Annotated in this window: 121 protein-coding genes, 1 tRNA gene and 1 pseudogene (2 of these 123 cut by a window edge); 86 read left to right on the forward strand and 37 right to left on the reverse strand. The window is 59.0% G+C overall.

Annotation, left to right across the window (positions count from 1 at the left end; genetic code table 11):
* From L0U80_RS30585 to L0U80_RS30610, 7 genes and pseudogenes are all read left to right on the forward strand, one after another.
* A protein-coding gene (locus tag L0U80_RS30585) for a hypothetical protein (RefSeq protein WP_233874992.1) crosses the window boundary here: on the forward strand, positions 1-25 show its 3' portion. The gene continues 4,403 nt to the left of window position 1, outside the view; 25 of the gene's 4,428 nt are visible here — the last part of the coding sequence; its start codon lies off the left edge, out of view; the stop codon is at positions 23-25.
* Positions 26-41: 16 nt separating this feature from the next.
* Positions 42-230 (forward strand): hypothetical protein, encoded by a 189-nt coding sequence (locus L0U80_RS30590; protein WP_233874995.1) that lies wholly within the window; start codon positions 42-44, stop codon positions 228-230.
* Positions 231-244: 14 nt separating this feature from the next.
* Entirely contained in the window at positions 245-1,681 is a 1,437-nt protein-coding gene (locus L0U80_RS30595; protein ID WP_233874997.1) for a hypothetical protein, read from the forward strand.
* Positions 1,682-1,747: 66 nt separating this feature from the next.
* Positions 1,748-2,473: a hypothetical protein gene (locus tag L0U80_RS30600; RefSeq protein ID WP_233874999.1), complete on the forward strand. Its 726-nt coding sequence runs from the start codon at positions 1,748-1,750 to the stop codon at positions 2,471-2,473.
* Between the two features lie 71 nt (positions 2,474-2,544).
* A complete protein-coding gene (locus L0U80_RS30605; protein ID WP_233875001.1) occupies positions 2,545-2,997 on the forward strand; it encodes a VOC family protein in 453 nt (150 codons plus the stop codon).
* A 362-nt stretch (positions 2,998-3,359) separates the two neighbouring features.
* A pseudogene (locus L0U80_RS31910) lies at positions 3,360-3,473 on the forward strand (YXWGXW repeat-containing protein); the annotation flags it as partial.
* A gap of 18 nt (positions 3,474-3,491) precedes the next feature.
* Positions 3,492-3,974 (forward strand): OmpA family protein, encoded by a 483-nt coding sequence (locus L0U80_RS30610; protein WP_233875002.1) that lies wholly within the window; start codon positions 3,492-3,494, stop codon positions 3,972-3,974.
* 226 nt (positions 3,975-4,200) lie between these two features.
* On the opposite strand, the gene L0U80_RS30615 is transcribed toward L0U80_RS30610, so the two are convergent.
* Positions 4,201-4,274: transfer RNA gene (locus L0U80_RS30615), tRNA-Gly, on the reverse strand.
* A gap of 226 nt (positions 4,275-4,500) precedes the next feature.
* Here L0U80_RS30615 and L0U80_RS30620 point away from each other — a divergent pair.
* From L0U80_RS30620 to L0U80_RS30645, 6 genes are all read left to right on the forward strand, one after another.
* The gene (locus tag L0U80_RS30620) at positions 4,501-5,271 is read left to right on the forward strand and encodes a S80 family phage morphogenetic serine protease (protein WP_233875006.1); all 771 of its coding nucleotides are present in this window, start codon (positions 4,501-4,503) and stop codon (positions 5,269-5,271) included.
* Between the two features lie 198 nt (positions 5,272-5,469).
* A complete protein-coding gene (locus L0U80_RS30625) occupies positions 5,470-6,003 on the forward strand; it encodes a hypothetical protein (protein ID WP_233875008.1) in 534 nt (177 codons plus the stop codon).
* A gap of 96 nt (positions 6,004-6,099) precedes the next feature.
* The gene (locus tag L0U80_RS30630) at positions 6,100-6,567 is read left to right on the forward strand and encodes a hypothetical protein (protein WP_233875010.1); all 468 of its coding nucleotides are present in this window, start codon (positions 6,100-6,102) and stop codon (positions 6,565-6,567) included.
* A gap of 126 nt (positions 6,568-6,693) precedes the next feature.
* The gene (locus L0U80_RS30635; RefSeq protein ID WP_233875012.1) at positions 6,694-7,149 is read left to right on the forward strand and encodes a hypothetical protein; all 456 of its coding nucleotides are present in this window, start codon (positions 6,694-6,696) and stop codon (positions 7,147-7,149) included.
* 48 nt (positions 7,150-7,197) lie between these two features.
* Complete coding sequence (locus tag L0U80_RS30640) at positions 7,198-7,425, forward strand: hypothetical protein (protein ID WP_233875014.1); 228 nt, start codon at positions 7,198-7,200, stop codon at positions 7,423-7,425.
* Between the two features lie 51 nt (positions 7,426-7,476).
* Complete coding sequence (locus L0U80_RS30645; protein ID WP_233875016.1) at positions 7,477-7,905, forward strand: hypothetical protein; 429 nt, start codon at positions 7,477-7,479, stop codon at positions 7,903-7,905.
* Between the two features lie 103 nt (positions 7,906-8,008).
* Here L0U80_RS30645 and L0U80_RS30650 read toward each other — a convergent pair whose 3' ends face one another.
* Positions 8,009-9,007 carry a hypothetical protein gene (locus L0U80_RS30650; RefSeq protein ID WP_233875018.1) on the reverse strand — a complete coding sequence of 333 codons (999 nt, stop codon included), beginning with the start codon at positions 9,005-9,007 and terminating at the stop codon, positions 8,009-8,011.
* 44 nt (positions 9,008-9,051) lie between these two features.
* Entirely contained in the window at positions 9,052-11,157 is a 2,106-nt protein-coding gene (locus L0U80_RS30655) for a hypothetical protein (RefSeq protein WP_233875020.1), read from the reverse strand.
* 163 nt (positions 11,158-11,320) lie between these two features.
* Here L0U80_RS30655 and L0U80_RS30660 point away from each other — a divergent pair, with 163 nt between their 5' ends.
* The 3 genes from L0U80_RS30660 (at position 11,321) to L0U80_RS30670 (ending at position 15,482) form a co-directional block, all read left to right on the forward strand.
* Positions 11,321-12,259: a hypothetical protein gene (locus L0U80_RS30660; protein WP_233875021.1), complete on the forward strand. Its 939-nt coding sequence runs from the start codon at positions 11,321-11,323 to the stop codon at positions 12,257-12,259.
* Positions 12,260-12,338: 79 nt separating this feature from the next.
* Positions 12,339-14,972 (forward strand): DUF7193 family protein, encoded by a 2,634-nt coding sequence (locus L0U80_RS30665; protein WP_233875022.1) that lies wholly within the window; start codon positions 12,339-12,341, stop codon positions 14,970-14,972.
* 18 nt (positions 14,973-14,990) lie between these two features.
* A complete protein-coding gene (locus L0U80_RS30670; protein ID WP_233875023.1) occupies positions 14,991-15,482 on the forward strand; it encodes a hypothetical protein in 492 nt (163 codons plus the stop codon).
* Here L0U80_RS30670 and L0U80_RS30675 read toward each other — a convergent pair.
* Positions 15,466-16,601 (reverse strand): IS3 family transposase gene (locus L0U80_RS30675; RefSeq protein ID WP_373322092.1). Its coding sequence is split into 2 segments (ribosomal slippage): positions 15,466-16,346 and positions 16,346-16,601, totalling 1,137 coding nucleotides; the frame shifts between segments, so codons are not numbered across the junction. The genes L0U80_RS30670 and L0U80_RS30675 overlap by 17 nt on opposite strands.
* Before the next feature lie 192 nt (positions 16,602-16,793).
* On the opposite strand from L0U80_RS30675, the gene L0U80_RS30680 reads away from it, so the two are divergent.
* Positions 16,794-17,999 (forward strand): hypothetical protein, encoded by a 1,206-nt coding sequence (locus L0U80_RS30680; RefSeq protein WP_233875024.1) that lies wholly within the window; start codon positions 16,794-16,796, stop codon positions 17,997-17,999.
* 70 nt (positions 18,000-18,069) lie between these two features.
* Positions 18,070-20,316 carry a terminase large subunit gene (locus L0U80_RS30685; protein ID WP_233875025.1) on the forward strand — a complete coding sequence of 749 codons (2,247 nt, stop codon included), beginning with the start codon at positions 18,070-18,072 and terminating at the stop codon, positions 20,314-20,316.
* A gap of 71 nt (positions 20,317-20,387) precedes the next feature.
* On the opposite strand, the gene L0U80_RS30690 is transcribed toward L0U80_RS30685, so the two are convergent.
* Positions 20,388-20,735, reverse strand: coding sequence for a hypothetical protein (locus tag L0U80_RS30690; protein ID WP_233875026.1), 348 nt, complete (start codon positions 20,733-20,735; stop codon positions 20,388-20,390).
* A gap of 228 nt (positions 20,736-20,963) precedes the next feature.
* Here L0U80_RS30690 and L0U80_RS30695 point away from each other — a divergent pair, with 228 nt between their 5' ends.
* From L0U80_RS30695 to L0U80_RS30715, 5 genes are all read left to right on the forward strand, one after another.
* Entirely contained in the window at positions 20,964-21,305 is a 342-nt protein-coding gene (locus tag L0U80_RS30695; protein WP_233875027.1) for a hypothetical protein, read from the forward strand.
* A 36-nt stretch (positions 21,306-21,341) separates the two neighbouring features.
* Positions 21,342-21,899, forward strand: coding sequence for a C40 family peptidase (locus tag L0U80_RS30700; RefSeq protein WP_233875028.1), 558 nt, complete (start codon positions 21,342-21,344; stop codon positions 21,897-21,899).
* Positions 21,900-21,996: 97 nt separating this feature from the next.
* Positions 21,997-22,389, forward strand: a complete 393-nt coding sequence (locus tag L0U80_RS30705) for a surface-adhesin E family protein (RefSeq protein WP_233875030.1) — start codon at positions 21,997-21,999, stop codon at positions 22,387-22,389.
* Between the two features lie 187 nt (positions 22,390-22,576).
* On the forward strand, positions 22,577-23,038 hold the full coding sequence (locus L0U80_RS30710) for a hypothetical protein (protein WP_233875031.1): 462 nt from the start codon (positions 22,577-22,579) through the stop codon (positions 23,036-23,038).
* Positions 23,035-23,313, forward strand: a complete 279-nt coding sequence (locus L0U80_RS30715) for a hypothetical protein (RefSeq protein ID WP_233875032.1) — start codon at positions 23,035-23,037, stop codon at positions 23,311-23,313. Before L0U80_RS30710 ends, L0U80_RS30715 begins: the two co-directional genes overlap by 4 nt.
* Positions 23,314-23,467: 154 nt before the next feature.
* On the opposite strand, the gene L0U80_RS30720 is transcribed toward L0U80_RS30715, so the two are convergent.
* From L0U80_RS30720 to L0U80_RS30730, 3 genes are all read right to left on the reverse strand, one after another.
* On the reverse strand, positions 23,468-24,697 hold the full coding sequence (locus tag L0U80_RS30720; RefSeq protein ID WP_233875033.1) for a DUF8549 family protein: 1,230 nt from the start codon (positions 24,695-24,697) through the stop codon (positions 23,468-23,470).
* A 65-nt stretch (positions 24,698-24,762) separates the two neighbouring features.
* Positions 24,763-25,452: a hypothetical protein gene (locus L0U80_RS30725; RefSeq protein ID WP_233875034.1), complete on the reverse strand. Its 690-nt coding sequence runs from the start codon at positions 25,450-25,452 to the stop codon at positions 24,763-24,765.
* 546 nt (positions 25,453-25,998) lie between these two features.
* Positions 25,999-26,802, reverse strand: coding sequence for a DUF7484 family protein (locus L0U80_RS30730; protein ID WP_233875035.1), 804 nt, complete (start codon positions 26,800-26,802; stop codon positions 25,999-26,001).
* A gap of 132 nt (positions 26,803-26,934) precedes the next feature.
* Here L0U80_RS30730 and L0U80_RS30735 point away from each other — a divergent pair, with 132 nt between their 5' ends.
* The 6 genes from L0U80_RS30735 to L0U80_RS30760 all read left to right on the forward strand — a co-directional run bounded on the left by L0U80_RS30735 (position 26,935) and on the right by L0U80_RS30760 (position 30,310).
* A complete protein-coding gene (locus L0U80_RS30735) occupies positions 26,935-27,312 on the forward strand; it encodes a hypothetical protein (RefSeq protein ID WP_233875037.1) in 378 nt (125 codons plus the stop codon).
* Positions 27,313-27,337: 25 nt separating this feature from the next.
* Entirely contained in the window at positions 27,338-27,754 is a 417-nt protein-coding gene (locus tag L0U80_RS30740) for a hypothetical protein (RefSeq protein WP_233875038.1), read from the forward strand.
* Between the two features lie 51 nt (positions 27,755-27,805).
* Positions 27,806-28,222, forward strand: coding sequence for a hypothetical protein (locus L0U80_RS30745; RefSeq protein ID WP_233875040.1), 417 nt, complete (start codon positions 27,806-27,808; stop codon positions 28,220-28,222).
* A gap of 132 nt (positions 28,223-28,354) precedes the next feature.
* A complete protein-coding gene (locus L0U80_RS30750) occupies positions 28,355-29,374 on the forward strand; it encodes a hypothetical protein (protein ID WP_233875041.1) in 1,020 nt (339 codons plus the stop codon).
* 128 nt (positions 29,375-29,502) lie between these two features.
* The gene (locus L0U80_RS30755; RefSeq protein WP_233875043.1) at positions 29,503-29,796 is read left to right on the forward strand and encodes a hypothetical protein; all 294 of its coding nucleotides are present in this window, start codon (positions 29,503-29,505) and stop codon (positions 29,794-29,796) included.
* Between the two features lie 19 nt (positions 29,797-29,815).
* Positions 29,816-30,310, forward strand: a complete 495-nt coding sequence (locus L0U80_RS30760) for a hypothetical protein (RefSeq protein WP_233875044.1) — start codon at positions 29,816-29,818, stop codon at positions 30,308-30,310.
* On the opposite strand, the gene L0U80_RS30765 is transcribed toward L0U80_RS30760, so the two are convergent.
* Positions 30,307-30,822 (reverse strand): hypothetical protein, encoded by a 516-nt coding sequence (locus tag L0U80_RS30765; RefSeq protein WP_233875045.1) that lies wholly within the window; start codon positions 30,820-30,822, stop codon positions 30,307-30,309. The genes L0U80_RS30760 and L0U80_RS30765 overlap by 4 nt on opposite strands.
* On the opposite strand from L0U80_RS30765, the gene L0U80_RS30770 reads away from it, so the two are divergent.
* The 8 genes from L0U80_RS30770 (at position 30,821) to L0U80_RS30805 (ending at position 35,723) form a co-directional block, all read left to right on the forward strand.
* The gene (locus L0U80_RS30770) at positions 30,821-31,486 is read left to right on the forward strand and encodes a hypothetical protein (RefSeq protein WP_233875046.1); all 666 of its coding nucleotides are present in this window, start codon (positions 30,821-30,823) and stop codon (positions 31,484-31,486) included. The two genes, L0U80_RS30765 and L0U80_RS30770, sit on opposite strands and share 2 nt — an antisense overlap.
* The gene (locus L0U80_RS30775) at positions 31,479-31,994 is read left to right on the forward strand and encodes a hypothetical protein (RefSeq protein WP_233875047.1); all 516 of its coding nucleotides are present in this window, start codon (positions 31,479-31,481) and stop codon (positions 31,992-31,994) included. Before L0U80_RS30770 ends, L0U80_RS30775 begins: the two co-directional genes overlap by 8 nt.
* Positions 31,991-32,434, forward strand: coding sequence for a hypothetical protein (locus tag L0U80_RS30780; RefSeq protein WP_233875048.1), 444 nt, complete (start codon positions 31,991-31,993; stop codon positions 32,432-32,434). The genes L0U80_RS30775 and L0U80_RS30780 overlap by 4 nt, the downstream gene beginning before the upstream one ends.
* Positions 32,435-32,448: 14 nt before the next feature.
* Positions 32,449-32,868, forward strand: coding sequence for a hypothetical protein (locus L0U80_RS30785; protein WP_233875049.1), 420 nt, complete (start codon positions 32,449-32,451; stop codon positions 32,866-32,868).
* The gene (locus tag L0U80_RS30790) at positions 32,837-33,418 is read left to right on the forward strand and encodes a hypothetical protein (protein WP_233875050.1); all 582 of its coding nucleotides are present in this window, start codon (positions 32,837-32,839) and stop codon (positions 33,416-33,418) included. The genes L0U80_RS30785 and L0U80_RS30790 overlap by 32 nt, the downstream gene beginning before the upstream one ends.
* The gene (locus L0U80_RS30795) at positions 33,376-33,795 is read left to right on the forward strand and encodes a hypothetical protein (RefSeq protein ID WP_233875051.1); all 420 of its coding nucleotides are present in this window, start codon (positions 33,376-33,378) and stop codon (positions 33,793-33,795) included. Before L0U80_RS30790 ends, L0U80_RS30795 begins: the two co-directional genes overlap by 43 nt.
* A 17-nt stretch (positions 33,796-33,812) precedes the next feature.
* Complete coding sequence (locus L0U80_RS30800; RefSeq protein ID WP_233875053.1) at positions 33,813-34,220, forward strand: phage DNA polymerase-associated SH3 family protein; 408 nt, start codon at positions 33,813-33,815, stop codon at positions 34,218-34,220.
* Between the two features lie 657 nt (positions 34,221-34,877).
* Complete coding sequence (locus L0U80_RS30805; RefSeq protein ID WP_233875055.1) at positions 34,878-35,723, forward strand: hypothetical protein; 846 nt, start codon at positions 34,878-34,880, stop codon at positions 35,721-35,723.
* Positions 35,724-35,912: 189 nt separating this feature from the next.
* Here the strand turns inward: L0U80_RS30805 and L0U80_RS30810 are convergent, their stop codons facing one another.
* Together L0U80_RS30810 and L0U80_RS30815 are read right to left on the reverse strand one after the other, a co-directional pair.
* Positions 35,913-36,659: a hypothetical protein gene (locus L0U80_RS30810; RefSeq protein ID WP_233875057.1), complete on the reverse strand. Its 747-nt coding sequence runs from the start codon at positions 36,657-36,659 to the stop codon at positions 35,913-35,915.
* Positions 36,660-36,784: 125 nt separating this feature from the next.
* A complete protein-coding gene (locus L0U80_RS30815; protein ID WP_233875058.1) occupies positions 36,785-37,225 on the reverse strand; it encodes an SET domain-containing protein in 441 nt (146 codons plus the stop codon).
* Between the two features lie 155 nt (positions 37,226-37,380).
* On the opposite strand from L0U80_RS30815, the gene L0U80_RS30820 reads away from it, so the two are divergent.
* Together L0U80_RS30820 and L0U80_RS30825 are read left to right on the forward strand one after the other, a co-directional pair.
* Positions 37,381-39,555, forward strand: coding sequence for a family B DNA polymerase (locus L0U80_RS30820; RefSeq protein ID WP_233875059.1), 2,175 nt, complete (start codon positions 37,381-37,383; stop codon positions 39,553-39,555).
* 57 nt (positions 39,556-39,612) lie between these two features.
* Positions 39,613-40,032, forward strand: coding sequence for a hypothetical protein (locus L0U80_RS30825; protein WP_233875060.1), 420 nt, complete (start codon positions 39,613-39,615; stop codon positions 40,030-40,032).
* Between the two features lie 43 nt (positions 40,033-40,075).
* Here the strand turns inward: L0U80_RS30825 and L0U80_RS30830 are convergent, their stop codons facing one another.
* On the reverse strand, positions 40,076-41,176 hold the full coding sequence (locus L0U80_RS30830) for a hypothetical protein (protein WP_233875061.1): 1,101 nt from the start codon (positions 41,174-41,176) through the stop codon (positions 40,076-40,078).
* A 396-nt stretch (positions 41,177-41,572) separates the two neighbouring features.
* Here L0U80_RS30830 and L0U80_RS30835 point away from each other — a divergent pair, with 396 nt between their 5' ends.
* The 6 genes from L0U80_RS30835 (at position 41,573) to L0U80_RS30860 (ending at position 47,477) form a co-directional block, all read left to right on the forward strand.
* On the forward strand, positions 41,573-43,582 hold the full coding sequence (locus L0U80_RS30835) for a hypothetical protein (protein WP_233875062.1): 2,010 nt from the start codon (positions 41,573-41,575) through the stop codon (positions 43,580-43,582).
* A 173-nt stretch (positions 43,583-43,755) separates the two neighbouring features.
* Positions 43,756-45,255, forward strand: a complete 1,500-nt coding sequence (locus L0U80_RS31750) for a hypothetical protein (RefSeq protein ID WP_233875066.1) — start codon at positions 43,756-43,758, stop codon at positions 45,253-45,255.
* 61 nt (positions 45,256-45,316) lie between these two features.
* Entirely contained in the window at positions 45,317-45,946 is a 630-nt protein-coding gene (locus L0U80_RS30845; protein ID WP_233875068.1) for a hypothetical protein, read from the forward strand.
* Positions 45,947-45,998: 52 nt separating this feature from the next.
* Positions 45,999-46,322: a hypothetical protein gene (locus tag L0U80_RS30850; protein ID WP_233875069.1), complete on the forward strand. Its 324-nt coding sequence runs from the start codon at positions 45,999-46,001 to the stop codon at positions 46,320-46,322.
* A 31-nt stretch (positions 46,323-46,353) separates the two neighbouring features.
* Positions 46,354-46,800: a hypothetical protein gene (locus L0U80_RS30855; protein WP_233875070.1), complete on the forward strand. Its 447-nt coding sequence runs from the start codon at positions 46,354-46,356 to the stop codon at positions 46,798-46,800.
* Positions 46,797-47,477, forward strand: a complete 681-nt coding sequence (locus tag L0U80_RS30860) for a hypothetical protein (RefSeq protein WP_233875071.1) — start codon at positions 46,797-46,799, stop codon at positions 47,475-47,477. The genes L0U80_RS30855 and L0U80_RS30860 overlap by 4 nt, the downstream gene beginning before the upstream one ends.
* 121 nt (positions 47,478-47,598) lie before the next feature.
* Here L0U80_RS30860 and L0U80_RS30865 read toward each other — a convergent pair whose 3' ends face one another.
* Positions 47,599-47,838: a hypothetical protein gene (locus L0U80_RS30865; RefSeq protein WP_233875072.1), complete on the reverse strand. Its 240-nt coding sequence runs from the start codon at positions 47,836-47,838 to the stop codon at positions 47,599-47,601.
* On the opposite strand from L0U80_RS30865, the gene L0U80_RS30870 reads away from it, so the two are divergent.
* The 8 genes from L0U80_RS30870 to L0U80_RS30905 all read left to right on the forward strand — a co-directional run bounded on the left by L0U80_RS30870 (position 47,837) and on the right by L0U80_RS30905 (position 56,252).
* Positions 47,837-48,451, forward strand: coding sequence for a hypothetical protein (locus L0U80_RS30870; protein WP_233875073.1), 615 nt, complete (start codon positions 47,837-47,839; stop codon positions 48,449-48,451). The genes L0U80_RS30865 and L0U80_RS30870 overlap by 2 nt on opposite strands.
* Positions 48,408-49,556 carry a hypothetical protein gene (locus L0U80_RS30875; RefSeq protein ID WP_233875074.1) on the forward strand — a complete coding sequence of 383 codons (1,149 nt, stop codon included), beginning with the start codon at positions 48,408-48,410 and terminating at the stop codon, positions 49,554-49,556. Before L0U80_RS30870 ends, L0U80_RS30875 begins: the two co-directional genes overlap by 44 nt.
* Positions 49,556-50,461 carry a hypothetical protein gene (locus L0U80_RS30880; protein ID WP_233875076.1) on the forward strand — a complete coding sequence of 302 codons (906 nt, stop codon included), beginning with the start codon at positions 49,556-49,558 and terminating at the stop codon, positions 50,459-50,461. Before L0U80_RS30875 ends, L0U80_RS30880 begins: the two co-directional genes overlap by 1 nt.
* Before the next feature lie 87 nt (positions 50,462-50,548).
* Positions 50,549-51,235, forward strand: a complete 687-nt coding sequence (locus L0U80_RS30885) for a hypothetical protein (RefSeq protein WP_233875077.1) — start codon at positions 50,549-50,551, stop codon at positions 51,233-51,235.
* Positions 51,236-51,440: 205 nt separating this feature from the next.
* Positions 51,441-53,006, forward strand: coding sequence for a hypothetical protein (locus L0U80_RS30890; RefSeq protein WP_233875078.1), 1,566 nt, complete (start codon positions 51,441-51,443; stop codon positions 53,004-53,006).
* 3 nt (positions 53,007-53,009) lie between these two features.
* Positions 53,010-54,500 (forward strand): hypothetical protein, encoded by a 1,491-nt coding sequence (locus tag L0U80_RS30895; RefSeq protein WP_233875080.1) that lies wholly within the window; start codon positions 53,010-53,012, stop codon positions 54,498-54,500.
* Between the two features lie 72 nt (positions 54,501-54,572).
* The gene (locus tag L0U80_RS30900) at positions 54,573-55,919 is read left to right on the forward strand and encodes a hypothetical protein (RefSeq protein ID WP_233875081.1); all 1,347 of its coding nucleotides are present in this window, start codon (positions 54,573-54,575) and stop codon (positions 55,917-55,919) included.
* 78 nt (positions 55,920-55,997) lie between these two features.
* Positions 55,998-56,252 (forward strand): hypothetical protein, encoded by a 255-nt coding sequence (locus L0U80_RS30905; RefSeq protein WP_233875083.1) that lies wholly within the window; start codon positions 55,998-56,000, stop codon positions 56,250-56,252.
* 110 nt (positions 56,253-56,362) lie between these two features.
* Here the strand turns inward: L0U80_RS30905 and L0U80_RS30910 are convergent, their stop codons facing one another.
* On the reverse strand, positions 56,363-56,749 hold the full coding sequence (locus L0U80_RS30910) for a hypothetical protein (protein WP_233875084.1): 387 nt from the start codon (positions 56,747-56,749) through the stop codon (positions 56,363-56,365).
* A gap of 118 nt (positions 56,750-56,867) precedes the next feature.
* On the opposite strand from L0U80_RS30910, the gene L0U80_RS30915 reads away from it, so the two are divergent.
* From L0U80_RS30915 to L0U80_RS30935, 5 genes are all read left to right on the forward strand, one after another.
* A complete protein-coding gene (locus tag L0U80_RS30915; RefSeq protein ID WP_233875085.1) occupies positions 56,868-59,150 on the forward strand; it encodes a hypothetical protein in 2,283 nt (760 codons plus the stop codon).
* Positions 59,147-61,147 (forward strand): hypothetical protein, encoded by a 2,001-nt coding sequence (locus L0U80_RS30920; RefSeq protein WP_233875086.1) that lies wholly within the window; start codon positions 59,147-59,149, stop codon positions 61,145-61,147. The genes L0U80_RS30915 and L0U80_RS30920 overlap by 4 nt, the downstream gene beginning before the upstream one ends.
* Positions 61,148-61,270: 123 nt before the next feature.
* Complete coding sequence (locus L0U80_RS30925) at positions 61,271-62,749, forward strand: DEAD/DEAH box helicase (RefSeq protein ID WP_233875087.1); 1,479 nt, start codon at positions 61,271-61,273, stop codon at positions 62,747-62,749.
* Between the two features lie 147 nt (positions 62,750-62,896).
* Positions 62,897-63,460 (forward strand): DUF4262 domain-containing protein, encoded by a 564-nt coding sequence (locus L0U80_RS30930; RefSeq protein ID WP_233875088.1) that lies wholly within the window; start codon positions 62,897-62,899, stop codon positions 63,458-63,460.
* Positions 63,460-64,071 (forward strand): hypothetical protein, encoded by a 612-nt coding sequence (locus L0U80_RS30935; protein WP_233875089.1) that lies wholly within the window; start codon positions 63,460-63,462, stop codon positions 64,069-64,071. The genes L0U80_RS30930 and L0U80_RS30935 overlap by 1 nt, the downstream gene beginning before the upstream one ends.
* Here the strand turns inward: L0U80_RS30935 and L0U80_RS30940 are convergent.
* From L0U80_RS30940 to L0U80_RS30955, 4 genes are all read right to left on the reverse strand, one after another.
* Positions 64,052-65,317, reverse strand: a complete 1,266-nt coding sequence (locus L0U80_RS30940) for a Replication protein O (protein WP_233875090.1) — start codon at positions 65,315-65,317, stop codon at positions 64,052-64,054. The genes L0U80_RS30935 and L0U80_RS30940 overlap by 20 nt on opposite strands.
* A gap of 251 nt (positions 65,318-65,568) precedes the next feature.
* The gene (locus L0U80_RS30945; RefSeq protein WP_233875091.1) at positions 65,569-66,561 is read right to left on the reverse strand and encodes a ParB/RepB/Spo0J family partition protein; all 993 of its coding nucleotides are present in this window, start codon (positions 66,559-66,561) and stop codon (positions 65,569-65,571) included.
* Positions 66,561-67,763: a ParA family protein gene (locus L0U80_RS30950; protein WP_233875093.1), complete on the reverse strand. Its 1,203-nt coding sequence runs from the start codon at positions 67,761-67,763 to the stop codon at positions 66,561-66,563. Before L0U80_RS30950 ends, L0U80_RS30945 begins: the two co-directional genes overlap by 1 nt.
* Before the next feature lie 739 nt (positions 67,764-68,502).
* Entirely contained in the window at positions 68,503-69,024 is a 522-nt protein-coding gene (locus L0U80_RS30955; protein ID WP_233875094.1) for a hypothetical protein, read from the reverse strand.
* Between the two features lie 230 nt (positions 69,025-69,254).
* Here L0U80_RS30955 and L0U80_RS30960 point away from each other — a divergent pair, with 230 nt between their 5' ends.
* The 5 genes from L0U80_RS30960 (at position 69,255) to L0U80_RS30980 (ending at position 71,345) form a co-directional block, all read left to right on the forward strand.
* Positions 69,255-69,575, forward strand: a complete 321-nt coding sequence (locus L0U80_RS30960; RefSeq protein WP_233875096.1) for a hypothetical protein — start codon at positions 69,255-69,257, stop codon at positions 69,573-69,575.
* A 242-nt stretch (positions 69,576-69,817) separates the two neighbouring features.
* Entirely contained in the window at positions 69,818-70,165 is a 348-nt protein-coding gene (locus tag L0U80_RS31755) for a YlcI/YnfO family protein (RefSeq protein ID WP_308444907.1), read from the forward strand.
* 50 nt (positions 70,166-70,215) lie between these two features.
* Complete coding sequence (locus L0U80_RS30970; protein WP_233875097.1) at positions 70,216-70,530, forward strand: hypothetical protein; 315 nt, start codon at positions 70,216-70,218, stop codon at positions 70,528-70,530.
* On the forward strand, positions 70,527-70,835 hold the full coding sequence (locus tag L0U80_RS30975) for a hypothetical protein (RefSeq protein WP_233875099.1): 309 nt from the start codon (positions 70,527-70,529) through the stop codon (positions 70,833-70,835). The genes L0U80_RS30970 and L0U80_RS30975 overlap by 4 nt, the downstream gene beginning before the upstream one ends.
* Positions 70,836-70,916: 81 nt before the next feature.
* Positions 70,917-71,345, forward strand: coding sequence for a hypothetical protein (locus L0U80_RS30980; RefSeq protein ID WP_233875100.1), 429 nt, complete (start codon positions 70,917-70,919; stop codon positions 71,343-71,345).
* 21 nt (positions 71,346-71,366) lie between these two features.
* Here the strand turns inward: L0U80_RS30980 and L0U80_RS30985 are convergent, their stop codons facing one another.
* Positions 71,367-72,233: a DNA-binding protein gene (locus L0U80_RS30985; protein WP_233875101.1), complete on the reverse strand. Its 867-nt coding sequence runs from the start codon at positions 72,231-72,233 to the stop codon at positions 71,367-71,369.
* A 334-nt stretch (positions 72,234-72,567) separates the two neighbouring features.
* Between L0U80_RS30985 and L0U80_RS30990 the strand changes: the two genes are divergently transcribed.
* Together L0U80_RS30990 and L0U80_RS30995 are read left to right on the forward strand one after the other, a co-directional pair.
* Positions 72,568-73,260, forward strand: coding sequence for an SOS response-associated peptidase (locus tag L0U80_RS30990; RefSeq protein WP_267955052.1), 693 nt, complete (start codon positions 72,568-72,570; stop codon positions 73,258-73,260).
* Between the two features lie 90 nt (positions 73,261-73,350).
* Entirely contained in the window at positions 73,351-73,551 is a 201-nt protein-coding gene (locus L0U80_RS30995; RefSeq protein WP_233875103.1) for a hypothetical protein, read from the forward strand.
* A gap of 147 nt (positions 73,552-73,698) precedes the next feature.
* Here L0U80_RS30995 and L0U80_RS31000 read toward each other — a convergent pair whose 3' ends face one another.
* Entirely contained in the window at positions 73,699-74,094 is a 396-nt protein-coding gene (locus L0U80_RS31000) for a DUF2471 family protein (RefSeq protein ID WP_233875105.1), read from the reverse strand.
* An 8-nt stretch (positions 74,095-74,102) separates the two neighbouring features.
* Positions 74,103-74,369, reverse strand: coding sequence for a CppA family protein (locus tag L0U80_RS31005; protein ID WP_233875106.1), 267 nt, complete (start codon positions 74,367-74,369; stop codon positions 74,103-74,105).
* Positions 74,370-74,563: 194 nt separating this feature from the next.
* Here L0U80_RS31005 and L0U80_RS31010 point away from each other — a divergent pair, with 194 nt between their 5' ends.
* The 5 genes from L0U80_RS31010 to L0U80_RS31030 all read left to right on the forward strand — a co-directional run bounded on the left by L0U80_RS31010 (position 74,564) and on the right by L0U80_RS31030 (position 77,796).
* Complete coding sequence (locus tag L0U80_RS31010) at positions 74,564-74,815, forward strand: type II toxin-antitoxin system Phd/YefM family antitoxin (RefSeq protein WP_233875107.1); 252 nt, start codon at positions 74,564-74,566, stop codon at positions 74,813-74,815.
* Positions 74,812-75,201 carry a type II toxin-antitoxin system VapC family toxin gene (locus L0U80_RS31015; protein ID WP_233875110.1) on the forward strand — a complete coding sequence of 130 codons (390 nt, stop codon included), beginning with the start codon at positions 74,812-74,814 and terminating at the stop codon, positions 75,199-75,201. Before L0U80_RS31010 ends, L0U80_RS31015 begins: the two co-directional genes overlap by 4 nt.
* A gap of 138 nt (positions 75,202-75,339) precedes the next feature.
* On the forward strand, positions 75,340-76,092 hold the full coding sequence (locus L0U80_RS31020; protein ID WP_233875117.1) for a nucleotidyltransferase: 753 nt from the start codon (positions 75,340-75,342) through the stop codon (positions 76,090-76,092).
* A 4-nt stretch (positions 76,093-76,096) separates the two neighbouring features.
* The gene (locus L0U80_RS31025) at positions 76,097-76,816 is read left to right on the forward strand and encodes a DUF6602 domain-containing protein (RefSeq protein ID WP_233875120.1); all 720 of its coding nucleotides are present in this window, start codon (positions 76,097-76,099) and stop codon (positions 76,814-76,816) included.
* A gap of 77 nt (positions 76,817-76,893) precedes the next feature.
* Entirely contained in the window at positions 76,894-77,796 is a 903-nt protein-coding gene (locus L0U80_RS31030) for an abortive infection family protein (RefSeq protein WP_233875122.1), read from the forward strand.
* A gap of 118 nt (positions 77,797-77,914) precedes the next feature.
* Here the strand turns inward: L0U80_RS31030 and L0U80_RS31035 are convergent, their stop codons facing one another.
* The 6 genes from L0U80_RS31035 to L0U80_RS31060 all read right to left on the reverse strand — a co-directional run bounded on the left by L0U80_RS31035 (position 77,915) and on the right by L0U80_RS31060 (position 81,823).
* Complete coding sequence (locus L0U80_RS31035; protein ID WP_233875123.1) at positions 77,915-78,220, reverse strand: H-NS family nucleoid-associated regulatory protein; 306 nt, start codon at positions 78,218-78,220, stop codon at positions 77,915-77,917.
* A gap of 44 nt (positions 78,221-78,264) precedes the next feature.
* A complete protein-coding gene (locus tag L0U80_RS31040; RefSeq protein WP_233874699.1) occupies positions 78,265-78,468 on the reverse strand; it encodes a cold-shock protein in 204 nt (67 codons plus the stop codon).
* 146 nt (positions 78,469-78,614) lie between these two features.
* Entirely contained in the window at positions 78,615-78,956 is a 342-nt protein-coding gene (locus L0U80_RS31045; RefSeq protein ID WP_233875127.1) for a hypothetical protein, read from the reverse strand.
* Between the two features lie 93 nt (positions 78,957-79,049).
* Positions 79,050-79,436, reverse strand: coding sequence for a hypothetical protein (locus tag L0U80_RS31050; RefSeq protein WP_233875130.1), 387 nt, complete (start codon positions 79,434-79,436; stop codon positions 79,050-79,052).
* A gap of 56 nt (positions 79,437-79,492) precedes the next feature.
* On the reverse strand, positions 79,493-81,148 hold the full coding sequence (locus tag L0U80_RS31055) for a hypothetical protein (RefSeq protein WP_233875133.1): 1,656 nt from the start codon (positions 81,146-81,148) through the stop codon (positions 79,493-79,495).
* Positions 81,149-81,184: 36 nt separating this feature from the next.
* Complete coding sequence (locus tag L0U80_RS31060) at positions 81,185-81,823, reverse strand: hypothetical protein (protein ID WP_233875135.1); 639 nt, start codon at positions 81,821-81,823, stop codon at positions 81,185-81,187.
* A gap of 208 nt (positions 81,824-82,031) precedes the next feature.
* On the opposite strand from L0U80_RS31060, the gene L0U80_RS31065 reads away from it, so the two are divergent.
* Together L0U80_RS31065 and L0U80_RS31070 are read left to right on the forward strand one after the other, a co-directional pair.
* Positions 82,032-82,898 (forward strand): hypothetical protein, encoded by an 867-nt coding sequence (locus tag L0U80_RS31065; protein ID WP_233875137.1) that lies wholly within the window; start codon positions 82,032-82,034, stop codon positions 82,896-82,898.
* On the forward strand, positions 82,858-84,222 hold the full coding sequence (locus L0U80_RS31070; protein WP_233875139.1) for a hypothetical protein: 1,365 nt from the start codon (positions 82,858-82,860) through the stop codon (positions 84,220-84,222). Before L0U80_RS31065 ends, L0U80_RS31070 begins: the two co-directional genes overlap by 41 nt.
* Before the next feature lie 62 nt (positions 84,223-84,284).
* Here the strand turns inward: L0U80_RS31070 and L0U80_RS31075 are convergent, their stop codons facing one another.
* Positions 84,285-85,196: an AbiTii domain-containing protein gene (locus tag L0U80_RS31075; RefSeq protein WP_233875141.1), complete on the reverse strand. Its 912-nt coding sequence runs from the start codon at positions 85,194-85,196 to the stop codon at positions 84,285-84,287.
* A 246-nt stretch (positions 85,197-85,442) separates the two neighbouring features.
* On the opposite strand from L0U80_RS31075, the gene L0U80_RS31080 reads away from it, so the two are divergent.
* Together L0U80_RS31080 and L0U80_RS31085 are read left to right on the forward strand one after the other, a co-directional pair.
* Positions 85,443-86,201 carry a hypothetical protein gene (locus L0U80_RS31080; protein ID WP_233875144.1) on the forward strand — a complete coding sequence of 253 codons (759 nt, stop codon included), beginning with the start codon at positions 85,443-85,445 and terminating at the stop codon, positions 86,199-86,201.
* Between the two features lie 126 nt (positions 86,202-86,327).
* Positions 86,328-87,158, forward strand: a complete 831-nt coding sequence (locus L0U80_RS31085) for an N-acetylmuramidase domain-containing protein (protein WP_233875146.1) — start codon at positions 86,328-86,330, stop codon at positions 87,156-87,158.
* Positions 87,159-87,284: 126 nt separating this feature from the next.
* Here L0U80_RS31085 and L0U80_RS31090 read toward each other — a convergent pair whose 3' ends face one another.
* Positions 87,285-89,105, reverse strand: coding sequence for a hypothetical protein (locus L0U80_RS31090; protein ID WP_233875149.1), 1,821 nt, complete (start codon positions 89,103-89,105; stop codon positions 87,285-87,287).
* A 188-nt stretch (positions 89,106-89,293) separates the two neighbouring features.
* Positions 89,294-90,181, reverse strand: a complete 888-nt coding sequence (locus L0U80_RS31095) for an arabinofuranosidase catalytic domain-containing protein (RefSeq protein ID WP_233875154.1) — start codon at positions 90,179-90,181, stop codon at positions 89,294-89,296.
* A gap of 127 nt (positions 90,182-90,308) precedes the next feature.
* Here L0U80_RS31095 and L0U80_RS31100 point away from each other — a divergent pair, with 127 nt between their 5' ends.
* The 3 genes from L0U80_RS31100 (at position 90,309) to L0U80_RS31110 (ending at position 93,439) form a co-directional block, all read left to right on the forward strand.
* On the forward strand, positions 90,309-91,592 hold the full coding sequence (locus tag L0U80_RS31100) for a hypothetical protein (protein WP_233875157.1): 1,284 nt from the start codon (positions 90,309-90,311) through the stop codon (positions 91,590-91,592).
* Positions 91,593-91,605: 13 nt separating this feature from the next.
* Positions 91,606-92,079: a hypothetical protein gene (locus L0U80_RS31105; protein WP_233875159.1), complete on the forward strand. Its 474-nt coding sequence runs from the start codon at positions 91,606-91,608 to the stop codon at positions 92,077-92,079.
* Between the two features lie 64 nt (positions 92,080-92,143).
* On the forward strand, positions 92,144-93,439 hold the full coding sequence (locus L0U80_RS31110; RefSeq protein ID WP_233875162.1) for a hypothetical protein: 1,296 nt from the start codon (positions 92,144-92,146) through the stop codon (positions 93,437-93,439).
* 3 nt (positions 93,440-93,442) lie between these two features.
* Here the strand turns inward: L0U80_RS31110 and L0U80_RS31115 are convergent, their stop codons facing one another.
* The 5 genes from L0U80_RS31115 to L0U80_RS31135 all read right to left on the reverse strand — a co-directional run bounded on the left by L0U80_RS31115 (position 93,443) and on the right by L0U80_RS31135 (position 99,593).
* Positions 93,443-94,117, reverse strand: a complete 675-nt coding sequence (locus L0U80_RS31115) for a hypothetical protein (protein WP_233875165.1) — start codon at positions 94,115-94,117, stop codon at positions 93,443-93,445.
* Positions 94,118-94,159: 42 nt separating this feature from the next.
* A complete protein-coding gene (locus L0U80_RS31120) occupies positions 94,160-94,489 on the reverse strand; it encodes a hypothetical protein (RefSeq protein WP_233875168.1) in 330 nt (109 codons plus the stop codon).
* 80 nt (positions 94,490-94,569) lie between these two features.
* Positions 94,570-95,052, reverse strand: a complete 483-nt coding sequence (locus tag L0U80_RS31125; protein WP_233875171.1) for a DUF3761 domain-containing protein — start codon at positions 95,050-95,052, stop codon at positions 94,570-94,572.
* A gap of 256 nt (positions 95,053-95,308) precedes the next feature.
* Complete coding sequence (locus L0U80_RS31130) at positions 95,309-98,275, reverse strand: hypothetical protein (protein ID WP_233875173.1); 2,967 nt, start codon at positions 98,273-98,275, stop codon at positions 95,309-95,311.
* A 52-nt stretch (positions 98,276-98,327) separates the two neighbouring features.
* On the reverse strand, positions 98,328-99,593 hold the full coding sequence (locus L0U80_RS31135; RefSeq protein ID WP_233875174.1) for a hypothetical protein: 1,266 nt from the start codon (positions 99,591-99,593) through the stop codon (positions 98,328-98,330).
* Between the two features lie 80 nt (positions 99,594-99,673).
* On the opposite strand from L0U80_RS31135, the gene L0U80_RS31140 reads away from it, so the two are divergent.
* From L0U80_RS31140 to L0U80_RS31160, 5 genes are all read left to right on the forward strand, one after another.
* Positions 99,674-100,906 (forward strand): hypothetical protein, encoded by a 1,233-nt coding sequence (locus L0U80_RS31140; RefSeq protein ID WP_233875177.1) that lies wholly within the window; start codon positions 99,674-99,676, stop codon positions 100,904-100,906.
* A gap of 10 nt (positions 100,907-100,916) precedes the next feature.
* Positions 100,917-101,807: a hypothetical protein gene (locus L0U80_RS31145; RefSeq protein ID WP_233875180.1), complete on the forward strand. Its 891-nt coding sequence runs from the start codon at positions 100,917-100,919 to the stop codon at positions 101,805-101,807.
* Entirely contained in the window at positions 101,800-102,468 is a 669-nt protein-coding gene (locus L0U80_RS31150) for a hypothetical protein (protein WP_233875182.1), read from the forward strand. The genes L0U80_RS31145 and L0U80_RS31150 overlap by 8 nt, the downstream gene beginning before the upstream one ends.
* 129 nt (positions 102,469-102,597) lie before the next feature.
* Positions 102,598-103,914, forward strand: coding sequence for a hypothetical protein (locus tag L0U80_RS31155; RefSeq protein ID WP_233875187.1), 1,317 nt, complete (start codon positions 102,598-102,600; stop codon positions 103,912-103,914).
* A 110-nt stretch (positions 103,915-104,024) separates the two neighbouring features.
* On the forward strand, positions 104,025-105,416 hold the full coding sequence (locus tag L0U80_RS31160) for a hypothetical protein (RefSeq protein WP_233875190.1): 1,392 nt from the start codon (positions 104,025-104,027) through the stop codon (positions 105,414-105,416).
* 76 nt (positions 105,417-105,492) lie between these two features.
* Here L0U80_RS31160 and L0U80_RS31165 read toward each other — a convergent pair whose 3' ends face one another.
* Positions 105,493-105,630: an HHHH-motif protein gene (locus tag L0U80_RS31165; protein WP_233875193.1), complete on the reverse strand. Its 138-nt coding sequence runs from the start codon at positions 105,628-105,630 to the stop codon at positions 105,493-105,495.
* A 274-nt stretch (positions 105,631-105,904) separates the two neighbouring features.
* Between L0U80_RS31165 and L0U80_RS31170 the strand changes: the two genes are divergently transcribed.
* The gene (locus L0U80_RS31170) at positions 105,905-107,779 is read left to right on the forward strand and encodes a hypothetical protein (protein WP_233875199.1); all 1,875 of its coding nucleotides are present in this window, start codon (positions 105,905-105,907) and stop codon (positions 107,777-107,779) included.
* A gap of 66 nt (positions 107,780-107,845) precedes the next feature.
* Here L0U80_RS31170 and L0U80_RS31175 read toward each other — a convergent pair whose 3' ends face one another.
* Complete coding sequence (locus L0U80_RS31175; protein ID WP_233875201.1) at positions 107,846-108,301, reverse strand: glycine zipper family protein; 456 nt, start codon at positions 108,299-108,301, stop codon at positions 107,846-107,848.
* A 182-nt stretch (positions 108,302-108,483) separates the two neighbouring features.
* On the opposite strand from L0U80_RS31175, the gene L0U80_RS31180 reads away from it, so the two are divergent.
* The 3 genes from L0U80_RS31180 to L0U80_RS31190 form a co-directional block, all read left to right on the forward strand.
* A complete protein-coding gene (locus L0U80_RS31180; RefSeq protein ID WP_233875205.1) occupies positions 108,484-110,040 on the forward strand; it encodes a hypothetical protein in 1,557 nt (518 codons plus the stop codon).
* Positions 110,041-110,057: 17 nt separating this feature from the next.
* Positions 110,058-111,410 (forward strand): hypothetical protein, encoded by a 1,353-nt coding sequence (locus L0U80_RS31185; protein ID WP_233875208.1) that lies wholly within the window; start codon positions 110,058-110,060, stop codon positions 111,408-111,410.
* A gap of 85 nt (positions 111,411-111,495) precedes the next feature.
* Positions 111,496-111,677, forward strand: partial view of a hypothetical protein gene (locus L0U80_RS31190; RefSeq protein ID WP_233875212.1) — the 5' end (the start) only. It continues 478 nt past the right edge of the window; only the first 182 of its 660 coding nucleotides appear in the window; it begins with the start codon at positions 111,496-111,498; its stop codon lies off the right edge, out of view.

The following is a 111,677-nucleotide window of genomic DNA, read 5'->3' on the forward strand; positions in this document are numbered from 1 at the left end:
AGCTGTCGAAATCTACAAGTCGTGATCGTTCAGGAAATTACATGAAATCGCACGAATCGGAAAAGACGCTCGTCACGCTCGCCAATGCCACCACGCTCGTGCGCAGCATCGTGCAGGGCGTGGTGGGCAACGATCTGGCCGACACCTTTGCCGGCACACCGCTGACGAACGACGTCATCGACCAGCTGGCCCAGGCCCGCTTTCAGGCCGCGGTCCAGCAATATCTGTAAAGGGTCTGGCCATCATGCTCAATGAACGCACCCTGCTCGCGTCGCTCGCGCTCACCGAGCGGCTGGACGCGGCCGGCTTCGCCCTCTATCCGGCGGCAGGCACGCCACTGGACGCAATGTGCGCGGCGACGACTTACGACACCGGACTCGCGCAGGTGCCGGACGGCAACTTCCAGACCTATGCCACCCAGCTTGCGCAGCGGACCAGTCAGGTCGATCCGCTCATGAACTGCTCCGAGCACGACGCTGTGCTCGATTCAATCGCCGAAACCGCCACGAATGCCGTCAGGCGACATGTCGCCTTTGCGCGTTCGGTCGTCGCACCGACGATCCAGAATCTCTACGAGCGTGTCAGGCACTCTGTCGAGGAGCTGAGCGTGTCATCCCTGCTCGGTCTTGAAGTGGAAGTCTGGCGCGAACCGAAACCGGTCCTCAATCCGGCGCTGCAAACCGAACTGCGAAAACTCGAAGACGTCGCACTCGACGACCCCGCTCTTTCCATGCGTATGCCCGATCTCACGATTGCGGAACTGATGGAGCTTCTCAAATCCGGCAGCGGCGGTCTGGACGCCGATATTGCGGAATGGGTCGCCATCGAGGGTGACGAATTCTTCATGCGTGTCTGGCGCGACTTCTTCCAGCAGCATATGCCGGAAGACAGCGAACGAAACCGCACCTTCACCGAGCGGGTCACCGACCGCTTTACCGGCGTGCCCGTTGCCCTGGCCGTCTATCTGCTCGCGCGCAAACTGCTCGACGGGAAGCCACCTGAAGGTGTCGAACAACCGCTTGCGAACTACCGCGCCCAGCTCGCGGAGTTTCGCAACCAGGCGGGCGGCGCACTGACCCGCGCACTCGATCGCATGGAACGGGCACTCAAAGGCGGACTCCTCGTGCGCGAGATCGCAGGCAGCAAGACCGTCGTCTATGAACCGGTGTACCGGGACTATCTGGAGAAAGGCGGCAGCAACGAAATGCTGTTCGCCAACGCGCTCTCAACGCCGTTCATGATGTCCACTGCCGATCTGCTTGAACGCAAGGAAGCACTGACAAGCCGGTGGGCCGCTCACAGCGCACTGGTAAGTACTGCAGAATCCAACCAGCGCTACAACAAGATCATCGAACTGCTGGAACTGCATTTCCGCTCGCAGCTGAACGAAGCAACCGAAGGCGAGGACACCACCGCGCAAAATCGCGACACAGTACTCAAGCTCTTTCGCGACTGTCTGAAGCACGTTACGGAGGGCGATCTGAATGATCTGTATGCGGTGTGTCTGAAGCTTGTATGCCGGGCCAGGTTCTATACCACGGACGCCGAGCGCATCCTCACCGGCATGGAGCTTGCAAGAGCGCGCAATCCCTCCCTCTCTCCACGCGAAGCGGCCACGGCAAGCATCGTGGATTACATCGCCTGGTGGGTAGCAAGCCAGATGCGGCTGGCAAGCTGCTAGCGGACCGCTGAGAGCCACGGATTGCATACAGAGTCCACAGCGCGTGGACCCGCACCGGGAGACCCCATGGACCCGAAACACCTGGTGCGCGACCCCCAGCGGGTCAAAAGCGCGCTTGTAGAAACACCGGACGGCAAACTCGTGGCGAAGGATGCCGTCAAGATCAGCATCCCGACCCGCTTCGCCGAGCGCGGCCTCGCCGAAGTCGGTATTGAGACGTTCATTTACGGCGTCTATGCCATCACGGTCGAAGACAGCTACTACGGCGTCTCGCTCGTGAACGCCATGATCCGCATCGAGCCGACTTCGATGATGAAGATACTCGTCGGCGAGGACGAATATTACGAGTTCGAATTTGAAAAAGGCGCGGTCATCACACCCTCGCTAAACCTGGTAAAAAACGACGCACTCGTCTACCGGATTTTCAACGAGATGCTCGCCGGCGCCCACGTGCCCTGGTACATCGGCTACAACGAGATGGCGTGTCTGCTCGACAGCGCAAAATATCATGCTGGCGCCAATGTCGGCCGGAACCACGATATCACCGAACTGCTTGTCTCCATCATCTCGCGCAACCCGCGCAATCGCCACGAGTTCTATCGTACGGTCGTGAAAGGCCAGCACGACCTGCTCACCAACCCGCCCGTCTTCATTCCCCTGCGCTCAATCGAATATGCTGCGACCAGCGCACTGAACAAGGTCGCCGGCAGCTATTTCAGCCGTGGTGTCGTGAGCGCGCTCGTGAGCCCAAGCACGCGTGTCGAGCGGCTGAACGACATCCTCGCGCGATAAACGCACTCCCCCGTCGCCCATGACGCAAGACGCTAGAATGAGGATCTTTTTAGCGCGCCCAGGAGGCGACAATGCAAGTCCAACCGTACCTCACGTTTTATGGCCAGGCTGAAGCAGCCCTTGAGTTCTACGAAAAAGCGCTCGGTGCGAAAACGATGTTCAAAATGCACTTCCGGGATGCACCGCCGAATCCCGACTATCCGGTCTCGCCCGAACTCGCTGACAAGATCATGCATGCGAGCTTCACGATCGGCGATTCGGTGCTGATGTGTTCGGACGGTGACTGTCGTCCCACAGACGCCACGCACACCGGTTTTTCGCTGTCGCTGAGTCCGGCAACCGTCGAAGAGGGCAAAAAGCTGTTCGATGCACTCGCCAACGGAGGCGAAGTCACAATGCCATTTGAGAAGACCTTCTGGGCCCTAGGTTTCGGGATGGTGAAAGACCGCTTTGGCGTGCACTGGATGATCAACGTCGAGGACCTGTCGCAGCGCGACAAGCTCTCGCAGCACGCACCGGGCTGACCGTACCCGCGGGTGCGCGAAATTCGCGCACCCCTTGTTCAGCCCGCGCCAGGCGGCTAACCGATGTCCTTGCCAGACAGTGCCGCGCTCGCGCTATTGACTGCGCAATCTCAAATTACGTAGTCCACGTTTGCTTACACTTGGCTACGGTTTTTCATGTTCCGAGGCGTTAGGCTTCAATCACGGCCTTGGGTGCCGATCTGCACGATACCTAATCACACCTCGCTCCATAGAACATGAAAAACATTCTTTTGCACGCCACACAAAACGGACATCGCAGGATTGCATCGGGCCTTGTAGCCAGCGCGGCATTGCTTGCCGCCTGCCTGGCCGGTTCCTCACCCGCGTCTGCGCAGGAGGTCATGGTCCTCACCCCGCCGGCCGCACGCTACGAAACTGCGCCCCCGCCACGCGTCGGATATGCATGGCAGCGCGGATACTGGGGATGGCAACATGGTCGCTATGTCTGGGTGCAGGGTCAGTGGATCAGGCCAGTGAACGGCGCGCCCGTTGCGCCGCCGCCCGCTCCTGTATCGAACGTCATGAGGCTCTCCACGGACGCCTTGTTCCCCTTTGACCGCGGCGATGTCTCCGACATTCTGCCAGGTGGGCGTGCACAGATCCGCAAGATCGCCGACAGGTTGCGCGCCATGCCCATCGGGCGCATGGAGGTGCGCGGCTATACCGACCGTCTGGGCTCGTCGACCTACAATCTGGGCCTGTCGCAACGCCGTGCCGATGCAGTCAAGGCGCTACTCGTCCAGCAGGGCGTACCACCCGATCGCATCAATGCCCGAGGTCTTGGCAATCAGGATTCGGTTACCCAATGCAGCGACCGGCAGCCGCATGACAGTCTCGTCGCCTGCTTGCAGCCCGATCGCCGCGTGGAAATTGTGACGTTCGCGCGAACTGATGATCGCCCGATGCCACCCACCGCAGCAAACACGATGTATGGACGGCCGATGTACAGGGAGTAACACCGCACACCGGCACACGGAGACTAGAACCGTGTGCCGACCCCACACCCTGCCGCGAACCCGCCGTTGCTTCCCGCACCAGCGCATCCGAAGATGCCGCAGCTACTGAGCAAAACGCATACAACACAAAGGGCAACAAGGGTTCGCAGAATTCTCATAGCCAGTTAATGCGTTGGGAAGACGGAGGAATGGCGACGTCGCGGGATCATGTGCAACTGCCTTCCGGTGGAGCGGGTGAAGGGAATCGAACCCTCGTCATAAGCTTGGAAGGCTTCTGCTCTACCATTGAGCTACACCCGCCCTGGTAACTCCAAAACCGAAAAGTGAAAGCGCCGGCCGTCCCTGTACAGCCGGCGTTTTCCCATGGCTCCCGCCTGCATCGCTCGCGCACAGCATCAGGCGGCCAGAAGCATATCGAACTGGGGAAACCGACGCAAGAAAGTTGAAATTTTGTTCATGACCGCCCGGAAGAACGTCAGGTTTTGCCTCGCAACATCTTATGGCAAAACGATCGCGAGGTCCGGCCATGAACAATTACGTGCGTTTTGGCCTCACAGCACTCAATGGCATCAATAAATCGGGCACGCTAAAGCCCGACGCCAATGGATACTATCCGGTGGTGCTCGGTGGGTTGAACATGTTCAACTCGGTGAACCAGTACTACCCGTACGAACCGGCCCGTGGATTTTTCGAGAATTCCAGCCAGTTCATGCGCCGCGTGCATTCGGGCAACCTGCGCGGTGAATATGGGCATCCTAAACGCCTGCCAGGCCAGAACATCGAAGACTACGCACGTCGCATTCTCGATATCGACGTCAACAACGTTTCTCATCATATCGCCGAAGTCACGCTCGATTTCGAAAATTACAAGGATCCCGACGGGCGCAACATCATCGCGATACTTGGGCAGGTCAAACCCTCCGGCCCGCAGGGCGCCCATCTGAAGAACTCTCTCGATAATCCGAAAGAGAACGTCTGCTTTTCAATACGCTCGTTCACGCTTGACGTACCGGTCGGGCGCACCGTGCGACGTGAACTCAAGAATGTGGTGACGTGGGATTACGTCAATGAACCGGGCCTGTTCATTGCAAGCAAGTTCAATTCGCCCGCGCTCGAAGAAATCGACGAGATGATGCTTTCGAAGCAGCAGCTCGATCGCGCAGTCGCGGTCCCACGTCACCTCAACGCACGCGCCCCGAATATTGGCCTCGAATCGGCCCGGCTTACCCTCGACGAGCTCTACCAGTCGCTTGGGTGGCTCACTGACACCGCGACGCCAACATGGCTCGCGTGGTGATTCGCCGGGCACCTATACTGAATTGCGAGGGGCCGGCGTTGCCGGCCCCTATGCCGCCCGGCATTCGAGCTGGCGCCAATTCAATCCAGTTTGAAACCTATATCACTGCACTGAGCCGCACCCGGAAAACCGGCGTGGAAAATTCTTACCGCGTCGAAATCTTCTATGCAGTGAATCTTTCCTTCAACTGGGATACGTATGGACACCGTCAACGTAACTGAACATGCTGAACCCGTTTTCATTTTCAGAACTCAGGAATACCGGCTCGACGCCCTCAAGGGGCAACTGCCGCGCGCACCCCTGATTGAAGTCAGCACTGCGGACCTCAATCCGCCCGGGATCGGAGAAGGTCCCTATCAGGTGCGGTTTTCCTCAACTGCAATGAATGGACCGGGTGAGGAGGTCACGTTCTTCAAGCAGGAGGGCAAGTTCACCGTCCTGCTGGGTCACCTGTCCGTCCACAAGCAGCTCGCAGCCGGTGCCACGCATGTGAGCGGGCGCCTCATTTCGAGCCCGGCGCTCAAGCGCGCGAGAATCGACTCTCCCGTCGCCGCCGAAGCAACACACATACCGCATGAGCCCGCAGCTGTCGAAACTTCAGTCGGCACGCGCGCTCGCAACACCGAGCCGTCGCGCACACGGCAGCGCCATTGGCGTCCGAACCCGTCCCAGCGAACAGCCACTCACGACCGCGCGTATTCCGGTGCCTCACGTTTCCAGAAGGGAGGCTAACAAAACCGATATCGCCGCCTCACCTCCAGTTCACCGCGCCGGGCATCCGCATTGGCCACTGCCCGCGCAACCCCATCATCAACAGGAAATCCAACGATGAGCACGACTACACTGAGCCCTGACAAACATGCGACGGCCGCCACGATCAAGAAAGACCTGAAGGTCAACGAAAAGGGCATGACCGAGAAGCCAGAAGATCTCTTCGAGAAGCACCTGCCCGACGACTTGACGATGGAGACCGTCAATCGTGTCTACGCGCACACTCGCGCCTTCAATCTCTCGGCATTCGAAGCCTTCGCGGAAGTCGCCGAAAGCGCGCTAAAGAAGCACAAGGATCTCGATCGCGCATCGCTCCACATACCCACGGGCGACGGTGCTTACTTTCAGGCGCAGTATGCGCGCGAGGTCAAGCGCCCCGTCAAGGGCGACGACGGCAAGGTCGGCAGCGAAACAACCTACGGCGACATGAAGTTCAAATTCGTGGTGAACGGCGGGACGGCCGACGACTACAACGCCGTCAAGGAACGGTTCGCGAAGCAGGCAAAGAAACTCTTCGCGGAATAGCACCGGCCTGCCGGGGCGCCGCTGCAAATGTCAGGCGGGATGGGGGAACCCATCCCGCCTTTCTTTTTTCCTTCTCTTTTCCAGCATCCCATCGTCTGGACACGCCACTCATTATCGGAGTCAACAATGCCCGTAGTCATCACCGGGGAATTTTTCAAACGTGATATGAACACGCCCGTCCAGACGCACTGCCGTCTGGATGGGGGACCTTGCATGAAACGTGCGGTGCGCGTCGTTCTGATACGCAAGGCCAATACCCAACGCTGGGTTGGCCTCGTTGCGGACGCCTCGACGCAGCATGGTGCATCGGTCACGAACGCCGCCCAGGAATACATCGACGCTGCCTGCCGGATTCCCTCCCGCCCCCTATTCCCGAGCGCAGTCGCGTGGTTGCAACGTGATTCCGAAGGCAACTTCGACCGGATGAACTACCTCGGCGACGGTGTCGGCTTCACGGAGCTACACATGCCAGGCGTCCGGGCACGAAGCTACGAAGCCATGACCGCCGCACTCCGGCATGAAGGAATCGATCCAGATAATGCATACGTCCACGAGGCCATCCACTGGGCACTCACCGACTGACCGGCATCACGATGGCGCAACGTCAGAACACACCTGGTCGGAGTGAACATGACTCATGGCATCACCGCCATTCTCGTCACCCTGTTCGTCATTCTCTGGTGCCTGATTGGCACCGTCCTGCTCAACCACCTTCCCCTGCTATCCGATCCTCGATTACGTCTGGGGGTACACCGCGGTGCTATTCCTCTCCGGTCCCTTCTAGTTACTGCTATTCTCATCGCTTTCTGGCCGGTGGGAAAGGCGCTTTGCGCCTGGTTGATGCGAAAGCTGCACTGACGTGTCATCTTCCGGCGACCCGGTAAAGGACGCACCCAGTCAGCTGACGGAATGAACCCTACGAACCGTTTTGCCCTTGAGACACACGCCGGACCGTACGAGTCCTGGCCGTCGCGCACCCGTCTTGTTGTCGATGGCGAACCTTCTGAACTCACCATCGGCGGATACGTCCTGCTCTACCAGTTCGAAACGACAGCAGGCTATCTGCTGGCCACCGATCAAGATTGCCCGTTCGAAGAATCCGTTACCTTTACGTTGCTCTCGAAGGATTTGCGCGAAGTGCTAAGCGAGCGGATGGTTGGAGCAATGTATGCCTCGTACTGGCTTACCGATATCAGATGGAAGGACGAGCGAACGTTCATCGCAACATTCGATGGCGTGAGCGGTGGATGGGAGTTCCGTATCCGTAGCTGGTCATTCCCCGTGATATTTCCGCGTTTAAAGAAGACCTATATCGCGACAGTGCAGGAGCCGGTCTGACAGGGGTCATCGTCAGGAATGATGCTCCCCTGGCGGCATAGTGCCCTCCCGGACGGGAGGGCACTCACGTCCGTCCTTTTTTCTTTGACACGCAACACGATGATCAGGAAGTCACCGCGCTGCTCGGCGGCGTATTGACTGCAGCAAGCGCCGCGGCCGCAAGTGCTGCGGTAACATCCTGCCCGGTGGGCAGCACCGAAGTCGGGCTCACCTGATTCGCGGCGATCTGTGCAATCTCGTTCTGATAGCCGGTCGTCGTCGCAGCCACGTCCGGGTTGATCGCGTTGATGAAGGCATTCTCCGTGTACGGATTGGCATTCACAATGCTGATCGATGACAGTACCTGCTGCGCGAACGCATCCACCCCCAGGCTCCACTGGGCGATGCCTGAGTAGGTGATGTCCACCGTCAGGTTCTCGAGCGCGCTCGCCTGATCACGTGAGCCCAGGATGTCACCCGTGCCAGTCGGATACATATTGGTGACGAGCCAGGATTTCACCACGCGTGTGTGCGTCGGATCCGGCTCCATGAACAGCATCGTCGCCGAGTACATGTCCGCAAGCATGTCCGGTGGCGGACTCATGCCCGTGATGCCCGAGAGCGTCGCGATATTCGCGAACTTCGTATCCGGGTCCATCATGAGGTTCGTGATCCATCCCTGATGGAACATCGATACCGGCATGCCATACTTCTCGTTCCAGCTGAACTGCGGCTGCGAGCGCTCGCGTTTAACGTCCGTGAAATCCTGCTGCATGTTCCCGCCACCACCGACCGGCGTCTCCGCCATTTCCACCGTCAGGTGTGCATTCAGGCCCGTGATTCGTAGCGCGTGCAGTTCGACAAGCGCGCGCAACGTGCCAATCCACACATCCGGGTTCGGCAGGTAGCTGAAGCCGAGGGGTGCCTCGACGAGGATGCAGATCAGGTTGCGCCGGACGTACTGCTGGTTACTGACCCACTGAACGTAGTTCGGAACGAACCCCATCTGACCGCCAAAGCGGGGGTCGAGCATCGGATTGTTATGTCCTTGCGCGAATCCAAACTGGTTCTGGAGAATCGCATTCGCTACCCTTCCCATGTCGCCCTCCAATGTGATCTGCACTGCTTACTGCTCTGGTTGTGCTTCCGGAAGGAACCGACGGGCTGTCAGGTTGTCGCTGTCGACGACTGATCGATCCGCACGGACTGGATGACGATGGTGGCCACCGTCTTCATACCCGCAGCGGCGATCTGGATGATGGTGGTCCAGCTATAGTTACGCTGGGCGTCGGCGCCCGTGATCGTTGTCGTGGGCGTGATCGTGAAGCGGTTGTCGAAGATGTTCGCCACGCGCGTCGTGATGAAGTTGTTGACGTTCTTGATGAGCTGCGCGTTGGTCATCGACGACACGCCCGAAAACTGGCGACGTGCAAGGTCGCCGATCTTCTCCAGCGTGCAGATCGCGCTCACCGTGAAGAAGCTGTTCAGCACCGACGTATCGTTGTCGTAGATCGTCTTGAGCGCCGGGAAGTAAGCCTGACGCCTCGCGCAGGCTTCGACACCGACCATGCCGTTGGCCCAGTCCTGGTTGCGCGCCGTCGCGGGCCAGAACGTCACATTGATGTTCGAGAACAGGTTGATCTGGGAGCCCGGCTGCATGTCGAACGAGTAGCCCGACTTCCATTTGCCGTTGCTTGCCCCCATATACGCTGCGGTCTTTGACGCCAGCTCGATCGTGAGCGGCAACGGATCCGTGTAGAGTGAGCCGGTGAACGTCCCTGAGCCCGGCACGACCATGCCACGCGCGCAGGGCGTGCCGAAGTAATCGGACTCCGGGTACTGCTGGAGAAATGCCTTGAGCGCGACCGCCATCGACGATTCTTCCGAGGCGGTCAGCGGCGGCGAGAGCGTCGAGTAGGTCGACAGCGTGATGAAGGTGTCCGGGCGCTGTGAGATGAATTGCGCCAGCGCCTTCTTCGTGTCGATCGGATAACCCGAATCCCAGAAGTGGGAGTACGGGTACATCACCATCTCCTGGATCGGATCGGCCGGATCGGCAAAGCGCGCCGCATCGGCTGCGACGAGCGCGGCGAAGCTCGCGTCGTCCATCGTGCCGTCGCTGCCGCCCGACGCCCAGAGCGTGCTTGCCTGCCCGAGATACGCTGCATCGGGATCCGCGGTATTGAGCTGGAAGGTCGAATACGGCGCGCCGACCGAAGACACCCCGCTCACGAAGTTGAAGAGCCACTGCTCGCCATCGGCGCCGGTGAAGTCCGACCAGCTATTCATGGCCACGCTCTCGGCGGCGTAGAACATGCCGATCAGGGTCGCGACGTTGTCATCGTAGACATGGAGGCTGCCGAAAGGACCATAGACATCGGCCGTGCCCGCCGGATTGTTCAGGTCCTGCCACGCGTTGAGAAAGATGTCCTGGATGGAAATCTGCGAATCGAGTGAGGTGTCGATCGCACCGGGCTTGAACGTCACGTCAAGATACGTCGAACCGTTGGTCATCCGCGTGAGCGCGCCGGTGCTCGACGCCGTTGCACGCGTCACGCAGGACACCCGGAAGGGATAGACGAGATCGTCCTCGATGAAGCTGGCATTGGCCGGCGTTGATGAATTCACCGTCGGCGCCCAGAGCCGAAGTCCGTTGTTGTTGCCGTACGCACCAAAGCTCGGTACCAGCAGGTCCATGACCGGATAGCGCTGTGACGTTGTCGAACCGGCGGACTGATCGCCGGCCAGGATCTCCGCGGCGCCATAGTCGCTCGTCCCATCCGGGTTGTACGTCACCGTCAAAACAACCCACTTGACGATATAGCCTTCAAGGGTCGAATTCGCACCGGTAACCGGTACGGGATTCCCACTCCCGTCGGTCGTGAACGAGCCGTCGGTGTTGCGCTCGTACTGCGGAATCGGCGCCGGCAACACATCGAGGCACAGACGCAGTGAGGCGGGCGGATTGGCGTCGGCCGGTTGCAGACGCTTCACCATGATCGCGTTGCCCTGGGCGTTCACCGCGTTGGCAAGCACGGTCGCGTGGTTGGCCCACGCCTTGCGCAGATCGAAGGAATCGGCGCCATACATGTTGGTCAGATCGACACCCGAGACGACCTCCTCGGTGGTGGGGCCCATCTGCGCGTACAGATAGATATAAGGGAGGTGCTGGGGAATCTGCTCCGGGACCGGCGTGACCTGCTGCGTACTGAGATCGTCAGTGCGCTGGAAGATGGTCATCGGAGCGCCATTGACAATCATGGCTGTTGTCATGGTGTCGATCCTTCAATGGTATGGCCTGGGGCTAATGCACAGGTACGGCATGAGGTCGATGCGGCGCATCATATAAATTTGTGCGCTTCGCATTCCTCAGTAACTCACGCGATGCGACCGACCTGTTCACGCGGGCCGCATCATCTGGACGGGGCTGCAGAGCATGAAACGCTATGCGACGGCGTACGACACCACGCAATGCAGTGGCTACGTACTGGACAGGCTGGAGTCAGGACTGAAGGCGGCGCTGCTCGCTGGAGCGCTAGCACCAGCGAATGAGGCAGCGACGATACTCGAGGTGCATGGTGGGCAGCCGCTCGCGGATGCGGTGCCCGAATTCGCCCACCCATGGCTTATCGAACATGACCACGGCAGGACTATCGTCTTTGACGCGCGCCCGTTTGGCGCCTTTGACAGGATCAGCGGCGAGTTCGTCATCCGCAACGAGACCGAATACGGATTGCAACGACGCCGGGCACAGCTGAACGACATCTGGGTCAACGATGACCCGGCGTTGCTGCGCGACGTCTCACCCGTCGCGATGAGCCTCTTTGCGGGCTGGATCAGCGAAAACGTGGCGCGGCGCTTTGCGCTCGATCCGCGCGAGCAGCTGGATCTGGCCATCCTGTCGGCCATTCACTATCTTTCGCTCTTTTCCGATGACGGGAGCCCGGGGGCACATCCAGACGCGCATCAGCGCACCCGGATGGTGATGCAGGTTTCGCGCGCGTTGCGCTGCCCCGGTGAAGAGGTCATGACGCTGCTCGAGAAACACCAGCACGAGATATCCGGTATTCCCGGCCTGTGCGCGAGCGCAGCGGAGGCGACCGGAAGCGTGAGGCTGCGCGAGCTCAACCCCGGCATCCTGATCAGCATCATCAAGGGCACGTGGTTCGGCATCAATGCCGCCGAAATGCTGGCCGTGGCGCTCGAGCATCCACCCACCTGGCTGGCACTGCTTGCAGCAGCGCATATCGAACGCACCTGGCGCAACTCAGGCCTCGCACGCATGGTCGAGCGTCAGGCCCACAAGGAGCCCAACCAGCTCTTCCTGCGCGCCGTACTTAATCTCGCGCAACTGGCCGACCGCGCCCCGCGCTGACTCCCTCCAGCGTACTGTGCGGCGTCAATGACGCCGCGTTGGCCCCATCCGCGGCGCACCCTTCATCCGGGATTCGAGCATGTATGACTATCTCGTCGACAACGCACTGCGCAATGTCTGGTGTGCGCCCACCCAGGACCGGCAGGCCATCCTCCAGCCTGCCCGGCTGACGCCCAATGGCGGGATCGTCAACAGCGTGCAGATCGACTGGTCCCAGTACCGCCTGCCGGTCGCCAACACCGCATATCACATTTACCAGATCGGACAGATCAGCCCTTTCCTGCTGGGCCTGCTGTCGTGGGCCAGAACGTGGACGCCGTTTTCAGTTGCCATGAACCGGCTGAACCTGATCGTCGACCTGTACGTCAACTCAGGCATCCAGCTGCCGCGCTTCCAGTCGTACTTCATGATCACGCGCGACCACAACATCGTCGTCGCCGTGCAGTTCCAGCCCACCATCGACATCAACCTGGACAGTGAGCCCTTGTGCCTGCGGCTGTACAGCAACGCCTTTTTCCAGAGCCCGCGCGCTACCTCCGGCACAACACGGAATTACATCCAGACTGGTGGCATCGTCCCGAAGCTCAAGACCGACATCCTGCCCATCCAGAACACCGTTACCGCACTCCAGGCACAGCCGGGCGCCGTGTACTGCTTGGTCAATGGTTTCAAGGTGGATGCCATCAACGTCGTCACCGCGAAGCCTGGCGACGTGCTCGAGTATGTCTACGACAGTTCGGTCTACCGCGTGGTCGATTTCGCGCTCACGAGCCTGCCAGTGTTCAACAGCACCCTCGACAGCAAGTACAAGTACCTGCTTCACTACAACAAGCGCGGCCGCAACGCCATCGATTACGAGGACGACATCGACGTCTGGCTGATCTATACGCTGCCCTCCGGTCTTACTCAGGGCGTCTTCTACCATCACAACGAGACAGACGCGATCCGCAACGTCACGCATCGCGACTATGCGCTGCCAACCGCCTATGTCGCCGGCTATCTCGCGGATCGCGACAACTGGGATTCGGAAGCGAACGTCACCCTCCGCCTTCACATCCGCCGCGCGGGGCTCGAGCGGCCGCTCGTCTACGAGAACAACCGCATCTTCGAACTCTACAAGCTCAGCGACACGCAGATCGTCAGCGCCATGGCGGGCGTGAACGCCACGCTCGAAAACTGGCAGGCAGCCACGCTCGAAGCGTCGCCCTACACCCAGATCATGGGCGCCTGTGGTGGCCCAGGCGGTGGTCAAAACGGTGACAGCATGTTCGATTGCCAGACGGTCGAGGATGCGTACGGCTACAACGCGACAAGCCGCCTGGTCGGATTGAGCCCGCTCATTCCTGTACCCGAGTCGGGACAGCTGATCGTCAGCCTCCCCTACAACCTGCAGAGCAATGTCACCGCGTGGGAATACGACGCCAACGGCACGCTGCTTGGGTTTTACCCGCACACGAGCGGTGGGGTCTATGTCTGCCAGAACAGCACGTGCACGCTCGTCGAGGTGCTCTACGGCTCCGCCGCACAGCTGCTCGACGACACGTACGGTCAGGCGTCGCAGGTCGTCGATGAGCGCCTCGACTACCGGATGTACTCGTGCGACATCGCCTCGCTCACCGGCCAGCCGCTTTTCAACTGGACGGACGTCACCGGCAGCAGCCAGTACGCGATTCATGACGGCATCCTGACCTGGCTCATCGATACCACGAAGACCTTTACGTGCGTGAGAAGCAACCGCACGATGCTTGCGTACACGCTCTACATCCAGCCTCAGGAAGGCTATCTGCCTATCGAGCTCCAGCAGCAGGGGATCCTGAATTACGTTCTGCAGCTCTTTAACATGCAGATCCCGATGGGCCAGCTGGACGTGTTCGTCAATGGCCGCTCCATGATCCAGGATCTGGACTACGTGCTGCGCTTTCCGACGATCATGATCAACAATACGTCGGCGCTCTCGTTTCCGCAGGACAGGCAGCAGCAGATTACGCTGCGCTGGACGGGCTTCTGCAACAGCGATCTGACCATCCCTTCACACCGCGATGTCGGGTGGGTCCAGTACGGCCTGCTCTCGAACAATAACCGCTACAACATCCGCGACGATGATGTCACGCGCATCGTGGTGGGTGGAGGTGTCTTTCCAAAATCTGCCCTGAAGTTTGCGGAGGACGATGCGAACATCCTCTCGCCGTTGCCCATCAACGGGCTGCCCTATCAGGTGCAGAAGATTGTTGTACCGATGCTCGGTGTCACGAATGAGGATACAGGCACCTACTTCGACAAGGCGCTCGCCATCGACCGCGCGGTCGAGGATTACATGACGCTCTACTATCCGCTGCCCGAGGCGAGCGGTCCCGATGTCATCAACGCGCTCTATCCGCTTTTCAGCCCCTTCTGCTGCAAGATCATTTACGACCTGGTGCTCGGCATCATCGACGAAACGCCCTTCCAGTCCTTCTACAACGACGACTTCGTGCGCGAGGTCTGTCAACCCTATGAGTACCTGCTGGCGTTTGACCCTACGCAGCCTGCCAATGCGCAGGATCCGCGCTTTGTGATGATCGTTCCGCACAACCTGGACGTCACCATTGCGCTCGATATCTATGCGTACAACTTCGTCAACAACGTCATCCGGATCTACCTGAACAACCAGGTATTGCTGAACAACTACGTCTCGATTGCCGATCTGACGGGCCAAAGCGCGATCGGTGGTTGATTGACGTTGGAGGCCTGTATGGCCGATATCGCATCTGGCAACATCGGTGGCACCGTCGAGCTGCCAACCGGCACCGACGGCGGCGTACCAATCAGAAGCCCTGACAACAGCCTGTGGCAGATCTGGGCCTACCAGAATCTCTGGCTCGGTGCCGCGGGCACCAACAAGTACATTCCCAAGGTCAATGACTACGTCTGCGATTACACAATCAATGAGTGGTGGCGCGTAACACTGATCGATCCGATCACCTATGTGCCGACGCTGGTACCCCTCACCACCACGCCCAACGAGGCCATGACCGAGGGGGATCTCCTGCAGGGTGTCGGTCCCGGAACGATGGCCGACACGTTTCGGGTGTATCTCGACACCAGCGTCATCCCCTTCATCCTCGCGGTAGACGGCAGGCTCTGGTACCCCGGACCCGACGTGGTCAGAGGTGGCCTCACTCGTTCGGACAGTCATCTGAGATTTTTAAGTGGAACGTCCGAGGCAATCATGCTGCCGATTTGATCGCAGGCAGCGTCGCGAAGTATGCCTCATCCGGGGTCTGATCCGCCAGGCTCGAATGGGGCCGTTTCCGGTTGTACAGCTCGACGTATTCGCCGATGGAGCGCCGGGCATGGCTGACCGACTCGTACGCTTTCAGGTAGACCTCTTCGTACTTGATGCTGCGCCACACCCGTTCGACGAACACGTTGTCGCGCCAGGCCCCTTTGCCGTCCATCGACAGCCGCACGCCCCGGCTCAGCACCGCCTCGGTGAACGCGCCCGCCGTGAACTGGCTACCCTGATCGGTGTTCACGATGTCGGGCAGTCCGTAGCGGGCGAACGCCTCTTCCAGCGCCTCGACGGCGTGCGTGGCTTCCAGCGTGATGGCGACCCGGTACGCGAGAATCTTGCGGCTCGCCCAGTCCACCACTGCCGTCAGGTACACGAAGCCGCGCGCCATCGGAATGTACGTCGTGTCGAGGGCGAACACCTGATTGGCACGCTCGATCTTCATGCCGCGCAGCAGGTACGGCCAGATCTTGTGCTGCGCGTTGCGGCGGCTCGTGTTCGGCTTGCAGTACAGCGCCTCGACGCCCATGCGCTTCATCAGCGTGCGTACGCGACGGCGACCCACCTCATGGCCTTCCCGGCGCAACAGGCGCGCCAGCATCCGCGCCCCTGCAAATGGGAACTCCATGTGCAGTTCGTCGATTCGCCGCATCAGCAACTGATCGACCTCGCTGACCGGCTGCGCCCGGTAATATGCGCTCGATCTCGCGATGCCAACCAGTCGCGTCTGTCGCGAAACCGGCAGCGCATGCGTACAGTCAATCATCGCTTTGCGCTCAGCAGTCCGGCTTTGCCGAGCGCTCCTGACAAAAAATCGTTCTCCAGCGTCAACTGCCCGATCTTCGCGTGCAGCGTTTTCACGTCCACCGGCGGATCGCTCGACGGTGCACCTGTCGCACCAAACACGTCTGCCGCACGCTCCTGCAACTGCCGCTTCCATTCCGTGATCTGGTTCGGATGTACATCAAACTGCTGTGCCAGTTCGGCCAGCGTGCGCTCACCTTTGACCGCTGCCAGTGCCACTTTCGCTTTGAACGCCGCTGAGTGCGTCCGTCGGGTTCTCTTCGTCATTTCCTCGGTTCCTTTGCCAGCATTATCGCTGGCTCAGGCCCCGGCCAAACCACTTATCCGACTGTCCGAATTTGCGCGGCCACCTCTGTCTCCGTCAAGCTGTTCACGGGATCGGACTTCACGACCAACGAGAACTGCATCAGCGGCTATTACGACCAGTCTGGCAAACTCGTTTCACAGGCGATCGCACTCGTGCCCGTCACCGTCCAGTTTCCCGATGGCTCGACCGGCACGGTTTCAGGCGTTCCGGTCTGCTACACGAACGTGCGTCTCGCCAATGCCACGCCGGTGACGGCTGTTGCCTATTCATCGACGGGCGCGGTGGTCTCGATCCGGCAACTGCTGATCCAGAACACCGGCTGCATCCGTCTCGCGGACTCAGGCATCAAGTATGTCGTCGGGATCGAGTTGAGGACACCGTTCCTTTCAAGCTCTGACCCGACGCTCATCCAGTTCCCGATCAACGTGATCCTCTCGAACCTGAACCTCATGGGGATCGTGCGGTATAGCGATGGCACGAGCGCCATGCTGCCGGTCGATGGTACGAAGTTCCAGATACTCGGTTTTAACGCCTTCGTATCGACGATCGTTGGGCAGTCATTCGATGTGGTGCTCAAATACAACCTCTCGAGCGACGAAGCGGTCTTCAACGCGAACTCGGTCGACCAGGTGGGCTTCATCACGCGCGCCTACCGCATGACTTCCATCAACTCCGCAGGTGCCTACGCGCTCAAGCTCTTTGCCTTCCCGGTGTGGCGTGACGGTATCACGGGCTACCGGCTCGACTGGTTTCTCTACAACCTCGATCGCAGCACGTGGTGGAACGTCACGAGCCTGGTGCAGTTCTCGCCGGCCTTCCCCGCATTCCAGCCACTGCAGTACGGCGTGCAGCAGGACATCAATGCGCAGGTGCAGCTGAACAAGGTGGACCCGACCTTCACGAACTACCTCTTCAGTGCAACGGTGGCCATCACGCTTCTTGGGCCCGGCACGCAGGATTCCCCTTGGCAGATCCAGTTTGAGCCTGGGCAGATGCCACCCTATGGGCCCGGCAATGTAGCTGCGGTCAATGAGGTTCAGGCCAACCAGTACACCATCAATATCGCCAGCGGCTGCAAGAAGCAGTCCGACTGGCTGCAGGCCCTGTACTACAACACCCTCCCACTCACCGACCCGGCCACCGAGGCCCAGTTGCCCGTGCCGACGCACTTCGCCATCCAGATGCCCGACGGCAGCGCACCCATTGTGTGCCCGATTTCGCAATGGGCGTCGACCTTCAATACGGCCGTAACGATTCCGGACGACAGCACGCTCTATGTCACGTTCTTCATGCGCACCACGACGAACGACCTGCAACTGAGCATTTGCGGCCTGCCGGTGCGCTATCCAGGCACGTAGCTGCTACGTAGCGGCCAAGATAACGGCCGCATCGTGCTCGCATAACGGTACCTCCCTGAGGGAGGCCAGGATGATCCTGTTTCTCGATGACTTCAGGCAATACCCGCGGGCCATCATTGATACCGAAACCTCCAACGAGAGCTTTGTCAGGCTGGCCGCTATCTACCGGCGGATGTCGGTGCGCAATAACGCATTTCTCCTCGCCCTCATCAACCCCGATCTGCAGGGCGTGGATCCCTTCGCCACCGATCTCACGCTCGACCAGATGGCCGCGATCGCGGTCGAGTGCAAGACAAATCCCTTCTATTTCTTCCGGGAGGTATGCCGCATTCCGGTGAGCGGCAGCACCGACGCCGTGCCCTTCCAGGCCAACCGCGGCAATATCGCGCTCATCTGGTGCTTCTTCAATCACCTGATGATTTTCCTGATGATGATCCGGCAGACGGGCAAGTCGGTGGCGGTCGACTCGCTCATGGTGCTGCTGCTGAATTTCATCTGCGTGAATACGGAGCTGAACCTGCTCACCAAGGACGAGGTTCTGCGTCGCACGAATGTCGACCGCGTGAGGAAGATCAGCGACGAGCTCCCGCCCTACCTGCAGCAGCGCACCCGCCAGGATACGCACAACGGCGAAGAGATCACGATCAACCGCCTTGGCAACAAGTACAAGACGCATGTGCCGCAGGGCTCCGAGAAAGCCGCCTACAAGGTCGGCCGCGGGCTCACGACGCCCGTGGTCCAGATCGATGAGGGACCGTTCCAGCCGAACATCAGCATCGCGGTACCGGCAGCGCTGGCCGCACGCAATGCCGCAGTCGACGCCGCGCGCGCCAACGGCTCGCCCTACGGCGTGATCTTCACCAACACCGCGGGACGGATCGACGATCGGGACGGCGCCTTCATCTACCGGATGCAGGGCAGCGCTGCGCCGTGGACCGAAAAGTTCTACGACGCGGAAAACGCCGCTGCGCTCGAGCAGCTCGTGCGCAAATCGTCCCACGGGGAAAAAACGCCAGACGGCAGCCGGCGCAGCGTCTACCGGGTGAACATCACGTTCAATCACCGGCAGCTCGGCAAGACCGATGAATGGCTGAGAGAAAAGATCGAGGAAGCGGCCGTCAGCGGCGACGATGCGAACCGCGACTTCTTCAACATGTGGACCTCAGGCACTCAGACCCATCCGCTACGGCGCGAGGTTCTTGAGCTGATCGTCAGAAGCCGGCGGGAACCGAAACACACGGAGATCAGCAAGGAGGGCTACATCACACGCTGGTATGTGGACGAGCGCGAGATCGAACCGAGAATGCGCCGTGGCCGCTTCGTCATCGGGTTAGATCCGTCGAATGCCTCCGGCGGCGACGACATCTCGCTCGTCGCCGTCGATATCGATACGCTCGAGCTGGTGGCCGCCGGCACCTATAACGAGACCAACATCCTGCTCTTCTGCGGCTGGGTAGCCCAGTGGCTCATCCGCTGGGACACCACCACGCTCGTCATCGAAAACCGCAGTCTCGGGCAGGCATTGATCGACTACCTGCTGTACATGCTGCCGGGCCACGGCATCGATCCCTTCCGGCGACTCTTTAACCGCATTGTCCAGGAGTATGACGAGGTTCCGGCGCGCTTTCATGAAATCCAGGTGCCGATGGGACGTCGCCCGACCGACATCTACACGCGCTACAAGAAGGCGTTTGGCTTTACAACTTCGGGAGGTGGCACCTATGCGCGCAGCGAGCTCTACTCGGCCTCGCTGCAGCTCGCGGCCAGGCGCGCCGGCGTCCTTACCTACGACGCGGTGCTGATCGAACAGATTGCGCACCTGACGACACGCAACGGCCGCATCGATCACGAGGAAGGGCTGCACGACGATATGGTGATCGGGTGGCTACTCGCGCACTGGCTGCTCACGCGCGGCAAGCTGCTATCTTTCTACGGCATCGATGACCGCCGCATCGGCGCAGCACTGAATGCGGGAGGTCCTGAAGCCCGGGCCGATCGCGAGCGGCGCAGCGAGCAACTGGCGATTCAGGACGAAATCAGGCGTCTTGCCGATGAACTTTCACGCGAGCCCAATGAGTGGGTCGCCACACGCATCGAGCATCAGATGCGCTTGCTGGATCGCAGGATTGTGCTGGAGGAAGGCGAGATTTTCAGCATGGACACGCTGATCAATCAGGCCAAGGAGAGAAAACGGGATCGACGACGTCAGCGCCAGGCTGCGCCACTCGCGGAGACCGTTGGGCCGCCGCCTCAGGGGTTCTTCAGCGATACGCCGCCCGGCACGGTGGTACACACGCTCAAGCGCGGCGGCTGGTAGAACGGCCTTTACGGCAGACGGGCCGAAGAAGGCCCGTCTGCCGATATGCCGCAAGGTTCACACTACCGGGCTTACTCGGCAGCCTGATCCTGCTTCGGCTGCGCGTGGTGCTTGCCGTGATGATGGTGATGATGAGTGCCCTTGTGCGGCGCGCTATCGTTGGCTACCGGCGCGTCATGCTCAACAACCTGGGGTTGCGCCTGAACGTCACGCGCATGTTGCTCAATCTGGGCAGCGACATTGGCGTCATGGGTCGTGACAATGCCGTTGTTGGGCGTTTGTGCCATTGCGGCACCTGCCACGAAGAACGAAGCGAGCAGCGCGATAGAGATTTTTTTCATGATCGATGTGTTGATGTTAATCAAATGCGCGCGCCGCTCCCGAACAACCAGCTTACAACGCGCGCACGGATTATCCATCACCGACTGCGGCTAGACATCGCTTTGTCAGGCTATCTGACACTACTTGACAGTTCACTTTCGAGAGAGCGGTTAACATTGTCATGGGTCATATTTCGGCCCAGCTATCAAGACAGGTTGCATTGGTAGCTCTCCGACTCGGCGCCGCTCTCTTCGACGAGGGTTGCGTTTTTTCAGGGCAAACGGATTGATGCACACCGCCTGCTTACCCGCATAGGTCACCTCGCCGTGTCGAACTTTCTGCTTACGCTCGCCCTGAATCTGCTCATCCTCGCCACGCTGCTGGGCACCTGCTACGTGGTCAACCAGATGTGGCCCGGTACAAACGCGGACGGCTATCTCGCGTTCGCCGTGTTCATCATCTTCGCAGCGATCCTAGACGCGGTCCTGACCTTTCTCGTCTTTGCTGAATCCCACGCGCACTATGGGCAGTTCAGCACGACAGAAACGTTTGATGAGCGTCTCGCCAGCTATTTTGCCGCTGCGGGTATCGCCCTCTATTGCGCTTGCAGGCGCGGCCGCACGCTGACCGGCTCACTTTTGCGCAACAGGCAACCCCTGGAGTCATAAGCGGGACGGGTATGGCCCGCCCCGCGGAATTTACTGATGGTCAACAAAGTTACTGGAGTTCGCAGGCGCTTTGCGCTTGCTCGCAAAGCGCTCGCAATCAGTGTCAGTTTCGCCGCAATGGTTGCGATTCCGGCTGCCGCGCATGCGCAAACGTCCGATCAACCGGCTCCCGACGAGACGCCCAGCACGGAAGTACAGGGTGTGCCTGAAACGCATTCCGCGCTCGAGCGCCTCCAGTCGGAGGCGCTGAGCCTCGTGGGTATCCGCTACCGCTATGGCGGAAGCAGCCCCCAATCCGGCTTCGATTGCAGCGGCTTCGTGCGCTACGTGCTTCGCAAGGCGGATAGCCTGCATGTCGGCCGAACGGCAGCAAGCATGGCAGCGGAGGGGCAGACCGTTTCGGAGGGCGACCTCCGTATGGGCGATCTCGTTTTCTTTGATACGCGTGGGGGAAGGTTTTCGCACGTTGGGATCTATCTCGGCCGGGGACGATTCATTCATGCTCCGTCCCGAGGTGGCCGGGTGAGGGTGGAAGATCTCGGACAAGCCTACTGGCAAGAACATTTCGTGGGGGCACGAAGGCTGGTTCTATAACTGTAGTGCTACGTGGCCCAAAGCACGCGAGTACCGGGCCAGCGAAAATTGTAGAATTGAGTTACCGGAATTCCCCGGCAAGATTCAAGGAACAAAAATGAAAAAACGCTTGTTCGCCGGGGCGTTGCTTGCTTTTTCAGTAAGTGGAGCGTACGCAGGGAGCTGGATCGCGCTCGAGAACGACGAACTCACAAGTATCTATGTAGACCCATCTACCCTTGTTCGCCACAAGGGCAATGTGCAGATTCGGGTCAAAGACGTCTTCGGTGATCCGCAACCATACCCGATGCACTCCTTTCCGGTGAAAAGTCAGGTTTCGCTATGGTTGTTTGACTGCACACACAAAACATGGGCCATGGGCTTGACAACAACATATGGGCCACAATCTGGCCAAGTCGACGTCTCCCCGGAATACCCCGATGAATTCAACACGGTCTCACCTGACTCCATGCAGGAAAAGGTCATGGATTACGCATGCGCGAAATCCTGATATCAGCAACGACGCACCCTGGCTTCCGCTCACGAGGTTCTGGTTGTAACTTGTGGAGAACGTGAAAAATATTCACTCTCGAACTCTGCTGCTCCCTCGTTTGTCAGAGTATCTTTAGGATTTCAGCGCAGGCTTTTTGAACTGGCATCTAAGCGCCATTTATCTCATGTCGGGGAAGGGAAAATACGTGAGCTCGCACAGCAATCCACTGCAGCCAGAGATTGAGATCCGTCTGAAGCGGGCCCCTGATGATCCACCCGAACGCGATACGACCTTCCAGTCCGAACTGCGTACATTCGCTTCAGCGCTGCGTTCTGCAGGCGTCGACTATCGCCAGTGGGCGATGACTTTCGACTCTGTTGCAGCACAGGGATATCCGCTCGCCCAGTACACGATTCCCGCGATCCAGTACCTCGGTCCTGCAGCCCTTTCTGCTCTGACCGCCGCGATCACCGTGTGGGTACAAGGACGCTCCGGCCGCAAGGTGCGGCTGAAGGTCGGTGACATCGAGGCCGAAGCGCGCACGGTTGAAGAAGTCAAGCAGTTGCTAGAATATGCGCACACGCTTCAGGCGCGCCACGAGGGCGAACAGCCCGATGAAGCGGGTCATAGACCGAATGCTCAAACTGACGTGAGAAAAATGAAATGAAGCGAGACGCACATCTTGTTCGTGAACTACTTGTCTACCTGCGAGGGATCGAAGCGTCAAAGCAGCCCGGCGACACCTTGGTGCTGGTCCAGCCGCATTATGAAGAAGTCGCAGTTCCGGGCGGCTTCCGCATCGATGGGTACAACGGCCAGCAGATTGATGACCACCTTAGGCTCTTGATCAATGAACGACTGATTGTCGGGCGCGCAGAGGCCATTGGCATCCACTTTGACCATCTGACTGTCGCGGGACAGTCCTTCGTGGAAAAAAGCTGAGACGGAATGCCGCCACGATGCCGACAATGAATCTATCCACCTTTGCTGCTGCGGAAGACGTACCCCCACGTGCGGCTTGGCGCTGACTGCAGGGAAAAGACAAAGACTCACAACAGCTGGAAGCATGGTCTGGCGTGTCGGCATATTGTGGGCTTTAGGTGCCAGTGTAGTGCCGCATTGTCATCGTGCGAATCACGATGTAGAGCAGCACCGCCGTCCGCACTGACGCAATCACGCTTTCGTTGCGGTTTCCGGTCGCCTGCTTCACACACCACTCTGCTTTTTCCCTCAGCGAGAAAAGCGCCGGGTCGATACTCCTCGACGACGTATAGACACCGCGCAGCCTTGCCAGCAGCGTCGGCAGGTCGACATGGTTGCGCACCATGGTCCGTTCCTCAGCAAGGTAATCGAAGCTATGGATCAGTGTCTCGTCGAGCAGCTCGCCAACGCGCTTTGCGCGTGCCTGCCGGTAGTTGTCCGAGATCCATTCAAGCGTCTGCCGGAACAGGCGCGGCGGCGTCGTGTACATCAGCTTGCAGATCAGCTCCACGAGCTCTTCCTTGATGAAGGAGTGCCGGTCCGTAACGATCGACTGCAGGTAACGCGTGTAGGCGAGCAGGTTCCGGCTGCGATCCTTGAGCACTACCTCGCCATCATAGTCGACGAGGGCTGAGCTCGACTGGATCCGCATGCCCTGGTGGTGGACCTGCAGGAACACATCGTAGATGTTCTTGAGCATGTCGCGGATGCGACTCTGCGTATCATTGAGCAGGTAGATCACCTCAAGGTCATTGTCCATCCGGGAGATGGCCTTGAAGTGCAGCCCCTGGGGCGAAATCAGATCACGCGTGCGCTGCCCGAGCACGGCATTCCACGTGCCGTACTGTTTGATCGCGAACTTGCCTGAGAGCAGCGCGTAGGTGGCTTCGGCCGTCGAGCGATCCGCCGGATAACGGAAGTGGCGGAACAGGCGCGAGGTCAGAAATTTGTATTGCAGCACGAGACCGACGTCCATCATCGCCGCCTGCTTCTGTGCGTCGTTGAGCTTGGGCCCCACATACAGCGTATGCATCAGCCACGCGCATGACAGGTTCATCGTGTCGCTGGAGACCTTGAAGGTCGGATTCACCGTCGGCAGTGCGACCAGCTCCTGGGCCAGCACGCCCTCTTCCACCTTCAGTATCTCCTCGAACCACCTGTCGCGGTCATCGTCGGTAAAGCGCACGACCTCCACCCCCGTGAGGTTGCCGCCAAAGAACTTGATGTGATCGGGATTCTTGAAAACGAAGGCATGCCGGTACTGGCTGATCCGGCGTGCAAAGGCGGCGTCGATCGCCAGGTCGTGGCAGGCCTCGGCAAACACGCCCTCGATGTTTTTCGCCATGAGCGCTCCATGCGAAAACCTGCCGCGAGACAACCGGAAAGCAGGGGAAGGCGAACAGGGTGGGCTCACGCACTGCGCCGGCGCTGCCGGCGCTCCATCCAGTCTTTCGCGAAGGCTTCTAGCGATGGGTACACCCTCGATCCATAGGCGTGCACCAGGGTCTCGAGCGCCTGACCCAGCTCAACCACGCGTGGCTCCGGATTGCTGTTGTCGCTGCCGTTCACCGAAGGCTGCGTCGCATCCATCACGACCACGTAATTCTCGGGGCCCGCGCCATGCTGGCCGCGTTCAGCCAGATCCTGACTGACCTCGACGATATCCTCGGGCTTCACATCGGCAGCCGACACGCCATAGACGGTCGTGCCTGCGATTGTTCCCGCCGCGCCGGATTGCGCGTCGGTGCTGGCAAGTTCCACGTTATTGATCAACTGGGCAAGCGCGAGCGCATCGTTGGCCTGAGATTCAAGCGCATGCGACGGTGCGTGTGACGGTGAATGTGGCTGTTCATCGCCTGCACCTGTCCTATCACCACTGCCCTGCTCCACAACCTGCGCAGCCGGCTCTTCCGAATCGCCTGTGCCTGATGCGCCAGCAGCCCCGGAATCGACTGGTGGCGAATCGGGACGTGCATAGACCTGATTGAGGGCCTGAGAAAACACTTCTGACAAGGGCCCCTTCAGTTCCATGAGTTCCTTGTCGTCCTCCGGAGGGCAACCCGGCTCGCCCTCCAGTGCCGCTCTTAGCAACGAAGCCATGAGTTCTCCCGTTACGCAAACCGCGTCACACGATTAGCGTCCCGAAGAGGCTCTCACGGGATATCGCAACGGTTGGAATTTACGCGCCCGGCTTCGCGCGTGCGCGCACGCGCGCGATAAGTACTTATTGTTAACAGAAAAGAGAGCAGATACTTCGTATCTGCTCTCCATAGTATTAATACTTAATTTTAATAGATAGTACTTTGGTAAGCCGTAAGGCGCGCGCACGTGCGCAGGCGCAAATTGCTTTTCGACGTAAATTTTGTCGAATGTTGTCCAATCGCAGCGGCAGGCCAATCCCGAGTGGCGACATCGCAACAACAGGGCTCCCGCCGCCAATAGCAATGCCGCTCAGAATCCACAGAAGAACCACTACGGCGACTCCGGATGCCAGGCAATAGATGGCATCCGGCGATCACACCAACGGCATACAGCGCGTTCTGGCAGAAACTTCCGAACGCGTAAATGAATGGCAAAGAATACATGCCCTGGGTCTCCTATGGCGAGGGGTCTCCTTTGCGAACTGCCAGGCAGGTCGCGACAAGATCAGCGCGGGCCGCCAATCTGCATGCGCAGGATTCTCAGCCACCGCTCGCCATCGTTCATGATTGCAATCTTGGCCCACTTCTCCTTCAGGTAGTCTTCGTAGTTCTGTTCCGCGTCGGCGTAACTGTCGATGATCTCCTTGATCTTGCCAAGATTTTGGCCGCCCCTCAGTTCTCCAATGTCGAGCTGTACCGTGTAGGTGTTGTAGACGTAGGACTTCACCGCGTACTCAACGAGTTTGCAGAACGCGTGGTAGCTGCGCAGCTGGATGTTGTTCAGGTTCTCGTCGTTCGCCACAATGCAACGCAGGTACGAGTTTGACGGTACTGTCAGCACGTCACGCACCAGCACGACGTTCTCACTGATCAACTCGATGCGTGCCGTCGACGTGATCGGCACCATTCCCATCGCATCCACTACAGCGTTGCCAACCTGCAGCATTGTGTTGGCCTGATTGAGCGCAGCGATACCCACCGATGAGATGCGTGTGGGGTCGGCGAAAGAAACGTTCAACACCGTGAGAATGCTACGCCCGTTTGTTCGTTTCTTCGGAATGCGAAAGACTGTATCGAACGGTGTTTCTCCACGCTGGCCGCAGCCGTCCAGCAGGATCCACACCTCCGTGCCGCCCAGCAGGTTGCAGTCGACGAGCACACGGGGGCGCACGACGAGACTCAGAATCTGGTCCTCGATGCCTGCAGTTGTATCACGCCAGTACTCCTCGCGCCGGAAGAAAACAACATGCAGCACTTCCGGTGGAATTCTGTAGCGCACGTCAAAGATGCTCTTCGAGATGGCATTCATGGAGCGCCTCTCGCCTCCCACCGCTGCCAACACGCGCGCGCGGTGCGGTCAAGTTAAACAAAAAACGGCGATATATCACCTCTTCGAAGTCACCGAAGACTTCACCAACTTCACTTCATAAGGATGAAAGGGATGAACGGCACCAGCGAACGTAAAGAGATCAATGACACGCTCGATGACTTCTTTGCGGCCTGCGTCACCTGGTTCGGGAGCCTGACCGATGAGATCGAAGTCGATACTTCGCTCACATTCAGGCAGATCTATCTGGGAGATTTCAAGATTGTCCAGCTACGTTGCGCAAACGAGGGGAACCGCGGCGCCATGTCCGGCGAGATCTATCGCGTGTTTGATCGCGCAGGCAAGCCGGTCGACAAGGTAAAGCTGTCCTACGGTGAGCAGCACATGTGGTTCAAGCGGCTTGTTGTCGAGGAGGGTCTTCCGGCTCATACGGTCATGCATCTGCTCGACGACCAGAGCCGCGAATTCTTCTGGCGTGAGCGCATGGAGTAAGCCGACCCGGCATTGGAGATGCGAAATGAACTACCACGGCACTGCACGTACGAACTACGTGAGTATCAATGACATCGACGGCCTTCGCGCAGCCATCGCGTCTTTCAACCTCGAGGTACACGAGCATCCCGAGTTCGCCGGCACCTATGCCTTCTTCGTCAGCAATGGCCTCGGCTGGCCGGACCACCACGTTGACGACAAAGGTAACGACATCGGACTGAACGTCTGCAAGGTAATCATGCCGTTCGTGCATGACGGCGAAGTTCTCGTCCTCATGGATTCTGGCAATCAGGGTCACCACTACGTCTGTGGTCGCGCCGAAGCCTGGCGTCGACATGCCGACCAGACCGAATCGGTCGCGATCTGCCTCCACTCCATCTACGCCATTGCTGCTGACCGGTTCGCAGTGCCGGTCGGTCACATTAGCCAAGCGCTCCACTGAACCGGCGGTATCACGTCTCTCACACCGCGCACTCAATTTCGGACGTTACAAATGGACTATACCGGCACCGGACGTACCAACTACGTGACCGTCATCGACGTCGACGGTCTGCTCAAGGCAATCGAACCTTTCAACATCACCTTCCGTGAGCACAGCGAGCGCAAGGGCACGTATGCCTTCTTCGATAGCCGTGATCAGGGTTGGCCTGCCCACGGGCTTGACGGTGAAGGCAAGGATATCGACCTCGATATCGGTCAGACGATCATGCCCTTCGTCGCCGAGGGCGAAGTGCTCGTCATGATGGATTGCGGCAGCGAAGGCGATCGCTATGTCGGCGGCTGGGCCCAGGCGTGGTTACGCCGCGGGGACTCCTCGGACATGGTCACCGTAGGCCTGCATTCGATCTACGACCTCGCCTCGCAGAAGTTTGGTGTAGCCGTCGACCAGATCGGCCGCGCCGAGTATTGAAACTCAATCCCCTGTCCTCGCAGATATCGCACATCACTATCCGCCGTTTCACGGCGGCTACCCCCTGTGTCTTTTCGGGCCCGGCAAGTCAGTTGCCTGGCTCATTTCCAATCCCAATTGAGGTACAAAAGCATGGATATGCAAGAACGCCCGCGCGGCAAGGTTCGACTTTTCAGCTGCGGCGGTGGCGGCATAAACATCGGAAACAAGGTCGATAGCTACGCCAACGCGAACAACAATAGCGACCGGTTCGCGCAGCTTGACGTCGTATATATTGACACCTCGCGGGCCAACCTGCGCTCCGACATCGATCCCGAGAGCTTCTTTCTCGTCACCCGCCCAGGTGCCGTCGAAGGATCAGGTCAGGAGCGCCCCGAAAATTTCGGCACCATCAGCGAGCGCGTGCGCGACATCCTGCAGAAGTTCAAGCCCGCGGATCTGAACATCGTGCTCTCCACGGGGGGCGGCGGCTCTGGATCGGTGATTGCCCCGTCGATCGTCTCGGAGTTGCTCGCGCGCGACTGCTCGACCATCGTGATCTGCGTGGGCGACGACAGCACGAGGAAATTTGCCCAGAACACCCTCAACACGCTCAAGTCATACGACCGCGTCGCCACCGTTGCGCGCGAACAACCGATCAACCTCGTCTATCTGCAAAACAGCGCGGAAATGACACGCACGCAGATCGACAAACGTATCCAGCATGTCGTCGCTGCCTTGTGCATGCTCTTCTCGGCGCGCAACCGCGAGCTCGACGCCAAGGACCTCGAGCACTGGCTGCGCTACCCAAAAGTGACGAAGTACAAGCCCGCCCTCGCCTCACTAACGCTCATCGGCGACCTAGGCCAGGCGAGTCTGGACGAGCTCGGCAACCTCATTAGCATCGCCACGCTCACCCAGGCCGACCATGACCCGGCGCTGCCGGTACGCACCGAAGTGCAGTACGTCGGTTATCTGGAGGGGGCGCTACCCGAGAAGCTCAATCTCAAGGCACCGTACCACTATGTCATTTCGGACGGCGTGCTGCCCCATGTCGCCGCGCAACTGGAGCTGGTACTGCAGGAAATGCAGGAGCAAAGCGATGCCCGCACTCCCGCTCATGCAATCAGCTCGTCGTGGGACGTGAGCGCGAATAACGGCGTCGTGGTGTAAGTACTGTAACCACCGACACCACAGTTTTCCCGCATGGGGTACGGGTAACCGCCAACCCCATGCGTGCCACATGTAGCACCCGCACCAACGCACACCCTCCCGAACTATCACACAAGGAACGAAACCTCATGTTTGCCCGAATGATGACGAGTGACACCCAGGGAATCCGGAATGCGAGTCTGCCCGGTGAAATGGTGGAAGGCGAACGCATCTCGCTTTTCTACGACGATGACGGACGGCCGTTCATGAAGGTCTGGCAGTCCGGATACACCAGCAAGATACCTGTCTACGGCGATGTCTACGTCATGAATGCAGCCGGCGCCAATCTCTGGACATTTCGCCCGCCGCTGAATTTTGTCGGGCGAAATGCCGACGGCTGGAAAACCGTAAAGGTGAGTCCGGGCGCAGCAAAGTCCGGGTGACAACCTCCGAGGTGCGAGCATGCATGACTATCCACGGAAAATCATCGTATTCCGGCACGCCGAAGAACCCGCTCATGAAAACGATCAACGGCTTTCTCCGATTGGCCGGGGGCGTGCGGGGTATCTGGCCACCTACATCCCCCGCAATTTCGGCAAGCCGGATTACATCTTCGCCTGCAAGCCGACACGGCAAGGTTTGCACCCGCTCCTCACGGTTCTGCCACTTTTCGAAAGCCTTGAAGGCGTTCCCCTAAACGTCTTCTGCCCGCACGATTTTCACGCTTTGATCGCGCGCTCCATCATCCACGGATCCGGGATGCCCTCCGGGAAGTATGCCGGCAGGAATATCGTGATTTGCTGGCACCACAGCAAAATTCCCGCTCTCCTGGCGTCGCTCGGCGCGGAACCAGGAAAGTATCCGGATCCATGGCCCGATGACGATTTCGGCAGCGTGTACGTGCTTGCGCGCGATAACGACAGGGTCATTACGACCCGGTACGAGATGATGTTCTAGCGATGCCAGGCGATGCGCGACCGGTTATTACGTTGCGCATCGCTTTCGCGCCGTCCATCATGAATAGGGTGGATGCGATCTTCACGCGGCAGTCTTTTAATACCAGCAGTCGCCATCTTTTGCGCAGGGAGCCCATCACCATGTTTCACCAGGCCACGCTCATTCAGGACGTGACCCCGTACCGGCACAGTCTTGTGCCATGGCTGGGTGACCTGGTCGCCCAGCATGCCCACACCGGCTGTGTCGAGGAAGATGTGCTCCGATGGGTGATTGCCCACCAGATTGAGGAGTGCAACTGCGTTGTCATCGCCAACCATCGTCGTAACTATCGCAACTATTCGGAACTTCACGACCGGCTCAGGCACGCACTGCCCTTTTCGCTCGAGCGGCTCACCCGTGAACTGATCAAGGTGCCTGACATATACGGCGACCAGACGCTTACGCTCAGACTCACACGACGCGACCTGTACCTGCACTACCACCTCGACACTCCACCCGTCTTTCACCATCATGAATGCAAGAATCGAGTATCCGGTCATCCGGTCACTGGTGATCGATCCCCTACCAACCGCATTTGTTATCGAGAGAATTCTCGGTGAGTATCTGATTCCTCCCCCGGACGGGATCTACACGCTCGGCCATGCCGTGCCCGTCATGCGGCCCGATCGATCGTATTACCAACAGCGCATGGATGCGCAAGGGGGACTGCAACGTTTCGTCGTTACGCGTATCGAGGATATCCAGCCGGGTGCACCAGTCATCGACACTGAAGGCGAGGTCGCTGTCACCGTCAGCCAGATTCCGTTCCTTTCACACGTTTCACCGTATCCCGTACGCGCCATCGAGATCATCGAGCGCACCCTCAGCGAGGTGCTCAGGCACTACGGTGATCCGGCTGACCGGCGCCATAACACCGACCCCTGCACCCTCTACCTGGATCTCGTGCGTCCGCAATGGCGCCAGGCGCTCGAGATCGTCGATCAGGTCCTGCTACTCGTAAGCGACCTCAGAAGTCAGGTCAAGGAATTTGCCGGGCACGACAGGTGGATCATCCATTTTCTCAGACGCCAGCGCACTACCATGATCATTGAACAATCTATCGACTGGCGCATCGTGCAGTACTACAGGCTCAGTGACGCGCTGCGCGAACAGACTTCGGAGCAGCCAGATGGGTAAGACAACCGGACAACCCGCTTCCACGAACCCGGCGGTGTCCCGCGTCACAACGCTGATCTCGTTCGCGAGTATCGTCACCCTGCTACGCCACCGGATCATCGGGTGCCTGTCGAGCGACGAATATCAGGCCGGTGACGAATCTGGCTGGGCGTTCGAGAACATCCGATATCTTCCGGATGGGCAAATCGATGTGTCGGATTACCTCGCGGTGCTGCTCACCGAGGTCCTGACCGGCGGGCGCAGCTACATGAGACATCCCCGTCCACAGATCGAGAGCCTCGCGATGCTGCGTCAGATGGGACTTGATGAAGAATGCGCGCGGGCGCTCAACCACGAAATGTTTTCGGCAGCGCTGGACCTGATACTCGAGCACCTGCCGCAATCTGCCTTCAACGACCGCGGTGAATTCGATTTCCTGCTGAGTCAGTTTGATCTTATCGCGATGAGGACCACAAACAGGACGATAACCGGATTGCGGCCCGCCGCCGCCGCGAGGTCGATGCCATGAAAGCAATCGTTCTCGATACACGCCCAATCGTCAACGAGTATCGCGAGTATGAGCCGTTCTTCGTGTTCTATGAGCATGGCATCCGGGACCTCCTCAAGGAAGCGGTGCTCATCCATTCAACGAACAGTCCATTCTCTCTCGCCTGTCATCCGAAGGGCCTGGTCGGAAAGGTCGAAGCGGATTTCGACTACGCCCTGGACTGTTATCGCGACTCATGCGATGAAGAGGAATTCATGCCCCTGTTCGACGAACGGTTCGTGTTCAGCAATCTCGATGTGATCCGTTTCGCCGCGCAGTCCATGGAGGATGCGGTTGAACGGCTTTTCCGCCTGCATCTGCCCACGCGCTTTTTTGAAATCGCAGACGACCATCAGGGTCAGGCATTCCGCCCGCGCTGGGTTGGATCCGACCTCCTCGTTCATGTGCGTCTTCTAAGCTAGCCAGGGAGAATGGCATGAATACCGTGCAGACGGCAGCCGAAACCGAACCAGGTGTCATCCCGCCGTATATGGTCATGGACGCGCCGGGGGAGCTCCGGGAACTCAGGGAGTGGGTGGAACATCCCTCGAAGCCTACGGCCGATATTGACGCGTTCTATACGCAGCTTTTTGAAAGCGTGAGCCTAGCGGGCTGTTCTGCCACCGACGATCTGAGGGAGTTCGCCAATGATGTCGGCTATGGCGATGCCCTCTATGGCCAGCATGAGCTTCTGCGCCACGAACAGCACCGGCTCGCGATGCTGGTCATGGAGGCAGGTTACGCAATTACCCGGGAACTCAACCGGCGCTGTCTGTACGACAGCGAAGGAATGTTCCCTTACCACTTCAGGGCATGTGACGGCCATGGGCTACTCATTTTTGCAAACTACGGGTGATCCGGAAAGCGTGATTCTCGAAACACGCCCTCTTCTTGACGATCTCTTCACCCGCTATCCAGACCTCCAAGAAAACTATGACGAGTTCATCGGTCGTATCATCGATTGCTTCGCGTACGAGGCGAGCGCTCGTGACAGACTCAGCGGTATGTGTGCGCAGATGGTGCGGGATGCCTTGCAGTTCATTCCACGTGATGTGGAAGCGGGGGCTACGACGGCGCTGAACTGCGACAAGGACGCCGAGTGCAGGGCCCGCATCGAGGCCGTCACACGCAGGGCCAACGAAATGTACCGGGTCGGCATGCGACTCTACGAACTTGTCTGCGCGCTCGGACTTTACCGCGATGGCTACCTGCATTACCAGTTCGCTGACCTGCTAGGTCACGCCGTTATCCTGCAGCGCCTGATGGCGCCGCTGCTTGTCCTGCGTGGTCCCGTCGACTATCTCACCGACGAGGAGCTCTGGGCGTGGAGCGACACCATCCGGCGGCGTCACCGAAGTCCATCATGCAACGGCAACAACCCGACGCACAGCTTCCGTCGCGGATAGTGCTGCCTACCGCAAATCTTATCCGTGATTTCCGCCACCAGCTAAAGGACATCAATCTTTCGAAGACCGGCCTTGAGGAGATTGTCCGGCAGGTTCTCGATGTATTCATGGAATGGGAAGGCGACGGCCAGACGCGTGCAACCCGGCTCGCCGCGCTTCCCGACATTCACCGCCTGACCCTTCCGGAACTCGAGGAAGATCCTGGCCACACCATCCACATCCGGCTTATCAACGCCACACAATCCTTCGCCCATCAATTCTTTGAACGCCTGAAGACGTATGGCCTGTTTCATGCAGGCGACCCGCTCATTGATCTCGATTACGGGTTCGACTGTTTTCTTGGCGACGACATCGTTCTCTTTCATTGCCCGTACTGAAATCGCGCGGGGGTGTCATGTCGTATGACTACCAGATTGGACAGGTCCTCACTTTCGATGTCTATCCGGCTCCCGTACTCGGGAACAATTTCCAGAATGTCACCGTTCAGGGCATCCTGAACCAGGAAAGCGCCAACCAGGTCGTCGATACGGTGGGACTGCATATCAAGGTCTGGCCCTGGCTTGAGCCACAGGGCACGCCCAACGATCCGTCCCAGTACAACTACATCAAGATCAAGACGCAGTCGGGGTCGGTGACGGCGCTTGGCATGCCATGGATTAACGAAAGCACCATCCAGGCCATCACGAGCCAGACCATCACGGCACTGATCAGCAACGTGACGGCGAGCGATATCCAGGGCGTGCAGAACGCGCTGATCAGCAACGGCTACACCGCAATCGACGTTTCTATCTCAAGCGCCTGAGCCGGATCACGCCACCGGCCCGAAGCTTCTTTTTTTGGTCACTTTTTACAGGCATGCTCGATCCTGTGCAGGGTAACCGCTCATTCTATGAGCTGAATTCAACATGAAATTGCGGGTGGTAGAAAGGGCATCGGCAGTGTCCGGTTTGCCTGCCGGCCGACGCGGTGGAAACGTCGCGTCGAGGCAGGAACTTCAGCGGGGACTGGAGAAATGCCGCCGGAGACGACGAGTCACTGCGCCGGCAGTTGCCAGGGCGATCTTATCCTTGGGGTCGGCCGTGACGGGACCGGGCGTGATGGCGCCCGGCAGGCGGGTGGCGCGTTGTCTTCTCCAGCGTGGAGGTGGGCGCAGCTGACGCTGCGCCCACCTCCTTTTTTTCCCGCGGATTTTCAGAGAGACAGGTCGCGGACAGACTGTAGGCTGCCATGATCGGTCGTTCGACAGCTCCATGCAGATCGCCGACAATCGGAATGGTCACCTTCGATGAACGCGTTGATGTCATGTCGAACTAATCGCCGCTTCCGCAGCGAGTGAAAGTGCTCCCTCGACTGGAGCGGCCATCTCATGGCCAGGGCACCGCTATCGCCGCAGGTACCTGGGAAGCCGTTGCGAAACTGTGCTTGGGGTACCGACAGGCCCGCATTGGCGAAATATGCTGTGAAGAACATTCAACATCAGGGATCAAACATGCTCTCACCCCAGACGGCGACTCCTCAAGCGATCTGCGAAACCCTCCTCAAAGACGGAAAGAGCTACAACATCGAACATCACATCCTGCCCAGCGAGAATGCCGTTGCGGATCGGTTGCTTTCGCGCAGCCTTGAACTAAAAGAAGCCTATACGGAGTTGCACGAAAAGCTGCATCCGCGTCCTCCCGCCCTCAAGGTGTTTCTCGACCTGCTGCTGAGTACAGCTGCGTTCTGGAGCCCCGAAAAGATCGCGGAAGCCCGCTCCGCGCGCAGCAATCTCGCCGACGTGAACCGGCAAATTGCAAGCAAGGCGGCCGAGCTGGCTGGACTGCTTGAGCGTCGTTCGGATTTGCACAACACGTCAGGGTTCAGCAGCAATACGCACTATCACGTCTGCGACGTAATTGAGGCCGCCTCCGAGGGCAACTACCTGTTTGAGTCCTACGTCAAGGACCGCCTGGGTGCCCTTACCGGGCAGTTCGACCTCAAGTACTGGCCGTCACTGAGCCAGTTTCTCCAGGTGATTGCTTCTGATGCCCAACACGCTGGCATGGAAGCCACCGACCCACTCACTGCTGCAGCCACGGCCGCCGCGCGCCCCTCGCGTGCCGACTTCTTCAAGGCATTGTTGGCTGCCATCGACGAAAACAGCGCAGACAACTATGGCCTGCTTCCCAAGGGCTTCAAACCAACAGACAACACGCTCGCCACGCTGGCCAACTGCGTCCTTGACCTCGGCCCCGACGACCTGGTCGACAGCGCATACGTGAAGCGCTTCCGCCAACGTGAACGCAGCGGTGAAGATGACCGATGAATCGACCGACGTATTGCGACAGGCGTTAGAAGCGACGCCTAAGCGCCTGACTGGTTCAGTGCTTCGAGCAGAATACGGCTGTTCGAGGCTGCGGTGCAGCAGCTGCCACGCGACCTCCAGCTCCCGGGTTCGGTCGTGAGCGGTCGCCAGGCGTTACCTGCTACCGCGAAATCTCAAAAACCCGCCCGTTCAGCGGCCCGTATGCGGATGAAGTGTCGCGAGGTGAGTGGCAAGACGCGAACTCATTTGCGAAAAGCTGACCCACGTAATCGCTCCAGACGCCAAGCCACCGACCAGCGGTACCGCTTTTGATGCGATCCGGGCGAATGTCTGCTTTGTCAACCGAACTCCGATCCATTTTGCGACCTCTTTCGCCAGGTTGTACAGGCCCCACCTCGTCAGTGCCATTCGGGGCAGGCGGACTGCAACCTCTTTCGCAATATTTTCGGCCACCCTGCTCAGCAGGGTATTCGCGCCCGCCGCCCCGAACATGACACCGACGAAGATCGTCAGGATATGGAGGGTCTCGTCATCCAGTTCCTCACCATCGGCACACAACTCTGGCCAGCCATGCAGATAGGCGAGTTTCTGCGTAACAACAATCGCATGCCAGAAGAACTGCGTCAGATCGCCAGGAATCGTGCCGGCCATCCACCAGCCACCAGGCAAGCCTGCTGCGACCGAGGCGCCGGTTACACCCGTGCGATGCCACGAGATTGACGAACTGGCGATCTTCCCAATCTGGGAGGAGGAGATTCCAGCCTTGACCGGGCTGCTCGCGATCGCCAACTCAACCACGTCCTCTGCCACGTGTTTGCGGAGTTCCTTTCTGAGATAGCCAGTACGGTCAATCCGCGCGCCAGGCAGAGCCAGGGCCGAGCGAAGAATCCGGTTCCAAACGTCTGCCTTCGCATGTTCTTCGAGTTCGATAGCCATCGTTCTTAGTGTTCTCTACTGAAAAGACACGGTTTATCTTGACTCGGCCGTCCCGAAGTTTCGCCAGATTCTTGCCGGCCAGTCGCGTGTCCGTGCGTTCGCCGCAACCACCAAATGGCGAATGCTCACGGACTACCGAGCATCGTCCCGCGGCACTGCCTGCCGCCACAGCGGCACGCATATTCGGCAAGCGTTGCCTGATCCGTTTCGCCCCCCACTTCGAGCGCGTAGTCAATGAAGAGTTCTTCCCCCCGCGCGATGTCACGCGTCGCCTCTATATAGACGCGCCCATCCCCTTCTTCAATGGCTTCGCAGTTTGCGGCGCAGGAGTGGTTCAGCCATCGCGCCGAGTTGCCGCCGCGGCCCCCATCGATTACCCGGCCATCGGATCTCCCGAAGAGAAACGTGTGGGCCTCCTGCTCGCGCCGCTCATGATGGCGTGACGCTTCCTTCCATGTTGTCACCAGTCCCTTGTATTCGAAGATGCGCTCGCCGGGATTCAACGCACGCAGCGCGAACACACCCTTGCCGTGGATGGAGGAGCGCCTGACGGTGACACGTTTCATGTTTTTCTGAAGTTGGGAAAGTACTCGAAGTATACCGTGCGGCCCGTCCTGCAACGGGACTTGCAGGAGGTTTGCGCATCAAGTTTCCTGCAAACTTTTACCTGCCATGGGGATGCTGTGTCGATAAATCCATCAGACCCGATGGATGGAGAAACATGGGCCATGCCACTGCCAACCCCTTTGTCCTTCCCGCCGACCAGTACACGCGAGATATCGACGTGCTCGGCCACTATGTACGGCAGACCGTCAGCTATCTCTCGGCGATGTCCGGCGAGTCACCCCGTGAATGCCTGAGGTTCGTGCAATCGAATCTTCAGAGCGGCGGGGCGTTTGCCTTTCAGGATCCGGAGGTCACCTACCTGCAACGTAGCGCGAACGGCGATCGGGAGCTCAAGACCGATACGCTGCAATCCTTTCTCGCGACAGCGGTCGATCAGCAGGAGCTCATCGCACCAACCTTTACCACCTACCTGCATCCGCACGTCAGGGAGTCGTTGCTCACTGGCTTCATCGGTGCGAACAAGGTGCAACGCGGTATCGCCAAACGGGCGATGTTCCAGGCGCGCAGCGTTGGCGACACCCTGCTCGAGATCCTCAAGGATAACGAGCAGACCAACATGAAGCTGGCGAGTAACGCCTGCTCGGGAGCGCATGTTTCCGCGTCGACACCGCTCTTCAATCCGTCGGCCCACTCCACCCTCACGTCGAACTGCCGTGTCACGGCAAGCTACGGCTCGGCCAACAACGAGAAACTGCTCGCAGGCAACCGTCATTACTGGTCGCCCGACGTCGCGAAGAACAACATCACGTCGATTCGCCACGCCACTGATTACGATGCGCTCGAGGATGCCATGACGCGCTATCGCATCCGGCACCCCGATATCGCCGAAACGATGGCCTGCATACTGCGTTCCACGCGCCTCTACTTCCGCGATCCGTCGCAAGAGCAGCTGATTGAACAATACGTCGGCAAACTCACACCTGCCGAACGCGCCGCGTTCGTATATACAGGCGACCTCTACCACCTGCGGCAATACAACGAGGCCGTCGTGCGCACCTTCATCGGCAGACTTGCTTCGCGTGTGGGTACGGCCCACCCGGAACCCGACGCCGTGCTCAGGTCGGCGCCAGCCGAAATCGTCGCACTCGCCGTACAGCTATGTCCGGATGAGATGCGGGGCAGGAAGCTCGAGAGCATCGCAGGGACTCCCGCGCAGGGCATTGTTGCCTCTACCGTCGAGCACATCCAGTCAACGCTTGAGGAGTACCGGGATTTCATCCGCGCCTTCTTCGTCACAAAAAATGTGCCGGCTTCGATAGCCGCATTTCCTGAAAGCATCCGGCGCGTCGCGCTCATGGGCGACACCGACTCGACGCTCTTTACCGTACAGGAGTGGGTCATCTGGTTCAACAACGGCCGGCTCGGATTTGATGCCTGCTCTCAAGCTGTGGCCGCCGTGCTCGTGTTCCTTGCGTCCATGACCGTCGCGCACCTGCTTGCGCGAATGTCTGCCAACTTTGGTGTCGAGCAGAAGCGTCTCTTCGATACCGTGATGAAAAATGAGTACCGGTTTGTCACGTTCACGCCGACTCCCGTTGCCAAACATTACTACGCCCACATCGATTGTCGCGAAGGCCAGCTCTACGCGAAAGCGGAGGCCGAAATCAAGGGTGTGCATCTGAAGTCATCGAGCGCTCCGCCTGCGATCACCGTCCGCGCAAAAAGCTTGATGATCGAAATCATGACGACGGTCGCGAGCGAGAAAAAGCTGTCGCTGACAAAGATCCTCGGCGAGATTTCGGCGATCGAGCACGACATTATCGATTCCGTCATGCAACGCTCGAGCTGCGAGTACTTCCGCATCGGCCAGATCAAACCTGCCGCGGCCTATACCCTGCCGCCCGAGCGTTCCGTCTACGCGCACTATCTGTTCTGGAACGCTGCGTTTGGACCGAAATACGGCGTCGCACCCGCACCACCCTACACAGCCATCAAGATTCCGGTCGATATGGGCTCGCCCACGCGCATCAAGGCATGGCTTGCAACTATGGCTGACCAGCAACTGGCAGCACGCCTTGGCGCGTGGCTGGCTTCAAACGGGAGGAGTTCACTGACGACTTTTTATGTACCCGAGGAATCCATTCAGGCTGGAGGCGTTCCACGTGAAATTATCGAACGCGTAGCGATCAGGAAGCTCGTGAAGGACACGATGAAGACGTTCTATCTTGTGCTCGAAAGTCTCGGTGTGGGGATGGAGAACCGGCAGATCTCACACCTCGTCAGCGATGACTATCCACCGCTCACGAGCTCCGCCGTGAAACCAGGCTGACGGCATGGAGGCCGCAGTTTTCACTGCGGCCATGGCAGATGATTTAGTTCGCCTGAGATGGACCATTTAGTTCGCCTGTGCCCTGCACGCGCCTTTCCGGTCTGTCATTTTTTTGTGTTTTTCACATCGATAAACAGAATGCATGGGACGATCATGAAGACACTCTACGCCCAGCGCGCACACGAACATTGGGAAAACTCACCCATCGAAACGGACGATCTCCCCGATGGCTGGTCCGACGTGCTGATCCAGCTGATCGAAAACGGGCCAGTCGACGACGGCGATATCGCGAGCAAATCTGCGCGTGATGCGCTGATTGAACGAGGCTTTGCCGCGAAGGTCATCATCAACCGGCAGGAAGCTGGCACCTGCGCGACATATTTTGGGCGTGAGCTGTATTGCCAGCTCGTCGACGAATCAGGCCTGCGCGAAGCCATTACGAAACGACAGACCGCAACGCCGCTGACACGTTACTGAAAATTGCGTCCCGCGTGTTTGCAATATTCGTGCGATCTGTCTGCTATCTGCGTGCAGGATTCGCTTTGCTGCGGATCCCATCGAGTTCGTCGATCACGGCCTGATGTGTGAGAGCGTCCATCACGCCATCAAAGAGCCGCTCCTGCTGCCAGCCGAGAAACGTACGGTTCAACAGATTGATTTCCGCCTGATTACGCGCGCCAGGATGTTCCCCCGCTGCGCTCACAACGAAGTCAAGCATCGGCAGGCGCGCAATGGCGAGCGCCCACATGACCTGGCGCGTAGGTGCCATGGCGGGCAGGTGCATGGCCTCTTCAAGGTTCTGACGCACGGCGGCCGGTACGCCCTGCAAAATCCCGATGAAATTCTTGCCTTGCTTCGAGAGTCCCACTAGGATTTCTTCATAGCAGTGATCTAGACGGGTCGAGTAATCGGTCAGGGCAAACGGATGTTTCCTTGTCGACCACCCTGCAGGTACACGCGCCTGCAGGCAGCGAATCCGGTTAAGGAGCGTTTGATCGAGTTGACTGAACAGCATATTGGGTAGCACGAACCTGTGCACGAACATCGTGACGGATTTTTCATCCACGCCGGCCGCCCTTCTCTTTTCTTCCTCACGAAAGGCGCGATACTGAACCATCAGCATTGGGAGATTGATAGCGATTACAGCCATTCCCGTTTCCGACCCTGTGAAGTGGCCGTCGGGTAAATTCATTTCAAGGTCGCTTCGTGCATGTCTCAGCACGCGTAGAGGTGTGGCATTACGCCAATCCCGATGGGCCAGTGCGAGGTCAAAGTACTCGGTATGAGCAACAAGGATCTCATCGTGACCCACGCCGTAGAACTCGCCGTTCCAGATTTTTCCCCTGTATATCGAGGAAGTCATTTTCATTGCCATCGACAGATTGAGCGCCATCGCGTCGACATTGGCATGGTAACGCTCAAGCGTGAGTGAGAGCGGAACATCGACGCTCTGAACCAGCTTCACCAACGGATGACTGCTTTTGACCGCCCCCGGCGTGTGCCGGTAGTACCGGATGACCTGCCCCAGATTTCGACGCAGGCCAGCCCGGATGGTGTGCCACGCTCCCGGCACCTGGATGCCCTGGAGCGAGCGTGGTGTCAGGTTGAATAGCGCATGCATGGTTCGATATATCGAATGACAGAAATTCGCCCATAACATTGAAGCGACCCGGTGCCGGCGCCCAAAGCCAGCACGCGTGTACGGGTAGCTGTTCGCCCAACGGAAAACGACTGGGGCAGGTAAGAAATTACCTCGTCCGTCTATATCCTTTGGAGGGAACGTTCGCATTCTCTTTCCATCTGGCTGGCTGAAAGAGCCCGGCCAGGGAATGCCGTGTCATTTCTCTTCGTGCAGATGTGATTTTTCGTTGGTCCAGCGCTTGCAGGCTGAACCAGCCTGTGCCGCTGGCGAGCGGTAGATCGATTCAACGGAATTTCACTGATATATCACCCCATTGTCATTAGCAGGACTGCTAACGACTTACGCGTAAATTCAACTCAATCGCAAGGAAAAGCCATGGCAGTTAATCAACCTTCGAGAAATGCAACGCACGAAGCTGGCTCGGACCCGAGCATGGTGCATGCATTCAATCAGGGAATAGATCCCGACGCCCAGCAACAGCAAACGCAGGGCGCAGCCTCACAGACCGCTGGCCAGAGCGGTCAGTTCGCATTCGGGAGCTCCAGCCACTTCTTCTCCACGGTGCTCTCCAGCCACCCGGAGAGCGAGGTGCTCGCAAAGATCCACGACATGTTCAAGGCGCAGTTCGTGGCAGCCAGTCCGGAACATGAACTGGAGATTGTTCCAGTCAATCGCGATGATGCGACGCGCCTGGCGTTCTCGGTCATCGTCATCGCGGTGCGCAACAGGGCGTGGCTCGATCGCGGCGCCGCCTTCTACACGCTGATCCTCGAAGGCTCGGCGCCGCCGCTGGAAATTACTTCGCGCTTTGTCGCCAACGAGACCATCGACGAGCGGCATGTGGCGGGTGACATGAACGATCCGACACTCGACGCCGAAGTCAGAAACCGTCTGGAGCGCGTCTATCCGCAAATTCCGCTCTGGAGCGCCGGCGTCTGCGTGGTACCGCGTGACTTCAACCCGGAGAACAAGGATCTGGCGCGCAAGCTCGCGAAGAGCGCGAGCGACGCATGTGTGTTCGAACTCGCGCGTCACGCGCCGGGCGGCTGGAAGGACCTCAATCTGGCTGAGGCCGTCGGCAACGCGGCCCTGACGGTGCGTCCGACGTTCGGCAACGAGCAGATCTACAACGCCGTGGGTCACCCGGTGCGCTCCGACATCGAGATTCGCACCACGATCCCGGGCCAGCCGATCCAGGGGCAGCAGGAGGGAACGACGCGCAACACCCCGGTTTCGGCCCTGCGCGCTTTTACGGATCTGGTCTGGTCGCCAAGTGAACAACAGGGCATGCCTTACGCCCAGTGGATTTCGCCGCAGCAGATGCAGGCAGGCGGGCTCAATCCGGAGCGCTACCGGAAGTACTTTCCGCGGATTGTGATCACGAGTTGCGGCACCGAAAAGGTTCCGACACTTGGCGGCTGGCTCTTTGCGGCGGTCAATGCGGCCTGCCTCGCGAACGGCCTGTGGTCCGAGCATTTCCGTGCGTCGCTGAACCGCAGCGCCAGCGGTGAAGTCGACTGGGGAAACATTGGCGGCATCAACGTCGAGGTGAACTACGAGGACAGCCCGTCCGGTTTTGGCAAGCCCGTGGACAGTACGCTCGACTCGTTCACACGGCAGAACGGGCAGAACGGCAGCGAGTTTCATCGCTTCATCGCGAACTCGATCCGTCCGCAGATGATCATCTCGGCCGATCTCCACGAGTGCGGCCCGGATACCTACCAGTGCGAGGCGCTCCTGCTCGCCGGGGACAGCAATTCCCGTAACCGGAGAATCGCCAACATCATGATCATCGAAGCGCTGATGGAACTGACCAGTGGCCTGTTCCTCAAGCACTTCGAGGCCTTGCGCAGGATGAAGAATCTGCCGCACATCGCGCCGGAGGACGCGCGCCTCGTGACCGACGAGTTCAACCGGATCCATCTGGGGCACTTCATCGACCGCAACGGCGAAAAGAAGGACCTGCGCTATGTGGACTATCTGGCGATGCTCAACCTCGCGGGTGTGAACAACCACGAGGAAGTGCTGACCTGGTCGGACACCTTCTCGAACGTCAACCTGCCGCTGAATCTGCGTCTGTCCAAGCGCTGGAAGATCATCGAGGCCGTGTGCGGGCCTTCGGTCGTGTGCACGGGCTTCGCGCGGCGCACCACGTTCGAGAGCGACGTTATCGCCGCCGCGTTGATGTCGTTCTCCGAGCTCGGCGTCAAGATGAGCCTCGAAACATCGGTGCTCGGCCAGCGGCAATATCAGCGCTCGGTCAATCCGTTCATCGCCGATGCCGCGCTTGATCCCAATGTCAACCTCGGGTTCTTCGCGTCGGGATACACGGCGCCGTCGCAGCAGTTCGGCAACCGTGCAGGCTTTAACCGTTTCATGTGCTGATGGCTCCAAGCTGCCGGCAGGGGGAGGATTCCCTGCCGGTCTTTTTTCCGCCGCAGCAAGGACGTCCCGGCGCAATGAACATGGAACGGTCGAACGATAGGCATTTTTTTATTGAACCGGGCTATCCGGTGTAGCACCCGGATTGCCCCAAATGCCCGTTCTGGAGAACCAACGTGGCTATCAGTCAACGGCTTGTCAGTCACGACGAGATCTTTCACTACCGCACGTCGCGGGAGCCGATCATCATCAATGATCTGCCCGACACGACCACTGAAGAAAAGGAGCATGTCGACAAGCTTATCTTCACCCGCTACGACCTCATTCACTCCGACCTGCTCTCGAACATCCCGTCGTGCGCGTGTGGCAACACGCTCGGCGTGGACAAGCTCGGCGACGGTCGCGAGATCCGTGCGATGGTCTGCCCCGATTGTCACACCGAGGTCATCGCCCCCTATCAGGGCGATCTGGAACCGATCATCTGGCTGCGTGCCCCGAAGGGCGTCAAGGCCCTCATCAACCCGCACGTCTGGACGATGCTGCGCGAGGGCTTCCAGAAGAACAGCTTCGATGTGATCCGCTGGATCTGCGACCGCACGTGGAAAGCGCCCGTCAAGGAACCGCCGGTGATGGAAGCCATTCGCGCATCGGGCCCCCCGCGAGGCTACAACCACTTTGTGGAGAACTTTGACGCCATCATGGCGTTCCTGTTCAACCTGAAGGACTATTCAAAGAAGGAGCTCGCGCCTCTCAGGACCTGTCTCGAACAGTTCCGGCACTGTGTCTTCTCGCAATACATGCCGCTGCCGAACCGGTCGCTCCTCGTGCTCGAAGACACGCATCACGCCGGCTACACCGACAGCACGACGCCGATCGCCGTCGACGCCATCCGCATGATGGTGGGCATCGATTCACCGGTGTCGCCCCACTCCGCTCTCGTGCGCGAAAACCGCACCATCCGCATGCTCGCCATGACGGCCGAGTATTACGACACCGCGATGCGCGAGCTGCTCGCGTCAAAGACCGGCGTGCCCCGCAAAAATATCTACGGCACACGCTGTCACTTCAGCTTCCGTGCCGTCATCAGTTCGAACACCAATCCGCACGACTATACCGAAATCCATATTCCGTGGAGCGTGGGTATCGTGGTGTTCGAGTTGCATCTGAAGAATTTCCTGCTGCGGGAGGGCATGACGCCGTGGGAAGCCGAGACGTATCTGAATGCGCACGTCAACCAGTACAGCGAGAGGCTCGACCTGCTTTTCCAGCGGATCATCGCGGGTTCTCCGTGGCCAGGCGTGCCGGTCACCATGCAACGCAATCCGAGCCTGCACCGGGCAAGCATCCAGCTGCTCTTCATCACGCGTGTCACGACCGACGTCAGTGTGCCGACGGTCTTCTTCAGCATTCTCGATGTCACGGGGCCGAATGCCGACTTCGACGGCGACATGATGAACCTCGTGCTGACCCTCGACCACACGCTGACCGATGCGCTGTACAGCCTGATGCCTCACCAGAGCGCATTCAGCATGAACGAACCGCGTGCCCTCTCCAAGAACCTCTCCATGCCCAAGCCCGTGGTGCTCACCATCAGCAACTGGATGCACTGGCCGGAACCTGACACGCCCGACCCCGAGGTGCTGGAGCGCATGGCGCTCATCCCGGAAGCTGCATGACCTGCAATCCATCAATCAAGGAAGAATTTACCATGTCTGAATGTTATGCCCGGAGGCATCCATGATGCTCACCGCCGCTGGCGAAAGTGATTTTGATGCGCTCGTTTATGGCACCAGCCAGCATCCTGGCACCGTCGCCTATCTCCAGAAACAGCTGGAGCCTTTCCGTGGCGCATTGAGCAGCGGGCTGACCGAATTCGGGCGGCAGTTCGTAAGCTCCGCGCGCAACCTCTACGAATCACTCAACGGCTCCGAAGCCATGCGGCTCGCGCGTGCGGCCGTGCGGCGTGTTGACAGCCTCTTCATGAGCGACACGATCCAGACGATCTGGGACATCGGAAGGCTTCAGAACGCGCCCCTGACCATGCAGCGCTGGATCATGGCCGAGCCCGAAACCCGCAGGCTCTATCACCAGCAACGTTGCGATGGCTACTCGGACACGTATGTCGACATGGACCCCGGCATGACTGGCGAGGACCACTACGACTGGCGCCGTATATACGACGGCGTGGCGCAGGTAACGGCCGACGGCCAGGTGGTATTCGAACAGTACTGGGATCCCCTCAGGGAAGGCGACCGGCATCTGGAACTCGACGAGCAAAGCGACATCATCGATACCCACGAGTTCGCCCGTGCCTACGCGCTCGCTGGCAAGGAAGACCACACGAGCAAGGAGGGCGGCATGCTGTAGCCGCCTGTCCGCTATCCGGGAGAGCGCCCGCACTCTCCCGGGCAAGGAGTCAATGATGAACTTCGATGAAATCCAGACCCCCAACGACCTGCACGAATGGGCCCGGGACTGGGCAGCAAGTGACAGTGCCTTCGAGCAGCTGGAGGGCTACCTGGAATGCATTTTCCGGCAGCTCGGCGGCGGCGACCATCCGGAAATCACGTTCCGCCGTTCTGCCGGCGTGATGCGTCTGCCCTCTGGCGAGGCGCTGGCAGTCTACTTTCTCCGGTTCAACGAGATCGCGTTCGTGCTCGCTCGCGACTGGCAGAGCGGCAGGTATTACGAGTTGCACGATGTTGATGAGCTTTTTGCAGAGCGAGCGCCAACGCTGCATTAGCCCGGTTCCCCTCCACTGATCGCTGTCCGCCATGACCACGCCCGCTCCGACACTCTCGACGGCCGGCTGGATCGTTTCGCCCCAGCAAAAGGCCGACAGGCTGATGGCCTGGCTCTACGAGAGCCAGGCCAACCAGTCGTATGTCTTCAACGGCAATGTGACCAGCCTGCAATACCTTATCGCGAAGAACGCAGGCAACATTCCCGCCACCTGCACGGCACTGCAGACCGCGCTGACCTCCTTTTTTTCGCGCTACTACGACCTCGCTAGCGTGCAGGTGGCCAGTGATGATGTACTCAACGGTAACGAGAGCAGCCTGATCACGCTCTACGTCTATGCGGAGCTCACCGAAGATGGCGTCGTGTATCCGCTCAACAGCCTGATCGAACTGTCCAGTTCGAAGCTGGTGCGTGTGCTGGCACTGAACAACGCTGGCGCGAGCGCTGCACAGACTGTGCTTCAGGGTCTCGCATCATGAACACACCTACCGACGGCGACAGCAAGGACCCGGAAGATGTACCACCGGTTGCTGCCTACGGCGATCCGCATCGTACTGGTGCTGATGATGGCAACGGTGGCGATGGCCCATTGCGGCCCGATGCGCCCATGCCCGGCTGGATCGAGAGTTTTGGCCGCAAGATCGAGCGCGCGATTCACAACGCCATGGTGTTCGAACAGCACGAGTACCTGGAGCATCGGCGATTGCCACACACCGTGCGGACCTGGGAGATCAAGACCGTGCCGTGGCTGCTCGAGGACGGCTACATCCTCGCGCTGACCGAATTCCCCATCGCGACAGAAACCTGCTGCGTCGTCGCCTTTACTCCGGTCTATGCCGATGGGCGTACGGCGATGGCGCGCGAAACCGCTGCCGAAGCAATGGCGCTGGAAGTCGTGGATTACGAGGTGTTCGCGTATCAGGAACGTAGTCGCACCGCGTACGAGAACACCCGCATGATCCTTGGTCCACCCTACATCGCCGAACTCAAACGTCAAGCCTTTGCGCTGGAGCTGCAGTACATCCAGTTTTTCTACTTCACGCAGTTCGTACCGAAAGTGCGTGAAGCCTTCGAGGACCCCAACGGCTATCTTGAGCTCTTCCTCGCACGCGCGAAACAGGCCTTCCAGTCAAGTTGCGCACAACCTCATCCTTAAATGGAGAACTGATTTGAATTTCCGGTTTAGCTCGATACTGGCGTCCATTGTCGACGCCTTCGAAGCCCGCTTTTCCACGCAGAGTGGTCGCACGCGTCGCTCGGCCGCCAGGATCGCATCGCTAATCGATGAAGGTGTTCATCCTGCCATGATCGCGCGCGTGATGACCGATAACTCTCGCAAAAATGACCCTGATAATCCGGTCGTCTTCACCGCGGAAGATGTACGGGCGATAGCGAGAATCCACAACAGCGGTCATCTTGAGACGGCACTCGAACAGGCAAAGCAGCGATCCGGACAGCCCCACGCACCAGATCGTGACGACCAGCCCTCCCGTTGAGTGTCCGTTCAGAACCATCATGAAACCAGCCATCGAATCCCCTGCCCCACAACGTCCTCCTGGAGCCGACCCGGGCAACTACATCAACATGGTCGCACGATCTCTCGACGAGATCTCAAGCCAGGATGTGGCGAAGCTGCCCGAAGACCAGTTTGTGCATGTCTTCCTGCCACTGCTCGCTGGCGACCCCGAATTGCCGTATCCCGTCACCATGGCCGACTGGATCTCGATTGCCGGCGCTCCCTGCAAGCCGGTCGATGTCTTTGACAATGCCACGGGCCAGACGCTGTTTCGCGTACCTCCCGTCTTCGATTATCACGGCATCAATCCCGTCCGCGATATCCATAACAGGGCCGCCGGCCAGGGCGCCTTCACCGACATCATCGCCACCGCCGCGACTCTCGCAGGTCTGCATCCGAACCAGGCAAAAGCCTTTGTCGAGCAATCGCTGCGTCAGCGGGCGAATTTCATGAACAACACCGCCGCACTCGTGCCCCACGTGCTCGAGTGGAATGCCATTCTCAGGCGCTACGGCCGTGAGCCCCTGTACGCCGAATTTGAAAGGGCGCTCAGCAAGGCGCTTGCAGCCCGTGCGCGAGACCCAACTCCCCCCGACACGTATGAGGACTTCTGATATCCATCTTGCGGTTGCCAGCGACATCCATCTCGGCAACCGGCGCACGCCTACCCGCGGCATCCTGCGCAACCTGCGGGCCGCCTTCCCCGATAACGAGGAAACGGCGCAGCTGGACCTGATCTGCCTGGCAGGCGATGTCTTTGACACCCTCTTCTCGCTCAACGATGAAGATGTGCCGGAAATTGACTTCTGGATCCGCGACCTGCTGATGCTGTGCAAAAAGCACGACATCATCCTGTACGTGCTCGAGGGGACACGCAGTCATGACTGGGAGCAGTCGAAGCGCTTCGTCACGATCAACGAGATTGCTGGCATCAATGCGAAGCTGCGGTATGTCAACAGGATCAGCATCGAGTATGAGCCGTCGCTCGACCTCTGGATCGGCTTCGTGCCCGACGAGGCCACACCCGACACTGCGAGGACGCTCAGCGAGTTCCAGAGCCTCATGAAGGCGAAAGGCATCGAAAAGGTCGACCTGAATTTCATGCACGGCCACTTCGAGTTCCAGCTTCCGGCCGCTGCCCGCGTACCCAAACACGATTCAGCCGCGTGGCTCGCGATCACGCGCTCCCTGCTCTTCATCGGCCACAACCACCGGCATTCGTCCTTTGAACGCATCTACGCGCAGGGTTCATTCGATCGTTATTCGCACGGTCACGAAGAGCCCAAGGGCCATCTGCGGGCGATCCTGCATGCGTCGGGCGATCACGAAGTCGTCTTTGTGGAGAACACGGGCGCCCGTCTCTACATCACGATCGACTGCACGGACCTTTCCGTGCAAGCTGCGTTGCGGGCAATCGAGGAACGTGCCCGCACCATGCCTGAACACTCCGCTGTTCGCATCGAGGCGAATGCCGATCATCCGCTGCTCGCCGACATGGATGCACTCATCCGCCTTTATCCGTTCTTCAGCTGGAGCAAGAACCCAATCCAACCCGACGAGCAGGACCGGCCGATATACAACGACGATCCCGAAGTATTCGAACCCGTGACCATTCATGCCGGGAATATCCTGCAACTGCTCACCGAACGCATGATTGCTTCGGGCGTGAGTGCAACGGTGCTGGCCGTCGCGCAACAGAAAATCCAGGAAGTGATGTGATGTCCACAATTGCAGGTCTGACTGCCCGCACGATGGGCTACTTTCCCCTTTCGGTGGGCACGTCGCTCGCGCTGGAAGGCGCGCTCGGCATCCACCCTGATCACCAGGAGTCCCCCGCGCCGATACTGCGCTACGAAGAACTCTGGTGCAATCTCAAGACGCTCTTTCGCAACTGCATGGGTGCGCTGGACAAGACGACTGCCAGCACCGCGCAACCCGACGAACTGGCCTGGACGTTGCAGGAAGAAATCGACCAGCTTGCGAGTCTCGTGGCCGAAGCCACCCACAACCGATGTCGGACCGTGTATTACGTGAGCAAATACGCGGGGCTCGCGCAAAGATATCCGTTCGCCACCTTGCGGATGGATTCGACTGCGCGTCAGAAGCAGTATGCAGCGATCCAGACCGACGCGATCGCACAGTTGCTGAACGCGTCCGGCGACCAACAGAAACAGGATCAACAAGAGGATGAACTGCGGCGCGGTCGGATTTCGGTCTTTGATCTGAAGCTCAAACCGGTCACCTCCGCACGCAGTCCACCACCAAAGGTGCTTCTGCTCAGTCACTACCCCTACGACCTCTTTTCCGCGAAGCGCTTCAGGGATATGGCGCTACTCGAGTCACACACCGGGCGATTGAAGGAAAAAGCGCTCTGGCACACGAAATACGCCCAGGGTCGCGAGCTCGCGATGATCCCCTTTCGCGAAGACCTTATCCAGGTGTTTGGCGACTCCGAACTCTTCGCTCCCATGCGTCTGGAAGTTCGACGCGAGCTCCTGCAGATCGCACAGAAAATGCAGTGGAACCCCACGACCACGTACGAGCGTATTGCGCTCGGAGTGGATCTCATGAAGAACCCCTATGCCCGCGACGTGCTGAAGAAAATCGTCTCCAGCCGTTACTAGAAGGCAAAGATCCCGCAATGAAATTTTTATTGATCGCGACCATGTTGTGTCATGCGACCGTGACTGTCCAACCGCAGAGGAATAACCATGCCTGAAAATCGCAAGACGCGCAGCAAGACCATACTAGACAGCCGTCGGCTCGCGCTTTCCGCACCCATTACAGGAAAAACCGGCGAAGGCGGAAAAAAGATCTGGTCATCGCTGACCGTCTCCGTATTCAACAATCTGCCCTGCATCACCGTCTTTACCAACGATCCCGACGATCAGAAGAACGAGAACGGCGTCATCCGGGCGGTTGTTGACCCCATCGAATTCAGCGCCGTGCTGATCGATTTCGAGCGTGTCATTGCCGGTCCCGACAGCAAGGAAAACAAACGGCAGCTCTGCAATGTCGAACGGGACCGCAGCAATACACCCCAGGGTGAGAAGCCCGCGGTACGTTCCGCATTCTGTTATGGCAAGGACGAGGACGGCATCGCCTGGGTTGCCCTTTCGGCGCGCGGCCGCCCCAATATCCGTTTCGATTTCGGTTACAGCCGCTACCACTACCTGCAGCACAAAAGTGGCGAACAGGTCAGCAAATCCGAAGCATCCCAGCTATTTGCCCTTGGCTGGATACACCTCGTTCGTACGTTCGTAACGGACCTGATGAGAACGGAGTATGAACATCCACAGGCGCAGAACGAAGGCGGCGAAAAGAATAACAGGGGCCGGAATTCACCAACGGCAAAGTCGCACTATTCTGAAATTGAGGAGGACGACATTCCCTATTAGCGGACCATCACAACCGGTTCGACAGGCTCCCCCGTCTTCCGTATTTCCCGCAGAGATTCCTCTACGTCATCGTGGCACGCAGGTCGGCCAGAATTGGCTGACCTGCCCTATTTCCCCAGTAAAAGCAGCCCGATGAAACGAAACGGATCTGGGTGACATATCACTATCTTGCTGAAATGCCTGGCGCGTTCTAGGGAGATAGAAATTGAAGCTGCGAATCAGCAAAATCGGCCTGACTGAAAACAATCGAACCGAGATTGCTCTCGAGCATGACGGAAAAACGATTGAATGGAACATTACCGAATTCAAGAACATCGTCAAGAATCTCGACTACGACGTCTTTGAGCAGATCAACCAGTACTGGGCGAGGATGCCATCCGCGAAACAGGATGAAGCATATCGCGTGTATGACGAAATCCGTGACGTGTTCCGCGAGTGCTACGAAACGCACACGCTGATACGGCGGCTGCAGGGGCTCGTCGTCGCGCTTTGCGAGCTCCATCCCCTCGAAGATATCCGGCACTGGATTTCCTTTGCCAGCAATCTGCGATGCCCGGATGACGTGAAGGATGAGTTTGTCGAGTACGTCATGCCCGGCACGCGCAGCGGCACTTATCTACGTGACGAATATGAATGGCTTGTCGCATTGTCGATCGCGTTGCGGGTGATTTTTCCCGTCTGGGGAGAGTTCATCGCGCGCATCCGCGCGGAGGTTCCCACAGGGTGGAAGGAGTTCTATGCCTGGCAGCTGCTCTCCCCCACCGCGCTCGGACAGAGTAGTGCCATGGAACGGCTGCAAGGCTACGTCAAGTACTGGTCGCGCGCCGGCGCTGGCCGACACGACGTAGAGAAGTCCGCGCACGTCTTCAAGGGTATCAGCACCGAGGACTATCCAACGCTACTCATGGCGCTGGTGCTTGTGCGCAAGCTCACCGTTGCCGATGTGCGGGGCCTCGACACGTCGTCGAACCTTGTTTCCTGCGTATTCACCTTCATCCGGCACAAGACACGACCAGGCTCGGAGGGAGGCTTCAACGCGATCATCAAGGAGAAAAAAGAAACCGAAACATATGGTCAGGACATCGAAAACCAGCAATCACGTCTCGAAGCGTGCAAGGAGAAGATGCCGATCGCCGACGGCAAGATTGCGCCCATCCGCTACTACGCGCGCGACATGCGCCATATCGCGCGACAGATTGCACCAGACATGCCACCCGAGTATCTGGAGATGTCTTTTGATTCCGTGAAGGCACTCGAACATATCCGGGAACGCAAGGTGCAGATGGTCCTCACCATGTATGTCCTTCAGTACCGCAAGCAGTTACAGGCCCGCGCCCTCTTTCATCTTCCACGCGCGTCATTGCTGCAGGCGATCGCCGTCGCCCAGGCGGTGTACTGGCACAGGGGCTATCGCGAACTCGCCGCGCTCGTGAGTGCGCTTCCCGTATCCGACGCTGACGTCGTGTATCTCGGCAGCCTGGAGGCGCGCTCAAAAATCCCGGTCACCATGATCTCGGAACTGGAACGACTGTTTCCCTTCCGCCGCATACCTGGTGGCAAACAGAAATCAGGCCGCGTGCAGACCAGCGCTGAAGACGCGATTGACCGCGTCGTGAGCCAGCTCGGCGAAACCGGCTGGCGCCTGACACTTCCCTCTGAATGGGTGGCCGAGCTCACCCGCAATCCACGCGAGCGGCACTACGCCGTGCCCGGCAACATCCGAATCCAACTCGCGCAACTCACCATTGCGCTTGCATCAAGGAGCTTCTAAGTGATGGACATCCCCACCCGCATCGTCGTAAGACGATTGATCATCGAAGAAACCGGCACCTACAACACGCAGTTCATGCGCCCCTATGACAACACACTCCAGGGACCTGCGCTGAATGCCGTATGCGAAGCATTGCATGGCGAAAGTCGATATACCCCATCGCGGCTTGCCGGTGTCGCCAACCAGATCGTCTCGCCCTCCGCAGATCCGGAAAAACCGATCAACATCGTGAACGGCTGGAGCACCCCACGCTGCCGCTATCTGATGGAAGTTGAATCGCACAGCATGGGCGGCGCCGTGTCGGTCGCGAACGTGCTCGGCTGGACCAGTCACATGGGCATCATCAACGGGAGCGGTCGCAATATCGACCCCAACATGGAGTTCTATGTGAACTCCGTGGTCCAGATTCGCGAGTACTTCGAAACCACACCGGTTGGCAACCAGCTCCATACCAGCGTCGCGGAGAATTCGCATGTGCTCGTCGATCCGACGTACTTCGACGCGTACGTCAAGGAAAAGACCACGAGCATGCGGCCCGAGGACATGTACGCGACGATGAGCCTGAACCATCTGAATGGTTTGGGTGAAACGCTCGATACACGCACTACGCTCACGCGCGTGCCGGTGGCCTCGAGCCGGACCAATTCCATTTCGGCGTTCTACACGGCAAATGTGCTGGACAACTACAAAAAGGCCGCAGACAGCAACAATTTTGGTCTGCAGCCCGAAACCGAGTTGCTGGACTCCGCCCGTGGATACGCCCAGGAGAGTGTGCTTGCGCTGAATCCGTTCTTCCGCGCGATGCAGGAGTATCGCGACGGCATGCTCACCAACTTCTTCACGTGGAGCGATCTGTGCCGGCTCGATCCGGACGTGATCAACAAGGTGGAGGCTCGACGCCTCGCGGCCAGCAACCTGGTGCATCGGGTCAGCAGCGGCATGTCCGCGGACTGGAACGCCTCCAACCGGCTCACGCAGATCGCCACGATTCTTGCGCAGTCGGTTCCCGCCCTGATGTCCGTGCTCACGCTGACCAAACTCGCCTTTACCGCGACCAACCAGGAGGTGTTCGCTTCAAATTCACCCAGCGGTATCGATGGCTTCTCATCCATCACATTCGTTCCGAGCGACGCCCGGAGTTTTTCGAAGCGTGATCTTTCGCAGCTCGTCGACCAGTTCAGGGTCAATCTGGAACACATGATCCTGAACGATGTATCGATGCACAACCAGATTGCCTTCTACCTGCAGATGAAGGTCGATCTGCTGGGAGAAACCTGGATCAATATCGGACTCGATGGCAAGCCACCAATTACGTACGTCACGCCAAGTTTCGCAGATGCGTTGATGGTGCCAGTGGTCACGACCAGGACCCAGCTGAGCCAGCGCCTGTCCGGCGACTTCCACGAAATCTGCACGAGCATCGCGAACTACGATGGCACGCCCGGCAATACGCCGCCACCGCCGTCCCAGAAGTCGCGCTTTGGGCTCATCTGAATCAGGCACGACCTGAACCTGAAACCCTGACATCCCCGGAGGGGGACCATGCAAATGGTCCCGATTCAATTCATGACACCAACCCTGCTCGAAGTCTATCGGCAATTGCTGAAGACGGCGAACCTCACCGTCACGCCGGACAACATGATTTCCGGCAAAATTCTCGCCGAGACAGAGCCCGTTCTCGTCGAGGGAAAGCGCCTTGTGCTGCCCACCGATGAGTTTCAGGCGGCAGACAAGTCGGATATCGTGCTCTTTCATCCGCTGAGCGAAACAATCACGCGCGGTGGCTCGCCCGTACTCGAGAAGTTCCGGTCGCTCCTGCTCTACCGGTTCAATGAACTCGCGTGCGGTCACATCCGCATGCTGCTGCGCATCGCGGCCGACAAGGACAGCCACAAGCACCTCACTCCGGATCAGTCCGAGTTTCTCTCGCTCGTAACACGTGCCGATTCGAAAACGCAGAAGCTCGCTGACAAGGTGCTCGACGCCATGGAAGTGGGGCAGACTGCGCGCCAGATCGTGTCGATCTTCCTGAAGAAAACCGGTTCGGTCGGCGGAAAGCGTCACAAGCGGGTGGGCGTCGTGAGTTTTCCGCTCTATGAGGAGCTCAAGAAGCCAGAGCATTCCATCTGGGGGATTGCGTGCTCCGGTAAGGACAAGGAAACGCTCACCGCGCTGCTGGAGTTCGTGTTTCCGCAGATCGGTGAAGCGGGAGCCTATAACCGGGGTTCGGACTCGGAGATCGCACCGAATCTCGATGCGTTGATGCAGGCGTCGCTGGGCATCATCCAGGCGCTCAACGACATCACCGAAACGTTTGAAAGCCAGATCAGCACGCCCGAAGTTCCTGCCAGCGAACATCTGATCGAGGCGGACTGGCAGGAAGCGTTCCGCAACCTTGGCGCAATGCAGGTCGAAATCTGGCGCACGCCCCCGCAGGCAGGTAACGAAGGCGTGCCCTGGGACGAGCTGGAGGCGGCAGAGGCCCGCACCCAGGTCTCCCAGCCGGCAAGCGCTGCATCGCCCGGCGTCCACGTCCCGCCGGCACGCGTGCCACCTGATGAGGCAGTGGCGCGACCCGCATCATTCGCGCAGCGCCCGAATCAGAGTCAGCCCCAGGGTCAGGCCACGGAGGACAGGGAGCTTGTCTATACGAACCACGGCCTGGACTTCAGTTCCGTGGTCCGTGCCAATCCGGCGCTCGCCAGCGCGGGCATGCCCGGTCAGGTTCAACCACCGCCACCGCCGCAAACCTCCAGGTGGGCGCAGAACGCCACCCTTGCGCTGAACCACCAGTCGATGTATCCGGGCACATGGCCGGGGAGTCCGGGCGGAGGTACAGCAGGCAACTGGGATTCGCCGGGTGGGCCTGCGCCTTACAGTGGCCGACCCGGCACTCGGCGCGGACTGATCTGAGCAGACAACCCAGACGGAGAAGTGCGCGATCGCTTCTCCACTGTCCCTTCCGCGATTCATGAATAAAAAGGATTACTAATGGCGAAAATACTCAACAAGGATCAGGCCGAGGCCGTCTATTCGGCGATGGTCGCGCTGAACAACGTCTGGGCGCAGGTGCACGTACGCATCAAGCTGGACAAACACGCTTATCTGCATGTACGCGAACAGCATGAAGGACATGTAGACGTGTTTATCGGCGATCAAACTGGAAAACACCGTAGCGGCACGTCGGAGCGTCACGACGACCAGGATGCGTTTTCATCTGCCTACGGCCTGAGCACGGGCGCCTGATTGACGCGGCAGATGGGCAGAGGACGCGTCCGCCCGAAGGTCTCTTCGGGCGGACGCGTCAATATCGATTGAACGTTTGACGGATTTTTTTTGCTGACATGAGCCCTTTTTCACGCAGTCATGACGCCACTGGTCATGTAGGCCGAGCGGATCTGCTCGATCACATTCTGCGGTGGTAGAAGCAGGAGCGATGCACTCGCGCCGAACTCCGTCGGGTCGGTGTAGTTGTTCATCCGCATGGCTACCCAATGATACTGGGGCGGGATGCCTATATTCTGGAGGAATCCGAACAGATCATTTTCGAATGCCCAGTCCGAATCCTGCGCTGCTACCACGATGAGCTGGGTTGACGGATGCGTTCTGAGAAAGCCCATGTGATCTTCAAGAACCCGACGAAACGCATCCGTGAAATAGACGGGAGGCCCCGGATTGAACATCAGGCTTCCCACCGGGGCAACGCGTGAGATCGAGGCGGCGGAGGTGTTCGACGCAGCCATGATGCAGTTCCTTACGAAAAACGGTTGAGACCTATATCACCCATCTGGAAGGTGCCTGGGCGACAGGCCTGGCCGCCTTCCGCTGCTGGTCGGTGAAAGCGTTTTTTGAGAGGTATCCATGAACGATCTGAGTGAGCCGCTTCCCATATCGGAACCGGGAGTACGCGCGCTACGTGAAGAACCCAATGAGCTCCACATGGAGCTGCTCAATGTCCTGAGTCTCAATCCGTGGGACGGCAATGACAGCGCGGTGCGCAAGCAGATGTTTGCTTCACACCTGGGCCAGATGCTGACTTTCCGAGGTGCTACCGAGCGCTACTGCCAGACTGGAGCGGAGCGGGAGTTCGCGAAGTACACCTTCTCGACCCGGGTGCCGGTCGACTGCCAGGTGATCCGGGTCATTGACCGCTACCGGGTAACGCTTGGGGCAGATTCCGTGATTCAAAAGCGTGAGGACAATCCCCACACGCTCATCATTTACGAGGACGTCAATACCAACGAGATTGGTTGTCTTGATATCCAGACTCACACGTCTTATCACACACATTTCGGGTTCCGCAATGTTGTCAAGCCAGCGCTTTCCCGTCTCAATCCCGGCGACTGGTTGAGCGCGGGCACGATTCTGACTGATTCACCCTCGGTCACGGAGACCGGTGGCTACAAATATGGTCGGGAATGCAACGTCGCCTTCATGACCCACCCAGCGACATCCGAGGACGGAATTCTCGTTTCATCGGATCTCGTCAAGGAATTCGTCTTTAATAAATTTGAGACCCGGGTGGTGGAATTTGGTCACCGGTACTTTCCCCTGAACCTCTATGGTGATGCCGACCACTTCAAGGCGTTCCCGGATATCGGCGACTACGTACGCCCTGACGGGCTGCTCATGGCGCTGCGCTCCTATGACCGTGATCCCCTGAGCTACGATCGCGAACTCGCGATCGTTGAGCAGGGCATCCATGACCTCATGGAGCCCGACCATGTGTTCGACCGACTCACCTACGCAGGCACAGGCCGCGGCCGGGTCATCGACATTCGCGTGCATCACGACCGGCAGGCAAGCGTCTTCCCGACACCGCGTGGAATGGAAGAGCAGGCCGCGCGCTATGACGCGGCATTGCACGACTTCTACGAAGAGATCGTAAAGGAATACCGGCGCCTCGAGCGCGAGCGCGGCAGGGAATACCTGCGTCTTACACCCGAATTCCATCGACTGGTTGTGGAGGCGCTTGCGGCCACAACGCAGACGAAGGAGCGCGTATTCAAGCTCTATCGCAATGCGCCGGTTGACGACTGGCGTATCGAGTTTGTGATCGAGTATGAGGTCACGCCGACCACCGGATTCAAGGTGACCGATACCCACGGCGGCAAGGGCGTCATCTGCAAGGTCGTACCACCTGAAATGATGCCTGTCGACGCAGATGGCAATCGCGCCAGCATGGTCGTCGCACCGAACTCCATTGTCTCGCGCGAGAACCCCGGCCGGGCCGCTGAACTCTACATCAACGCGTATTCACGTGACGTCGTCAAGCAGATCTGCACGTGGCTCGGTGTTCAGCCTGGCGAACCCAACACACTGGCGAAGATCCGCACCGTCGAATCGGACGACCCCGCGCTCTTTCAGCAGTGCGTAGATTACCTGATCGGCTACTGCGAAATCGTCGTTCCGAAAATGGCTCAGTGGTTCAGACCAGACCCTGGCGTTCCTGAAGAGATGCAGTATCAGCGTCCTTTCGCCGAACATCTGGCAAATGTCGTTGCTGCAGGCATGCTCTATCTTCACTACCCGCCTGACAATCCGCGCTCGGCGGCAGATATCGTCCGGTTGCTGGAGCGAAGCCAGTACAGATCGACCTACGGGCCTGTCACCTACACAGGCAATTCCGGGCGCCGGGTCACAACAAAATTGCCCGTTCGCGTGGGCAGCATGTACATCATCCTGCTCGAGAAGATCGCCGACGACGGGACTGTCGTGTCATCGGGCAAGACCCAGCACTTTGGCGTCCTGTCGCCGGTCACCAACGTCGACAAATACGCCCTGCCCTACCGCCCGCAGTCAATCCGCGCATTCGGTGAAGCGGAGATGCGGCTCATTGCGGCCTATTGCGGACCTCGTGCTGTCGCTGAAATCGTCGACCGCAACAATAGCCGCGAAACCCACCAGGCCATCCTGGATTCGATCCTTTGCGCAGAGAACCCTTCCGACATTGACTGCGCGGTGGATCGCTCGGTGATTGCCTACGGCAACAACCGCCCGCGACAACTCGTCAATCACCTGCTTGCCTGCATGGGGATGGAGTTTGTCTACACGCCCCACGTACCGGACTGGCCTGGCCGCGCTCCGGTGCCGCCACATGATGGATCCGGCGAGTGTAACGTCGTCAGCGAGGAAACATCATGAGGCGCATTTCCGCCAGAACGCTGCTGGGTTACAGCACAGAAGCCCTCTGGGGCATGCTTCATGGGCCTTTCCGCCTGGTGTTCGATGATGGTGAACTGGAAGTCGATCACCGCTCGACGCTGTACAGCAGTTACGGATGGGACCTGCTCAGGGAGTATCCCGCGACCCCGGTGCTCATGAGACACCACGTTACGCATGTCCTGAATGGCCGGCGTCTCGACACCGGCACGCATCTGAAGCTGCTCGCCAACGTAGCCTGGGACGTACTCGACGCCTACGAGTCCGAGCCCGTTGTCACGATCGACCGGATCGGGCGTCGCACCTATGAGATCGTCAACGCGATGTACAACGATCTGTCGTTGCGGCTCGAAGAATATGTCGTCTCATTCGACATCTCCGACTTCGTTCATGTGGTCGATCATCCGGGCGTCGTCGAAGCGAAGAAGCCGGTCTATGCAGTGCCGCTCGACAAGGTCACCGACCGGCTGCTTGAGCAGTCCTATTCGGAGGTGGGGAAGATCATACGCGAAGATCCCGCACTCGATCGCAACCCGATCGTCATCGCTGCGCGCTCAGGGACCGTGCGGTTTGAACAGCTGCTCGAGTGCGTCGCATTTCGCGGGAAGATCACCGACATCGATTCGAACCAGTTCGAGCTCCCGGTGCTGCCTAACTACACCGAGGGCATCCGCAGTTTCCGGGATTCACTCGTTGAGTCGAGGTCCGCAGCCAAGTCGCTATTCTTCGCGGCTGCGCCGTTGCAGGACACCGAGTATTTTTCCAGGCGCCTGCAGCTGATGTCCATGAACATCCAGCGGCTGCACCGTGGCGATTGCGGCACGAGCGAGTACTCACACTGGATGGTCCGCAAGGATGATCTTCCTCAGCTCGCCGGTATGAACTACCTGGAGGAGCCGTCCGGCAAACTCAGGTTCATCCGCAAACACGATATGCATCTTGTCGGCAAGACGATCCGGTTGCGCACGGTTCTGCATTGCGCGCACCCGGATCCAGCTGGCGTGTGTTCCACCTGTTTCGGAGAACTATCTAAATCAGTGCCGGAAGGCACAAACATCGGTCACCTGTGCTGCATGCTGCTCACGGAAAAGTCGTCGCAGTCGGTGCTCGCAGTCAAGCACCTCGACAGAACCGCATCAATCGAGCCAGCCGTACTACGCGAAGCTGACCGCCAGTTCCTGCGACTGGGTTCCGATGAAAACTCGTACCTGCTGGCTGCGCGGATAAATACCCGGCTGAAGAGCCAGCCAGTCAAGCTCATCATTCCAGGAGACACCATACCCAATATCAACGACATCTTCGAAATCGGCAACGTCGAGAATCTGAACATCGCGCGGTTCTCGCAAGTCGAGCGTATCAGCATCGTGCTCGGAGAGATCGGCATCGCCACAGGTCCGGATATTCCGACCCGTGCCGGCCAGCGCGTTGCATCGATCACGCACGAGCTTATGCAGCATATCAGGAAGGTCGGCCTGACAAGCGACGACAAGGGCAACCATGTCATCGACATGCAGGGCTGGAACGGATCGTGGCCGATCCTCGCTCTGCCGCTGAAGCATTTCAGTATGGCAGACCACTCCAAGGACATCGCGAAGCTGCTCGAGTCGAGCGTCGGCATGATGCAGAAACGCGACAAGAAGACGAAACCCGATGACGCACTCGTCGAGCTCTTCGATCTCGTCAACAGCAAGCTCGATGTGAACCTGACCATCCTCGCGATGGTGCTCAGGCAGGCCATGATCGTTTCGGCCGAGACGCTCGACTACAGCCTGCCAAAGCCGTGGACCAGTGCAGGGCTCGGCGTCATGTCGCTGTCGATGAAGTATCGCTCACTGGCGGCCGCGATGGCGTTCGAACATCACCGGGAAGTGCTGACCGATCCCGTGAGTTTCGTCCATACGCGGCGGATGGATCACCCATTCGACGTGTTCCTTTCCCCTCGCGAAATTCTTCAGCCCGAGCTGCAGCTCGCGGGCTGAAGAAGTCCGCTTTTCCCGGGTGTCGGCGCAGAGACCGACACCCGCATCTTCATACTGATTTTTGGCCCAGTCATGGCGGAACTACGTCTATCCATACGTTCGCATCATTTCGTGGTGGACCACATGTCTCCCCAGGGGCGGGAGGTGGTCGAAAAATTCACGAGGCAGTTTATCCATTATGGTCGCCGGCGTCGTGGGCGCCGGTATGTCGCGGGACAGATCAACGAATATTTCGCGTGGCGCAGGGACCACCGGGAGTGCCGGTTTCACATCAATGTACTTGAGCGATTTGAGACGCATCTCACGGCATGCGGGATCGGGCATGAATCACTGATTGAGCGGGTCGAGGAGCCACTGCCTGTTGCCAGAGAAATCGACCTGCCCATCTTCGACCGATGGACGTTGCGTGATTACCAGGAGCCCGCAGTCGACTACATCACCACGGATGGCAACCCGCGCTCCCGGTTCATCGGCTTGCAGACCGGCAAGGGTAAGGGCATTACAGCCCTCTTCGGAATGAGCCGCCTGCGGCTTCGAACAGTCATCGAAGTGCTGCCGAAGTACATCGAGAAGTGGGTTCTCGAAATCCGGGAGATCTGTAACGTCGAACTGGAAGATGTCATGGTGGTACGCGGTGTGCGACACCTGAAGGCACTGCTGGCGATGGCCGGCTCCGGCACGCTGCATAGCCCGATCATCATCATCAGCAGCAAGACGTTGCAGCGCTGGATCAACGTCTACGAGCGCTATGGTGAGGCCACCCTTGAGATGGGCTACGCCTGTCTGCCCGACCAGCTCATGGGTTGGCTGGGCGCCGGATTTCGTCTGATCGACGAAGTACACGAACACTTCGCGATGCAGTTTCGTTTTGATCTTTATACGCACTGCCAACGGTCGTTGTCGCTGTCGGCCACACTGCTGCACAGCGACGGGTTTCTTAACCGGATGTACGAGATCGCGTACCCAAGTCAAACGCGCTACAAGGGCCCAGCCTACGACCGGTATGTCAGGGTCACTGCCCTCTTCTACCGGTTCCGGCATCCTGAGCGGATTCGTTACCGGGATCCAATCAGCAAGAACTATTCACACCAGCGGTTCGAACTGAGCATCCTCAAGGATCCCGAATTGCTTGCGCGCTACCTCGAACTGATCGATGGCGTAGTCAGGACGAGGTATCTGCACGGTCATGAACAGGGGGAACGGCTCGCCATCTTCTTTACCACGGTAGGCATGTGTACGAAGGCCACCGGGTTCTTCCGCGAGCGCTACCCCAATCTCGATGTGCGGCGTTACATCGAGGAGGACCCTTTCGAGAATGCGATCAAGCCAGACATCCGCAATACCACCCTCCTCTCTGGAGGCACGGCGATCGACATCCCACACCTAACCACAGTCATCCTGACCATCGCGATCAGCAGCCTGCCGGCCAATCTTCAGGTCCTCGGACGGTTGCGCCGGCTCGCAAGCGGGAAGACCCCGGAGTTCATCTACCTGAACTGCATGGACATTCTGCAGCACCGTGCCTATCACGAGCGAAAGGTTGAACTGTTCCGATACCGGGCGTTGCATCACGACACTGAGTACATCCACTCGCCCATCTGAGTCCGACGCGGCTACGCGCGCCGGACTCAGACGATTAATTTCGTAGTCCGAAATTAAATGAAAACAAACTCGGACAGATATCACCATCCCGAAGCGGCAGACAGACGCGCGCTTCTCACCCGCATATCCACAAGGAGAAACATCATCATGCTGACGCTCGCCTATAGTGCGAACCAGATCCGAAGAGTTGAAAATCAGGTGCAGGACTTCTACGCCGATATCAGGGAGCGAATCCGGGCGCACGGCTATATCTGTCTCGATGCTTCGAGCACGATCGCCGATCGTACCGACCAGTTTTTCTTCACGGCCGGAATGACGGAATCGCATCTCCCCGAACTGGTCGTATCGGGAAATATCACGCGGCGCACTGCCCTGCATCTCATCGATCGGGTGGCCCGGGAATTCGCAAAAACGAAAGGACATGCCCCGCTGGGGATTCGCGACGATCTGATGGCCGGTCGTATCGAACTGCGTCTGGTCGCGACACCAGACACCCCGCTGCCTGGCGAGCACGCCGGCATGATGGAGATGCTGGCCGAGCTGTATCCCGGTCGTGCCTGCGTGGTGCAAATCGTCTGGAATGAGGCAGAAACGCAGCAGCTTGCACCGGGCGTTGCTACCGCCCGATGTCGGCAGATTGTGTTTCCGCAATTACCGTTCGTGGCCAACACCGTTTGTGATTCGCATGCATCTGAAGAAGGAGCGCGTTGATGTTGATGTTTAGAACCATGCTTCACAACCAGAAAAGGAATCAGGCAGAGTTCGATCTGATGGAAGGCCAGCTCACGAAACTGCTGGAAACGTCGGGCGAAGCAGACCGGCGGCAGGAGGGCATCCGGGAGTTGCGCAACGTGGCGACGCTTAAGCGAGGTGATACTGAATCCCGCTATGTTGCGGCACAGCAATGCGCCCGTGTGATCTGGTGGCTCAACCGGGCAATCTGGCGGGCTGAGGACGCTTGCAGTCTGGTGTATGGAATCGATCCACCATCCGCACCGCTTGCAGACGATACCCCACTCGCGCATTGTCACGCGCTCGACGGGCGTGTTCTGACAGAGAAATCATCCGAGGTCAATGATGCGTGGGTGCTGCTGGAAGCTCTTCTTGCGCACATGGAGAACGAGGTCCAAGAAGCGGCTGCAAAACCTGAGTCCCTTGCCTGTGAGATTAGTCCTGCCGATTTTCTCAACTGGTGCGAGGACGAGGGCGTCGACACGAGCTACCTGAGACTCATCCGTACGCTGGTCGGCGCCGGCAACGGCAAGCTTGTGGGGCGTCTTCCCCTGGCAGATGTCCAGATCTTCAAACCGGGGAAGCAATGAACCTGGCAGTTTCACCCCGGGGCTGGATGGATTCCAGCCCCACCTTTCCTGCTTTATTTTTTTGGCCCGACAACGCGGCCTTCAGCACATCACGAAGAGCTGCGACGTGTTGGCGGTCCTCAGACGTCACAGCGGCCCTCGGTTCGATTCTGGCAACCGGCACCGGGACGTGAGCGCCGCTGTTGACCCCGGTCACTTCGCGGAGACGGCCCGCTGCGAGAGCATCAGCGAAACCTTGCTCCCAGTTCGTTGCCTGACGGTCGACGCCTTCCTCATAGCTGTAGACCGAAAGGTGCTCGCCGGTCGAATCGATCGTGTAGCGGGATTTGCCATCGATGTGTTCGAAGATCTTGCCAGCGTTCTCTTTCGCGCTTTCCTGTGCTTGTGACGCTCGGTTCTTCCGTGCCTCGGCTTCGGCCTTGGCCGCGCTGCGCTGACGCAGCTGGTGCGAAAAGTCCACAGGGTTGCGAAGCAGGGCGCCGAGATAGCAGATCGGGCGCTTGGCCTTCTGGAGGTTCGGCCACGTGACCTCAACGACATCGGAGAGGCGTTTGCGTGCCTCACCCGCCTGGCGCATGAGTTTGAAAATCAGGAAATCAGAAAAACCCAGACCGCGCAGACGCTGGAGATCCGCGGGTACGTTTCCTGATTGTCTTTTTTGAAAAGAATCTGGGGAAAGATCTTCTTGTATACGGTCTGCCAGATTGGCACACGGGGAATCTTGCTGGGGTTCAGCCGAAGCGTAGTCCGCCTTCTCCGCAGCGTCATTGCCCGCTTCGGCACTTTTGGCGCGTGCCGAAGCCCGGCCTGTAAGCCGACGATCAGGGAGGTCATCGAGGTACCCGAGCAGACGAATCGCCGCCTCGCTCAGATAAAGATACGCACGGTCGAACTGGTTCTCTCGATCACGCAACTGCTCGCCGCGGACGATCAGACCGGCCTCGGCTAGATCCTCGAGACTGCGGTAGAGCGTGCGTTTGGATTGACGAGCACGCTCAGTCAGGCGGTCGCGGCCGATGAAGATCCGGGCGGCAGGTTTCTTTTTGTCGACGGTACGGGCGAGGGCAGCCAGAAGATCGCAGGCGCGACGGGGAAGGCCGGGAATCCGTGCAGCACGATAAGCAGCGCGAAAGATCACCCAGTGGAGGTTGACGTTGTCGCACGTGTACTCGTGCGCAGCGGATTCATCAATTTCCGAGAGATGAGCTTCACCCTCGCCTGCAACTGAGAGTTGCGCGATAGACATGTCGAGCAGTCCATTTTCAGAAAATGGATTGAAAACGCTTGACTGGCTATCTCACTGCGCTACACTCCGATCTTGTCAGTCGATCTTTCCAGTTTCCAGCTGGAGAGTGTAGTGAGCGAAGGTTTCCAGCCAAGCCCACTTACGCAAAAGCCCTCAGTTTCCAGCTGGGGGCTTTTGTCTTTCAAGCAGCTATTTCACGGTGTTGTCCTTATCCGTACTACGGATCGCAATAAAATCAATCACTTAGCGTTCTACGACTTCGCGGCGAGTGCTTCGAGGTGCTGCTTGATGGCTTCTTGAACAGCATCTGCTACGGCTTCCGAATGGAATTCGATGCGCATTATGTTTTTTGTCTTGCGCACGTCGCACCATGTACTTTTCCCGGTCTTGACTTTGTACGACGCAGCGACCGCCTTGACTGCCTTGGGCGTCTCGACGGTCTTCGCATATTTGACCGCCTGCGCCTGATCAAACTCGCGCTCAGCGAGGCGTCGCACTGCTTCCACAACCCGATCTGCCTTCCCGTTTTCTGCAATGGTTGCCAGTTCTGCCGCTGCGTTGGCACCCATGATTGCCTTGTTAGCTTCGAGGATGGCGCATGCTTGTTCGGGCAGGCGGTTAAAAGAGAGAAGGGCGTTGATGTGCGAGCTGCTAATGCCGACGCGCTCACCGAGCTCCGCTTGACTCAGTTCGGGATGCTTCGAGTGAAAGCGTTTCAGCCCAACAAACTTCTCGTAATCGGTCAGGTCGGACTGCATCAAGTTGGCCCAGAAGGCGCCGTCGTCGGCTTTGTCTTCTGTGGCGTCGCCAAGGATGCATCGAATCGTTTCCCGCCCGAGCTCTCGGTAAGCGTCAACTCGGTGGTGGCCTGACTGAATCTCATAGCCGCCCTCAGCGCGTGGAAGGACAACGACCAACTGAATTAGATCCTGATGTCGCAGGTTCTCCCGCAGTTCGACGAATTTTTCAGGCGGCATATAGCGTCGGCGGCCAGCGACCTCATGTAGCTGGTCGAGCGGAATCTCAACACCGCTCGGCGAGCCACTCTGCTTTTGGGCTCGGAGTTCGGCCAACTCCGCGGACATCGCATCGATTTCGGCTTGCTTTTCACGCATTGCCGATTGGAATGCCAACGCCCCGCCGGGGGCAGTTCTTGGGCGAAAGGGATCGCTGGAAGTCGAGTGTGATGGCTCGGGGACCTCGATGTCCTTTGTTTTTTCGCTGAGTCGTTGTGCGGCGCGCATTAGACCTCCATCTGGGAAGACGACCACGCTTGAACAAACTGAGAGTCGATATGCCTGACCAACCGATCCATCGGATCCTTGAAACGTGTGTACGCCGCAACGCTGCCTTCAGGCTTCGTTAGGTCATAGACGGTAGAAAGTTGAGCAGACGCACTCTTGGGGACGACCGACTCTGGGATTTCATACGGAAGAACACGATCCCCGTACGCCTTTTGTAGCCAGCCCCGAACAACGCCGGAAAGATCATCGTTTTTGGATTTCGTCAAAACGACATTCACAAAGTCGAAGTTCTTTGTCTCGCGCATTGCCGGAACGTGGCGCGCCATTTCCGTGAAGAGAAACCAGAATTGCGTCGAACTCGCGAAGTCGAGGCCTTCAGGCGGGCAGGGCATCAGTAATCCATCAGCCGCCATCAGAGCATTGATGGTCAAATAACTCAGCGAGGGCGGGGTGTCGATGATAATGGCGTCGTATCGGTTCTTGATGTCGACCAGACCTTGATTCAGGATGTTCCAGAACGCGAACTCGTGGTCACTGGCCAGCTTGCCTGGAATATGAAACTCAGCGCTGAAGAGTCCAGACGACGCAGGGATCAAGTCTAGGTCCTGCCAGTAGGTTTCCTGAATTGCGTAGTCCAGTCCCGTCTCATCCCCGTAGATCAGAGGCATGAGCGTTTTTTCTTCGCCGATTTCCGTTTCGGGGGAGAAGCCACAAAGTTGTGTGGCGGTACCTTGCGGATCACAGTCAATAACCAGAACCTTTCGGCCACGCAAAGTGAGTCCCTGTGCAAGCGAGACGGCGGTCGTGGTTTTCGCGACACCTCCCTTGAAGTTGGCGACGGTCACAACCTTACCGGGCGCGTTTTCTGGTCGCGCGGGACGATTGCCAGCAGCGCGGATGTAACGTAACGTTTCGTCCAAGGTGAAGGTCTTGCTCTTGCCGTTGCCAACTGACGTGCCAGCAGGGAGGTCGCCCTTCGTGGTCAGGTATTGGAATCGCAGCTTTTCGAGTCCACAAAGGCTGGCGACCTGCGCACTGGTGAACGTAGGTGGACGCTTGCGCGGGTATGGTTCCAGCATGCGGTCACGAATCTGATTGAGGACCCCAGCTGCGCGCTCGGCCACGTCGGCCAAGGTGTCCATGGATGCGGCAAAGTCCAGCGCGGGCGGCAGTTTGGTAGCGAGCAAAGTGCTTGCATTCACGAGAGATACCTCTTGATTGTGAATTCCTCGGTTTTTCAAAAAATCGCTATCAACCGAAGAATGTGTCGCACGACAGAATTTTGGGGAACTCTAGCCGGTAAACGGGGTGAGAGCAAGTTAACTTTCCACCGGCTAAACCCCGTCGGGTAAGGTATTGGCGGGGAAAGCTAGAGATCGCTTCAAGTTCAGACGAATCCGTGAAACATAGCGACCTCAGGAATGAGGGGCTGGAACGCTTTATTGATCAGCGACTTAGGCGATTTCGCGCGAAATGTTTCACGAAAAATCGATGGCGAAAGTGCACAGCGGCATGCTGGGCGCCGAAACTTGCCGTGCCGAGACACGTGTGGGTGAGGGCAGGGTGAATTTGTATTGTTCGATACGTAATTCGTAATAGATGGGTTTGCTGCCGGTAAATCGAGTATGGGAGGCCCGCCGCGAATGCTGTTGCGTCTCCGCGGACGAGATTCAGAGGAACGTGAAGTCTGAGGCGGGGCAGGGCACCGAGCCTTTGACTCCATTCTTGTTTAGCGATGCACCATGACGAACTTGCCCTGGTACATCAGTTGGGTGTGACATGTGAGCGCGATCGGGGTGGTCCGCTTCACAGATTCAGGAAGGCGCTTGCTGGAGAATGACCTCGGACTGGTGGAAAGGGCTGGTGTCGAGTAATGCGGTCTGCTCGAACACATAATCACGGGGCGCAGTATTTTCTGCATCCGGCCGCTCTCCCCAAACATCAACGATTCCGTTGCCGGTCGACCGGGCCGATACGATTCAGCTCGGCCATCAAGCGGCGGCGCAGTTTGCGTAATTCCCTGCGGCAATCCTCCACTGTCGTGCTGTCGCGATCCAGATACCAGTAGGCTTCCGCGGCCATGCCCGCGATCTCGAAGATTGCGTATCGGCCAGTCTGCACTTCAAGAGCGAGTCGCCTCGGGACAGGATGCGGATGCTCGACCCATATTTTCCGCAGATCCTCGTAAGTGGGCGTCACGAACGGTGGCAGCCCGAACTGGCTGCGTTCCCGACGGCGACGTACCTCGCGCTTCCAGTCGATGGTGGCCTCAGGTGGATCGACCTCGATGCCCGTTGTACTATTGCGATCCCGCTTCGTGTGTTCGAGTTTGTGCGAGCGCTCATCGTTGTAAGCCCAGAAGTCGGAGCACGCTTCGGCGTCCGTCATCCAGACAGGAGTTGCCTCGAAGCGGTTCTGCGCCTCGTCCCAATACGACCATTTCCATTCCCAGACTGGTTCCATTTCCCACGCCTCATGCCTGTATGGATGTACAGTATCCGCGAAGTTTATGAGATACGCGAGAGCAGGGAGGGCCGGTTGTGCTCTCTCCCTGTTAGTTGCGCAAAGCTGCCGACGTGGCCGATTAACTGCCAGGCGCATCGTATGGGTCCGCCGCGTGGGGGACTCGCGGTCGCAGCCGGTCGCGTGACACGGCGCGTCCGGAAGATGACGGCACGCAGGGGAGACGGGTGATGCCAGTACCGGACCTGAAGGACACTGACAGGATGTCGCTTCATGTTGAGCGAACGATTCCTCTGTGGGGAGTGGTCTGCGCGATCGGCACCATCATTGGGGGCATGGTGTCGGTGGTATGGCATGTCGCAAACATTGACGACAGCGTCGCGGCAATGCGTGATGCAGGGCTGGAAATACGGACAGAAATGAAGGAGCAGAACACAAAAATGGCGATGCTTGAGGGACGGCTGACGCGTGTCGAGACACTCGAGCAACAGCACGAACTGCAACGAGAGCTACAGCATTACAACGACAGGACGTATCCTCCAAACCGTTAGATATGCCCGGCACGGTATTACGCCGAACGAAAGTATTTCAGGCGTCGGCAGGGTGATCGGGCAACATTCCTTTCTCACGAACGACAGTACGCGGGCTTCACCACTCCTGTACAACGTAACGGCAGTCGGATAGGGTCGAGGCATTTGTGGAGCAGGTGCATGGCGTCCTTATTGCGCGCGACCATCTGTAGGCGAGGGGCCGGCATACGCGAGCGCGCGATAGCTTGATAGCAGGGAGTATCTTGAGAAGAGCAGGCGAAAACAAACTGGAGGTGGTAGGGGTACGGCTGGATCCGGCCATTGCGCACCGACTACGGTTGCTGGCGTCGGTCACCGGGCGCAAGCAATCAGTATTTCTCCAGCAGATCATTGAAGCCGGACTCGGCGCAATTGAAGAAGCGCATCTGTCATCGCAGATGCTCGAGCAGATCCGTGCAGGGAACCTTCCGCCCATTCCAGGTGAAGAGGTAACGGATATTGTGCCGGACCTGTTTGGTGACGCGCAGGAGTTCGTGCCAGTGGCGCAACCAACGCCGCGGCGGCCGCGGACCAGGAAGAGGGCGGCAGAAGGCGAGCGTTCTGGCGATTGACGGGATGGCATCAACTGACCCTAGAATATCGGCCGGAACCGGGAGACAGCATGCCCATCTATCACGAATTTCAGAACGGCTGGACCATTGCCATGAGCGACGAATCATGCACGCGGGTCGTCCCGAGTGTGTTCCGGTTCGGTCGGGAGTTTTATGGCCGCCCAACGATAGAGTTCTGGCAATGTGGCGGCGCAACAGGCATGCGTCCTTTCGCTCCAGGCGAAACCGAATCCTCCGCACGGGCGTTTCTCGTTGGGCTCGGCTTTATCGAGGCACGCCGCTATCGCACAGATGGTGATCTTGAACTGGAGCAGGTCGCCGACCTCCTCGGACTTCAGGCCGATGCGTCCGGAGACAATCCGTGACGCAAATCGAGGTCAAATTTGATTCAGATGGCATCCTCGCCAGCATCGAGCTGTGGCGCCAAACCGTCGACCTGAAGATCGCCATGAAGGATGAGTTCAAGCTTCACTTCATGGAGAATCGCAGGTCGATCCTCGAGGGCTATGTGTTTGCAGCGAGCCAGTGGATGTCGCTGCTATGTGCAATGCAGCCCGTTGATCTCGGTGCCGAGGCACAGCTGGCGTCGCTGCGGGGCGAGGTCGAGAATTTTGCTGCGTGGGCCGAGGCCGAACTTGATGAGCTTGATCATCTGGCAGGCGATGGCTAGACAATCAAGGGTTGCAGAAGCTGGCGTGGCGCAGGAAAGAAGCGTCTAATTGAGCACCCAGTCTCACAACCGGAAAATGACGTGGACCTCGATGAAGCGTTTTCTGCTGTGGAGCACCTGGCAAGCCGACACCGCCTGCTGGTTGGTCGAGGAAAGCGGGGCGAGCAGGGCGAGCCGCTCGAAGTCGAATGGGGTGCTGGCGACATCCGTGATATCCCCAAACTGCGCGGCCTGGAGTTCGTGAGCGAGATCGGTCCACATCTGCTGGAGCTCTATGAGCGTTACATGACAGGCAAGTCACCCGTCATGACCTCTGTCACCTTGTCCACTTCGGTGGTGACGTTCATTGTGCTGGGGGCCGAGTCACCGGACCAGGTTGCCGAGACACTTCGTTGCGGTGCCGACGAACTGGTTTCGCTGACCGTGAAGGGCTATCTGTCGGAACGGTTTTCGGACTGGAAGAAACCATCGGCCCAGGTATTGCCGTTTCAGCCGCGCAACCGGGAGTGAGGTGAGGGCAGATCCTGCTTCCTACGTGGCAGACGGTTTGTTCGTCCCTTTCTTGCGGGCAGGTGTGTCCTTGCCGGCCGTTGGCCGCGGCGAGCCAGCCGCCTTGCCGCGCAACTCTGCCGCTGCTTCGGCGGCCTGCCTCGCGTCCAGTCGAGCCTGATCGAGTTCGGCGCGTACCTTCGAAAGCTCCGCGGCAAGCTGGCCGGTCCGCTCCTCGGCACGGTTCACCAGGGTCTTCGCTTCCTCAAGGCGCGTAAGCAGGTCATCCCGCTGCGCATCCAGCACGGCCGCCGACTGCTCGGCCGACACCCTTGCATGCCGTTGCTCTTCCAGCGCCAGGCGGGCCTGGCTGAGATCGCCTTCGAGCCGCGGCAGCGATTCAAGTCGAAGCAGTGCTTTCGCGAGTTCCGTGCGCGCGGCTTCAGCACTGGCCCGCTCCCGGGTTATCTCATCACGCGCCGCGTCCAGACTCACGGATAGCTGCGCGGCCTTTCCTTCAGCAGCGGCTTTCTCGATGGCCTGCGCGTCAAGCGTTTCTTCCAGGGACTGGATGGTGCCGGCCTGCCGCTCATTCTCGGTGGCCAGGTCCGCGACTTCCTGCTGAAGCTCGGCAAGCTCCGTCTCGAGCGCCGCGCGCTGCGTGGTGAGCTCCAGGTCAATATGGTCGAGCAGGGCGCGTTGAAGCGGAGGCGGCAGCGTCAACGCGCCGGCGATCGCGCGTTCCTGGCTGGCCTTCCAGTTCTGGAGCAGCCGGTTGACCGTCCCCATGCTGCCGACGTTGCCCAGACGCTCACGGATCAACCGCGAGGTTGGCTTGATGCCCTGCGCCTTCATGGCATCGGCCGCCGCATACACCTGCTCAGCTGTAATCAGTGCTTCGCGCGCCATCGTCCGGCCCCGTCCGTTACGTTATGATTGTTATGATACGTTACGTTACGAAAAAGACAAGCGCTCGACGGCTGGCGCGACCCGGCGCGGTATCGCGACGTCCTGCTACGCTGGAGTGGCAATGCGGAAGATTCGAACGAACCGGCCATCTTCCGACCGGGCGCTCCGCAAGCGCCTGTTTTGCAACGACATCGGATCGCGGCGTCCTGAGTTGTTCACAGGGTTATGCAGGATTTCTGTGGACAAGCCACGCACGACCGCGTGGAGCCCGGGCCAACGTAGAAAGATGGCTGGCGTATCGTATCCGGAACGCACTGCAGAACCGGAGCCGATCATGTGTGGCCGATATTCGCGCGGGCAGAAGGACCTGTTCTACGTCGAACCTCTCATGACTGATGCGAATGATCCACGCTTCAGGGCGCATGCAGAGATGTTCCGGCCGAGCTGGAACGTGTCGCCAGGCACGAAGCAGCCGATCATCGGACCGGACGGGCCGCGGCTGGAAATGTGGGGCTTCCGGCCGGGGTGGCAGGTGGCGCGCAAAGGCGCGATGATCATCAACGCGCGTCTGGACAAGGCATCATCGAGCGCTTGGAAAACCCTGTTCAGGTCGCACCGCGTACTTATTCCCGCTGATGGCTGGTATGAGTGGCTGCCGGCAGGCGGCAGGAAGCAGCCTTATTTCATTCAGGCCAACTCCGGCCCCCCCGTTTATTTCGCAGGACTGAGCAGTGCGCATCTTGACAGCCCGCCCGCCAACGAGACCCCCGGGGCGGTGTTCGGTTTCGTGATGGTGACGGCCCCGGCGGAAAGCGGCATGCTCGATGTGCATGATCGTCGACCGCTTGTGCTGACGACGGAAGAAGCGAAAGTATGGCTGGATCCGCAGACGACCTTTGAGGAGGCGGTGCATCTGGCCAGTCACGCGGGCAAGTCGTCCGATGATTTTCACTGGCACAAGGTCACGCCCGGTGTGAACCGTACGGGCAACGACAGTCCGTCCTTTAACGACCCCGTTGAACATTAGCCGGGCCATGCTGGTATGGTTTGATGCGAGGCTGGCAGAATGACGGCGACACCGGACGGCCTGCCACGCTGCGGCACTGGAGACCCGATCATGACCATGCGCACCCGACGCTATTTCACCTGCATCAACGGACACAGCGGCGTTGAAACGACCTCTGAGAACGATCAGCCATATTCCCAGCATTGGGAGAGCGTCCGGATTGAAGGCCTGATCGACGCGGGCAAAGACCCGCGCGGCTACGCTCACTATGTATGCGTCGAATGCCAGGCACCGATGCTTGAAAAGGCGTAAGGCGCGCCGGCGCCGAGTCCCGTGTGCTTGTCGCGCGCCGTTGACCGTGGTCTGATAAACGGGGTCATATCAAAAATTGATAACTTTTATTATGTAAAATATAGGATGCCGAACTACCGGAGGTGGACGCCAACCGGCGTCCTGCGTCTAGTCGATCATTGCTTCCGCCTGCACGAGACCTCTCACAACGAGCACCACGGCTGGCATCTCGTCATCGTCGCGATCCCAGTCGACCGGTGCGTCCAGATCGGCCGGCAGCAAACGGCTGTCGCGCAGCCGGTAGAAGCTGGCAAGGAGTTCCGGCGGATGGCGGCCCTGAAACCCAAGGTCACCGAATGTCTGGTCCTCAATCTCGAGTAGTTCCTTCCAGCACCATGCCACTTCATGTCCGTGGCTTCGCCTCGTGGCCTTGTGCCTGTCGACGTAGCGCCGTGCGATGCGGACGATGAGTTGCTGCAGGTCTTGTCCTGCACGCTGAAGTGCCCGCTCGGTTGCCAGATCCATTTCATCCGCGTCGCCGGTTTCGGAAGTTCGTAAGGTCATGTCCATTCTCAGCGGGCGGCATGCCGCGCGAGTTGCTGCCGAATGCGCGCCAGATAGAAGTCGCCTACCGAGTGGTCGGTGGCGTGATCCGAAGTGGCCAGGTCCATGGCCGGACGGCGCACACCCAGGTAGCGGTAAAGCGCCGACACGAAGGGCTTGTGGGTTTCCCCAAGTTGACGGGCAGCACGTTCGACGCGTGCATCACCCGCCTGCTGGCGCAGCCAGACCATCGCCTGACGGTCGGCTTCGTTGACGATCCTCACGAGATGTTCCATGCTATCAACCTGTATATAAACACAGTACTGGTAATATATACAGGCATTCGATTGGATGCAAGCTTGCGGCGAACCGGCCCGCGCATTTTGCTGGAAGCTGACAGATGCCGCCGCAGTGTCTACCGCGCAGTGATTGCAGGACAGTAGTTTGCAGATTAAACTAAGTCCAGTGAACTAAGTTTATGGGTGCAATCATGCAGATCTACAACATCCATGATGCCAAGACCAATCTGTCGCGGCTCATTGAGGAAACCGTCAATGGCGGCGAGCCGTTCGTGATCGCCAAGGCTGGCAAGCCGCTGGTCAAGGTCGTGCGCATCGATGTCGAACCCGGAAAATCTCCCCGGCGGATTGGCTTCATGAAGGGGCAGATAAAAGTGCCGGCCGACTTCGACACCATGGGTGCCGACGAGATCGCCGGCATGTTCGAGGGCAAGGCGACGTGAAACTGCTACTTGATACCCATCTGCTGGTTTGGGCCGCCGCCGATGATCCTGCCTTGCCTGCCGAAGCGCGCACCGCCATTGAGGATACCGAAAACATCCTGTACTTCAGTGTCGCGAGTCTGTGGGAGATCGTGATCAAGAGCGCACTCGGACGTGACGATTTTCAGGTAGATGCGCGTGTGCTCCGCAGGAACCTGCTTGACGCCGGTTACGAAGAGCTGCCCATTGAAGCTCAGCATGCTTTCGAAGTCGCAGCCCTGCCACCCCTTCACAAAGATCCGTTTGATCGGCTGCTCGTTGGCCAGGCGATGGCAGAAGGCATCCTCTTGCTGACTCACGATGAGCAGATAAGGCGATACGACTTTGCTCCGGTCCGGTACATTTAGCGGGACGCGTCTGTGCAAGGCCGAAAAGCTACCTCCACTGATCGAAGCGACCAACCGCCTCTTCGTTCAGTTAGGGGATGCGGCGACACGCTCCTCGTGATGACCTGCGTGCGATCGAAATAGCTAAGCGAGATCACCATGGCTGACACCTATCTTGCCGGCTTGCTAAGCAAGTATCAAGTTGGTGAGACACGCGTGCGCGCCGTGGCAAGCCAGATTATCTACCCGCGCATTGCGCAGTGGGCGGGAGGCTACCTCGTCGATGCGACCTATTCCGGCTCGATCGCCAAGGGCACGGCGAATAGCTGCTCAACGGACATGGACATTTTCATCTCGCTCAATGCGCAAACACCGGAGACATTGAAAGAGATCTTCGGCAAGCTGTACACAGCTGCGCAGGGTTGGGGCTGGGCCCCTCGACAGCAGAATGTGTCGATCGGTGTCACCGTTGACGGCCTCTCAGTCGACCTTGTGCCCGGACGGCAGCAAGCAGGCTATCAAAACTGGCATTCGCTGTATCACCGGCGCGGCGACAGCTGGCGTCAAACAAACGTCTCGATGCACATCGACACGGTGCGCAACTCGGGACGTACGAACGAGATCCGCCTCGCCAAGCTTTGGCGGCACCTGGCTGGCCTGAACTTTCCGTCCTTCTATCTGGAGCTCTGTGTGTTGGAGGCTCTGCACGGTCGCCGGTACGGAGAGCTTGCCGCGAACCTCTCGCTTACCCTGGAATGGCTGCACGCCAACCTGGAGACTCGACGAATCATGGACCCTGCCAACACCGCGAACTGCATCTCGGATGATCTAACGCAAGCGGAAAAGCGAGCGGTAGCACAAACCGCTGGTATCGCGCGTGCGCGGCCTTATTACAGTGATTTCGTGTGGTGATGCGATGTCAAATCAGGTTGACTTGAAACTACTTTTCGCGGACCTTCAGGCGTCACTCGCCGGCGACCTTGCGCTTGCACGCAGCGCTATCAACCACCCTGGCGACAAAGGGGCCGCGGTTGAAGCGAACTGGCTGGGGATGCTGGCCAGACACCTGCCGGAGCGCTATCGCGCCGACAAGGCGACCGTGATCGATAGCCGAGGAAATTGCAGTGACTCAATCGACATCGTGGTTTACGATCGACAGTACAGCCACCTCGTCTTGAAGCACCAGGACTTCCTGTACGTGCCTGCAGAAGCGGTCTATGCCGTATTCGAAGTCAAGCAATCGCTTGATAAGGCGCACCTTGAGTATGCTGCGGACAAGGCCGCCTCCGTGCGTACTCTGCATCGCACCAGCGCTGCAACAGTCGACATTCGAGGGGCGACTCCACTGAAACCACCGATTCCCGTTCTTGCTGGGCTGTTGTGTACGGAAAGTGGGTGGTCGCCACCCTTCGGTGAACCGTTTTCCGAGGTCATGGCGGGTTTGGCTGGCGCGCGCGCGATTGACCTTGGGTGCGTCGCGCGAGCCGGTGCGTTTCTGTGCGAGCCCTCTGGATTGGAAGTCAGCGGTACCGACACCGCGTTGGCCTTTTTTCTGTATTCGCTCCTGCAGCGTTTGCAGCAAGTAGGCACGGTCGCCCCGATCGATTTCGGCGCGTATATTGCCTATCTCAAGTGAAACATTGGACTGCCAGCCCGGCGAACATGTCGAGCCAGGTATCAAACCTGGCCGCTGGCCGAGGAAAGGAGTGTCATTTGAAAATCAGCCAACTAACCCGCCGCGATCTGATCGATGCAATCGCCGCCGAGAGACTGAATTGGTCCGGGCGTTTGGAAGAGTCCGAGTTTCTGTCGCGCATCTACGATCTGGAGACCTTGCCGTCTACCGACAATCGCTTCAAGAATGCTGCAGGCGACATCTGGCAGCACCGGGTCAACAATTTCGACTGGGATGAAGACTGGGTGTTCTACGACAGTCGCTTCGGTTTGATGAACGGTGACGATGAAATCTTCCTGCGGTTCTTGTGCGAAACCTTACACCCGGTGGTACGCGCGGATGCGACAGAAGCGGACCGCATGTGTCAGCTATTCAATCAGGTCCTTCAGGCAGATGGGTTTCAGTTGGTTGAGCGCACCCGCCTGTCGGGACGACCAGTTTATGTTGGGCGGTTCGTCGGGGTCGTCGCTACACCGGGCCTATCCGCCGCGCGAGATACGCTCGCGGGCACCGATCCGGGATATGTAGCGCAACAGATCACGCGCATGGACGCTGCAGTGCTCAACGATCCTGGCCTCGCGATCGGAACCGCCAAAGAGTTGGTGGAGACCTGCTGCAAGACTATTCTGACGGAACGAAATGTTGCCTTCTCGAAAAACGCCGACCTGCCTGAACTCGTGAAACTGACTAGCAAGGAACTTGAATTGACGCCGCACGACATACCAGAGAGGGCCAAAGCGGCAGAGACGATCAAGCGTTTGCTTAGCAATCTCGCCAGCATTACCCAAGGGGTGGCGGAACTGCGCAATCACTACGGTACTGGACACGGTAAAGCCATGGGTGCCAAGGGGCTGCAGTCGCGGCATGCCAAGCTCGCGGTGGGCGCGGCTTCAACACTCGCTGTCTTCTTGATCGAGACACACACTCACCGCGAGAAATAACCGGTCCTGAGCAATATCTGGACTCCCGACGATGGGAGTGGCGCGACGCACAGCAATTGACACCTTCGACCTTGAGGTACTTCTGTGTGATTGGCCATATGTAGTACGTCGAAGCTAGTCAGCGGAACAGGTCAGACTGGCGCGGGTTGACGAGGCTTATTGGCGCCTGGTTATGCGCCACTGGGGCGACACGGAAGAAGTCAGGATTCACGCCGGCGTCACGCGCTGCCCGCAGCCAGTTCGGCATGACGCCCGAACCGTTCCATTCATTGCCGAACGCATCGCGGTAGATCGGCGCATTGTCCAGGTCTTGCTGGATGGAGTTGGCAAGAACCTGTGGGGTGATGCCAAACTCGGCCATGCGGCGGCGCATCCAGACAATCAGACGCTCGCGCGCTTCGCCGTCGTGAATTTTTCCGTTCATGGAGATTGTGAACCTCGGTGAAGGCGAGGCAGAAAACCCGCTGCTTAAAGCGGCTGGATATTCGCTGCCTGCTTGCCCTTGGGGCCCTGTTTCACTTCGAACTGGACCTTCTGGTTTTCCTGCAGGGTCTTGAAGCCTTCCGTGCGGATCTCCGAGAAGTGCGCGAACAGATCTTCACCGCCGCCATCGGGAGTAATGAAGCCAAAGCCCTTTGCGTCATTGAACCACTTGACCGTACCGGTTTGCATTTTGGATATTCCTGAAGAAGATAAAGAGGGCCGAAGCCCGGACGTGCATCATAATCAAAAAGGGGTAACGGAACCAGCCGGAATACCGTTAATAGGCGACGAATCGGGTTCGTGTTGTGCGGCTGTCGTGTCTGGTGATGCCCTGCTTACCTGTCATCCCAGATCTGGTGCCGGCAGACTTCGGTTGATACCAGTGGCAGCGGTTCAAGGGCGATACCCCATGCGTTGAGCAAGCCATCGAAAGACGGCTGGGCCTGCGAGCGCGGCGTCGGCAATGCCACGCCGGTAACACGATAACGGACCCGTTCTTTCGCTTTCGCGCCCCGGAGGACAAGACGCTCAAGCGCACCATTTCGAACTGCATACTGCACGGCATCCGACGCCGTGCGCGAATTCATCAGCCCGGCCGCCGTGATTTCGCCGACCGTTGCGTCCTTGCGCTCACGCAGCCACTCCAGCAGAATTTCAGCCTTTGCGTGCGTACTCATCTCGTTTATCCCTTGCTCCCTGTGTTGCCCAGATCGGGGCATGACCTGATTATATCTTCCGTCAATATAGGCTCGAATTCCGTGGATTCAACGTCAGCCGGGGTTCGTGTCGGGGTTTCCTGTGACCTCCTGGAATTCCTTGACCATCCTTTCGTTCACGCGATCGCGGCTTTGCTGGGCCAGTAACGATTGCTCCAGCACGAAGGCCACCAGGTCACCTGGCAACGACAGGAACTCGATCAGGTTCAGTCCGAAGTGCGCCAGGACCTGGCGCTTTTCGTATTGCCGGATCCGCTCGTACAGAAGACCACCTGAAGACGTATCCTCGGCTTCGTGCATTGCGACCAGTGACAATGTCGCGCCGCGGTTATCCAGCGCGTGGTTGTAGATGCAGTAAGCCGTTTCGTAGCAGTCGCGCAGCAGCAACTGGACATCCGTCGAGTTTGCGATGGCCGGCGCGTGCTCCAGCGCAAACTGCACCGGATTCTCGTCCGGCACGCGAGCACCAAAGTCCGGCTGCGAGACGTGCAGACGTTTCAGTCCCTCAGGTTGATCTGGCTCATTTTCTGCCCGAGCAGGGTAAAAAAAGTGTTTTCGACGTTCATCGGCAGGATATGCGGGAATCGTGGCAGCCGGTTCTCCTCGTCGGGCGTCACGGTGTTCGTGCCGATGAGCGCGACCGTGCAGTCGTCAATGTACTTGCGCACCTCGGTGAAGTAGTGGTTGCGCACCTCCTCGCCAGGCGAGAGCTCGTTCATGGCGTTCTCGATCGTTTCGCGATCGACGATGCCGGACTCGCCGAAATGGATCTCCTGTACCCAGTGAACGTACTGGCGCATGTTCGTGGCCTGTCCGTGCGCGAGGATGTAGTTGTTGCGTTTCTCGTCATCGGGCGGCACTTCCATGGCACCATCGATGATGCGTACGATCTCGCCGATCCAGCGCTCGCCGGCGAGCACATATTCGGCGGCCGAGGGTACACGCAGCGTCATCGCGATTTCGCGGCTGAGCTGCACACGCCGCGGCTGTCCGATCGTGAATTCGCTGCGGTACCGATTGACGCTCTCGGCACTCATCGTGCTGCTGCCGCGCCCGGCCATATGCCGGATCTGCCATGCGGTGAGCGCCTTGTTGTCGACCCATAGCAGCTTGCTCACGTTCAGTTTGCTGCGCAGGATCCGCTCCTCCTTTGTGGCGGGATCGATGTACGGGCGCGCGTACTGAAAGCCGCGAGGCCAGATCGAGCACGCCAGACCCCAGAAGAGAATGGGCAGATCGGGCGCGAGGATCAGTTCCCGGATCCTGTCCTTCTCCTGCAGCGTCGTGTCGTGCAGGTGATCCATGGCGAAGTCGAGCAACCACTTCGTCAGATACGAGGACGTATTCGCAAACGCAAAGCCGGTGGTGTTGCGCCCCAGATCGATCTTGTCCTCCATCAGTTGCCGGTTGAGTTCGAGCATCGCCATCTCGTTCGGTGCCTTCAGCGACACGTGAAATCCCGAATGAAAGAGCGGCACCTGGATGACGGCGCCAAGCCCCAGCATCGAGCGTATCTGCAGGATCGCCTTTTCGCCCGATACCTTCTCGTTCGGCACGCTCGCAAACGAGAGCCGCCCCAGATTGATCCTGCCCTGCTCCGAGTTGACACCCTGCTTCCACTCGCTGCCTTCGCGATTGATCGACGTCTGCCATTGATCGCCGCGGGGAGCCAGTCCATTCGCGGCATTCGCCATCCTGTACCACTCACGACCGTCTTCGGTCTTTGTGATGTCGATGTTCGGCAGCGTGTCCATGATGTCGCTGATGTGCTTGCGTGTACTCGCGTGGCCGACCAGGAAGACGTCGTCCGGATTCCAGTCCCTCTCGAGTGGCGGAAACGTCTCGTACTCCTGCACCGTGGTCCGGGAGGGTGCGAGTGGCGGCACGATGACATTGACGCTATGCTGGTCGCTTCCCTCCTCCAGTTCCCTCCGATCGACCGATTCATCGGCACTGTCAGGTTGTCTGTCGACCTGGCGAGCATCTGGAGAGTCGCGGGCGTCCTCCTGTTCAACAGCTAGTTCTGAAGCGTACCCGGGAGGAGCAGCGCCAGGTACCTCTTCAAATCCATCGGCGGGCTCGTCGGTGGGCCAATCGGTGGGCGATGGCTGCCCTTCCGGTACGGGTTGATCCGTGGGGTAATCCTCGGGCACGGTGACCTCCCGATGCGAAGACGATCAATTGCGCGGCTACTTTTCCGGACGGGGCACCTCGGCTTCCACGACCTGCACATCGCTGGCTGATTCGTCCTGGTCAGACGCGACTGCATTGGTGGCGACTTCGACGAAGCTGGCTTGAGTGGCCAATGTGCCGGGCCGTGCCCCTGCAAGGGTGAGTTCTGCTTCATGCGTGTATTCGAGCAGGTGATTGACGATGGGGATCAGCGTCTGGTCATGCCGGAGCTGCCACATCACGTACTGTTCGAAGAGCATCGCTGCGAAGAGGTTCTCGTCGGGGTCCTCCGTGCCCCCTGTCTTGCCGGCGTGCGCTTCATGCAGGCCGACGAGCTCGCGGGCGAGCTGTTCCATGTCGCACCTGAACTGGACAAGCAGCGCGCAGTAGTCCACCTTGTCGTCGAGTTGCGCGAGGAGCACGGGGTCGGTGAGGACGGGCGCAGCGCGCTTGACCCAGTGATCCATCAACGCACGCATCTTCAGATACATGTCATTGAGCACGTCCCATTGCCCCTGCGCGTGGTCGGCGACGGCCAGGGGGGCCGCCTGCGCAATCGGCGCTTCCCGGAAGACCGGCCGATAGCCTGACTGGCTGTTCGAGTGCACCTGCCTGTGTGCATTGCGCTTGCGTCGCGACTTCGTTTTTTCCGTCATTTCTCGGCTACTCCACAAAACCTGATTTCTTTGCTTCGCGATTCATCATTTGAGGGAAATGAGAAATGCGACCCCGAGCCATTCGTTCGCGGAAATGTCGCTGAATGGATCACCAAAGCATGGAACCGAAGGATATTTTTTAACGTAAGGACTCCAGATGATTGACATCCTGCGGGACTACCTTGCGCAGGCGTCGTCGCCCGAGTTCATGCAAGGCATCGACGAAGCCCATGCAGTTCTCGATGACTTTGGCGTCGAGGACTATCCGGATATTTTTGTGCAGATCCTGATGATGGACGACGTGGTCGATCGCGGACAAACCGTGCAGGATGTGTACGACGCCACACGTGATCTGCAGGTGGGATTGCTCAAGGCACTTGGCATCACCGTTTCCGATGACGCGCGTGTCACTCAACTGACAGTACTGCTCAGGGGCCTCAAGGCCATCGAGAGCTTTCACGATCCTCACGCTATCTTGCAGCACTGCGAGCTCCAGTCGCATCCCGAAGAACTGCTGGCTGAAGTGCTAGGCCTAACCACCGGCGCGTCAGCGGAGGAATTGCTGGTTGATCTTCACGGCGTAGACCAGCCCACCATCCAGCGTATTGTCGAGGTAGCGATCGCGATGGTCGAAGACCAGACGCCCGAGGGCGACCGGCCGGACAAGACCCAATACGTTCAGGCGTGGAAACGCTTCAGGGAATTCACGAACAGTCCGCCGGTCCTGCTCGAGCGCTTCTTCGCCGATGGGCTGGATGTAGGCTATCCGTTCACCCTCTACGTGAACATGATCGGTCCGGAGCTCGAAACGCTGCCCCCCGACGTGATCGCTGCCAATCTCGTCGCCATGGCGCTGATCTCCAGCGACGGCAACGGGAACCCACGCGGCATGATCAGCGCACACATCGATACGCTGCTTCATGACCTCGAGCTCACTACGAAAGTGACGGTCGCGGCAAACGATCTGCTTCTGAAATGTGAGATCCGGTTGACCACGGCCATCAGGACGCAACTGCAAACGGAAACGCCCGGCGATGGACAAACGAACTTTCTTCCTGAAGGCGATGGCGGCTGAGGAGTATCGCCGCCGCGCGTGGGTCATTTCGGCGTTCAGCCAGACACGCGAGAATCCGGAAGCGTGGAAGGCGGACCCGTATCCATGGCGAATTGTGCAGACACCCGCTGCACATTTCTTTGTCGATCCGGAAAAAGGCACTGACAGGAACCGCGAACTGACGGCCATTGACGATGCCAAAGCCGGCGAGCCACCCTTTACCTTTCGCGAACCCATCGACCTGAAGGTGGCAGAGGTACCGAATCTCCATCGCGATGTGCGAACGACCTACGGAAACACGCTGTTCAATTTCCTGGTGCTCGTCTATCCGTTCGGAGACCGCGTCGAGTTCCAGCTCGGACGAGTGAGTGCCGCGCAACTCGAGGAGCACGTGCTGAAGCGCACGATAGACGAACCCGAAGCCAGCGCCGATAGTGACGCTAAAAGGCCTGCACGGGTAACAGGTCCAGCGGCAAAAGGTCTCGAAGCACCGCTCTACACCAGCGAATACGTGAAATTCTCCAACGCGATGTTCCAGCTCACGGCCTTTACCCAGCTATGCGTGCCGGCCGTGACACGCAAGACCATGCAGGCGGCCCCTGGCATTCTCGAACTGCGCAACCGGCTACTTGAGCAGAACCGGGATCACCTGGACGATCCCGCTGTCGTCGCGGGAATCATGAAGGAGCTGGTGAAGTACGACAAGGAATATCTGAAGGGCGACGAGGGTGCCAACTTCCTCATCACGAAGAAGTCCTGGGATGTGGTGCGCACGCGTCTCTTTTCGATGATGGGCATGGAAGCAGGATTTGGCGATCTCACTCGCGCCGATCTCGTGAAGACATCTCTCGCCGAGGGGTGGGACATCAGCAAGTTCCCGGCCATGAACGATACCTTGCGGGCCGGCTCGTACAAGCGCGGCGCCGAAACGGCACTGGGCGGCGAACTCGTGAAGTGGCTGTTGCGTGTTTCGGCGAACCTGGGTGTCACGCAGGAAGACTGCGGCGCCCGCCTCGGGTTGGAAATGACGGTCGACGAGGACAATATCTACAAGCTGCCTGGCTCATCGGTCGTGACCTCCGGCGGTCACGAGAAGATCGACAGCGAGGAAGCGGCGCGCAAGTATCTCGGGAAGAAGATCATGCTGCGCAGTCCGATGTTCTGCACGCTGGCGAAAACCGACTACTGCTCGGTGTGCGCAGGCACCCGCCTCTCGCTCAATCCCACGGCGTTATCCGTTGCAATCTCAGATTATGGGTCTACGTTTATGGGTCTTTCGCTTGGGGCTATGCACGGGAAGGTGCTAGAGACGGCCAAGATGGATTACAGCAAGGCCATCACCTAGCGGGGCGCATCAGTTAGTTCACTAGGGGTCTACCGGAGACTGTTGCTAGTACGCATAGGCAATCAGTTTGACCCAAGCCCGTAGTAGTTCGATATCGCGCCGGACAGCAAGTTGCCTGCTGCAGCTACACCGATTTGCCATCCACCGCTTGCCGCCTTTTGCATCATGTTGCCTATCCAGTGGGCGACCTTCGGACCGAATGATTTCGTCTGCTTCGGAGCATCTCCATCGTCAGAAATAGCTCGATTGAGTGTCACTAGGTCGTCTGCAGGCACCCCCGCCTCGCGCAACACCTCCTCCAACTGTGCGATGTTGCCTTCATTGATCGTATTTGTGACCGTCGTAGTGTTCTGATTTCCGACGATGATGGTGGTGTTGGATCCGAAAATTGCCGATGAAAATAGACCCTGCGTATTCACTCCCGCTGCTGCCTTCTTCAATTCTGCCTCCGGTACGTCGCCAATTTTATCCTGCAAATTTAAAACGAATTCAAGTAGGCGCGAGCGAATTTCGACGAGAACGCCTGCGATTTGCGTTGAGCCGATAAGGCTTCTGGCGCTGGTTACGTATGCATTGTCATACACCTGCCCCAAGATGCCATAAAACTCAGGAGGGACTGCAGATCCCACGCTTCCCTCCTTCGCCGTAGCAAATTCCTGTAGCTCCGCAACGGAATGTCCGAGATGTGCTTTACAGAATCTCTCACGGAACTCATCGGGGAGATGGAGGGTCGCCAGCGTGACGTTGGTATATCTCCGAGCCATGTTCTCGACAGTGCCGGTGAGCTGTGCGCTGACAATTCGATACTCGGGAACGGCACCGTTGCTCGGATACCCATTCAGTTCGCTATTGAGCCAACCATCAATGTCCTTGTGACCTATCAGATGCATTAGCACCTTCGTCTTCAATAGCGCGCTCGCTAAAGAGCTCTTCTCATCACTCAGCAGCGAAATAATATCGTCAAAAAGTTGCATCCTTGCCCCCTTGCGAAGAAGAGATCATACCCCGACTGAAGGGAGAAATCCTCAAACGCCTAGCTGGTTGCTAACGAGCAGAAGCGTCGCACAGGTCGCAAAGTGATTTCGGACGCGCCGGGTTGTGCGAGCGTCCGAAATATGGGCGGCAAGATTCCTGAAACGGCAAGAATGGACTACCGGCAATCAATCATCTGAGTGCTGTAACGCGCTCAGGCCTGTCAACTTTTGACGCGGGAGCCGCAGATGAGTGACGAACCTAAGGAAGCGAAAGGAGCAAACCCGGGCGCCAATACATCTGCGCGCGCGAAGGAGGTTGGGAAGCAGGACGGCAACGCTAACCAGTCAGGCAATGAAGCGGCCAGCCAGAGCGCTGGCACGAATGAACCGCCGGACAAAACGCCGCCCGCGCCGGCCGGTGAAGGATCGAACGCAACTAACAATCTACCCGTGCCGCCACCTCGAAGAGCGGCTGCACGTCCGGCTAGCCCGGCTCCCACTAGCGGCCCTCGAGAGCAGCAGCCACAGGGCCAACAGGGAGGGCAAGAGCAGGAAGGCAACCAGAAGGACGTGACGATGGAAGTCACGATTGCTGGCCAGATGATCATCAACACGATCACGGACTACGCGCAAAAGATGAAACCAGGCCGCCTGATCACGCAGGCCGACGGCATGCGCCAGCAGGTGAGCCTGTGCAACGCGATCTTTGCTTCCATCAATACACTCGATGCGGATTTCAAGTCGGTGCTCACGACGATTCTCGGCATCCTGCACCGCGAACGTGACGCAGCATTTCGTGAAACGCATCTGTTCCGCTACTGGGATCAGGTGGCCCTGTCGAAGAACCAGCGACGTGGCTTCGAGAAGATCATCACGCTGCTCAAGACACTCGCTGATCCGAAGACTCGCCAGACGGCGTTGCGCCAGGTCGACTTCGAACGCCTGCTGCAATACGGCCTGACGGAAAAAGGGCGTACGCGCCTTGCTGCATATTTTGGCAAATAAGTTGGTAAATGAGTTAGTAAGCAGTTCCTCGTAATACGGGCGCACTCATCCTGTGAATCCCCTCGCCTGTCCGGCTTCTTCAGGTCATGGGCGAGGGTTCAATCCGCCGATGAGGAGAATCCGACCATGCCCGCCCTTCCCTCAGGTACATCCTCTACGCAGGCCCAGCAGATCCAGCGCGCGCTGAACGAGAAAACCGGTGCGAGTCTGAAGATCGATGGTCAGTTCGGGCCACTCTCCATTTCCGCGCTCCAGAAATACCAGTCCCAGATCGGCGTGCCGGTTTCAGGCATCTACGACTCGGCAACCCAGGCGATCCTCGGGCCATTCATGGCATTGAAGTATCTTGGGCCCACCTCTTTCCAGCAGGCTGCCCAGAAGCTCGGTGTAGATGTCGCTACCGTTCAGGCGGTGTGTCAGGTGGAAGCCAAAGGCGCTGGCTTTCTCGACAACGGTCAGTGCATCATCCTCTTCGAGCGCGCGCAGCTTTACAAGCAGCTCGTCCCGCTGCTTCCCGCCGCGAAACTCAGCCAGCTTGTGAGCCAGTATCCGACGCTCATCAATACCAGCGCCGGTGCCTATCTCGGTGGGGCGGCCGAGTGGACGCGTCTTTCACAGGCCCAGCAGATCATCAAGGGCTGCGGCGTCGATCCCAACGTTGCCTGCAGGGCGTGCTCGTGGGGTCTCTTCCAGATCATGGGCTATTACTTCACGGAGCTCGGCTACACGAGTGTGAGCGATTACGTCAACGCCATGCAGATGAGCGAGTCTCACCAGCTCGACGCGTTCGTACGGTTCGTCACCAACATGAACGGTGGCGCGATGCTGCGCTACCTGAAAGCCAAAGACTGGCTGCACTTCGCCTTGCAGTACAACGGACAGGCTGCGGTTACCATGAACAACTATCCACAGAAGCTGAAGGACGCCTACACGGCCCTGACCAGGACAGGGCCCTGAATAGCCGCTGATGCTGAAGATGCTGTTCCCCTATTCGATTATCCGAAATGATTTAAGGCGATATCAGGGAGACGCGCCAGCTGCATCTGCCGTTGGCGCCTCTTTTTGTTTCGGCTCGTCCATTTCCTATTCATCATCCTCACGCTCGAAGTCCTCATCGGGCTCTTCGTCATCGCCGACGTCCTCTCCGCTGTACCAGACATCCGGGGCATCGCACTTCGTGACCAGCGAGTAAGCCGGGATGTCGAACTTCAATCCCTTTGCGCGAGCGAACGCGTCGAGCCATTGATCAAGCGATGGCAACCCATACAGTCCACACGCTACCTCGACGGCGTTGGTGGCGCCTCCGGAGAGGTTGATGCCCTGCATGCGGCGGGTGTGCTCGCTTACCCCCGTGATCGTGTTGAGTTCGCGTGAGGTGGTTTCCTTGCTAATGTTGAACGTCTCTTCGCCAGTGGGATAGGAACTGAGCGCATCAAGGTCGGCAGCATGAGCACGAATCGAGGTACGAAGCTTCGGCGCTTCTTCGATCAGACACAGGCCATTGTCGGCCACGAGATGAGCCGGCAGGGTCACGATCCAACCCGAAGGGCTGACGACGTAGGCGTCGAGTTCCGTGTGCATTGAATCCGACGTGGTGCCGATGACTCGTCCCTTCTCCTCCAGGCAGAAGTAATGCAGCCGGTCAACGAGGCGTCGTGGCTGCGAGTTAAAGTTGCAGAAGTCAGACCATCCAGCAAAGCCCGGGAGTGTTAGCTGCAGGTCCCGGGTCTCCTCGTCGAGCAGTTCCATCGAGATGCAGTCGAACACGTTATAGATCACGTATTCGAGTGGGTAATGCTGCTGCATGAACCGATGCCATGAAATGCCGGCGAGATGTCGCGCCGCTTCAAACCGTAGCTTTCTGATCCGGTCACCGAACGTCTTTCTGAGTATCGCGTCGAGCGCATACGAGGGGTCCTTGCCCTTTTGCGAACGCAGATGCCAGTAGACGCACATGGCGTCGATGAAGTAGAAGCTGGCAGGACAGAAGACCGTATGCCACTGCGCATGGGGCGGGATCGGGCTGACTTTCCCAGAAGCGGTTACCTTCCGGTTGCTGCCGACCTTGTATCTGAAGTGTCGCCAGGCTTCAGGCACAGCCGGATCGCTGAACACGTCCTTGGGATCGAGGCCGGCGTGCTCCAGACATTCGAGCATCTTCGGCATGTCGAAGTTGATGTTCCAGATCGCGATGAAATCCGGCTTCCATTCATGCGCTTTCCGGAAGCACGCGAGGACGATCTCCGCGGCGCTGTCGACCAGTACGATCTCCCAACGCACATGACGCCCGGTGCAGACGTCGCCAATGTAGTGATCCAGCTTGCCGCGAAGTTCGTGTTCGACGTTCCCTTGCTCGTTCTGGGCGGTAACGAAGGACTTTCTGATGGCCGTGATGGCGCAGTCGCGATACGAGAGCGTGGCCATGATGATCTCGCCCGTACCATGAATGGCATCCGTCTCAACATCGAACGCCGCCACGCCGTAAGGGGTGTTGACGGCGGGAAACCGTTCCATGTACGTCTTGCGGATGACGGAGGTCGACAGCAGGTCGGCGCCGTAGAGGTACGGGGAGCGTTTGAGGATGTGCGGATCGCGCACCCCGGGCGTGCCCAGCGCCTTCGCGATCGCCAGGTTCTGGTTCGCGCGTGTGCTCTCGAAGCGGGTGAGTCGCTCGAGCAGCTCCCACTCTTTTTTTTCCTTATGGTTTCGGAATGCGGACTTCGTAACCCAGAATGGAAAAGAGAAGTTCCTGATGAGCCGGACATGCGGCTTCGTGGAGCCATCCGGGTAGTGTGCAATTTCCTTGACGAGGTGGTAGTCATCGCGTTCGCCCCTGGGTGGCGGGCAATACACCGCAAACCGGCATTCCCAGGCAACCGGTTTGCTGCTGGCCGTCCCTGACATGGGTACCCCCGTGTCACATCGATCGCTGGATCAGCGGAGCAGCGCGTCAGCTTAGATAGCGGCCAGGGCATCACTATGAGATGTCAGGTGGCTTCCTGGCTGCGAGCACACGATGGGAGCGACTGGTTAAATTCGGCAAGCGACTCCTGAGCGGAGCGAAAGAACCGCCTGAGCACTGGATCGCGTCTTCACGGGGTGTTCCAGTAGGTCTGCTGGTTTTGATACAGGACGGCTTCGTAACCGGGCGGCAGCATAATCACTTCGGCAAGTGAGGAGGTCATGATCGTGCCGAATGTTCCACTTGGTGAGAGCGCCGGAACGCCTAGTGAGAGGCCATTGATTGAGGCGTAGCTGGGTGCCCTGTTATTTGTCGCCTCAACCCCATTCAACCAGAGAGTCAATGGCTGCCCCACGAGAAACGCGTTCACACTGTTGAAATTCGTTGATGACGCAGGGGCGGCGCTGCTTACAGTTATTGAAGAGTTATAGGCCTCCCCGAAAATTATCCGCGAGGACGCGGTGTAGGCGGTTTCCACACCGACCATGATGGTGCCGGCTGTCGACGGTGTCGCTGGTGCGCTTAGAAACGGTTCGACAACTCCGGATGGTTGTGAGATTGAACAGTTGAATACCGCGTTGATCGTGAACGGATGCAGCGCCGGAGCGATCGCAGGGAATGACGAAGTCAGCGTTTGACCTGCAGTATTTGAATTCGCGATGACAGCCGGCTGCATGTTGACCGTGACAAGCGCCCCACTCTGCACGACATAAGGCTGTGCCCCGGCTGCCGCCGATGCGTGATAGCCATTACCCGACTGGTCGTACCACAAGCTGACAGCCGCATCGCCAGAGCCTGCAAAGTTCAGCAGGGTTGCCGTGTCCAGATCACCTTTCTGGGTGAACGGGATGTCCTTCGCGGCGGCGTCTGAAGAGCGCACAACCTGAATGGCCGCCCCCAGATAACGTCCGGTGAGCCGGCGAAGGCTGTATGCGACAAATGGCCAGGCTCCCAGACCGTCCAGCATGCCCTTGTACGACTCAGAGCACCATAGCAGCCGATGTGAAAGATAACTCACTGAGCCTCCGCTGCGAGAAGTCCAAAGTGCGTGTACGCGCCGTCCTGTCAGACCTTCGTGAGCCACAAAACGACGATCGTGCTCACCTTACTTTCCTGCCCTTTTCCACGTACAAAGGATGTGTGCCATGTGGCTTAAAAAGCAGCTCTCGCACGTCGCCTGTGAGGACGTCGAGTTTCAGAGCGATACATTCTTTCGGGAACTGAGTGCATTGTTTCGGGAGCTTGAAAGTGTCGACCAGAACGCGATTGCGGACCATGACGCCGCGATGCAGATGCCCGCGGTGATCGCGCACTACACGGGCATGAATGTGAAGGTTGCCTGGGGAAATGATGGCCCAGCGATTATTCCCCCGGCCATCACGAAGAACCACGTACTGCTAAACAGATGGGGTGACTTCTACCGCCAACACGTGTTGACCAATATGGACGCGGATAAACTGATTGCGCAAAGCGAGACCCGGCCCATAGGCCGCGTAGACCGCAGGAATGCGCGCGTCTCAGGCGTATTCAGCGAGCTGCAATCGGTGCTGGTGGTGCCACCGCAAATCTTCCAGAAAAAGCTGCTCGCCGAAGAGATCGCAGCGATTGTCCTTCACGAAATCGGACACGGCTTTGCGTATTTCGAACTCATCAGCCACACGTTGACGACCAACCAGATTCTGGCGGGCCTGTCGAAGAAGCTGGATCAGTCGGCCAGCATCAAGGACCGCGAAGCCGTGCTTGCCAAAGTGAAATCGGTTGCCCAGCTTCAGGATCTGGATGTGGAGATGCTGGCGAAATCAGCCGACAGGAAGGTCATCGAAATCGTGGTCGTGTCGAACATCGCCCGTGAACTCCAGTCAGAGCTTGGCATGCCGCTGTTTGACATGAACAGCTTTGAAGCGATTGCGGACCAGTTCGCCGTGCGCCTTGGCGCAGGCAGGGCACTGGTGACCGGGCTCGACAAGCTCAACAGGGCTGCGGGCCATATTGCCTACCGCAATCGCCTCTCGTGGTTGCAGGCAGAGTTGATGAAAATCATTCTGCTGCTCGCACTGCCGCTGACGCTCGGCGGGACCTGGTCAATGCTGATGGCCAGTTGCACTGCTGATTCGACGGGCGCTGAGAACGAGGTCTACGGTTCGGTCAGGACACGTTTCGGTCGGATCCGCGAGCAGCTTGTCGAGGGGATGAAGAATCAGGCGCTCAGCAAGGAACTCCAGACCAGCTATGCGGAGGACATTGAGGCGATCGACGAGATTCTTGCAACAGTGAGCGATCGCCGGCAGCTCTTTAGCTACATGGCCGACTTCCTTTCTCCGTCACGGCGACAGCGGATCTCACAGGACAAGCTACAGCGCGAGCTCGAAAGCATTGCGAACAACGATCTCTTTGTGAAGGCCGCGGCACTGCGGCAAACCGGTCTCTGACTACGGTCCCATCATGAACGCAGAATTCGTCTCATTTCTCACCGCAACGAACACGCAGATCAAGGAACTGGAGCACCGTAGCCGCATCGTTGCGACGGCGGTTGCGCTCGCGGTCTCACGTGTCGTGTCCCTTCCCTCCGCCGCGGTCGAGGCGCCGGGTACTCACTACAACTTTACTGTGCTGTCCGAAGTCCAGCGATATATCGGCGAGTTCAATGAGGAGGTGGTGTTCGATGTGCGACTCGCCCTTGCGGCTGCCCGTGAATTCTGGATGCTACGCTACCACGCGGCGCACGTGGAGGCGTTCGCCATGGTTGTGCCCGCCGCCGGCTTCTACGACAACCTGATCGGTGTGCCCACCTACGTCGACAAGGATAGCTGCTGCTTCAACAACCAGCATCTGGTGGCGATCTTTGCGCTCGCCGGTCAGGCGCTCGCACTGATCCAGCAGATGCAGCAAGCGCAGCTGGGGGCGGATCATGTTTAATCAGAGCCTGAATGCCGGTATCGACGACGACTACGACACGGACCTCGACGTCGTACCCCAGATCGTGGAGACGATCGGCACGGGTGCGCCTCCTGAACTGGAGGAAGAAGCCCAGGCGATCTCCTCAATGGAAGCGCGCATTGAAGACCTGCTCGTGCTGCGCGCCGAGATCGTCAGTCAGCAAGGCATGAGCCAGGCGCTCGCGATCGAGGGTCTGCGCATCATGCCGGAGTTCGGAGACCGCGCGCCCGTAAGCTTCTATTCGCTGCGCCCCGGGCGCACGCGCCTTGCGATTGCGAACGAATCCATCATCGGCGGAATCTGGGCTTCCATCAAATCCGCGCTCGCCGCGCTCAGAAGAATGATCGGAAAGTTCATCGCCTGGGTCACAGGCAAGTCAGCCGACGGCGACAAGGGGGAAAATCTCGATGAGGCGGCCAGCGAGACAGACAAAAGTATCGCGTTGCTGGTGAAAACGGCCGAAGAGATGATCGATGTGATGAAGACTTACAGGAAAGGCACGTACCGGAATCGCGAAGGAGGTGGTCCTGCGAGCCTGTCCTTCGAGCAGGTGTTCGATTACGTGCACGGCAGTGCGAGGAACTACTTCTACGGCGATCAGGCGGGTGTTGAGAAACTTTATCTTGACCTGCTGGGTGACGGTGAGTATTCGAAAGCGATGCGCACAGTTGGGGCGCTCTGCGAGGGATTGATCGTCATTCTCAAGCAGCGTGTGAACCTGCTGGAGTCAATTGTCGAGAAGGACCTGAGAAAGCCGGATCTGTTCGCTCACGCGAACCTGGTAGCCGGCGACCTGGCCGACCTCGAAAAGCCGTTGACGGTCTCGTTCGAGGGGCACGAGCGTACGCTGGACGAACTCAATGTGCTTCTGCGTGACCTGAAAGCGGGTAGCGGCGCTAAACATGAGAGCAAAAAGCTGGACGTTGGGGAGCTCTACACGGCATTCTCGCGGATCGAACGTCGGATCAACATCAGTGAGTCGATCCGGTCGCTCCGTAAGCTCATGCCGCTGATGACGACGATGGAAGCGCATATCGCCGAGCTTGAAACGACGGCTGTTCACCTGTTCGCGCACGGGAAGGATGATGGCGAGGGAGCGATGGTCGGGTCAGCGCTGATAAGCGCTATTGGCAAGCTTGGAAAGGACGTGAGTGACCTGGGTGTGCTGGTGCATGGCGTACTGTCGTATGCCGCAGAGATCCGCTTGACTGCGAAGATGGCGATACGGCTGGCGAGGGACGTAGCGGGATTTATCGTCGAGAATGTCGTCGACGAAAACAACGAGGTGCCCGCCGAATGGGTGACGCTCATGGCAAAGCTTCAGCGCATTCACACCTGATATCTAGTGGTTTTGCGTATAGGTGAGCAATTCATCGACATATTTCGATCGCCGGCCGTTCACCTGGACGATCTCACCTGTTGTTGCCGCGTCCTGCTCAGCCTGAGACACACACGTGCTAAACCGATCCTCTTGATCATCAATTTGGGCAAAGGTCAACCCGTAACAGGTATGCTTGCCACGGGTGATGTATTTGTCGGTTATGCGATAAGTGGCAACATACGGGGCCCCCGTCATCTGGTTGATCGCGTTGGCGACATCCATCGTTGCCAGGAAGACAAGGATGGCCGCGCAGATTGATCCAGTTAGCCACGATTCGCGAGGTTCCATCTGACGCTCGTCCCTTGCATAGCGTGACTTGTACCAGCTACCGACAAGGGCCTTCTGGAGCCGCCATGCGACGAAAATGCCCGCAACTATTGCAACGGGCGCGGCCAGTCGCCAGTAATCGTGACTGATTCGGGTTGCAAGCCCGGACGGCACACCGCAAGCGAGCGCAATTCCGATCGCAATGACGAGGCAAATGGGACCGTACGTGCTGCGGCCGTTCGAGATGAACACGGACTCCTTCGATTGCATAAAAGATCGATCCAGTAACTTCTTCAGGGACATCGGTACGCAATCATCGTAGCTTTTGGGTGCCATCTGTTCAACGGGCAGGCCCTTGAACGCCGACAATTCGTACGCCTGTTTGATGTAGTCAGAAACGACTGCGCATCATTACCCACCAAACAGGGAGCTGGCTCCAACCGCGATGCCGGTTAGCACGCAAAGGCCAACCAGCGCTGCCAGAACGTCGATCATGATCTTTCGCCGGCCACGCGCACCCAGTACCACTGCGACTCCAAGCGCGAGCGCTACAGGCAGGAACAGGGCAATTTCGCTGGCACCATAGTAGCGACTATTGTCCAGCAGGATTGCCAATGGCAGGGACAGCGCGGCTCCGCCGACGAAGCTGATGAAGGCAATCGCAGCACCTGGCCCACGCAGGGAGATGCCGCTTAAGACTTGCCTGAGTTCGTCGAGCCGCTGCGGATGGAGTCTGAACATGGTTGTTGCCCTGCGCGGCTCAAAGCTTGCGTGTCCGGGTCATGAAGCCGGCGCCTCACGCGAAGCGCCGGCGTCAGTTGTTACTGGCAGGCCTTCCCTTGAACGCCGTGGAAGCCTTTCGCCTTCGCGTCCGCTTCTGACATGTAGGCGCCCTGCTTCGTCTTGCCGTAGTACTTGTCACCCTGGCAGTGATAGACCTTGGTACTGGTGTTCACCCAGACCTGGCCGGGGCCGCCCGCGGCCGTTGTTGTCGCGGTCGCTGCGACGACCGGCGCACTGGCGGCTTTCACCGGTGTGGTCGCTGCCACGACCGGCGCGCTCGCAGTGGCTACGTGGGCTGCAGCGGGCGCGGACCCTGCCACGGGTGCCGATGCTGTTCCGTACCACGTCTTGACACCCTTGTGACCCGAGCAGGCACCGCTTTTCGATGCGCCCGAATAGTACGTTCCGTCCTTGCAGAGACCCGTCGTACCGGCTGGCGCGCCAGCCGGTACCTGCGCGTGAGACATGGCTGACGCGAGCAGGGTTGCTGCTGCAATGGCTGAGGCAAGATACTTGTTCATCTGCTTGTTTCCTGTGGTGACAGTTGTCCGGAAGACGCTCCCTCGACGTGGTGAGGATCTGGCCAGCCGGCGACATGGGACTCGTCTTGCCGATGCATGCACCTGAACACGCGAGCTCCTGTGGCTAGAACGCGGCGCGTCTTGCGGCGTTGACCCGCCGGGCCGGGATCAGGAGAGATTTGTCAATGATTGACATTGATGGGGTGCTGGAAGGTTCTGCCCAGGACAGGTGCCGACCCGTTCTACCGCGGATGTGTTACCGAGTCTGGGCACTGTACGAAATGAACGAGACGATCACGTTTTCCTTCACGCTCAATGTGCCGTCGGCATTGGCGACCAGCTGTTTGGCGATGCCAAGCTGCGTCGAGCGGTCCACGAGCGTGATCGTGTTCAGGTTGAGCGGTCCACCGAGCCCCGACGCCACGAAACTGATTACGTCGTTGCCATAAACCTCGTTGAGCGCCGTGGTGATGGCCGACATCGATACCACGTCACCCTTGAGCTGGGTGTCGATGGTCGAGATGGTGATGGTCTGCAGCTGCTGCTTGAGGCTGTCATTGGCAAACACCGTGGGCGACACAAGGCACGTGATCTGGAAGCTCTGGGCTGCGTCGATGTTGTAGAGGATGCCGTCCGGTCCCCAGACCTGCACACTGCCCATGTTCGCGACCGGGTAATAGTAGAGCGAGGTGTTCTCGAGCAGGTTGTCATTGAACGTCTCAAACTCACCGGTGAGCCACCCCACCACCGTGTCCAGAAGCTGTTCGACATATGCGGGCGCCACCGAATCCGTGGCGAAACGGTACACCGCGTCGATCATCATGATGTCGAGTTCCTGACTGACGCTCCTTGGATTGACGGGGACCGGATTGCCGTTGATCAGGATGACGTCCCCTACCCTGAACTGGTAGCTCGGGGTGCCGTCGGGGTTCAGGACTGGATCCCCCTTGTAGTGCAGGATCGTGAACTGTGGCTCGCCGTCGACGATCGTGATCGCGCTGCCAGTCGCAGGATCGATCTGGTAGACATCCTCCTGATAGTAATACGGGATGTTGGTCTGGTACGTCTGGTACTGAAGCGTCGAGACCACAGTGCGGCACTGCGCCCAGAGGGTGTCGAGATACTGCCCGAACTCGAGCACAAGCTGCTCGTTGGTAATACCAACCGTGCCCTCCGGTACGAGAAATGTGCCGACCACACTGTCCACGGTCGCCTTCTGCCACCCGGGTGGCATTGCCGAGTTCGTCGAGTAGATGACATCGAACGTCGTTGTCAGCGCCGCCGCGGTGAGGCGCGGCGTCGTGGTGTACATGAGGAACTTCGTGAGCGACAGGTCGCCGGCAGCATCGACGTTGAAGGTCGTCGAAAGATCAAACGTAAAAAGCCGTTCACCAGCGCTTGTCTTCCCGGTCAGCACACCCTGCAGATACGCCCGCGAGGTCTCACCGGGCGGGACGAACGAAAGCTGGCAAAACACTTCGCTGTCGTCGACTGCCTGATACGCAGCGCTCGAAGTCGTGGCGAGCACGAGCTGATAGCCTGATGTGGTGCAACTGAGCGTATATGTATTGGTGCTGACCTGCAGCCCCGTACTGTCGTTCTCGCCTACCCACAGTTTCGTGACGACTGCAGGACTGTCAAGACGGTACGGGCGCCACGCGGCCTCGTTGCCGGTGAGATCGAGTACGTAGTAGAACGGGCTGTAGAGATACTTGCCACCTGTGATGGCGAGGGCCTTGCTGCCAGGCGACATGGCGCCCAGCTGGTTGACGATACTGTCGCTGACCATCGAGATGACGCCATTGCTGTTCTGGTAGAGCGCCGCGGGCGTGACGGTGATACTTGTGCCGTTGTCGATCACCGCGCTGTTCTGGACCGCATCGGCAACCGAGAGCGTGACGGTTTCGATCGTGCTGGTGGCCGCGGTGATCAGCTCGTCATCGGCAGGCTGAGACATCGGAGCGGTTGCGAGGAAAACGCGGTCCGTGATGTTGTCGATGTTCTTGACCACGCCGAACCCCTGTGCCCCAAGCACATCGTCGATCTGGGCCTGCGTGATCGGGATCGACTGCGGACCGACCGAGTTATCGATGACCTGTTGCCGCAATGTCCGGAAATCGACCGCGTTCGTGCCTCCGAGCACCACCTGATCCGAGTAGACGATGAGCGCCGAGAAGGTCGACATGGGCGCCGTGAAGATCGTGTTTTCGTTCGTGTCGATTGCGAGGAACGTCGCACTGAACGCGGTCGGCGCATAGTTCGACAGGTTCATGTTCAGCGGACCCTTGGTCTCATACAGGTCCACGCGGATGTTCTGGTTCAGCAGGCCCGAACTCGTGTAGATCTGCGGGATCGCGATCGTGGCCTGGTTGGTACCCGCCTGGGTGTTGGTCGAGAGCGTGACCACCGCCGTGGGAGTCAGGGGATCGTAGATCTGTGTTGAATAGGTAACCTGAATTTCGATCCACTGGTTCGTCACCGGATCCTGCGCGTAGACCCGGCAATAATAAAACTGGTCGCTGACCGGAATGGTGAGCTGGAATGCCTTCGACGGCGTGCAGGGTCCCGTGCGCGAGATGATGTCAAACTGCTGGAGCTCGAACTCCATGTAGATCCAGAGCTTGTCCTTTGCCTGCCGGTACTGCCATGTCACGAGGTTCGAGGACAGCGCCTGCAGCGGCGACACGATGGTCGTGTCGTAGGTAATGGAGAGGCCGCCGTGAGCCATCTGCTCGATCACGACCGGGTACTGCAGGCTGAACTGCACGGTGCCCACGACAAAGTACGTATTGCGTGGGATCACCAGCTTCTTCAGGCCCGTTGCCGGATCGAGGACCAGCTTCGCGAGCAGCTCGGTCTCGTCCACGATCATCGACCAGGTGGTCAGCGCGGGTGTCGCGAACCGGTTGACGTAGTCGACGTCCGACATGTGGGTGTACAGGTCGCTCATGAGTTGCGCGGCAACCGGGTACTGCCGGCGATTGAGCGCTTCGACCTTTTGCAGGAAGGCCGCAACGTTCACGGCCCCGGCTTCGATCGCGTGCACATACGGGTTGCTCGGGTCAACAATGCTCACGAGGCCGCTCGTGACTTCGGCCAGATAGTTGAAATTCACCTGGGCGATCAGTGCCGGGTTGTACTGGTACAGCAGGATGTTCTGGATGAGGTCGTTGATGGTGGGGCTGCCTGACGGCACCGACTGGATCGACAGACTGTTCGACATCGCTTTCTCGCTGGACTGTTGCGCGCTTCCTCAGCCGCGCTGGTTCCAACATTCACGCACTGGTCCCAGCGCCGAAATCGAGCTGGCCGAGCGTGTTCGTGCCGGTGACGGTGGCTGGCGCCGGATTGTTGCTGGCGTCACCCGTCTGGTTCTGACCGGTGGGAAAGAGCGGCGTGGCGAGCTGGTTCTGCAGCTTCGTGAGCCAGCTGATCAACTGCTGGTAGAGCTGGTTGTCCACCCACCATTCCAGCTCCCAGGTGTCCGGATTGATCCACGGGTATCCCTGATGGTTAAAGAGCTGGAGTGCGGCCATCGGGACCTTCGTGCAGGAGACCGTGCGCAAGCCATCCGCCATGGCGGGATTGAAGAGCGCGACCGTTGCGTCGAAAGCATAGAGCAGGATCGGATCCTGATAGATCGCGCCGACGCAATGCATCGGAATGCTGATCTGTTCGTGCGACTGGTTAATCGGGCTCTGGCTGTCGTAGTTGAAGGCCGCCCCGTTCGCGGGCGAGTACGGGAATGCCGCTCCGCAGGCGGCGATCTTCTGCACCCTGGTCTTCGTGACATCGAGCACAAGCCGGTAGATACGCGTCTGGTAGTCGATCTCGTTGTCGACGATCATCTCCGGGTACGGCATGAGCGTGCCCCGGAAGACGTGCGACATATACATCGACCAGTAGAAAAACAGCGCCGTGACAGGATCGCCCTGCATGTTTCGAAAGGTCAGCGTGACGTCGTATGCCGAGTAGACCTCCGTTATGCCATCGACGACGGAGAACACCTCCTTGTACACGCCTTCATGCGAGGTTGTGTAGGGCACGGTGATGTCCGGCCAGCCCGCGGCCGACACCAGCATGTTGGTGAGGATCGGAATGAACGCTGACAACGGGTCGACAAAGGGCGAGCTGATACCAGTCGCCGGGTCGCGGTTGCTGTCCGGATCCAGATAGCAACGAATAATCCTTTGAACACTGTAGGGGTTGGTGTTGGTGAGCGGATTGAAGATCCGTTCGGACCGCAGATTGCCCGGTGACAGGTTCAGGCGCGGGCGCGTGAAGAACGTCAGGCCGAAGGTGTCCTTGTTGATCGGTATGGCCTGGGGCGTGAGCCGGTGGTTGATCCCGTAATACGCGTTGCGCAGGGCGTTGATGCCTCGCGCGCCCTGCGGCAGGGTCAGCAGCAGCGTGTCGACTGCCTGCTCGGCGGTAATGCCAGCCTGACTGAAAACATCGTCGAGGCTGAGCTGCGCATAGGACGAGGACGCGTCGGCGCTGGTTGACAGCCCGGGCGCGCCCGTAGCGTTGATCTCGGACATGGGCGTTCCCGTGCTTGACCGAATGAGGAGGATGGGCGATGGCTGATCCCGTTAGCGCGGCCGCGGCGAGCCAGGTTGGCTTGAGCGCCATTAACGCGATAATCCAGAACATCAATCTGATGGCAAAACAGGGCGCCCGACACGACTCTCTCGTTTCGTTCACCCAGGCGGCACGTGTGGAGCCGTTGGTGCTGGTCGACACAGGCGTGCTGTTTGATGACGTGTTGCCCGATGTGATGCAGTCGTTGAGCAACATCTTCGCGGGATACTATCTGCAGGCCGTTTCCCTGAACTCGACCATTGGTAATGCGAAAGTGGCATCGGTGCTGGGCACGTTCAATCCGAAGCGCGAATTCGGCGCGCTTGACGTGGTCGCAGGTGCATCTGCTGCAGCTGCGCATGTGCATCACATGATGACGGCCAAAGAGGCCTACCGTGACAGGCTGCCAACCGGGTGGAGTGATGGCTGGAGCACGGGCATCGCGCTTGAGGCGCAGGTGAAAACAGGAGGCGGTGCGAAAGGTCAGCGCGGTGCCAGGCCGCTTGACGCAGATGATGAGCAGTTCAGCCGGATGAAACGCGAGAACGAGATGCAGAGGCTCGAGCGGGAACAGGTTGAGCGCCGACGTATCACGACATCATTCGGGGAAGATGCCCTCACAACACTGAAAGAGAACGTCAACCTGTCGGTCGGCAAGATCTTTGAAGTGACGATCAAGCACGAAGACCGCACGTTGACGGTGCCGGTCTCGATCCGTCTGGTCGTCAACACAATTCCGACGGATCAGCTCGTTCGTGTTCTGTCTCCAGGCGATGAGGAGACCTCGTCCCGGGAGCGCTATCACGGATGGCGCTCCGGGCGCCTCGCGTTCTGGAAGGACACGGTTCTCTGCCGCGATCTGGTGGATGCGCACCGCAAGAACCTGATGGCTGACGGCGACCGGCTCTACGCGAACATCGTGGCGAAAGAGCGAAAGAATGCCTTCGCTGCAATATTCAACGGCAATCCATCGGTCGCCTCAGCGTCGAACATGGTGGTCATGTCTTCCAGTACCGTGTCCACGCTCGAGCAGGAGCTGGCCGGCCGTTTCGCGGATTTCCACGTGCGCCAGAAGGTCTTCGAGCGTACCTCGCTGATGATCGTCGCCGTGATTGATCGCGAATGGGCGCGTGTGGAGTTCTACCATCGCGGCATTCCCGAGGTCAGCAATCTGGGTTTCAAGGATATCAAGGGCTACAGCAAAGGCTCGAGTGGCCCGGATGTCTCGGAGATCCTGCGCGCATACAGCATGGTTTCGGCGCCTCGCCTTTGAGGTGAACGTCATGAAATTGACCACCTATATCACCGCCCTCTTCCCGCGGCTGCGCAAGGATATTGTGCTGGACGATATCCGCAATACGCGGGTGGAACTCGTCACGTCCACGCTGCCGGCTTTTACGGTGGCGACCCAACTGCTCGGCAAATGGAAGTGGAAATCTGAAGAGATGCAGGGATTCGCGGCAAGCTTTGGCCAGCTGGTTGCCAAGGGCAGCATGTTCGAGACGATTGAGGCTGGCCTGAAGGGATCGGAGGCGACGCTGATGCTCGCCGAGATGTTCGTAACAAAGACGTATAACGAGGAGATCTCGGCTGAAGCTCTGACCTTCCGGAAGGCAAGCGTCCTGCAGTTTATCGAGGCGGTCGCGTTTGTTTCACGCTTCGCGCGCAAGCTCGCGAACATGGCGCTCGTAGTCGAAGCGATCCCGTATGCGGAAGATGGCGAAACTTTCATGCATGCGCTGCAACCGGGCGAGGTCAAGTGGATCAGCGAGAATTTCGTCTCATTCTGCACCATGTTCCATGCGGTGTCCGCGCCGGTGAAGTCGATCGAGGAAACTTTCGAAGCGATTCCGGATATCGTCATCCGGAACGCTGATTTCGGAGCGTTGAAGGAAGCGGTTGGTGAGAGCAAGCTCGATCCGTTCAGGTTTGGATTCGTGCCGGTCCAGATGAATCCGTTCTATCGCTTCGGGAAAATGCAGGCCGAATGGCAGGTCGAGCGGTTCAACGAAGCGAAGGATGAGCTCAAGCTCGTTCAACTGCGCAAACTCAGGCTCGAAAAACTGCTGGCGAAGAAGCCCGACGCCGCGCTTGAGCATGAGATCGAATACATGGAGAACCGCGTACAGGGCCTGAATGCAAGGATCGCCCGGATGGAGACGTCGTATGCCTGATATCCATCCCGGCTCCCATGGCAACCCGGCTGCCCCCGGTACTTTCCGCCTCTATCCCCGTGGGTTCCTTGGGAAGATCCTGCCGCCACGTCTTGTTGTTAAGCCCCGCCCTTTCGATGTGCGCATTCGTACGACCCCGATCGCCGGCATTGTGGTGCCCCAGCAGATCACAGCGGATGCCAATGCCGCCGTGGAAATGCTGTACGCGCAATACATCAAACGTGCTGCAGCAACCATGTCGTTTGAATTCCGGGAAAAGATCCTGATCGTGGCGCTGGATGCGTTCGGCACGGCGAGTTTCTCGGACTGGTATGCCACACAGGCGGAAAGCCCGTCATTTGGCGACACACACCAGCGCTTCCTGGATGACACCTTGCGCTTCATCCGGCATGGGCGGCGAAATCTCTCGCTGGAAGCATGGGCCAGTTTCCTCCTGCCTTCAGAAGGCGGAACACGTCCGGTCGGTGCCAGTGAGTTTGGCGACGCCGCAGAATCCAGTGAAGTGGCTGGCGAGTTCTTCAGCTACATGCAATCGGCACAGCCGGTCACGGCAGGCGCAACGACGGTCCTTCTGGCCGACGTCATCCAGCAGTGGACCTCGCGGCCTGGCGGCATCGAGGATCTGCTCGGGACCCTGCACCTGCTGTTCGGCAACCTCTGAATCCTTCCCATCCGATTCAAATTGTATGGCTGACGCTTTGGGTGCCGGGTGATCCGGGACCGGCTGCGTCTTGCGCGGATATTAATCCGGAATCCTTTATATTTGCCAAGCGCAATGAGGAGTTCTAGCATGCGTCGCATTACACATCGCGGTCTTGTGGCAGCAATGGAGGAAGAGGAGCTTCTGCAGGAAGAAGAACAGCCGGCGGAAGTCGAAGACCTCGCCAACTCGCAGGAAGAAGGGCTCACGGAGATCGTCGAGGACGAGGCGGAACTGGACCAGCATGATGCGTTGACCGATGAAGCCGTCGAGACCGTGGAGGCGCTCGAGGCGCTGCGCGAGCACCTGAAGGTGTCGCTTGAGTCCGGCGGAATCGACCAGGCAGGCGCCGGTGTGCTGGACATCAGCCTGAAGCATATGTATCGGCGCCTGGGCGTGAGGACCGTGCGCGTGACGCCGGCGCTTGAGTCGTTTGGCTCGATCGCGCGTCGCAGCGAGACGACAAAGATCGCCATGGAGGAAGTGGGCGAGCAGGTCAGAAAGATCTGGGAAACCATCGTCGCGTCGATCAGGAAGGCGATCGAGTGGATCAAGGGGTTCGTCAAGAAGCTCTTTGACAACGTTGAAGCGATGGTGAGCCGCGCGAAGTCGCTCAAGGAGTCAGCGGGCAAGATCGAGGGAGAGCCCAAGGAGCGCGAGATCAAGAATTCGGGTCTTGCCGGTGCACTTCATCTGGGTGGCAAGGTGCCCGCCGATCCATCGGGCTCGGGGCGTTTGCTGGAAGTCACGGAGAAGATGTTCGGCGCCTACGGCGGCATCGTGCAGAAGATCGCGACAGCCGGGCCCGACAAGGTTCTGGGCGAGGCGGCTGGTGGTGAAATTGCCAAAGAGTTCTCGCCGGAGCATTTCGGTCTTGAACCCGTGCACGATGCGGCCTCCCAGGGCATTCCTGCGCCGGAAGGTGCAGCGGTTGGTCGCTCGGCAGAATTGCCGGGCGGCAAGGCGATCGTGATGATCGTCACGGCGAGCCTGGATGGCTCGAACGCTGGCGTGCTGAACTTCAACAAGCAGGCCGCCGAGTTCAAGGGCGAGGCGGTACCTGTGCTTAACCGGGACGCAGCAAGCACCATCTGCGACAACGTGATCAAGCTCGGAGAAGCGATCCGCCAGAAGCAGTCACTCGCCAGGACGGCTGAGTCGGCCAAGGAGCTGTTGCTCAGGGCCTGCGAGCAGGCTGCGCGATCCGAGGACGGCAAGGCCGGGGCGGTCAAGACGGTGCGTGGGCTGCTCAAGCTGATCGATGCGCCATTCGTCGCCATGACGTCGTACGCCACGAAAGCCGGCAGGTCGCTCAACCAGCACGTCGAGCAGTCCATCCGTGCGTACGGTCCCGCAACCGGCGGCGCTCCTGCCGAACACAAGGAGGAAGCGAAGGAAGCGGCCTGATCGACGCGTTCCAGGGCGAACTTCACCGAGAGCCGATCCATCCGGCAGGTTGGCCAGATGCCTGGGTGGCCCCAGGTGAAGCGTCCCTGCCCTTTTCTGCAGGCCGTGCGATGCGCAAATTCATTGTCGCGCTGGAGTCGTACCAGGACTCTCATATTGCGATATCCCTGGAGGAAGAAGTCCTCCTCATCGATGAAAACGCGCGTGACGAGGCACAGATCCAGACGGACCTTGCCGATGTCAACCGTGGTCTGGATACCGCGGATGCGCTCGAAGACCTGGCCGTCGTCGCTGGCAACATCGAGGACGCCAGTGAGCAGGAAACGCAGTTGATTGATACCTGCGCGCAAATGGCCACGACGGGCACCGATATCCAGCCGGAGGAATTGATGCAGCCGGCGCAGCGGGCCGAAGACGGAACGGTGGCCACAGAGGGTTTCAGGGAAACGGCCAAAGGGATTATCGAGACGATCCTGAAGTATGTGGCGAAGATCTGGGAGTCGTTTGTCGGCTGGCTCAAACGCACCTTTACGTTGATCGGCAGCACCCGTGCGCGGCTGGACAAGCTCCGGAAATATCTGGCAACCGTCGAGAAAGCGAAGTCACCGCTCAAGGAAGGCGCTACGGTCAGCGTGTTCGACGAGGCAGGCTACCAACCCGTCAAGGATGGCCGGTCCTATGTCCAGCTGAACCGTGACTGGTCGCGCACGATGGAGTGGGTCTTCGGTGACTACGCCCGCTACGCGCTCACGATGGGGGGGAAGGCCGTGAAGGGCATTGAGACATTCGATGCCCAGCATCCCGAGGAGTCGGCGACCAAACTGCGGCACGACCTCGCGAGCGTGAAGCTTGCCAGCATGCCGGGTCCGCGGCGTGCGAAGCGGGTCGGCAATCTGGACGTGGAAATCTCGGACGACCTGCCGCACAACAAGGTACTGATGGTGTCGGACCTGCAGAACGACGGAGAAGCGACCACGCTCTCTGTCCTGGAGAAACTGCGTACGCATCAGGTGCAACTTGCCGATGCCCGTGCGGGAGAGGTCCGCAGCCGCAGTGAGCATGCGGCGCAGTGCAAGCCGCTTACGTTTGACGAAATGGATACGCTGGTGGATGAGTTCGAAGGGCAGCTGCGCGCGGTGGAGAAGTTCACGAGCTCGAACCGCGAAGGCGAGCTGCAACGCACGCGCAAGGCACTCGCGAGCGCCTCGCAGAAGGCACAGGCGTCACTGGGCAAACTCGACCAGGGGGACGATTCGGCCAACGGCGCGGCTCATGGCAAGGTGGTGGAAACGTATTTCCGTGCCATACTCGCGTTCAACGCCGCGTTCTGTAACTGGATCAACCAGCCGCTTTTGACCGTTTCCAGTCTCGCACTGACAAATGTGCGATCGGGCCTCGTACGCATCCAGGAATCGCTCAAGTGCTACGAGCTCCAGACGGGTGAAGCCAGCAAGGGCCATGGCGTTCCTGTCTCGCCGCATGCGGCGCTCCCGGCTCGTTGATGGTCCGGATGCCCGAGGTGGTGTGAGAGGAGGAAGGCCCGTGCGCCAGAGAACATCACGGGCCCGCGCTCGCGGGTTATCGCACCCAGTGGCACACGCGGTGATGATGATGGTCGTAATGACACACCTGATGCGAATGCGCTTCGGCCAGCGCCGGGGCGAGGACAACAAACGCAACCGCGGTAACCGCCAGAATCTTTGCAGCGAATTTCATTCCCTACTCCTGTGTTGAACATGCGGCCAGCGATTTGGCCGTTGCCGTATTAACGCCTGGATCTCCTGTCTGGTAGACGGCAAGTTCATTACGTGCCGAAAGCAATGTAACGACGAATTACGAGATTGTCAGGTGTGTCTGACATTTAAGTCTGCATTCCGTTGTCGTGCTCCAGTTCGCTGCCGCGTCAAGCAGCAATGCATTCAGTCATCCACAGGAATCCTCATTTTTTAGAGATAAGAAAACACGCCGATACAGTATGGAGGGAAAAGGTATGCGACGGTTTTTCCTGGGCCTTGAGGCCTTTGATGATGCGCCGACGGGTGCCGAGGAAGATGAAGGCAAACCCGCTGGTGCACAAACGCCACCCGAGCCAGATGATGAGGGCAAGCCCCCAGTTGAAAAGCCGGAGGGCGAAGGGGGCACGAAAGATGGCGCAGTCAGTGGCGCGGAACCGCCACCGCCGGCACCCGATGCCGGAGCGGATTCCGGTGTAGACAGCGCGGCTGCACCCGCTTCAACTCCCCCCGTCCCCGCAGACCCAGTCGCTGGCGCGGATCAGGCAACTCCGGTGCCGGGGGTGCCAGTCGAACCGGCAGCCGCTGTGGCGCCCGCCGGAAGTGACGCGGCAGCAGCCGCTGCCGAGGGAACGGAAGGTGCGACTGCTGACGTACCCAAACCCGATGTCGAGCCCGTGCCATCACTGCCCGATGCGCCAGTGACCGGCGAGGTCTCACCCGAGCCCGTGAAGCCGACACCGGTCGGCGCGACGAATGCATCCGATGCAGCATCAGACGTTTCGGGCCTGCCTGCGCAACCCGAAGCGGAACCCGCGGCAGATGCAGAGGCGCTTGAATCGCTGCGCGAACAGCTTGCGCTTGCCTGGGCAATGGAAGAAGCCGTCAATGAACTGGGCGAGGCCGGCGAGACTTCCGCTGAAATCGGTCAGGACCTCGACGAGTCGGAGCGGAATATCCAGATCGCCGATTCCCTCAGTGATGTCGCTTTCGTTGCCGACAAGATTGAGAAAGCGACGCCGGCGGAAGCGGCGCTCATGGAAACAGCGGGAGATCTTGCCGTGGCCGGCACCGATGTCGAGCCCGAGCAGGTCGTGCCGTCAATGGAATCGTATATCGGCACGACGATCGCCACCGAAGGGATCAAGGAAACGGTTACGAAGATCCTGCAGGGCATCATGCAGTTCATCGAGCGGGTCTGGGAGAAGATCCGGGCGTACTGGCGCGTCCACGGCTCCCTGCCGATGTGGCGCAAGCGCATCGAATCCCTGCGCAAACGGGTGCAGGCGGCCAGTGACGAGGTGATCAGGCAAGACGTTACGGCCCCCCTCTCGCTTGCGGGCCTCGTGGTGGACGAGCAGGTCGGATCAGAGGCTTCCGTGGGTATGATAGATACGAACATCTCGCGGATGGTCAAGACGGTACACGGTGTCTTCAGCAACTATGCCAACGGCGTAGTGGAGCGCGGGCACGATATCGTCAAGGCGTTGACGGAATTCGACCCGAACCAGCCCGAGAAGGCCGTGAATGACCTGAAGAACAAGCTTGCCGGCATGCATGCCGAGGGTATGGAAAATGGCAAGTCGCTCACGCTGCCCGGCAACTTCAAGCTCACGCTCGACGTCTACAAGGCGCAGCCCGACGAAGACGCGGAGGCAGCGCTCGAGCGGTTGCGTAACTCCGGCGTCAAGCTCGTGAAAGGCCAGATCCACCCTGTGCATCACATGGCCAAGGTTCAGATACGGTTGAACCGGATGAGCGCCGAGGAATTCAAGCGGCTGGCGATCAGCATGCTGGGAAATGGCGATGAACTGCTGAAGTCGCTCGAGTACTTCTACGAAAAGCCCTATCAGCAGATGGAGGCGTTGTCGAAGCAGATCAAAGGCGCGTCGGCGCAGGCGACGAATGCGATTGGCAAGGCAGGCGAAACCGCCATGGCCAAGGGCAAGACGGTGGGTTACTACCGCTCGCTGCTGAACTTCAACAAGGCGTTTGCGCAGTGGACGTATCAGCCTTTCGTGCCACTGTACTCGTATTCGCTGCGCACGCTGCGCGCCATGCTCGAACTGGTGGAAGCCTATCTGAAGCCGCTCGGCGTAAAGGCGGAGGAACCCAAACCACAGGCAGCCTGAAACACCGTGTTTCGAACAAAAAAGGGAGAGCGCTGCTCTCCCTTTTTGCTGTCTGGTCAGACGGGATCAGTACGCCGGTGCATACTGGACAGGGGCCATTCCCGCAACCTGGTTTCCCTTCGCGTACATACATTGCGCGTACGCGTTGTTGTACTGCACCTGAATGCCCATCTGGGCATTGGACGAATTTCCTGCGCCGAGCGCTGCCCCCGCGGTCGCGCCGACGGCGGCACCCGCACCCGCCGCGTGGCCGTGCCAGCTCGTCGCGGCGCCGAACGCTGCACCGAGTGCCGTCGTCAGCAATGCCGTTCCAACCGCGCTCGCATTCGCGCGGTCCGCCTGCCCTTCAACCTGCGACGCTGCGTACTGCTTGCACGTGTCCTGTTCCTGCTGAAACACCTCAAAGGGCACCGCTTGCCCGGGCAGCACCTGTACGGTCGGCCCCACCGGCGTGCTGGCGCACGAACAGAGAAACAGGGTCGCGCCCAGCACGAGCATCGGGCGCAGGAGGATATTTTTCATGTTCGTCGCGGATAAAAGACGTGCAGTTGACCGGCAAAATTATACGGGCGGGAGATATCTGAAATTTCGTTCCGGAGCCCGGCGTGCCGGTAATTGACAATCCTTGACGCTAGTCCTGAACAATTTCTTAGATTCACGATGGGGACAGGTCGATCTTATGCAACGACGCGAGTGGATCGACCATGCCCAAACTTCTCCTGGCTGTTCCCGAGACGTACGACAGTGTCACGCGCCCCATCATCTACGACGTTACGCGCCAGCTGTTCGCCTGGACTGGGCTGCCGCCCGACACGCCGATTCTCTATCCGTCCGCCCACGGCACAGTCCAGCAGCCGGGTTCGGAACGCCTGCAGGAGCCGCTGAAGGCTGAGCTTGCATTCAACGATCAGGTGAGCGTTGAAGTCGACGAGACCGTCGAGCAGGATCGTATCCTGAGCACTGCGGTGCTGTATCCGGACAACCTCTTCATTTTCCGTGATCCGCGGGTCGAGACGATCCTCAAGCCGGTTTATTCGTCGACCGAGGTCACGATCAATTTCAAGTTCCGCTCGGTCGATGAGGTCAAGGCGAAGCGCTGGCGTGAGCAGATGCGGGTGCGCGTCTCCCAGTTGCGTGACGTGCTGCTCATCGACATCCGCTACGCCTACCAGATTCCGCCTGCGGCCCTGCTGGTCCTGAGGGAAATCCATCGTCTCATGGAAAACATCGCCGGTTATGGCGACACCTTTGCGCACTGGTTCGGCGAGCATGTGACGCCGGCGGCCACTGTCGAATCCAACCTGAGCGGCGAGCAGATGCAGGTGGCCTTCACCGAGCACCAGATGCGCATCGTGGGCATGTGGGATTTTGAGGGGGCGCCCGAGCCCGGTTCGAAGGAAGACGAAGGCGATACCTGGACGATCGGTGTGGCCTTCAAGTTCAGATACGACAAGCCGGTGTCGGTCGTCATGGACTATCCGCAGATGATCCACAACCAGGTCATCCGGCTTCGCGACGACACCCTGCCCTTCAATCCGGATCAGGTCAGCAAGCACTATTCGCTCTCGGCGTACTTCTTCGAGCATTTCAACAAGGCACGTGCGCTCGAAGGGATGCTCAAGGGCCCGGAGATTGTCGGCAACGAGGGCCTGCGCTTTCCTCGCTGGGATGAATTCCTCCCGAAGTCGACGGCACCCTGGTACATCCGCATCTTCAGCGGCATGATTTCGCTCGATCTCGCCGAGGGGCGCAATCCCAGGCGCCTGATGAGGCTCGACAGGCTGCCCGAAGGCTACACGATGAGTGAGCGGATGAAGGCCTTTGTCGAGGGCGAAGCGCCATATATGACGCGGCTTTTCTACTCGGTTTTCTCCTGCAACCTCTATCTCTCGAACGACATCCAGCCCGATGGTTCGATTGAGGTTGATCCGGATCTCAATGTCCTGACAACGTTCGATCCCAACCCCCGGGCGCGCTTTCACGTATGGCTGGGCCTTTGCTACAACTGGCGCTTCCTGAGCCCGGCGGCGCTCGCGCGGCTCATGGCGAATTTCGACATCCTGCAGCTTATCGTGAATGGCTTGTGGCCCGACCTGCCATCGTGCTGCCTGCCGTACGCGATTGGCAGCAGCAACCAGACGTCAAGCGCCTCGATGGCCTGCCTGATGAATGGCGGTGCGGATGGTGCCAATGGCATGCTTGATACCGGCATGAAGACCGTCGAGACGTTCTATGTTCAGTCGATCAGTGAGGATGCCTGATTGTTACGGGAGGCGAGATGCCGATAATCGATGACGAGCGCTTTCCACCGCATCCGCGACCCGACTCCATTCGCATCACCGATCCGAAGTACAAAGGAATCGCGGTCGACAACCGCTACATTCCGGCCACCGATCTGCTCACGCATGTGGAGGGTAGCAGCTGGACGGTCGAGTATTACAGCCAGGTCCTGGATCGTGATATCACGATCCTCGGCCAGTCACTGCACAAACCACCCCAGTATCTGCAGTACCGGCATATCGGGCAACTGGAGTTGAAGGTCAGCCAGCCGCTTGCCGCCACGCAGGAGCCCAATACCAAGAAGATGGGTTACAAGGGCGGCGCCAACCTCTATCCGGTGCTTATTCCAAACCAGGGCGATGTCTTTGTGGCCCAGGTCGACGACGGCCGCTTTGGCATCTTCAACGTCACGTCGACCGAGCGCAGGAGCTTCTACAAGGACAGCGTCTACGCAATCGAATACGAGATGCTCGACTACGCCACCCCGGATCGTCGTCGCGATCTCGAGGTCAAGACGATCCAGCGGCTCGTCTATGTCCGTGACTACCTCCAGTGCGGGCAGAATCCACTGGTTGAGGCAGCACTCTGGCAGAAGCTCGTGAAGCTGCACAGCCGTTTCGACTCGATGCTGAAGACATACATGAAGCAGTTCATGAGCGAGGAGTTCATGACGCTGCTGGTGCCGGGCCAGCCGTGGCCCACGTATGACGCGTGGCTCGTGCGTGCACTGACCGAGCTCTTCGAGACGACCGCATCGACGGAACTGCTGGCGATGCGGCAGCTGAACTGCGATGACGATCCATCGATGTCCTGCGTGCAGCTCTGGAATGTGCTCGTGAACAAGGACCCCGATCTGCTGAAATTCGTGAACCAGCGTGCGGGGCTTGCCTGGACGACGCGCTTTACGCGAAACGCGATGTTCAACGGCATCCGCTGGAGCGGGATCGAACTGGTGGTGTATCCAGTCGACGTCGAGATGACGGTTGATCAGGAACTCGTTGGCATCGAGCCGCTGACCGACAGCGAACTTGAGCCGACGACCTCGCGCGCAGGGCGCCTCGAGGACCTGGTTACGACGCAGGCGCTCGCCGGTCTGCCTTACGAGGGCGCGCCGCTCATCCACCCTGTGCTGTGCGACGACCGCTACGTGTTCTCGCGTCGCTTTTACGACAACACGGAAGGACAGTCCCGGCTCGAGCTGCTTGTGGGGGACTATCTCCATGACAACACGCTCAATCCTGACCTGCTTGATGTGTTCTGCGAGACCTGGCACGCGTGGGGAGCACTGGAGCGCTTCTACTACACGCCCATCGTACTCATGTTGATGCGCTGTGCTATTCGACGTGCATAGCGGCGCGTGTAGTGGCGTGTATAGCCGCGTGTGCAACTGCGTTTGCCATGACTCCACGGCCTCATGCGTCACCAGGGAGAAGGAGATGAAACAGCATGTCCCCCGCGTGATGCCGGTCTCGCGGCCGCCCACGGCGAGCTGGGTGCCGCCGGCCCAGCGCGATACCGCGTGGTGGATCTTCTACCGGCTTTTTCGATGCAGGCTCAAGCGGATCCTGACCATTCCGCTCGAAGAGATGCAGGAGGTGGGTACCCCCACCTCGTTTGA

Origin of the sequence: Paraburkholderia adhaesiva, assembly GCF_021390575.1 — a bacterium.
GTDB lineage: Bacteria > Pseudomonadota > Gammaproteobacteria > Burkholderiales > Burkholderiaceae > Paraburkholderia > Paraburkholderia adhaesiva.

Excerpts from the sequence above, each read along its gene's own strand:
- L0U80_RS30590 (WP_233874995.1), top strand. The coding sequence starts at position 42 with ATGAAATCGCACGAATCGGAAAAGACGCTCGTCACGCTCGCCAATGCC.
- L0U80_RS30595 (WP_233874997.1), top strand. The coding sequence starts at position 245 with ATGCTCAATGAACGCACCCTGCTCGCGTCGCTCGCGCTCACCGAGCGG.
- L0U80_RS30600 (WP_233874999.1), top strand. The coding sequence starts at position 1,748 with ATGGACCCGAAACACCTGGTGCGCGACCCCCAGCGGGTCAAAAGCGCG.
- L0U80_RS30605 (WP_233875001.1), top strand. The coding sequence starts at position 2,545 with ATGCAAGTCCAACCGTACCTCACGTTTTATGGCCAGGCTGAAGCAGCC.
- L0U80_RS30620 (WP_233875006.1), top strand. The coding sequence starts at position 4,501 with ATGAACAATTACGTGCGTTTTGGCCTCACAGCACTCAATGGCATCAAT.
- L0U80_RS30625 (WP_233875008.1), top strand. The coding sequence starts at position 5,470 with ATGGACACCGTCAACGTAACTGAACATGCTGAACCCGTTTTCATTTTC.
- L0U80_RS30630 (WP_233875010.1), top strand. The coding sequence starts at position 6,100 with ATGAGCACGACTACACTGAGCCCTGACAAACATGCGACGGCCGCCACG.
- L0U80_RS30635 (WP_233875012.1), top strand. The coding sequence starts at position 6,694 with ATGCCCGTAGTCATCACCGGGGAATTTTTCAAACGTGATATGAACACG.
- L0U80_RS30640 (WP_233875014.1), top strand. The coding sequence starts at position 7,198 with ATGACTCATGGCATCACCGCCATTCTCGTCACCCTGTTCGTCATTCTC.
- L0U80_RS30645 (WP_233875016.1), top strand. The coding sequence starts at position 7,477 with ATGAACCCTACGAACCGTTTTGCCCTTGAGACACACGCCGGACCGTAC.
- L0U80_RS30655 (WP_233875020.1), bottom strand. The coding sequence starts at position 11,157 with ATGACAACAGCCATGATTGTCAATGGCGCTCCGATGACCATCTTCCAG.
- L0U80_RS30660 (WP_233875021.1), top strand. The coding sequence starts at position 11,321 with ATGAAACGCTATGCGACGGCGTACGACACCACGCAATGCAGTGGCTAC.
- L0U80_RS30665 (WP_233875022.1), top strand. The coding sequence starts at position 12,339 with ATGTATGACTATCTCGTCGACAACGCACTGCGCAATGTCTGGTGTGCG.
- L0U80_RS30670 (WP_233875023.1), top strand. The coding sequence starts at position 14,991 with ATGGCCGATATCGCATCTGGCAACATCGGTGGCACCGTCGAGCTGCCA.
- L0U80_RS30685 (WP_233875025.1), top strand. The coding sequence starts at position 18,070 with ATGATCCTGTTTCTCGATGACTTCAGGCAATACCCGCGGGCCATCATT.
- L0U80_RS30690 (WP_233875026.1), bottom strand. The coding sequence starts at position 20,735 with ATGGATAATCCGTGCGCGCGTTGTAAGCTGGTTGTTCGGGAGCGGCGC.
- L0U80_RS30700 (WP_233875028.1), top strand. The coding sequence starts at position 21,342 with ATGGTCAACAAAGTTACTGGAGTTCGCAGGCGCTTTGCGCTTGCTCGC.
- L0U80_RS30705 (WP_233875030.1), top strand. The coding sequence starts at position 21,997 with ATGAAAAAACGCTTGTTCGCCGGGGCGTTGCTTGCTTTTTCAGTAAGT.
- L0U80_RS30715 (WP_233875032.1), top strand. The coding sequence starts at position 23,035 with ATGAAGCGAGACGCACATCTTGTTCGTGAACTACTTGTCTACCTGCGA.
- L0U80_RS30720 (WP_233875033.1), bottom strand. The coding sequence starts at position 24,697 with ATGGCGAAAAACATCGAGGGCGTGTTTGCCGAGGCCTGCCACGACCTG.
- L0U80_RS30725 (WP_233875034.1), bottom strand. The coding sequence starts at position 25,452 with ATGGCTTCGTTGCTAAGAGCGGCACTGGAGGGCGAGCCGGGTTGCCCT.
- L0U80_RS30730 (WP_233875035.1), bottom strand. The coding sequence starts at position 26,802 with ATGAATGCCATCTCGAAGAGCATCTTTGACGTGCGCTACAGAATTCCA.
- L0U80_RS30735 (WP_233875037.1), top strand. The coding sequence starts at position 26,935 with ATGAACGGCACCAGCGAACGTAAAGAGATCAATGACACGCTCGATGAC.
- L0U80_RS30740 (WP_233875038.1), top strand. The coding sequence starts at position 27,338 with ATGAACTACCACGGCACTGCACGTACGAACTACGTGAGTATCAATGAC.
- L0U80_RS30745 (WP_233875040.1), top strand. The coding sequence starts at position 27,806 with ATGGACTATACCGGCACCGGACGTACCAACTACGTGACCGTCATCGAC.
- L0U80_RS30750 (WP_233875041.1), top strand. The coding sequence starts at position 28,355 with ATGGATATGCAAGAACGCCCGCGCGGCAAGGTTCGACTTTTCAGCTGC.
- L0U80_RS30755 (WP_233875043.1), top strand. The coding sequence starts at position 29,503 with ATGTTTGCCCGAATGATGACGAGTGACACCCAGGGAATCCGGAATGCG.
- L0U80_RS30760 (WP_233875044.1), top strand. The coding sequence starts at position 29,816 with ATGCATGACTATCCACGGAAAATCATCGTATTCCGGCACGCCGAAGAA.
- L0U80_RS30770 (WP_233875046.1), top strand. The coding sequence starts at position 30,821 with ATGAATGCAAGAATCGAGTATCCGGTCATCCGGTCACTGGTGATCGAT.
- L0U80_RS30765 (WP_233875045.1), bottom strand. The coding sequence starts at position 30,822 with ATGATGGTGAAAGACGGGTGGAGTGTCGAGGTGGTAGTGCAGGTACAG.
- L0U80_RS30775 (WP_233875047.1), top strand. The coding sequence starts at position 31,479 with ATGGGTAAGACAACCGGACAACCCGCTTCCACGAACCCGGCGGTGTCC.
- L0U80_RS30780 (WP_233875048.1), top strand. The coding sequence starts at position 31,991 with ATGAAAGCAATCGTTCTCGATACACGCCCAATCGTCAACGAGTATCGC.
- L0U80_RS30785 (WP_233875049.1), top strand. The coding sequence starts at position 32,449 with ATGAATACCGTGCAGACGGCAGCCGAAACCGAACCAGGTGTCATCCCG.
- L0U80_RS30790 (WP_233875050.1), top strand. The coding sequence starts at position 32,837 with ATGGGCTACTCATTTTTGCAAACTACGGGTGATCCGGAAAGCGTGATT.
- L0U80_RS30795 (WP_233875051.1), top strand. The coding sequence starts at position 33,376 with ATGCAACGGCAACAACCCGACGCACAGCTTCCGTCGCGGATAGTGCTG.
- L0U80_RS30800 (WP_233875053.1), top strand. The coding sequence starts at position 33,813 with ATGTCGTATGACTACCAGATTGGACAGGTCCTCACTTTCGATGTCTAT.
- L0U80_RS30810 (WP_233875057.1), bottom strand. The coding sequence starts at position 36,659 with ATGGCTATCGAACTCGAAGAACATGCGAAGGCAGACGTTTGGAACCGG.
- L0U80_RS30815 (WP_233875058.1), bottom strand. The coding sequence starts at position 37,225 with ATGAAACGTGTCACCGTCAGGCGCTCCTCCATCCACGGCAAGGGTGTG.
- L0U80_RS30820 (WP_233875059.1), top strand. The coding sequence starts at position 37,381 with ATGGGCCATGCCACTGCCAACCCCTTTGTCCTTCCCGCCGACCAGTAC.
- L0U80_RS30825 (WP_233875060.1), top strand. The coding sequence starts at position 39,613 with ATGGACCATTTAGTTCGCCTGTGCCCTGCACGCGCCTTTCCGGTCTGT.
- L0U80_RS30830 (WP_233875061.1), bottom strand. The coding sequence starts at position 41,176 with ATGCATGCGCTATTCAACCTGACACCACGCTCGCTCCAGGGCATCCAG.
- L0U80_RS30835 (WP_233875062.1), top strand. The coding sequence starts at position 41,573 with ATGGCAGTTAATCAACCTTCGAGAAATGCAACGCACGAAGCTGGCTCG.
- L0U80_RS30845 (WP_233875068.1), top strand. The coding sequence starts at position 45,317 with ATGATGCTCACCGCCGCTGGCGAAAGTGATTTTGATGCGCTCGTTTAT.
- L0U80_RS30850 (WP_233875069.1), top strand. The coding sequence starts at position 45,999 with ATGATGAACTTCGATGAAATCCAGACCCCCAACGACCTGCACGAATGG.
- L0U80_RS30855 (WP_233875070.1), top strand. The coding sequence starts at position 46,354 with ATGACCACGCCCGCTCCGACACTCTCGACGGCCGGCTGGATCGTTTCG.
- L0U80_RS30860 (WP_233875071.1), top strand. The coding sequence starts at position 46,797 with ATGAACACACCTACCGACGGCGACAGCAAGGACCCGGAAGATGTACCA.
- L0U80_RS30870 (WP_233875073.1), top strand. The coding sequence starts at position 47,837 with ATGAAACCAGCCATCGAATCCCCTGCCCCACAACGTCCTCCTGGAGCC.
- L0U80_RS30865 (WP_233875072.1), bottom strand. The coding sequence starts at position 47,838 with ATGATGGTTCTGAACGGACACTCAACGGGAGGGCTGGTCGTCACGATC.
- L0U80_RS30880 (WP_233875076.1), top strand. The coding sequence starts at position 49,556 with ATGTCCACAATTGCAGGTCTGACTGCCCGCACGATGGGCTACTTTCCC.
- L0U80_RS30885 (WP_233875077.1), top strand. The coding sequence starts at position 50,549 with ATGCCTGAAAATCGCAAGACGCGCAGCAAGACCATACTAGACAGCCGT.
- L0U80_RS30895 (WP_233875080.1), top strand. The coding sequence starts at position 53,010 with ATGGACATCCCCACCCGCATCGTCGTAAGACGATTGATCATCGAAGAA.
- L0U80_RS30900 (WP_233875081.1), top strand. The coding sequence starts at position 54,573 with ATGACACCAACCCTGCTCGAAGTCTATCGGCAATTGCTGAAGACGGCG.
- L0U80_RS30905 (WP_233875083.1), top strand. The coding sequence starts at position 55,998 with ATGGCGAAAATACTCAACAAGGATCAGGCCGAGGCCGTCTATTCGGCG.
- L0U80_RS30910 (WP_233875084.1), bottom strand. The coding sequence starts at position 56,749 with ATGGCTGCGTCGAACACCTCCGCCGCCTCGATCTCACGCGTTGCCCCG.
- L0U80_RS30915 (WP_233875085.1), top strand. The coding sequence starts at position 56,868 with ATGAACGATCTGAGTGAGCCGCTTCCCATATCGGAACCGGGAGTACGC.
- L0U80_RS30920 (WP_233875086.1), top strand. The coding sequence starts at position 59,147 with ATGAGGCGCATTTCCGCCAGAACGCTGCTGGGTTACAGCACAGAAGCC.
- L0U80_RS30925 (WP_233875087.1), top strand. The coding sequence starts at position 61,271 with ATGTCTCCCCAGGGGCGGGAGGTGGTCGAAAAATTCACGAGGCAGTTT.
- L0U80_RS30930 (WP_233875088.1), top strand. The coding sequence starts at position 62,897 with ATGCTGACGCTCGCCTATAGTGCGAACCAGATCCGAAGAGTTGAAAAT.
- L0U80_RS30935 (WP_233875089.1), top strand. The coding sequence starts at position 63,460 with ATGTTGATGTTTAGAACCATGCTTCACAACCAGAAAAGGAATCAGGCA.
- L0U80_RS30940 (WP_233875090.1), bottom strand. The coding sequence starts at position 65,317 with ATGTCTATCGCGCAACTCTCAGTTGCAGGCGAGGGTGAAGCTCATCTC.
- L0U80_RS30945 (WP_233875091.1), bottom strand. The coding sequence starts at position 66,561 with ATGCGCGCCGCACAACGACTCAGCGAAAAAACAAAGGACATCGAGGTC.
- L0U80_RS30955 (WP_233875094.1), bottom strand. The coding sequence starts at position 69,024 with ATGGAACCAGTCTGGGAATGGAAATGGTCGTATTGGGACGAGGCGCAG.
- L0U80_RS30960 (WP_233875096.1), top strand. The coding sequence starts at position 69,255 with ATGCCAGTACCGGACCTGAAGGACACTGACAGGATGTCGCTTCATGTT.
- L0U80_RS30970 (WP_233875097.1), top strand. The coding sequence starts at position 70,216 with ATGCCCATCTATCACGAATTTCAGAACGGCTGGACCATTGCCATGAGC.
- L0U80_RS30985 (WP_233875101.1), bottom strand. The coding sequence starts at position 72,233 with ATGGCGCGCGAAGCACTGATTACAGCTGAGCAGGTGTATGCGGCGGCC.
- L0U80_RS30990 (WP_267955052.1), top strand. The coding sequence starts at position 72,568 with ATGTGTGGCCGATATTCGCGCGGGCAGAAGGACCTGTTCTACGTCGAA.
- L0U80_RS30995 (WP_233875103.1), top strand. The coding sequence starts at position 73,351 with ATGACCATGCGCACCCGACGCTATTTCACCTGCATCAACGGACACAGC.
- L0U80_RS31000 (WP_233875105.1), bottom strand. The coding sequence starts at position 74,094 with ATGACCTTACGAACTTCCGAAACCGGCGACGCGGATGAAATGGATCTG.
- L0U80_RS31005 (WP_233875106.1), bottom strand. The coding sequence starts at position 74,369 with ATGGAACATCTCGTGAGGATCGTCAACGAAGCCGACCGTCAGGCGATG.
- L0U80_RS31010 (WP_233875107.1), top strand. The coding sequence starts at position 74,564 with ATGCAGATCTACAACATCCATGATGCCAAGACCAATCTGTCGCGGCTC.
- L0U80_RS31020 (WP_233875117.1), top strand. The coding sequence starts at position 75,340 with ATGGCTGACACCTATCTTGCCGGCTTGCTAAGCAAGTATCAAGTTGGT.
- L0U80_RS31025 (WP_233875120.1), top strand. The coding sequence starts at position 76,097 with ATGTCAAATCAGGTTGACTTGAAACTACTTTTCGCGGACCTTCAGGCG.
- L0U80_RS31035 (WP_233875123.1), bottom strand. The coding sequence starts at position 78,220 with ATGAACGGAAAAATTCACGACGGCGAAGCGCGCGAGCGTCTGATTGTC.
- L0U80_RS31040 (WP_233874699.1), bottom strand. The coding sequence starts at position 78,468 with ATGCAAACCGGTACGGTCAAGTGGTTCAATGACGCAAAGGGCTTTGGC.
- L0U80_RS31045 (WP_233875127.1), bottom strand. The coding sequence starts at position 78,956 with ATGAGTACGCACGCAAAGGCTGAAATTCTGCTGGAGTGGCTGCGTGAG.
- L0U80_RS31060 (WP_233875135.1), bottom strand. The coding sequence starts at position 81,823 with ATGACGGAAAAAACGAAGTCGCGACGCAAGCGCAATGCACACAGGCAG.
- L0U80_RS31065 (WP_233875137.1), top strand. The coding sequence starts at position 82,032 with ATGCAAGGCATCGACGAAGCCCATGCAGTTCTCGATGACTTTGGCGTC.
- L0U80_RS31070 (WP_233875139.1), top strand. The coding sequence starts at position 82,858 with ATGGACAAACGAACTTTCTTCCTGAAGGCGATGGCGGCTGAGGAGTAT.
- L0U80_RS31075 (WP_233875141.1), bottom strand. The coding sequence starts at position 85,196 with ATGCAACTTTTTGACGATATTATTTCGCTGCTGAGTGATGAGAAGAGC.
- L0U80_RS31080 (WP_233875144.1), top strand. The coding sequence starts at position 85,443 with ATGAGTGACGAACCTAAGGAAGCGAAAGGAGCAAACCCGGGCGCCAAT.
- L0U80_RS31085 (WP_233875146.1), top strand. The coding sequence starts at position 86,328 with ATGCCCGCCCTTCCCTCAGGTACATCCTCTACGCAGGCCCAGCAGATC.
- L0U80_RS31090 (WP_233875149.1), bottom strand. The coding sequence starts at position 89,105 with ATGTCAGGGACGGCCAGCAGCAAACCGGTTGCCTGGGAATGCCGGTTT.
- L0U80_RS31100 (WP_233875157.1), top strand. The coding sequence starts at position 90,309 with ATGTGGCTTAAAAAGCAGCTCTCGCACGTCGCCTGTGAGGACGTCGAG.
- L0U80_RS31105 (WP_233875159.1), top strand. The coding sequence starts at position 91,606 with ATGAACGCAGAATTCGTCTCATTTCTCACCGCAACGAACACGCAGATC.
- L0U80_RS31120 (WP_233875168.1), bottom strand. The coding sequence starts at position 94,489 with ATGTTCAGACTCCATCCGCAGCGGCTCGACGAACTCAGGCAAGTCTTA.
- L0U80_RS31125 (WP_233875171.1), bottom strand. The coding sequence starts at position 95,052 with ATGAACAAGTATCTTGCCTCAGCCATTGCAGCAGCAACCCTGCTCGCG.
- L0U80_RS31130 (WP_233875173.1), bottom strand. The coding sequence starts at position 98,275 with ATGTCGAACAGTCTGTCGATCCAGTCGGTGCCGTCAGGCAGCCCCACC.
- L0U80_RS31135 (WP_233875174.1), bottom strand. The coding sequence starts at position 99,593 with ATGTCCGAGATCAACGCTACGGGCGCGCCCGGGCTGTCAACCAGCGCC.
- L0U80_RS31145 (WP_233875180.1), top strand. The coding sequence starts at position 100,917 with ATGAAATTGACCACCTATATCACCGCCCTCTTCCCGCGGCTGCGCAAG.
- L0U80_RS31150 (WP_233875182.1), top strand. The coding sequence starts at position 101,800 with ATGCCTGATATCCATCCCGGCTCCCATGGCAACCCGGCTGCCCCCGGT.
- L0U80_RS31155 (WP_233875187.1), top strand. The coding sequence starts at position 102,598 with ATGCGTCGCATTACACATCGCGGTCTTGTGGCAGCAATGGAGGAAGAG.
- L0U80_RS31160 (WP_233875190.1), top strand. The coding sequence starts at position 104,025 with ATGCGCAAATTCATTGTCGCGCTGGAGTCGTACCAGGACTCTCATATT.
- L0U80_RS31165 (WP_233875193.1), bottom strand. The coding sequence starts at position 105,630 with ATGAAATTCGCTGCAAAGATTCTGGCGGTTACCGCGGTTGCGTTTGTT.
- L0U80_RS31170 (WP_233875199.1), top strand. The coding sequence starts at position 105,905 with ATGCGACGGTTTTTCCTGGGCCTTGAGGCCTTTGATGATGCGCCGACG.
- L0U80_RS31175 (WP_233875201.1), bottom strand. The coding sequence starts at position 108,301 with ATGAAAAATATCCTCCTGCGCCCGATGCTCGTGCTGGGCGCGACCCTG.
- L0U80_RS31180 (WP_233875205.1), top strand. The coding sequence starts at position 108,484 with ATGCCCAAACTTCTCCTGGCTGTTCCCGAGACGTACGACAGTGTCACG.
- L0U80_RS31185 (WP_233875208.1), top strand. The coding sequence starts at position 110,058 with ATGCCGATAATCGATGACGAGCGCTTTCCACCGCATCCGCGACCCGAC.